Origin of the sequence: Saccharopolyspora antibiotica, assembly GCF_047200635.1 — a bacterium.
Taxonomy (GTDB): Bacteria; Actinomycetota; Actinomycetes; order Mycobacteriales; family Pseudonocardiaceae; genus Saccharopolyspora_C.
The window spans coordinates 56,388-170,749 of record NZ_JBJZOI010000013.1; the positions used below are offsets into that span (position 1 = coordinate 56,388).

Consider the following 114,362-nt stretch of genomic DNA (forward strand, 5'->3'; position numbering starts at 1 on the left):
GCCCTCCGGCCACTCCGGCTCGATCAGGTCGACCAGCCGGAACCCGGCGGCGGTGAGCTCGCGGACGTGGTCGCCCAGCGTCCGGTGGTGTTCGACGTAGGTGGCCCGTCCGTCCTCGTCGATCTCCACGTACGGCGTCCGGTCGAAGTACGACTGCGCCACCGTGAGCCCGGCGGGCCCCGGGTCGTCCGGGAACATCCACCGCATCGGGTGAGTCACCGCGAAGACCCAGCGCCCGCCCGGGCGCAGCACCCGCGCGACCTCGCGGAAGACCGCGCCCGCGTCGGCCACGAACGGCACACCGCCGAAGGCCGAGCAGGCCAGGTCGAAGCTGTCCGCCGCGAACGGCAGGGCGTCGGCGCTCGCCTGCACCAGCGGCACCTCGATCCCGCTGGCGGCCGCGCCGCGGGCGGCGTGGCGCAGCATTCCGGCGGAGATGTCCAGCGCCACCGGGTGCGCGCCCTGCGCGGCCAGCCAGCGCGAGCAGGACGCCGAGCCGGCGCCGACCTCCAGCACCCTCCTGCCCGCGACCTCGCCGAGCAGCCGGGCGTCGGCCTCGCGGACCCGCTCGGGGCACCAGACGAAGTCGCTGACGCCGAGGAACTCGCCGTGCTCGGCCTGGTAGTCGTCGGCGTCGGCGTCCCACCAGAGCCTGCTGGCGCGGCGCGACTCGGCCGGCCCGGCGGTGCGCTTGCTCACACCGGCGGTGCCGAGGGCGTGCTCGGCGGAGGCGTGCTGGGAACCGCTGTCCCGGGGTGCTTCGGTCGCTCGGTCGGGTGAAATCTCGGTGGTTCCCGAGTCGTCGTGCGGCATCAGTCGTCCTGTGGTTCGGTGTGGCGCCGGAAAGTGGTTTGCCCCGCGATCGCGCGAGCGCGTACGATACCGCCCGCGCCGAGGGTCTTCACGTGTCCGTGCAAGCTGGCTGGGGAACGACGCCCGGGACCGGTTCCGCCGGTCGGTGTTTCGCCGACCGCCGCTGCCGGAGCCGAGCTTCCCGACCGGTTGCCGCTCCTCGATCGGGAATGACGACGGGAAGTCCAGCGTTCGACATGCGGTGCGCCCCCGCCGGATCGATCAGATGCGGGAGGGCCGCGCCGACGGGCCGCCGACGGGAGACCGCCGGGCCGGCACCGGGGTCGGACACCGCTGGACGAAACCGCTTCGCCGGTTCCGCTCGCAGAGGTGTCGGTCCCGGGAGCTAAGATCCGAGGCGCAACCCCCAGCGGGTCGTGCGCGGATGCGTGCTGGAGCTTCAGCCAGCCGGATCAGCGCCGGTCGAGGCGGGGGAGAACCGCAGGCAACCGACAAACCTATCCGTACCGGAGCAACCCACCTGATGTCCACCGACACCACCACCGTTCCGACCACCGCCACCAAGCCGCAGGTCGCGGTCAACGACGTCGGAACGGAGGAGGACTTCCTCGCCGCCGTCGACCTCACCATCAAGTACTTCAACGACGGCGACATCGTTGAGGGCACCATCGTCAAGGTCGATCGCGACGAGGTGCTGCTTGACATCGGTTACAAGACCGAGGGCGTCATCCCGTCCCGGGAGCTGTCCATCAAGCACGATGTCGACCCGGCCGAGGTCGTCACCGTCGGCGACTTCGTCGAGGCCCTCGTCCTCCAGAAGGAGGACAAGGAAGGCCGGCTGATCCTGTCCAAGAAGCGCGCCCAGTACGAGCGCGCCTGGGGCACGATCGAGGAGCTCAAGGACAAGGACGAGCCCGTCAAGGGCACCGTCATCGAGGTCGTCAAGGGCGGCCTCATCCTCGACATCGGCCTGCGGGGCTTCCTGCCCGCGTCGCTGGTCGAGATGCGACGCGTCCGCGACCTGCAGCCCTACGTCGGCCGCGAGCTCGAAGCGAAGATCATCGAGCTGGACAAGAACCGCAACAACGTGGTCCTGTCCCGCCGCGCCTGGCTGGAGCAGACCCAGTCCGAGGTCCGCAGCGAGTTCCTCAACCAGCTGCAGAACGGCCAGGTCCGCAAGGGCGTCGTCTCCTCGATCGTCAACTTCGGTGCGTTCGTGGACCTCGGCGGTGTCGACGGTCTGGTGCACGTCTCCGAGCTGTCCTGGAAGCACATCGACCACCCGAGCGAGGTCGTCGAGGTCGGCCAGGAGGTCACGGTCGAGGTCCTCAACGTCGAGATGGACCGCGAGCGCGTCTCGCTGTCGCTGAAGGCGACGCAGGAAGACCCGTGGCGCCAGTTCGCCCGCACCCACGCGATCGGTCAGATCGTGCCGGGCAAGGTCACCAAGCTGGTTCCGTTCGGCGCGTTCGTCCGCGTGGACGAGGGCATCGAGGGCCTGGTGCACATCTCCGAGCTGGCCGAGCGCCACGTGGAGATCCCGGAGCAGGTCGTCCAGGTCGGCGACGACGTGATGATCAAGGTCATCGACATCGACCTGGAGCGCCGCCGGATCTCGCTCTCGCTGAAGCAGGCCAACGAGGGCTTCACCCCGGACTCCGAGTTCGACCCCACGCAGTACGGGATGGCCGCCGAGTACGACAACAACGGCGACTACATCTACCCCGAGGGCTTCGACCCGGAGACCCAGGAGTGGCAGGAGGGTTACGACACCCAGCGCGAGGAGTGGGAGCGCCAGTACGCCGACGCGCTGTCCCGCTACGAGCAGCACATGAAGCAGGTCGCGAAGGCCGCCGAGGCCGACGCCGAGGCCGCTGCCGCGGGTGCCGCCGGTGGCGGTTCCGAGAGCCAGGGCGGCGGGGGCAACTACTCCTCCTCCGGTTCCTCGGAGCAGCAGGAGGACGCCGGCTCGCTGGCCAGCGACGCGCAGCTCGCCGCGCTGCGGGAGAAGCTCTCCGGCGGAGCGTGAGCCCCGCGCTCCCGGGCTGAGCCCGGGAACGGATAGTGCGCACGGCCCCGCACCTGTTCGCAGGTGCGGGGCCGTCGTGCGTCCGGTGGGTGGCAGGATGGCCCGCATGTTGCGCGTGGGGCTCAGCGGCGGGATCGGATCGGGCAAGTCGACGGTGGCGGCGCGGCTCGTCGAGCTGGGGGCGGTGCTGATCGACGCGGACCGCCTGGCCCGCGAGGTCGTCGAGCCGGGCAGCCCGGCCCTGGCCGAGCTGGTCGAGCGGTTCGGGCCCCGGATCCGCACCCCCGAGGGCGCGTTGGACCGCCCAGCGCTGGCCCAGCTCGTCTTCGGCGACGAGCAGGCCCGCGCCGACCTCAACGCCATCACCCACCCCAGGATCGGTGAACTCACCCTGGAGCGGATGGCGCAGGCCCCCGCGGACGCGATCGTGGTGCACGACGTCCCGCTGCTGGTGGAGAACGGGTACGCCGCGAACTACCACCTCGTGCTCATCGTCGACGCTCCGGAGCACGAGCGGGTGCGGCGACTGGAGGGCCGCGGGCTGGACGCCGCGGACGCCCGCGCCCGGATCCGAGCCCAAGCCACCGACGAGCAGCGTCGCGAGGCGGCGGACGTGTGGCTGGACAACACCGGCCCGGTCGAGGAGCTGCTGGCCGAGGTCGACCGGCTGTGGTCCGAGCGGCTGGTGCCCTTCGAGCGCGGCGTGCGCGAGCTCCGGCCCGCGCCGCGGCGGCCACCGCTGGTGGTCGAGCCGGATCCGGAATGGCCGCGCACCGCGCGCCGGCTGGGGGCCCGGGTGCTGCGCGCGGCGGGCGAGGCGGGCATGCGGATCGACCACATCGGCTCCACCTCGGTGCCCGGATTCCCCGCGAAGGACGTCATCGACCTCCAGCTGTCGGTGCGGTCGATGGCCGAGGCGGACGGGATCGCGGACGCGCTGGCCGAGGCGGGTTTCCCGCCGGACAGCGGCTGCCGGGGGGACAACCCGCACCCGGTTGACCCGGACCCCGGGCACTGGGTGAAGCGCTACCACAGCTCGGCGGATCCGGGACGCCCGGTGAACCTGCACCTGCGGGTCCCGGGCGGTCCCGGCTGGCGGACGGCGCTGCTGCTGCGGGACTGGCTGCGGGCGGAGCCGGAGGCGCGGGCCGATTACCTCGCGGTGAAGCGGGAGCTCTCCGGGCGCTTCGCCGCCGACGAGGGCGTCGCGCGCTACGCCGAGGCCAAGGAGCCCTGGTTCGCGGCGGCCCTGCCTCGCGCGCGGGCGTGGGCGGAGCGCACGGGCTGGACGCCTCCGGAGCTGTGAGCGGGGCGGGCGGGGCCGCTCGCGCTCACCAGAGGTCGAAGATGCCCCGGTAGGCGAGCCACTGGTTGATGTCGCGGTGCTGGGTGATCTCCTCGAGCGTGCGGTGCGCGGTGCGCAGCGCGTAGTCGGCCTCGCTGAGCCGGATCATCCCGGCCGAGATCGCGGTGGCGAACTCCTCGGCCTGCACGATCCGCGCCGCGCCCTGGTCCGGGATCTGCAGACCCAGCAGCAGGTCGGTGGTGACCCAGGACCGGGCGCCGCGCTCGATGCGGACCACCGTGAGCCTGCTCGGTTCCCGCCGGGAGTGCCGGCGGCGCGAGCGCCGCCGGGTCAGCCGCAGTCCGAGCTCCGGCATCAGCCAGGTGACCTCGCCGTCGTGCGCGGGGTCCTCCGGGGTGGCGCGTTCGATGGACAGTCCCCAGCGCTCCACCTGGCAGCGGTCCAGCGGCACGACCGCGCCGGAGTGCGACCGCTGTCCGGCGAGCAGGTCGATGGTGTCCACCAGCTGAGGAGTGCCTACGGTGCCCACGGCCTCAGACAGTAGCGCCGATGTCGAGCCGCGGAGATCGTCAATACCGTTCTTTAACATAACTTTCCCGCGCTGGTGGGGTATCGATTCGAGTCCCGGCGGGATCATCACCGATTCGGCGGTACTGCCGAAGATCGAATTGCGGGATCGCGTTCCGATCGCGCGCTCCAGGACAGCTCGACGCCGCGCGAGCGCAGCCACTCGTCCATCCGGTAATCGTGCCGCGCCAGCCCCTCGACGACTCCGCAGGCGGTCCGCATGGCCAGTTCCGAGGTGGCCTCGTCGAGCAGTTCCGCTCGCACCGCCCGCACGAACTCGTCGACGTCCAGCAGCCGCGCGTCGCGGCCTTCGGTGACGAGCACGTCCAGGTAGAGGTCGGTCGTGCGCCACCGCTCGGATCCCGGCTCGACCCGGGCGACGTCGACGTAGTGGTCCCCGTCGCAGGTGTGGCCCGGGTGGTACTCCCACCGGGTGATCCGGAGATCGAGTTCCGGGAGCAGCCAGGATTCGAGAGCGCTGAGCTTCGGATGACCCGGCATGGCGCGCCGGAGGTAGAGGCCGAACGGTTCCCGCCGGAATTCGGCGACTTCCCGCACGACGCCCTTCGGATCGGTGTTGGTGCCCGCGCCCAGGTCGAAGATCTCCGACTTGGGCGGGTGCACGGGCAGGCCGAGGCTCGCGGCGATCTCGCGTTGCGTGGTCACGGCGCCACTGTAGGTCGGATCGGGCCCCGCGCGGCAGGGGTCGGGCGCCGGTGCCGTCCGGTTGTCGGGGGGAGCTCGTACCCTGGGGACCGTGGCGTTCGCGACTGAGTACCCGACCCCGGCCGACAGCACCTTCCGGCCGGTCAGCGACATCCCGCGCACCGGCAACCGGTTCCGGATGGTCAGCGACTACGACCCCTCCGGGGACCAGCCGGCGGCGATCGAGGAGCTGGAGCGGCGGATCCGGGACAACGAGGCCAACGTGGTGCTGCTGGGCGCCACCGGGACCGGCAAGTCGGCGACGACGGCGTGGCTCATCGAGCGGTTGCAGCGGCCGACGCTGGTGCTGGAGCCGAACAAGACGCTGGCCGCGCAGATGGCCAACGAGATGCGGGAGTTCTTCCCGGACAACGCGGTCGAGTACTTCGTCAGCTACTACGACTACTACCAGCCGGAGGCCTACGTCCCACAGACCGACACCTACATCGAGAAGGACTCCTCGATCAACGAGGACGTGGAGCGGCTGCGGCACTCGGCGACCTCGAACCTGCTGAGCAGGCGGGACTGCGTGGTGGTGTCCTCGGTGTCGTGCATCTACGGCCTGGGCACGCCGCAGTCGTACCTGGACCGCTCGATCCGGCTGGAGGTCGGCGGGGAGGTCGATCGGGACCTGCTGCTGCGCGCGCTGGTGGACGTGCAGTACACCCGCAACGACATCGCCTTCGCCCGCGGCACCTTCCGGGTACGCGGGGACACCGTCGAGGTCATCCCCGCCTACGAGGAGCTCGCGGTGCGCGTCGAGCTGTTCGGCGACGAGATCGAGCGGCTGCACTACCTGCACCCGCTGACCGGTGAGATCGTCCGCGAGGTGGAGGAGGTGCGGATCTTCCCCGCCACCCACTACGTCGCGGGCCCGGAGCGGATGGAGAAGGCCATCCGGGGCATCGAGGCGGAGCTGGAGGAGCGCCTGAGCGCGCTGGAAGCGCAGAACAAGCTGCTGGAGGCCCAGCGGCTGCGGATGCGCACCCAGTACGACGTCGAGATGATGCGCCAGGTCGGTTTCTGCTCCGGCATCGAGAACTACTCGCGGCACATCGACGATCGCGCGGCCGGGACGGCGCCCGCGACGCTGCTGGACTACTTCCCCGACGACTTCCTGCTCGTGATCGACGAATCGCACCAGACCGTTCCGCAGGTCGGCGGCATGTACGAGGGCGACATGTCCCGCAAGCGCACCCTCGTCGAGCACGGCTTCCGGCTGCCCAGCGCGATGGACAACCGGCCGCTGACCTGGGAGGAGTTCGCCGACCGGATCGGGCAGACGGTGTACCTGTCGGCCACGCCAGGCCCGTACGAGATGGGGCAGGCGGGCGGCGAGTTCGTCGAGCAGGTGATCCGCCCGACCGGGCTGATCGACCCGGAGGTCGTGGTCAAGCCGACCGAGGGCCAGATCGACGACCTGGTCGGCGAGATCCGCGAGCGCGCCGAGCGGGACGAGCGGGTGCTGGTGACCACGCTGACCAAGAAGATGGCCGAGGACCTCACCGATTACTTCCTGGAGCTCGGGGTGCGGGTGCGCTACCTGCACTCCGAGGTGGACACCCTGCGCCGGGTGGAGCTGCTGCGGCAGTTGCGGCTCGGGGAGTTCGACGTGCTGGTGGGCATCAACCTGCTGCGGGAGGGCCTGGACCTGCCGGAGGTCTCCCTGGTGTCGATCCTCGACGCCGACAAGGAGGGCTTCCTGCGCTCCGGCACCAGCCTGGTGCAGACGATCGGCCGCGCGGCGCGCAACGTCTCCGGCCAGGTGCACATGTACGCCGACAAGATCACCGACTCGATGCAGCACGCCATCGACGAGACCAACCGGCGTCGCGCCAAGCAGATCGCCTACAACACCGAGCGCGGCATCGATCCGCAGCCGTTGCGCAAGAAGATCGCCGACATCCTGGACCGGGTCTACGAGGAGTCCGAGGACACCGAGGAGTCCGTGTCGGTCGGCGGGTCGGGACGCAACGCCTCGCGCGGGAAGAAGCCCAGCGGGGAGGCCGTGGCCTCCTCCGGGGTGCTGGAGGGCCGGGACACCGGTTCGATGCCGCGCGCGGAGCTCGCGGACCTGGTGCAGCAGCTCAACGACCAGATGATGAACGCGGCGCGGGAGCTCCAGTTCGAGCTGGCGGCCCGGCTGCGCGACGAGATCCACGACCTGAAGAAGGAGCTGCGCGGCATGGACGCCGCGGGCATCAAGTAACCGGGGCGTACTCGCGCGGCGCGGTCGGGGCGTCAGTCCGGGCGTCGGGAGATGCGGTCGAAGCAGCTCCTCGTCGGCTTCGCCGATCGGGTCGGGGCCCTGCACCGGGACGGCGTCGGCGGCGGTCGGGTGCGCGGGGCGTCGACGGGCTGCCGCCGGGGCATCGATTTCTCCGGGCGGGGGCGACCTCCGGTCGGGTGCGCCGAGGAGGAAGGGGCGCGCGCCGGTGCTCGTCTCCGGTGGAGACCACCGGGGTGCGGTCGATCCGATCGCCTATTCGGGGGCGCGGCAGTCGGGGACGCGCCCCCGATCGGTGAGGTGCGCCTCGGGGTGCGTCGCATTCGAGGTGGCTGGTGCCCGGAGTTTCGCGAGTGATCCGCCTCCGGGTGCGGTTTTCGCTCAGGTGCAGGAATTTGATCAGGAAACGACCCGCGCGCGATTTGCTGGAATATGCCCGATGGATCTATGCGGGATCCGGGATCGTCGTTGATCCTCGTGGGCCTCGGTGCGCGCTGCGCTGCACCGGAGATGTCCCACGCGAATGCGGCGGTATCGTGGTTCTCCTCCGGCGGGGCTCGCCGGGGTGGTCGCCCGATCGGTGGCGCCGTTTCGGCGGTATCTTTTCCCGGTGTCGGCATTCGCCGGGGGAGTCGGCATTGACCGGGGCGCCGGGGAATTCGTACTCTCCTGTTTCTCCTTCGACTCGGACTGGTGCGCGGGATGCCTCGGCGGGGTCGCTCATCGCGGAGCGGGGATGTCATCATGCGGGACGACGGAGCGGTTTCGTCCGATCGGGACCGGGAATTGCGCTTGGTCCGGGAATTCATGCTGCGCCCGGAGCGGGACGGGTTCCCGGTGAACGGGCCCGTTGCCGTGCTCGTCTTCTGCGGGGCTCGCGGCGTCGGGAAGACGGCGCTGCTCGACGCGCTCGCGACCGAGCTGGTTCGGACGGTGCCGCACGCGCGGCTGGACTGCGGTCGGTTCCGCGACCGGCCGGTGCCGCAGGCGCTCGCGGCGCTGGCGTACCAGCTCGCCGCGCCCTGTCCCGGATACGGGTCCCTGCGCTTGCACCGCTCCCTCACCGCGCAGCTCGCGCTCGGGCCGGTTCCGGCCCGGCACCGGAGCTCGGCGCGCGCGCATGTCGCGGAGCAGCTCGACCAGTACCCGAAGATCACCGATCCGCGGCAGTTCCTCGCGGCGATCGCCGACGACCTCGTCGCCGCACCCGGACCCGCGCCGGGCTCCGCGCTGTCCGATCCGCACCTGCCCGAGCTGCTGACGGGCGGGGTGGACGCGCTGCGGCGCGCCCGGCGGAACCGGGGCGACGGCCGGGCGTGGTTCGGCCACCAGGACCGCGAGCTCGGCCGCGATCCGGTCGAGGTGCTCGCGGAGCTCAACCGCACCTCCCGGCTCGGCGGGAGCGCCGCCCGAGAGGTGGGCGAAGTGCTGTGGGCGGCGCTGCTGGCCGACCTGCGCGACGGCTTCCGCCCCGGCCGGCCCGCTGGCCAGCGGGCCCTGAACTGCGCGGTGCTGCTCGACGACGCGGACCTCGCGACCGGTCTCGCGACGAGCCTGGACGCCGCGCTCGGCGTCGTCGAGCCCGCCCCGCTGACCGTGGTCGCCACCACCGGCACGTGCGGCTCGGAGCCGGTCCCGATCGACCGGGCCAGCTACGCCGACCACGTCGAGCGCGCGAACCGCCGCCACGCACCCGGGACTTACCTCGTCCGGTTGGGGGAGCCCGGCGGCTAGCCGATGGTCGACCTGGCGGGCGGAGGGCGTTTCACCGGCCCGGGCACGCGGCGGTCCGGCCCGGGGCCGGGCCAGGCCGGGCTCAGGTGAAGGCGCTGAGACCGGTGATGGACTTGCCGACGATGAGGGTGTTCATCTCCCGGCTGCCCTCGAAGGAGTACACGGCCTCGGCATCGGCGAAGAACTTCGCGATCTCGTAGTCGAGCACGATCCCGTTGCCGCCGAACAGCTCCCGGGCCCAGGCGACCACCTCGCGCATCCGGGTGGTGGTGAACGCCTTGGCCAGCGCTGCCTGCTCGGCACCCGCGGTGCCCTGCTCGGTGAGCTGGTTGAGCCGCACCACCATCCCGAACATGGCGGTGACGTTGCCGAGCATCTTCACCAGCAGGTCCTGGATCAGCTGGAACCCGCCGATGGGCCTGCCGAACTGCTCGCGGCTCACCGCGTACTCGCGGGCCAGCTCGTAGGCGCGCACCGCCACGCCCAGCGCCTGCCACGCCACTCCGCCGCGGGTGCGGGCGAGGACCTTCGCGGTGTCGCGGAAGCTGTTGATCCGCTGCAACCGGTCGGATTCCGGCACGCGCACGCCGTCGAGGACGATGTCGGCGTTCTGCACGCTGCGCAGCGCGATCTTGCCCTCGATCTTGGTGGCGGTGAACCCGGGCGCGTCGCCACCGACGACGAAGCCCTTCACCTGGTCGTCGGCCTCGTCCCGCGCCCACACGACCACGAGGTCGGCGAAGGTGCCGTTGCCGATCCAGCGCTTGGCGCCGTCGAGCACCCACTCGTCGCCCTCGCGGCGCGCGGTGGTGCGCATCCCGCCCGCGACGTCGGAGCCGCCGTCGGGCTCGGTGAGCGCGAACGCGCCGATCCGCTCCATGGCGGCCATCCCGGGCAGCCAGCGGTCCCGCTGCTCCTGGTCGCCGCCGCCGTGGATGCTGCCCATCGCGAGTCCGGTGTGCACGCCGGAGAAGACGGCCAGCGACGGGTCGACGCGGTTGAGCTCCAGGCTGAGGAACCCGGGGAACAGGGCGCTGCGCGGCACGCCGTCGCCGTGCTCGGGGTACTGGTAGCCGGCCAGCCCCAGCTGCGCGAACTTCTCGATCGCTTCGAAGGGGAACTCGGCGCGGTCCCAGGCCGCGTTCGCCAGCGGGGCGATCTCGCGCCGGAGGTAGTCCCGGATCGAGGCCAGCTCCGCGCGCTCGGAGTCGCTGAGCAGCTCGGCGAAGCCGAAGAAGTCCGGGTCGGTGTTGATCTTCCTGGGCATGGTGCCCTCGCTTCCGCGCGTCGTGGTGGGGTGCGTCCTGCTCCGCGTGCGGTGCGGAGCCGATCGCGTCGTGCTCGCGGTCCCGGGCCGGCGCGCGTTCGGCGGGGACCGCGGGCGCGAACGCCGGGGCGGTGGGGCCGCGCGGGATCTGGTCGGGCTCCGGCGGTGTCCTCCGAGGGGCGTCGTCGCGCGGCCGGGGACGTCGATCTCCGCTGTCCGTCGGGGCTCAGCCGTGCGGGGCGGCTCGGCGTTCGTCGAGCTCGCGCAGCACTTCGTCGGTGTGCTGGCCCGGCAGCGGCGCGTGTCCGCGGACCGAGGCCGGGGTGGCGGAGAACCGCATCGGCGTCCCCACCACCCGGTAGCTGCCCTCGGTCGGGTGCTCGGCGACGTCGAGCAGGTGCCCCTCGCGGACGTAGGGGTCCTCGGCGGCCCGGTCGAGTTCCAGCACCGGGCCGACCGGGATGCTGTGCTTGGCGCACACGTCGGTCCACTCGGCGGTGGTGAGGTTCGGGGTGACCGACTCGATCAGCTCGGCCAGCGCCTCGCCGTCGGCGCGCGCGTCCAGCACGTCCCCGTTGACTCGGGGGTCCGCCGCGAGGTCGGGTCGGCCGGCCGCGTGGAACAGGTCCCGGCAGTTCTCCGGGGTGTAGGGAATGATCATGACGTGGCCGTCCCGGGTGGGCCGGGCGCGGTGGCCCCTGTTGAGCGAGGGCGCGAAGCCGGTCGGGCCCATCGGCGGCTCGAAGATCGCCCCCTGCAGGTGCTCGACGAGGTTGAACGCCAGCAGCGTGTCGGCCATCGGGACCTCCACCAGCTGCCCGCGCCCGGTCGCCCGCTGGTGGTGCAAGGCGGCCAGCGCGGTGTAGGCGATGGTCAGCGCCGCCACCTTGTCGGCGATGATGCTGGGCAGCACCACCGGCGCCCCGATGTCCCCGGCGCGGGAGGCCAGGTCCAGCAGTCCCGATGCCGCCTGCACCGTCTCGTCGTAGGCGGCGAGGTCGGCGCGGTCGGAGTCCGGGCGGAAGCCCTGCGCGTGCGCGTAGACCAGGTGCGGGAAGCGCTCGGCGAGGCTCTGGTGGTCCAGCCCGAGCCTGCGCAGCGCGCCGATGCGCATGTTGGTGATGAGCACGTCGGCGCCGCCGATGAGTTCCAGCGCGCGCCGGTGGCCGGTCTCGTCCTTGAGGTCGAGCGCCACGCTGCGCTTGTTGCGGTTCACGTTCAGGTTGAGCGGGGTCATGCCCGGGGACCGGTGCAGCGCGCCGTTGCGGGCGCTGTCCTTCGGCGACTCGATCTTGATCACGTCGGCGCCGAGGTCGCCGAGGATCTGGGCCGCGTAGGGGCCCATCACCACGGTGGCCATGTCGATCACCCGGACTCCCGCCAGCGGGCCGGTGCGGCCGGTGTCCTCGGCGGCGTCCGCGGGGGCTGTCATGGCTGCGGAGTTCCTCCTCACCCGGGGTCATTAGCGTTACTAACGACGTTACGAGCGGGGTTCCGCCAGTGGCAACCGATCGGCGCGCCCGATCGGAGCACACCGGCGCGACCGCGGCGGTCATGCCGCGCGCGCCCGGTCAGGACAGGATCCGCAGCGCTTCCGCGACCAGGTCGGCGAGATCACCGCCGGGGCTCGCGCGATCGGCCCGCCAGATCAGCCCGGTGGCCAGCACCGGGTCGAAGTCCGAGAACGGCAGCACCACCACCCGGTCGTGCTCCTCCGGGCGACCCATCCGGTTGCGCGGATCCAGCATCGAGATCGCGAACGCGCCGCCGTTGGCCACGTACTCCCCGGTGCCCGAGTAGTCCCGGGTGTGCAGCGTCGCGCGCCGGTGCACTCCCGCGGCGGCCAGCCGCTCCTCCAGCTGGTCGAAGCAGGCCGGTGCCAGGCCCGCACCGGGCCGCGCGTAGACGTGGCCGGTCAGCTCGGCCAGCGAGACGGACTCCCGGCCCGCGAACTCGGACGCGGGCAGCACCGCGCCCAGCGGCTCGCGCAGCACCTCGCGGCACTCCACGCCCTCGGCGTGCGCGGGCAGGTGCACCAGGGCGAGTTCCAGCTCCCGGCGCCGGACCTGGTCGAGCAGGTCCAGGCTGCCGCCCGGCCAGCGCCGCACCTCGCAACCGGCGGACCGCTCGAACTCGCGCAACCGCTCCCGCAACGACGGGTGCAGGCCCGGCGGCACCCCCGCGTGCGCGGTCCGCCGCGGTCGGCCGAGCCGCTGCCGGAGGCCGCCGGGCAGCGCGTCGAAGCGGGTCAGCACGTCGGTGGCCAGCGGCAGCAGCGCGCTGCCGGCGGCGGTGAGGCGCACGTGGTGCGAGTCGCGCTCGAACAGCACCTCGCCGAGCTCGTGCTCCAGGTCCCGGACCCGCCTGCTCAGCGGCGAGACCGCCATGTGCAGTTGCCGCGCGGCCTTCGAGAAGCTCAGGTTCTCGGCCACGGCGGCGAAGTACCGCAGGTGGAACACCTCCATGCCCGGCAGCCTAGCCCCGGGCGGCGCGCGGCTCCGGCCGCGCGATCAGCTGGTGATGTCCTTGCGCTGGAAGCTCCAATGCGCGAGCAGGACGAAGATCGCCGCGTAGACCAGGGCCGAGCAGGCGCCGTGCGCCATGCCCGTCCAGTCGACCTCCTCGGCCAGCAGATCGGACCAGGCGTAGGCGTAGTGCGTGGGCAGGAAGGACCGCAGCCCGCCGAGCGCCGAGATCTGGTCCAGGATCTGCGAGACGATCGAGACCAGCACCGCGCCCCCGACCGCGCCCAGCGGCGTGTCCGTGCTGACGCTCAGCCACAGCGAGAGCCCGGCCAGCCAGCTCAGCTGCACCGCGATGTAGGCCACCGCCAGCGCCAGGTTCAGCAGGCCCAGCGGGAAACCCAGCACGCTCCCGCTCGGCGTCACCAGATCCCCGGAGCCGTACCAGAACAACCCCGCCGCGAGCGCCACCGCGGGTAGCAGCACCACGCCGGAGAGCGAGAGCAGCGCGGCCACCACGGCCTTCTGCCGCAGCAGCCTGCCGCGCGGCACCGGGGCCGCCAGCAGGTAGCGCAGGCTCGACCAGGACGCCTCGCTGGCCACCGTGTCGCCGAAGAACAGCGCCACCACCACGACCAGCAGGAACCCGGCCGAGGAGTTGATCGCGAACACGGCGAAGTTCAGCCCACCGGAGGTCGCCAGGCCGGCCAGGTCAGCGGTCTGCCGGGTCGGCTGGGAACCGTCGTCACCGATCTCGAACGCGGCGAGCAGCAGCAGCGGCAGCAGCAGGAGGAACGCGAGCGCCAGCCGGGTCCGCTTGCGCCCGATCTGGCGGGCCAGCTCCACGCGCACCGGCAGGGTCCGCTGCGCGAGGTAGCCCTGCACGCTGCCGTCGGGCTGGGTGGGGTCCTGCGCGCTGACCGGCAGCGCCGCCGTCTCCGGGCTCGGCTCGGCCACCGCGGTCTCCACCACGCCGGAGCGCCCGGAGGCGGTGTCGGTGAAGCGGGCCGGACGCGGCTCCCGGGCCGCCGGGACCGGGACCTCCACCGGTTCGCGGACCTCGTCCCCCGAGGGCGGTTCCCAGGTGGGGGAGGCCCAGGCGGGTTCGGGCTCGACGAGGGGTTCCGGCGCCGCGGGCGCGGGCCCCCGGGCGGGGGCGGCCCCCGAGCCGGGCCCGGGCTCCGCGCCCGGTTCGGGGTCGTCGGGCAGCAGCGCGTCCGACCCCCACAGCGGGCCGGAGCGCCCGCCGAGGTCCGGATCGAGCACACCGCCGGACTCCAGGGCGCGGGCGATCGCCGCGCGGTGCCGCTCCGACTCCGTCGACAGCGGTTCGGTGTCCCGCCCCGCCCGGTCCGCGGAGGCGTCCGCCGACCACGGGTCGGTGGAAGGATCGGACCGTTCCGACATCAGCGCTGCTCCTCTCCGACCAGGTTCAGGAAGGCGTCCTCCAGTCTGCGACGCGGCCCCACCTGGCTGACCGCGACCCCCGAGGCGACCAGCGCGTTCACCGCGATCGACCGGCTGTGCCCGGCCAGGTCCGCGTGCACCAGGTCGCCCTCCACCTGCACGTCGCCCAAGCCCTCCAGCGCGCGCAGCGCCTCGGCGGCCCGCTCCGGGGCGTCGACCCGGAAGGTCGCCTGCCCGTCCAGGGAGACGACCTCCTCCACGCTGCCGGTGGTGACGACCTCGCCGCGGTGCATGACGATCACGTGCGTGCAGGTCTGCTCCACCTCCGACAGCAGGTGGCTGCACAGCAGCACCGAGCGGCCGGTCGCCGCGTAGCGGCGCAGGATCTCGCGCATCTGGTGGATCTGCGGCGGGTCCAGCCGGTTCGTCGGCTCGTCGAGCACCAGCAGGTCCGGCAGGCCGAGCATGGCCTGCGCGATCGCGAGCCGCTGCTGGGTGCCCTGGCTGTAGGTGGCGGTGCGCCGGTGCGCGTGCTCGCCGAGTCCGGCGATCTGCAGCACCTCGTCGAACCGCGCTTGCAGCACCGGCTTGCCGGTGGCGGCCCAGTGGTGCTTGAGGCTCTCCAGGCCGGTCAGGTGCGGGGGGAAGCCCGGCGATTCCACCAGCGCACCGATCCGGGAGAGCACCGGTGCGCCCGGCGCGACCCGGTGCCCGAAGACCCGGATCTCCCCGGAGCTCGGGTGCAGCAGCCCCAGCAGCAGCCGCAGCGTGGTCGTCTTGCCCGCCCCGTTGGGCCCGAGCAGGCCGACGATCTGACCGCGCTCCACCCGCAGGGAGATCCCGTTCAGCGCGGTGACCTTGCGCGGGTACACCTTGGTCAGGCCCTCGATCGCCAGCGGCGGTCCGGGCGCCTCCGCCTCCGGGGACGCCGCGTAGCGGGTCCGCAACCGCGCGACCAGCCAGGCCAGTCCGCCCAGCGCGAGGACGGCGAGGATGCCCGCGACCGGGGCGGCCGGGAAGGCGCCGCCGGTGGTGCTGGCGCCCTTGACCGACGGCACCGACAGCGCCCGGTCACCGGTGACCGCGACCCGGTGCACGCCGGGCTCCACGGGCACCGCGTAGGCCTGGTCGGTGGTGCTCACCGCGAGCTCCAGGTGGTGCCCGCTCTCGATCGAGTGCACCACGCCGGGCAGCGCCACGTTCACCTCCCGCGGGGTGCCGTCCGGGCGCAGGCCGGTCACGTGCAGGGGGGCGACCGAGTCGCCCACCAGCTCGCGGCGGCCCTCCCGGTCGACGTCGTAGAGCTTCGCGAACAGCACCGCGTCCCCGTTCGAGGGCTGGCCGGGCACGGCAGCGATCGACAGCCGGGTGCGCGGCACGCCCGAGACGAGCATCCGCGAGGACATCGGCTCGGTGCGGAACACGGCAACCTGCCCGGGAAGGTCCTGCGGCCGGGAGCGGCGGTCCGCGTCACCGGGCACCGAGCTCACCGCCGCCGGGCTGCCGCCGGGCGGGTTGACCACGGTGGTGGGGTCGCCGGTGAGGTCGAGCGCGAACCGCGGGGTGCGATCGGCCCGCACCCCGGGGTAGTCGGGTGCGGCGACGGTGCGCACCGGCACCTCGCCGTCGGCGCGGCGGGTGCCCGCGATGTCGTACTCGAAGCGAGCGCCCGGCGGCGGCGCGTCCGGCAGGCCCAGGTGGAACGCGAACCAGTCGGCGATGCGGGACTCCACGCGCGAGCCCGGCCCGTCGCCGTCGTGGCCGCCGGCGAACCACAGCACGCTCACGTCCCCGCCCGCGGCGGCGATCTGCCGGGCGTTCGCGTCGGCCTGGTCCAGGCCGAACAGCGAGTCCTGCTCGCCCTGCGCCAGCAGCGTGGGGATCCGGATCTCGTCGGTGACCGTGCTCGGCGAGACCGAGGCCAGCAGGGCGCGCGTCGCGGGTGAGGCCCGGCCGGTGCGGGCCAGCTCGCCGTAGGCGGCGCACACCTCCGCGGTGAAGTTCCCGCAGGTCACCGGTGGAGCGGTGCCGCCCGCCCCGGCACCACCCGCCGGGCTGGGCTCACCGGCGGCGAACATCAGCCCGGCCCAGGCGCGGCGGAACACGCCCTGCGGCGCGAAGGTGCCCTGCGCCGGGGTCGCGGCAGGCGGCGGCGCGGAGTCCGCCGAGTTCGGCAGCAGCGCCTGCCCGAGGTCGTTGTAGGTCATCACGGGCGCGATCGCGTCCACCCGCGGATCGTGCCCGGCCAGCAGCAGGCTCAGCGCGCCCCCGTAGGACTCGCCGGTGACGCCCACCCGGGGGTCGCCGTCGCCGTCGCGCTGCACCTCGGGCTGGCGGGCCAGCCAGCTCACCACCTGCTGGGCGTCGGCGACTTCGTACTCCACCGCGTTCAGCGCGATCCGCCCGCTGCTGCGGCCGAAGCCCCGGGCCGAGTAGGTGAGCACCGTGAAGCCGCGCCGGGCGAGCTCCTGGGCCTGGTCCGCGGCGCTGGTCTTGTCGCCGCCGAGCCCGTGCGCGATGACGATCGCGGGCGCCGGGGTGGCGGCGGGTGAGTACAGGGTGGCGTCGATCTGGATCCGCTCCCGCCCGTTCGGGCCGTCCTGCACGTCGATCTGCGCCTGCCGCGGAGCCGGTGGCCCGGGAACGGGCCGCTCGCCGGACCACAGCGCCGCCAAGCCTGCGATCAGCAGCACGACGATCACGATGAGCAGCAGGAACCGCCTGCTGCGGCGGGGGAGCGGGGACACGGGCCCGACACTAGGGGAAAGAGGCGGCAACGGATTCATCCTGAGGCGGGCCAGGGCGAAGACGCTATGAACCAGCAACCGAACAGAAATCCGGTCGCCCGGCTGCGTCGCCCTCGCGATTCGGTGGGGGCACGCGCCACATCCCCGAATGCGGGCTGGGTGATCATAACCGGACCGTCGGGTGAGATGATCGCCCATTCGTTCGAGCGCCGCTGGACCCGAGGATGGGATTGCTCACAGGCGGCAACGGGTACCCCAGTTCGGGTGACGCTATGACCTGGGCGTTGCCGTCTCAGGTAGCTCGCCGTAGCCTTCCGGCTGCATTCGGGGCGATCAACCCGGGCTGGTGTTCGAAGCAGTGCATAAGTGACAATCTTGGCAACGTTGTGGAGGGGAGTATTCCTTCGCGGCGGCATCGTCATCACGGTTCGTCGCCGGTTTCCCGGCGGCCAGCCCGGTGCCGTCGACCGGTCCGCCGGTGGAAGAGACCTCCGGTCCCGGCGCATGCCCTGAACCGGAGGTGATCGATGGGTGCCGAACTGACCGCGGTGGCCCAGCAGGCTCAAGCTGCAGCGGTCGACACGCTGCACGTTTCCTGGTGGGTGTGGGCGGCCACGCTGGGCGGTCTCGCCGTCCTGCTGCTGATCGACCTCGTGATCGTGGACCGCAAACCGCATGAGGTGACCACCGGCGAGGCCGCTCGCTGGGTCGTCTTCTACGTCGCCTGCGCCATCGCGTTCGGCATCGGAGTGTGGATCTTCGGCGATCAGCACTTCGCGATCGAGTACTTCACCGGTTACATCACGGAGTACTCGCTCAGCGTGGACAACCTGTTCATCTTCATGGTGATCATGTCCAGCTTCGCGGTTCCCGCCATCCACCAGCACCGGGTGCTGCTGATCGGGATCCTGCTCGCGCTGGTCATGCGCGGCGCGTTCATCGCGGTGGGCGCGGCGCTGATCCAGCGCTTCGTGTGGGTGTTCTTCGTCTTCGGCGCGTTCCTGATCTGGACTGCCATCGGCATGATCCGGAACAAGGACGAGGACGAGGAGTACAAGGAGAACGTCGTCGTCCGCTGGGTCCGCAAGGTCTTCCCGGTGACCGACGACTACCACGGCACCAAGTCCGTCGTGAAGCTCGACGGGAAGCGCTGGCTGACCCCGATGTTCGTGGTGATCGTCGCGATCGGCAGCGCGGACCTGCTGTTCGCCGTCGACTCCATCCCGGCGATCTTCGGGATCACCCAGGACCCGTTCCTGGTGTTCGCGGCGAACGCCTTCGCCCTGATGGGCCTGCGGCAGCTCTACTTCCTGCTCGGCGGCCTGGTCGACAAGCTCGTGTACCTCAACATCGGGCTGTCGGTCATCCTCGGCTTCATCGGCATCAAGCTGGTCGTGCACGCGCTGCACGAGTACCACGCGGTGCCGGAGTGGCTGGACATCAACAACTGGATCTCCCTCGGCGTGATCATCGGCGTGCTGACGATCACGACGGTGGCCAGCCTGGCGAAGTCCCGCAAGGACGCCGAGACCGCTGCTCCGGAGCCCAAGACCGAGAAGTCCTGATCCCGGGCGCGTCCAGCCGGAACCGCGCGGCACCCCTCGGGGGCCGCGCGGTTCCGCGTTCCGGGGTCGCGCGGGCCACCCGGCGGGGTCAGTCCAGCAGGGTGTAGTTCAGCTCCTTGCAGACCCGGCCCAGCGGGACGTCGAGTCCCGGGTGGTCCAGCGGGAGCAGCACGTCGGGGGCGTCCGGCAGGGCGGTCGCCGAGGGCGGGTCCCACAGGCACAGCGAGGGGTCCCCGCCGTCCATCGCGGAGCGGTACCAGAGCCCGTCGAGCTCCGGGTAGGCCGCGCGGATGCTGCGCGCCCACGCCTGGGTCCGCTCCTTCGGGCCGTTGCTGATCGCCTGCGAGGCGCCCGCGCGCGTCGCCCACAGCCCGGCCAGGTCCAGCAGTCGCAGGGTCCGGCGCGGCCGGAACAGCACCAGGTGCGGCTTGCGGGTGTGCCGGTCGACCGTGGAGGTCGCCTGGAAGACCTCGGCGACGCAGGTGCGCACGGAGAGCGAGAAGTACAGCACCCCGTGCTCGCGGGTCACCGTGGGCCCGCCCTGCGTGTTCGGCAGGTGCGGGTCGAAGCGGGCGTGCGGCAGCGGACCGGCGTAGCGGAAGCTGTCCCACTGCTGCGGGTGGTTGCCGCCGGAGGTGAACACCCGGGCGAGCCGGGTTCCCGCGGGCACCGCGATCACGTCCTCGGTGCGGCGCAGCATGGCTTGCAGTACCGCCGGGGCAGGCGGCTGGGGGAGTCTTGCCAACGGATGTCCTGGTGGGTTCGGCGGTCCTGGTCAGATCAGGCCGGGGTGCCGATCGCCGAGGCCAGGTCAGCGACGCGGCGCGCGCTGCCACCCGCGAGCAGCCACTCGCGCGGGCTCACCGGGCGGTCGCCGAGTTCCAGGTCGTCCTGCGCGGTCGTCATGAACTTCGCGAGCACCAGGGCGGGCTGGTCCTGGGGCATGCCGGTGAGCACGGTCTCCAGTCCGGGGAGCACGTCGTCGTCGCTGAACTGCCAGGCGGGCAGCCGCCAGCCGCCGCGATCCTTCCATCCGATCAGCCTCCCGTCACCGATGCGGTGCCGGATGCGGCTGGAATCCACACCGATGCGCTCGGCGGCCTGGTTGACCGACAGCGCTGTGTCGCGCAGCACCGCCTGCTCGGCTACGGTCCGGGCGCGCGGATCCGCCTCCTCGGCGGCCAGCGGGGCGAGGTCGAGCCCCGCTTCGCCCAGGGCCTCGCGCTCGGCGGCGGTGAAGTGCGCGGAGGGGTCGACCTGCGGCGTGATGAGCCGCTTCGCGGCGTCCTCCACGAGCGAGAGGAACTCGGCGGCGGTGACCCGGAGTCCTGCCCGGGCCAGCACGGTCTCCAGCGCGACTGTCATGTCCCCAGCGTAGCGCGTTCTGGGCCAAACGTGTGCGCGATCGTGCGCTCCGCAGCCATGAATCACCGGATGTAGCAGTGGGGTCGCACAGCGTGGTGCGTCCATCCGGCTGACGGTGGACTCCGTCTTTTCTTTCGGGCGATCTGTCTGTTTTGGCGGAAAATCGACTGCCGTGCGGCGCGGAGGTCGTCGTTTTTGCAGGCGAATCCGAAGTGGATCAGATGGCGCGACTGCTGCGGCCGGGGTGGGACGCAGTCGCGGGACGTGAGGTCAAGGGACCGAAGGTGGTCCGGCCGTGCGGCGTGCGGGGCGTCCTGCCGGGTGGCCGGTGACCCCCGGACGCCCGCCGGAGGGTTGACGCGGCCCGGCGCCACCCCGTTCACTGGTCCGTACCGACTGGTCGGTCTTTCGAGTGGGAGAGCGCATGAGCAAGCGATTCGACGGCCGGGTGGCGATCCTCACCGGAGCCAGCCGCGGCATCGGCCTCGGCATCGCCGAGCGGCTGGTGTCCGAGGGCGCCAAGGTGATCCTCACCGCCCGGAAGCCGGAGCCCCTGGCCGAGGCGGTGGCCGCGCTCGGCGGCGACCGCGCGCAGGGGATCGCGGGCAAGGCCGACGACGTCGAGCACCAGGCAGAGGTGGTCCAGCGGGCGCTGGCCGAGCACGGCCGGATCGACGTGCTGGTCAACAACGCCGGCATCAACCCCGCCTACGGCCCGATCATCGACGTCGACCACGCGGTCGCGCGCAAGACCTTCGAGGTCAACGTGCTCGCCGCGCTCTCCTGGACCCAGCAGGTCCACCGGGCGTGGATGGGCGAGCACGGGGGCTCGGTCCTCAACGTCTCCTCCGTCGCCGGGGAGCGCCCCTCGCCGGGCATCGGCTACTACGGGGGCACCAAGGCGATGCTGTCGCTGCTGACCAAGCAGCTCGGCGCCGAGCTCGCACCGCTGGTGCGGGTGAACGCGGTGGCCCCGGCCGTGGTGAAGACCCGGTTCGCCACCGCGCTCTACGCCGACGACGAGGAGGGAACCGCCTCCGCCTACCCGCTCAAGCGGCTCGGGGCGCCCGAGGACATCGGCGGGGCGGCGGCCTACCTGCTGTCCGACGAGGCGTCCTGGATCACCGGGCAGGTGCTCACGCTCGACGGCGGGCTGACCCTGACCGGAGGTGTGTGATGCGGCTCGCCGGTTCGGTCGCGGTGGTCACCGGCGGCGGCAACGGCATCGGTGCCGCGCTGAGCAGGCGCTTCGCCGCGCAGGGCGCCTCGGTGGTGGTCAACGACCTCGACCCGGCGGCCGCGCGGGCGGTCGCGGAGGAGATCGGCGGGCTGGCGGTGCCGGGCGACGCCGCGAGCGAGGACGGGATCGGCGAGCTGATCGGCGCCGCCACCGAGCGCCGCGGGCGGATCGACCTCTTCTGCGCCAACGCGGGCGTCGCCGACGGCGGCGGGCCGGACGCCCCGGAGTCCGCGTGGGAGCGGTCGCTGGAGGTCAACGTGATGGCCCACGTCCGGGCCGCGCGGGCGCTGCTGCCGCAGTGGCTGGAGCGCGGTGAGGGCCGGTTCCTGGCCACGGTGTCGGCTGCCGGGCTGCTGACCATGCTCGGCTCGGCGCCGTACTCGGTGAGCAAGCACGCCGCGCTCGCCTTCGCGGAGTGGATGGCGATCACCTACGCCGATCGGGGCGTGGTGGTGCAGGCGCTGTGCCCGCAGGGCGTGCGCACGAACCTGCTCGACGGCACCGGCGAGACCGGCCGCAGTCTGCTCGCCGAGGCCGCGATCGAACCGGACGCGGTCGCCGACGAGGTGCTGGCGGCGCTGGCGGACGACCGGTTCCTGATCCTGCCGCACCCCGAGGTGGCGGAGTACTACGCGCTGCGCGCCGCCGATCCCGCCAAGTGGCACGGCGGGATGCGCAAGCTGCAGCGCGGCCTGGCCTGATCGCCCGGCCGATAGCCTGAGGGGCGAGGGAAGGGGAGTGGTGCCAGATGGCCCGCACGGAGGCCCGGGCGGCGGCGGAGCCCGCCGGGACGGTGCCGCAGCGCCTGCTGGCGGCGGCGACCCGGCTGTTCGCCGAGCACGGCTTCGAGACGACGTCGGTGCAGCAGGTGGTGGACGCCGCCGGGGTGACCAAGGGCGCCATGTACCACTACTTCGGCTCCAAGGACGACCTGCTCCACGAGATCTACGCCCGGGTGCTGCGGGTGCAGACGGCCCGGATGGAGCGCGACGCCGCGAGCGACGCGCCGGTCGCCGAGCGGCTGCACGCGGTCGCCGCCGACGTGGTGGCCACGACGACGGCGAACCTGGACGACACCTTGATCTTCTTCCGGTCGATGCACCTGCTGCACCCGGACAAGCGCGCCGAGGTGCGCGCGCAGCGCCGCCGGTACCACGAGCGGGTGCGCGAGCTGATCGAGGAGGGCCAGGCCGAGGGCGTGTTCCGCGCGGACAAGTCCGCGGAACTGGTCGTGGACTTCTTCTTCGGATCGGTGCACCACCTGGGCACCTGGTTCCGGCGGGACGGAGAGCTGAGCGGCGAGGAGATCGGCGAGCACTTCGCCGACCTGCTGCTGGCATCGCTGCGGCCAGGACCGGCCGCGGGCGCGGACGGGAGCGGCGGCGCTCCCGAATCGGAGGTGGCGAGTGAAGGCGTGGCGGCTCAGCGAGAACGGTGAACCGCAGGACGTGCTGCGGCTCGACGAGGTGGCCGACCCGGTGCCCGGCGAGGGCCAGCTGCTGGTGCGGGTGCGGGCCACCCCGGTGAACTTCCCGGACGTGCTGCTGTGCCGGGGTGAGTACCAGGTCAGACCGCCGCTGCCGTTCACCCCGGGGGTGGAGCTGTGCGGTGAGGTCGTCCAGGCCGGGGCCGGGGTCTCCGGTTTCGCGCCGGGCGACCGGGTCCTGGGTTCGGCGGTGCTGCCCGACGGCGGATTCGCGGAGCTGGCGCTGCTGGACGCGGCGCGCGCCTTCCCCGCCCCGGATTCGCTGTCGGACGCCGAGGCCGGGGCGCTGTTCATCGGCTACCAGACCGGTCACTTCGGGCTGCACCGCCGCGCGGGCCTGCGCGCGGGGGAGACGCTGCTGGTGCACGCCGCGGCGGGCGGGGTCGGCAGCGCGGCCGTGCAGCTGGGCAAGGCGGCCGGGGCGAAGGTGATCGGCGTGGTCGGCGGTCCGGAGAAGGTCGCGGTGGCCGAGGAGCTGGGCGCGGACCTGGTGGTGGACCGCCGAGCGGAGGACTTCGTGCCGGTGGTCAAGGAGTTCACCGGTGGCCGGGGCGCCGACGTGGTCTACGACCCGGTCGGCGGCGAGACCTACGCGCGCTCGACGAAGTGCGTCGCCTTCGAGGGCCGGATCCTGGTGATCGGCTTCGCCGGGGGCACCATCCCGACCCCGGGCCTGAACCACGCGCTGATCAAGAACTACTCGATCGTGGGCCTGCACTGGGGCCTCTACACCGAGCGGAACCCGGCGCTGGTCGCCGAGGTGCACCGGGACCTGCTCCGGCTCGCCGACGACGGCCTGATCCGGCCGCTGATCAGCGAACGGCTGCCGCTGGAGCGGCTCGCGGACGGGGTGCGCCGCGTGGGTGCGGGCAGCACCGTCGGCCGCGTCGTCTACGACGCCTCGGAGGGCTAGCCCCGGTATCGACGAGTCCTGGCGCCTCCCGCCCGGCGGGAAGAACACTGGAGGCGTGCGGCGGACCGAACTCGCGGACTTCCTCCGGCGCCGACGCGCCTCGCTCCGGCCGGAGGACCTCGGCGTCCCGGCGGACCACCGGCGCCGGGGCCGGGCCTGCGGCGCTCCGAGGCGGCCGGGCTCGCGGGCACGTCCCCGGACCACTGCGCCAGGCTGGAGCAGGGGCGCGGCCCGCGGCCGTCGGCGGCGCTGCTGGTCGCGCTCCGCGGCTCAGCGGTGTGAACGCGACCACCTGCTGCTCCTGGCCGCCCCGGAACCCGGCGGCGGCGCGGTCGCTGGTCGGGACCGAGTCGAACCTGCTTCTCGCGACGCTGCGGAGCTGACGACCTCCCGGCTGGCGGGAGGGCGCTGCGCGCGTCTTCACCGCACCCGGGCGGAGGACTAGGTTCCCCTGAAGTCCTCCGGCGGTGATCGGGGGAGCGCCGCCCCGCCCGCCGCAGGAGATCGCATGGCCGAGCCCGCAGCCCCCGCGAAGCAGACCCGGCTGGACCGGTTGCTCGGTCTCGTCGAGCGGGCGGGAAACCGGCTCCCCGAGCCGTTCCTGCTGTTCGCGCTGCTGCTGGCGGCGGTGGCCGTGGTGTCCACGGTGGTCGCCGCGTTCGGCGTCTCGGTGCGGATTCCGGGTGCGGAGCAGGACACCCCGGTGCGCGCGGCGCTGTCCGGTGAGGGGCTGGAGTTCCTGCTCACCGAGCTGCCGGAGAACTTCATCGGCTTCCCGCCGATGCGGACGGTGCTCACGATCATGCTCGGGGTGGGGCTGGCGGAGCGCGCCGGGCTGCTCACGGCGCTGATCCGGGCCTCGTTCGGCGGAGCGCCCCGCTGGGTGCTGCCCTACGCGGTCGGATTCGTCGGCATCACCTCCAGCGTGATGGCGGACTCCTCGATGATCATCATCCCGCCGCTGGCGGCGCTGGTGTTCAAGGCGGCGGGCAGGCACCCGGTGGCGGGGCTGCTGGGCGGGTTCGCGGCGGCGGGCGCGGGCTACTCGACGGCGCCGGTGGTGACCAGCCTGGACGCGCTGTTCTCCGGCATCAGCAACGAGGTGGCCGCGATCCTGCCGGATCCGGGGACCGCGGTGACGCCGGTGTCGAACTACTACTTCAACGCGGTGTCCTCGGTGGTCCTGGCGCTGCTGGCCGGATTCCTCATCGACCGGGTGATCGAACCCCGGCTGGTGCGCGGCGGCGTTCCGCGCGAATCGGCGATCGAGGACGAGGCGCCCCCGGAGGTGGCGCTGTCAGCGGCCGAGAGGCGCGGGCTGCGCTGGGCGGGCCTCGCCGGGGTCGCGCTGCTCGCGGGAGTGCTGGCGCTGGTGCTGTGGCCGGATTCCCCGCTGCGCAACGACGACGGTGGGTTCCTGCCGGAGTCACCGCTGCTGGACTCGGTGACCACGCTGATCTTCCTGGGCTTCGCCGTGCCCGGGATCGCCTTCGGCGTGCCCACCGGGACGGTCGCCCGGGCCGCCGACGTGCCGAGGCTGATGACCGCCGCGCTGCGGGACCTGACCGGGTTCCTGGTGCTGGCGTTCGTGCTCGGGCAGTTCATCGCCCTGTTCAACTGGACGAACCTCGGTGCGGCGCTCGCGGTCGGCGGCGCGGATCTGCTGCGGGCCCTGGGGTTGGCGGGCTATCCGGCGTTCCTCGGGTTCGTGCTGCTGGCCTCGGTGCTCAACCTGTTCATCATCTCGGGTTCGAGCCTGTGGACGCTGCTGGCCTCGGTGTTCGTGCCGATGTTCGCGCTGCTGGGCTTCGAACCCGGTTTCGCCCAGGCCGCGTTCCGCGTCGGCGACTCGGCGACCCAGATCATGACCCCGCTCAACCCGTACCTGATCGTCGTCCTGGGCTACCTGCGCCGCTACGAGCCGCAGGCCGGGCTGGGCACGCTGGTGGCGCGGATGGCGCCGTTCGTCATCCCGTTCTGGCTGCTGTGGGTCCTCGTCCTCTCGCTGTTCTACTTCGCCGACCTGCCCCTGGGGCCCGGCATGGGCATCCACCGGTGAGCGGGTGGGCGGAGGAGCGGCCCACCCGGCGTCGACGTCAGAGCAGCACCCGGGTGAGGCCTTGGGCCACGCAGGCCGGCTTGTCGGCACCCTCGATCTCCACGGTGGATTCGATGGTGAGCTGGAGCCCGCCGTCGACCTCGGCGACCTCGGCGAGCCGGGTGCGCGATCGGACCCGCGAGCCGACGCGGACCGGGTTCGGGAAGCGCACCTTGTTGAGCCCGTAGTTGATGCCCATCCGGACGTTCTCGAACCGGTAGGTCTGGGCGTTGAGCGCGGACAGCAGGCTCAGCGTGAGGAAGCCGTGCGCGATGGTGCCGCCGAACGGGCCGCGCTCCGCCCGGTCGGTGTCGACGTGGATCCACTGGTGGTCCAGGGTGGCCTCGGCGAACTGGTCGACCTGCTCCTGGGTGATGGTGAGCCAGTCGCTCGTGCCGAGCTCGGCTCCCTCCGCCGCCCGGACGTCGTCGGCGCCGGTGAACACGCGCATGGGTCGCTCCTTCGGGGATCGGGGTGTCAGGCGGGCAGGTCGGCGAGCTCGGCGATGCGGGCGCGATGGCGTTCCGGCGTGCCGAAGACGAGCTGGGAGCTCTTGGCGCGGCCCAGGTGCAGGTGGATCGGGTGCTCCCAGGTCATGCCGATGCCGCCGTGCAGCTGCAGGGACTCCTCGGCGGCCAGCACCGCCACGTCCGAGCAGTACGCCTGCGCGAGCGCCACCGCGAGCTCGGTCTCGGCGTCGACGGCACCGTCCTGGCCCAGTGCGGCGGCGGCCGCGCGGGAGGTGGCGCGCGCCGTGCTCACCCCGGACCACAGGTCCGCCAGCCGGTGCTTGACCGCCTGGAACGAGCCGATCGCGCGGCCGAACTGGAAGCGGGTCCCGGCGTACTCCACCGTGGAGTCCAGGCAGTGCTGCGCGAGCCCCACCTGCTCGGCGGCCAGCACCCCGGCGGCGGTGAGCAGGGCTCGCCGCAGCACCGGTGCCGCGTCGGCGGAGATCCGCCGGGCGGGCGCGCCGGTCAGCTCCAGGGTGCCGAAGCGGCGGGTCAGGTCCAGCGGGGTCACCGGGGTGCGCGCGACACCGGGTCCGGCGGTGTCCACCAGGTGCAGCGCGATCCCGTCGGCACCCGCGGCGGGCACCAGCACCCGGTCGGCGACGTCGAGGTCGACCACGGCCGTGACCGTCCCGCTCAGCGTCCCGTCCTGCTCGCGGACGGTCGGCTCGATCGTCGCGAACGGGGAGGTGGTGAGCCCGACGGCCAGCGTCGCCACCAGCGTTCCGGCCGCGATCTCCGGGATGGGCTCGTCGAACCCGGCCGCGGCCAGGGCGGAGGTCGCGAGCACGGTGCCGAGGAACGGCACCGGCGCCACGCCGCGCCCGAGTTCCTCGGCCACGACGGCGAGCTCCCGCACCCCGGCCCCGGCGCCGCCCGACTCCTCCGGCACGGCGAGCGCGGCGATGCCGAGCTCCCCGGCCAGCGTCCGCCACAGCGCCAGGTCGCAGGGCTGCTCGTCCTCGCAGCGGGCCAGCACCTGACCGAGGTCGCAGCGGTCCCGCAGCACTCGCCGCACGGCGGCGCGCAGGTCCTCCTCCACCTCGGAGTAGAGCAGGTCGGCGCTCATCGCGGCAGCTCCTTCCACGGGACGTCCTTGTCGGTGCGGGTCTCCGGCGGCAGGCCCAGCACCCGCTCGGCGATGACGTTGCGCAGCACCTCGGAGGTGCCGCCCTCGATGGAGTTGCCCTTCGCCCGCAGGTACCGGTAACCGGGGCCGCGCCCGGTGAAGTCCACCGTCTCCGGGCGGCGCAGCGTCCAGTCGTCGTAGGCGAGCCCCTCCTCGCCGAGCAGTTCGACCTCGAACCCGGAGATCTCCTGGTTCAGCAGCGAGAACGCGAGCTTGACCGCGGAGCCCTCCGGGCCGGGGCTGCCCGCGGCGAGCTGCTGGCGCAGCCGCAGCCCGGTGAGCCGGGTGGCCTCGGCCTGCACCCACAACCGCAGCAGCCGGTCGTGCGCGGCCGGCGTGCGCACCTCGGGGTGCTCCCGCCACTGCCTCGCCAGCACGCCGATCATGCCGGACTCGCGGCCGGTGTTGCCGCCGCCGATGGCGACCCGCTCGTTCATCAGCGTGCCCATCGCGACCTGCCAGCCCTGGCCGACCTCGCCGAGCCGCTGCGAATCCGGCACGCGCACCCCGTTGAGGAACACCTCGTTGAACTCGGCCTCACCGGTGATCTGGCGCAGCGGCCGCACTTCCACGTTCGGATCGGTCATGTCGCACACGAAGTACGACAGCCCCTTGTGCTTCGGCGCGTCCGGATCGCTGCGAGCGACCAGGATCGCCCACTTCGCCCGGTGCGCGAACGAGGTCCACACCTTCTGGCCCTCGACGATCCAGTCGTCGCCGTCGCGCACCGCCCTGGTGGAGAGCGCAGCGAGGTCGGATCCGGCGCCCGGCTCGCTGAACAGCTGGCACCACACCTCCTCGCCGGTCCACAGGGGACGGAGGTAGCGGGCGCGCTGCTCGTCGGTGCCGAAGCGCAGGATCGTGGGCGCGGCCATCCCGAGCCCGATCCCGTTGCGGGAGGGGGCGTTGTCCGGCGCGCCCGCCGCGGCGAACTCCGCGTCGACCACGATCTGCAGCTCGCGCGGCGCGTCCCTGCCGCCGAGCCCGCTCGGGAAGTTCACCCACGCCAGCCCGGCGTCGAACCGGGCGCGCAGGAACTCCAGCCGGTCACCGCCGGGATCGTGCTCGGCGAGGAAGTCCCGCACCGCGGCGCGCAGGTCGGCTGCATCGGTCATCTCGCACTCCTCCGTGCTCCGGGGAACAACTGGCAGGGCGGATCAGTCGCGCGGGCCGCCCGCGACGTAGAGGACCTGGCCGGAGACGAAGCCCGAGCGCTCGTCGAGGAAGAACGAGGCGGCGTTGGCGATGTCCTCGGGCTCCCCGGCGCGGCCGACGGGGATGACGGACACGGCGGCCTTCGAGAAGTCCTCGAAGCTGGCACCCACGCGCTCGGCGGTCGCCTTCGTCATGTCGGTGGCGATGAAGCCGGGGGCGATCGCGTTCGCGGTGACGCCGAACTTGCCGAGCTCGATGGCCAGCGTCTTGGTGAGGCCCTGCAACCCGGCCTTCGCCGTGGAGTAGTTCGCCTGGCCCCGGTTGCCCAGCGCGGACGTGCTGGAGAGGTTCACGATGCGGCCCCAGCCCGCCTCGACCATGTGCCGCTGCACGGCCCGGCTCATCAGGAACGCGCCGCGCAGGTGCACCGACATCACGGTGTCCCAGTCCGAATCGGACATCTTGAACAGCAGGTTGTCCCGCAGGACGCCCGCGTTGTTCACCAGCGCCACCGGGGCGCCGAGCTCGGCGGCGACCCGCTCCACGGCGGTGGTGACCTGGTCGCCGTCCGCGACGTCGGCACCGATCGCCAGCGCCGTGCCGCCGTCCGCCTCGATCGCCGACACCGTCCCGGCGCAGGCCTGCTCGTCGAGGTCGAGCACGGCCACGGCGAAGCCGTCCTGGGCGAGCCGCCGGGCGGTGGCGGCTCCGATCCCGCGCGCGGCGCCGGTGACGATCGCGGTCTTCTGGGGCATGGGGTCCCTCACTTCTCCTCGGGTTCGGATCTCAGCGGTACTGCTTGAGCTCGCGCCGGGCCAGCGAGCGGCGGTGCACCTCGTCCGGCCCGTCCACGATGTGCAGCGTGCGGGCGTGGGCGTAGAGCGAGGCCAGCGGCGTGTCCTGGCTGACCCCGGCCGCGCCGTGCGCCTGGATCGCGCGGTCCACGATGCCGGTCACCATCTTCGGGACCGCCACCTTGATCGCCTGGATCTCGGTGTGCGCGCCCTTGTTCCCCACCGTGTCCATCAGCCAGGCGGTCTTGAGCGTGAGCAACCGGCAGGTCTCGATCTCGATGCGCGCGTCGGCGATCCACTGCTGCACCACGCCCTGATCGGCGATCGGGCCGCCGAACGCGGAACGGCTCAGCGTGCGCCGGCACATCAGCTCCAGGGCGCGCTCGGCCATGCCGATGGCGCGCATGCAGTGGTGGATGCGCCCCGGGCCGAGCCGCGCTTGCGCGATGGCGAAGCCCTCGCCCTCCCCGGCGATGATGTTCTCGGCGGGCACCCGCACGTCGTCGAACACGACCTCGGCGTGGCCGCCGTGATCACCGTCGGTGTAGCCGAACACGTGCATCCCGCGCTCGATCCGCACGCCCGGGGTGTCGGTGGGCACCAGGATCTGGCTCTGCTGGCGGTGCCGCTGCGCGGTGGGGTCGGACTTGCCCATCACGATGAGGATCCGGCAGTGCGGGCTCATCGCGCCGGACGACCACCACTTGCGGCCGTTGATGACGTACTCGTCGCCGTCGCGCTCGATCCGGGTGCCGATGTTGGTGGCGTCGGACGAGGCCACCTCCGGTTCGGTCATGCAGAACGCGGAGCGGATCTCCCCGTCCAGCAGCGGCTTCAGCCACCGCTCGCGCTGGGACTCGGTGCCGAACTCGGCCAGCACCTCCATGTTCCCGGTGTCCGGGGCGGAGCAGTTGAACACCTGCGGTGCCAGGTGCGGGCTGCGGCCCATGATCTCCGCGAGCGGGGCGTACTGGAGGTTGCTCAGCCCCGCGCCGTGCTCGCCGGGAAGGAACAGGTTCCACAGCCCCCGCGCCCGGGCCTCCGCCTTGAGCTCGTCGATGATCGGCGCGTGCGACCAGGGGTCCTGGGCGGCGGCCAGCTGCTCGTGCAGCACCGGTTCCGCCGGGTAGACGTGCTCCTCCACGAAGGCGGTCACCCGGGCGCGGAACTCCTCCGTGCGGGCGTCGTAGCCGAAGTCCATGTCATGCCTCCTGGTCGAGCGCTGCGAGCCCCTGCGCGACCAGGCGCGGAACCAGCGCTCCGATGTGCTCGAAGCCGTCCCCGACGGTCTGTCCGCGGGCGAAGCGGTAGTGGATGCCCTCGCTGATCACCGCGAGCTTGAAGAAGCCGAACGCCCGGTACCACTCGACGTCCGAGAGGTCCGCGCCGCTGCGCTCGGAGTAGCGCTGCCAGAGCTCGCGCACCGGGGGGAAGCCGTATCGCGGGCCGATCCCCCTGGCGATGGGGTTCTCCTCGACCTCGTCGAGCCCCTCCCAGTACACCGCGAGCAATCCCAGGTCGGTGAGCGGGTCGCCCAGGGTCGCCATCTCCCAGTCCAGCACCGCGTTGATCTCCAGCGAGTCCCCGACCAGCACGTTGTCCAGCCGGTAGTCGCCGTGCACGATCCCGTTGCGCCGCGTCGCCGGGATCCGGGAGCCGAGCAGCTCGGCGAGCCGGTCGATGCCCGCGATCTCGCGGCTCCGGGACGCGGCCAGCTGCTTGCTCCAGCGCCGCACCTGCCGCTCCAGGAAGCCCTCCGGTCGGCCGAAGTCGCCCAGCCCCACCCTTTCCGGATCCAGCGCGTGCAGGTCGGCGAGCACGTCGATCAGCCGCAGCGCCAGCTCGCGGCGCTCCTCGACGCTCAGCGCCGTGGTGAGCTCGGGAGTGCGGTAGACGGTGCCCGGCACGTGCTCCATCACGTAGAACGGCGCGCCCAGCACCTCCTCGTCCGGGCACAGCAGCACCGTCCCCGGCACGGGCACCGAGGTCTCGGCGAGCGCGGACATCACCCGGTGCTCGCGGCCCATGTCGTGCGCGGTGGCCAGCACGTGCCCCAGCGGCGGGCGGCGCACCACCCAGCGCCGCGCGCCGTCGCCGACCACGTAGGTGAGGTTGGAGCGGCCGCCCTGCACGAGCTGCGCGGTCAGCGGGCCGGTCACCAGGCCTGGGCGTTCCCGGTCGAGGTGCGCGCGCAGCCGGTCGAGGTCGAGGCCGGGCAGTTCGTCGCTCATGGGGTCTCCTCCGGGGTGTCAGGTCCGAACCCGGGCAGCAGCCCGCTGAGCTCGGCGCGGGTCCGTCCCGCCTCGGTGTGCAGCACGCCGCGCATCCCGATCTGCTCGGCGGCCTCGACGTTCGGCGTTCCGTCGTCGACGAACGCGGCCTGCTCCGGGGCCAGCCCGAGGCGGTCGAGGGTGAGCCGGTAGATCGCCGGGTCGGGCTTGCGCAGCCGCACCTCGCTGGAGATCACGGCGAGCTCGAACAGACCCTCCATCGCCTCCCACGGGTAGTTGTTGCCCCAGCTGTTCGACAGCAGCGCGGTGCGCAGCCCGGCGGCGCGCAGGTCGGCCACCAGGCGCAGCATCTCCCGGTCCGGGGGCATGTGCGCGAACATCCGGGCCAGCAGGCCCTCGGCCGGGACGGGTCCGCCGTCGGTGGTGCGCAGCCGGGCGGCGAGCAGCCGGTCGAACTCCGCGCCGCCGATCTCGCCCGTCTCCAGCCGGTGAATCGGGGTCCCGGAGGGCGCCGAGCGCGACAGCCACTCCTTGAGCGCGGCCGAGAACGTCGCCGGGTCGATCCGCTCCTCGCGGGTCCAGGCGCCGATCGCGTCCCCGCCCCGGGTGGTGAGCACCCCGCCGTAGTCGAAGATCACCGCTCGGACGCCGCTCATGGATCCGGACCATACCGACTAGACGGTATGCCCGCTAGGCCCTCGCCGACCGTCTTTCGGCGGTGGCGGAACCCCGGCCGTCCTCCCGCCGCGGGATCGAGGGCGCGGCGAGACCGCTGTTCTCACGGCCGGACCGCGGAGCACCCGCGGCGGTGCCGGTCGCTCGGGTGGTCGCCGCTCAGCGGCTTCGCCGTTGACGGGAGCGGAGGAACGGGACCGGGTGGTCTTCGGCGGTCAGGCGTCGAAGGCGGCGCGGAAGCGGGCCGCGGCGTCCAGCAGTTCGGGCATCGTCGTGCAGGTGAACTGCAAGTCGACGAAGGCGTCCTCGACACCGAGCTCGGCGGCGGCGCGAAGGTAGTCGACCAGCTGCTCCACCGACCCCTGCGCGGGACGCTCGCCGGGCTCTCCCAGCTCGGCGTTGAGCCGCAGGGCGACCCGCACCGGCTCCTTCCCGTCGTCGCGCGGCTGCGCGCGCAACCGCTCCAGCGAGCGGGCCAGCGCCGTCAGCGGGGTCGCGATCGCCAGCCAGCCGTCCGCCCGCCGGGCGGTGCGCCGCAGCGCCGGATCGGACAGGCCGCCCAGGTAGACGGGGATCGGGCGCGACGGCTTGGGCTCGAAATCACCGGGGGTGATGGTCCAGAACCGGCCGCGGTGCTCGGCGGTCTCCCGGCCCCACAGCGCCTCGAACACGTCGAGCGTCTCCTCCAGCCGCGCACCGCGCTCGCTCCACGGCACTCCGGCGGCCAGGTACTCGTCGCGGGACCAGCTCAGCCCCAGCCCGGCGATCAGCCGCCCGGAGCTGAGCAGGTCGATCCCGGCGAGCTGGCGGGCCAGCGCGATCGGGGGGTGCAGCGGGGCGCTGAGCGTGCTGGTGCCCAGTCCTGGCCGCGTGGTCGCCCCGGCCGCGACGGTCAGCGCCAGCAGCGGATCCAGCCCGGCGCGCATCTGCGGCGGCAGCGATCCGTCCCCACCCGGGTAGGGGGTGAGCAGCCGGTGCGCGGCGTGCAGCCGCTCGCCGGCCCACAGGCTCTCGTAGCCCATCGCCTCGGCCTCGGTGGCCGCGGTGCGGACGTGGTCCGGGTGCGCGAACGTCCCGAACTGGGGAAGGGCGAGTCCCAAGCGCATCGGCGCGCTCCTCTCGGGTCAGCCGCAGGTCGCCAGCATCTCGTGCAGCGCCGACTTCTCCGCCGAGGTGATCGACAGGCCGTAGGAGTGCTTCACCGTCACCCAGTCGGTCGCGTAGTCGCACCAGGCGGACTCCACCGGCTTCCACTGCGAGGGGTCCTTGTCGCCCTTGGCCCGGTTGGAGCTCTTGTCGACCGCGGTCAGCTGCGGCAGCTGCCGGTCGTTGGCGAACTGCTCGCGGCGCTCGTCGGTCCACTCGTCGGCGCCGCTGCGCCAGGCGTTGGCCAGCGGAACCATGTGATCGATGTCCACGTCACCGTCGTCGTCCAGCGTCTCGCCGGTGTAGCCGCTGACCCAGCTGCCCGAGGTGGCCCGGCAGGCGTTGTCGACCCGCACCCCGTCGCCGTCGCGCTCCAGCACGGCCTCGCGGGTGTTGCAGTTCTTGCCCGCGTCCGGGGCGGAGGTCCAGTGGTCGAAGTGGTCCCGCGAGTAGCCGTCCATCGACCCGGCGGGCTCGACCGCGAGCTCGTCGAGCTGGGTGGCGGCCTCCCCGGAGGCGGCGACCGGCGCGGAGCCGGTGGGGTCGGGACCGAGCACCCGGTCCAGCAACCCCGACTCGAACACCAGCCAGCCCAGTCCGAGGATGAGGGCGGCGACCACGGTGATCCACATCGGGGTGCGCTGGTTCTTCTGCTGTCCTGTCGACATGCTCGCTCCGGCTCCGGGGTGACTGTGCGCAGCCCATTTGATCACGGCGCCGCTGGCGGCCAGTACCGCCGTGCGCGGGAGATCACCCAGCGGTGCCGGTCGACCGGTGCAGATCGCGCAGCAGCGCGACCTCGCCGCCGTGGTGGAACAGCTCCCGGTTCAGGTGCAGCACCAGGGTCAGGTAGCTGCGCTTGGCGTGCGGCCCCTCGGCGGGACCGACGGGCCGCGACCAGCGCTCGGCGGGCATCGAGCCGATCGCGTCCCGCCACCGCCGGTGCCGGTCGTCCAACCGGTCCAGAGCCGCCGCGGCGCCGCCGGGGTAGTCGTGGTGGTCCATCCGGTACGAACCGTCGCCGAAGTGGTTCGCGAACCGCATCGCGAAGACGTGCTCGGCGAGGTGGCTCAGCCGCCAGGCGATCGTGGTGAACGGCGGCGGATCCGGCGGTGGGAAGCTGAAGTCCCATCCCCAGCCGCGCTCGGTCCGCCGGACCGTCCAGCACCCCGCCACCGGTTCCCAGAAGTACTCGGCGTCGGTGAGCCCGTCCAGCCGGGGCCGCCACTGCTCCCAGTAGAAGTCCAGCTGGTCCAGCACCTCGTCCCGGAAGTCCATCGGCACAACGTAACCGGCGATCATCGCGTTGGCGCGGAACCGCGCGGCGGTGCGGGTGGGCGCGACCGCGGCGGCGGTGCCGGTCGCTCGACCGGTGCTCCTGCCGCAGGATCGGGAGGCCGGGGCCGCGTCGGAGGTCGAGGGGCGGGCGGGGGATCTCGATCGGGAGGCGCACGGGTGGAGCCGGTCCGGGCCCGATGTCGTCGCCCCGGACCGCGTCGAGCGCGAGCTCGTCTCCATGCCCCCGCCACCTCACCGCGCCCCAGACATTTCGCGAGAAATCGCGCTCCGCCGGGCCGACATTTCTCGCGAAATCGCGGTCCGCCGGGTCGAGATTTCTCGCGAAATCGCGGTCCGCAGAGGGGAGAGGGGGAGATTTCGCGAGAAATCGCGCACCCTCAGCCGGCACCGCGGGCCCGGTGGCGCGGCGCGGGATCGCGCGGTGCGGGTGTGGCCGGGTGGGGAGGACGGGCATGGCGAGGGTGGCGAGGTCGTCGCGGGCGGGGGAGCGGACAGCTCGCGAACCGCCCCGAGCTCGCGCGAACCCGCGCGGAGCGGGGAGCGATCGTCGGCCGGTCCGGACCGCGCGGGTCGAGCATCGCCTCGGGGCCGACGCGGTGAGCGCGAAGGTGATCTGCAGGTCCGACCCGGCCACCCCGGTGGCGGGCTCGGTGCCGTCCGCCGCGCCGCGAGAGCACGCCGGCCACCTGCTCCTCGCCGCTAGCCGGTAGCGGGGTCGACCGCGGCACCCGGGGAGTCGGCGCGGAACCGGAGGGAGCCCGGTGCGCTGGGCGCAGGTCCCGATGTGCGGATGTCGACACCGCTCGTCGGCGGGCTTCGGGTCGATCGAGGGTCAAGCCGAGGCGGGCCGCGCGTCCGTCAGCTGGGCCGGGTCGTGGGCGCAGATGATCCGGAGCTCGTCCTCGGCGCGGCGGTGCAGCTCGGCGAGGCGGGCGTGGTTGGCCCGCACCCGAGCCCGGTCGGAGGCGAACGCGGACTCGGCGAACTTGAGCACCCGGGGGATCTCGCCGCCGTCCAGCGCGCGGTGGTGGTAGAAGGCGTCCCCGGCGTGCAGCACCCAGCGCTCGCCCGCGTCGACCGCGACCGCGGCGTGCCCGGGGGTGTGGCCGGGCAGGGCGAGCAGCGCGATGCCGGGGGAGACCTCGGTGAGCTCCCGCGCGGCGGCGAATCCCCACCACGCCTCGCCGTCCGGCTGGTGCTCGACGAGGTCCGGTCCGTGCGCCCACTGCGCCGGGCGGTAGCGCATCCGCGCCCGCAGCGGTGGGGCGTGCACGGCGGTGGCCGCCTCGGCGGCGGTCACGTGCACCCGGGCGTGCGGGAAGTCGGCGAGCCCGCCGATGTGGTCCACGTCGAAGTGGGTGAGCACCACGTGCCGCACGTCGTCCCGGTTGAACCCGAGCCGCTCCACCTGGCGGGCCGCGGTCTCCTCGGCATCGAGCACCGGGCGGATCAGGTGCCGCAGCGGGCCCAGCCGCCGCGCGGGCTCGGCGACGTCGCGCAGCCCGAACCCGGTGTCCACCAGCGCCAGGCCGTTGCCGGTCTCGACCAGCAGCACGTGGCAGATCATCGCGGCGCCGGGCGTCCGCATGGTGCCGCAGTTGAGGTGGTGCACGCGCACGGGCGGTCCTCGATCCCTTCGGGGCGCGCCGGTCAGCCGGCCAGTCGCGCGGTGAGCAGGTGTTCGACCTCGGCGCGGCAGGCCGCGAGGTCGAGCGCGTCGTCGAGCATCGATTCGAGCGCGATGCCGCGCAGCATCCCGATGATCGCGCTCGCGAGACCGCGGGTGTCGACCGGTTCCGGGATCTCGCCGAGCGCCCTGCCGCGCTCCAGCACCCGCGCTATCTCCTCCCGGAACACCCGGTCCGCGGCGAGCATCGCCGGGCGGGCGTCGGCGGAGGGCGTGGTCGCCGCGTCCGCCCACAGCACCAGTCGCGCGCGGTGCGTGGCGGGCAGGTCGGCGACGAGCGCGAAGTAGAGGCCGACCAGCCCCAGCGCCGCCTCGACGGCGGACTCCGGCGTGCCCTCGGCGAGCAGCCGCTCCCGGAACCGGGCGGTCACCGAGTCGACGAGCTGCCGCATCAGGGCCGGCTTCGAGCCGAAGTGGTGGGTGGCCAGGGCGCGGCTGTACCCGGCGCGCTCCCCGATGGCCGCCAGCGTCACCTTCGTCGGACCGAGTTCGCCGATCAGCTCGGCGGCCGCGTCCAGCAGCCGCCGCTCGGCCTCGTCGCGCCGTTCCCGGCGGGACCGGCCGGTCACCGCTGCTGGCCGACCAGGGCGAGCAGTTCGCCGCGGCCGATCTGGGTGACGAGGCTGGCCGCGTCGAAGTAGACCCGCTCGTTGACGATCTTGTCCTCCTCGAAGGAGAACACCGCGATCACCGGCACCCGGAAGGACTTGCCCGTCGGCGGCAGGCCGTAGAACTCGCCGAGGTTGGTGCCGAGCAGGTCGAACTCCACGATGATCGACTCGTCGGCGACGTGGGTGCGGACGTTGTCGTGGCGCTGGTCGGGGAAGGCCTCCCGGGTGGTCCGGTAGTAGCGCATGACCTCCTCGGCTCCGTCGTAGACCTCGCCGGTGGGCACGATCTCGTAGTGCGGGTGCCCGTGGAAGGTCTCCAGGGTCAGGTCGAAGTCGTGGGTGACCTCGGTGTCCATGTGCTCCTGGATGAGGGCGAGGCGGCGCTCGCGCAGGTCTTCGGAGATCATCGCGGTCCTCGGTGGATCCGGCCCGCGCTCGGGCGGGCTGTTCGCTAGTTGATCAACAAGTTATCGCCGGGGAGGTGCGCCGTCAACGCCCGGACAACCGCAGCAGCGCCTCGCGGTGCGGCGTCCCCGGCTCGGCGGTGAGCGTGATCAGCTGCTGATCCGGATCGGCGGCGCAGGTCAGCGTCGACCAGTCCAGGACGAGCTCTCCGACCGCCGGGTGCCGCAGCACCTTGCTGCCCGACTCCCGCGCGGCCACGTGGTGCGCTCCCCACCAGCGGCGGAAGTCCGCGTCCCGCCCCGAGAGCTCGGCCACCAGCTCCGCCAGCAGCGGATCGCCCGGGGCGGCGGCCGCCTCCATCCGCAGCTGCGCCGCGCAGGAGCGGGCCACGTGCTCCCAGTCGGGATAGCGCGAGCGCAGCTCCGGGTCCACGAACACCAGCCGCACGAAGTTGCGCTCCGGGAGGGGGAAGCGCGCGAAGTCGACGAACAGCGCCGCCGCGCTCTCGTTCCAGGCCAGCACGTCGGTGCGGCGGCCCAGCAGCATCGCGGGCGTGGTGGTGAGGTCCGCCAGCAGCCGCAGCAGCTCCGGCCGGGCGGACTGCCGCGCCGGGTGCGCGGAGCGGTCCGCCTCCTTGCCCGAGAGCTCGAACAGGTAGGCGCGCTCGTCGGAGGCCAGCCGCAGCACCCGCGCCAGCGCCTCCAGCACCGCTTCCGAGGCCGTCCGGCGCCCCTGCTCCAGGCGGGTGTAGTGGTCGGTGCTGATCGAGGCCAGCGCCGCCACCTCCTCCCGGCGCAGCCCGCGCACCCGCCGCCTGCCGGTCCCGGGCAGTCCGGCCGAGTCCGGGCTCAGCGCCGTGCGCCTGGCCCGCAGGAACTCGCCGAGCTCGTGCGCTCTGCTGATCCGATCCGGGGCGTCGGTGCTGCTCATGGCTCCATCATCGCAGTGCGCGATCCGGTGCCGGCGTTCCTGGGACAGCGCTGTCCCAGGACAGGACCGGTCCTTCTCCCGGACGGCCGCCCGGGCCAATCTCGGAGCCGGACCCCCGCACGAGGAGAAGAGGACATGCGCACCGACATCACGTTCCCCGGCAACGGCCTCGCCCTCGCGGGCACGCTGTTCACCCCGGACGTTCCCGGCCCGGATCCGCTGCCCGCGATCGTGATCTCGCACCCCGGCAGCGGTGTGAAGGAGCAGAGCCCGACGAACTACGGTCGGCGCCTGGCCCGCGCCGGGTTCGCCGCGCTGGCCTTCGACGCCGCCTGCCAGGGCGAGAGCGAGGGCGAACCGCGCGGGACGGAGGACCCCTTCCAGCGCGCCGAGGACATCCGCTCGGCGGTGAGCCACCTGAGCACCCGCCCGGAGGTCGACCCCGAGCGGATCGGCGCGCTGGGCATCTGCGCCTCCGGCGGCTACGTGCCCTACACCGCGCAGACCGACCGCCGGATCAAGGCCGTGGCCACCGTGAGCGCCTCCGACTTCGGCCGGGTGATCCGCGACGGGCTGCACCGCGACCAGGACCCGGCGGTGCTCGACGCGGTGCTCGCCAGGGCCGGGCAGCTGCGCACCGCCGAGGCGCGCGGGGAGGAGCCGCTGCGCGAGCCCTGGGTGCCGGACGAGTGGCGGGACTCGGAGAACCGGCAGAACCGGGAGACCTACGACTACTACCGCACCGAGCGCGGCGCCCACCCCCGCGCGGGCGGTGTCACCCGGCTCCCGCGCGACCTCGACCGCCTCGCGCTCTACGACTCCTTCGCGCTGATCCACCTGCTGGCGCCCCGGCCGCTGCTGATGATCGCCGGGTCGGAGGCGGACACCGCGCACATGAGCCGGGACGCCGTCGCGGCGGCCACCGGACCGGCGGAGCTGTGGATCATCGAGGGCGCCAGCCACGTCGACCTCTACGACCGCGACGAGTACCTCACCCCCATCGCGGCGCGGCTCGCCGACTTCTTCGGCGAGCACCTGGCGGCCTGACGCGAACGGCCCCCTCCGGAACGGGGTGCCGGAGGGGGCCGTCCACTCGCGCCGGGCTAGCCGGCGTTGTCCTCCTCGAGGAGGTCGGAGCACTTCTCGCCGATGGCCATCGTGGTGATGTTGGGGTTCACCGCCACCAGGAACGGCATCGCCGAGGCGTCCGCCACCCGCAGGCCCTGAACGCCCTTGACCCGCAGCCGCGCGTCGAGCGGGGCGTTCCGGTCGTCGTCCGCGCCCATCGGCACCGAGGCCGCCGGGTGGTAGACGGTGTTGTGCGTCTTGCGGATGTAGTCCGCGATCTCGTCGTCGGTGCGCACGTCCGGCCCGGGGTGCAGCTCGGCGCCGGCCCAGCCCTCCATCGCCCGCTGCGAGACGATCCTCCGGGCGAGCTTGATGCCCTCGGTCATCACCCGGATGTCGTGCGGATCGGTGAAGTACCGCGGGTCCACCCGGGGCTTGTCGCGGAAGTCCCGGGTGCGCAGCCGGACCGTGCCGATCGAGCGGCTGCGGGTGACGTTCGGGGTGAGGCAGAAGCCGTTCTCCGTCGTCGGGTAGCCCTGCCGCGCGGTGTGCATGTCGAAGGGCACCGAGCCGTAGTGGAACATCAGGTCCGGGCGGTCCAGGCCCGGCTCGGTGGTGGTGAAGATGCCGATCTCCCACCACTGCGTCGATTCCCGCGGCATCGGCTGCTTCGCGTCCCAGCCGATCACGCCCTCCGGGTGGTCCTGGAGGTTCGAGCCGACGCCGGGGGAGTCGACCAGCACGTCCACCCCGACCTCGCGCAGGTGCTCGGCCGGGCCGATGCCGGAGAGCATGAGCAGCTTCGGGGTGTCGATGGCGCCGGTGGACAGCACCACCTCGCGCCGCGCCCGCACGGTCCGGGTGCGGATGAGGTCCGGGTCCAGGTAGGCCACGCCGGTGGCGCGCTTGCCGTCGAACACGACCTTCTTGGCGCGCACCTCGGTGCGCACCTCCAGGTTCGGGCGCTTGCCGATGATCGGGTGCAGGTAGGACACCGAGGACGAGGAGCGGGTGCCGTCCTCGCGGGCGTTGATCTGGAACCAGTTCGCCCCGTGCGTGACCGTCTTCCCCGAGTTGAACTCGGTGATCGGGATCCCGGCCTCCTCGCAGGCCCGCAGCAGCGCGACCCCGGACGGGTCCTTCGGCGGCACGCTGCGCAGCGTCACGGGACCGCTGCGGCCGTGGTGCTCGCCGGGGCCGTCGTTGGTCTCCAGCCGCTTGTAGAGCGGGAAGACGTCCTTCGCGCTCCAGCCCGTGGCGCCCATCGCCGCCCACTCGTCGAGGTCCTCGGCCGGGGCCCAGAACGCGATGCACGAGTTGTGCGAGGAGCAACCGCCGAGCACCCGGGCGCGGGCGTGACGCATGTAGGAGTTGCCCTGCTCCTGCGGCTCCACCTGGTAGTCCCAGTCGTAGCCGGACTCCAGCAGCGCCATCCAGCGGTCCAGCTCCAGGACCGCCTTGTCGCCCACGTCGGACGGGCCCGCCTCCAGCAGGCACACCGTCGTGTCGGGGTTCTCGGACAGCCGCGCGGCCACGGCGGCGCCGGCGCTGCCGCCGCCCACCACCACGTAGTCGAACTCTTCGGTCATGCTCACAGCTCCGTTTCCGCTCGGGACAGGGCCGGTTCCGGGTCCTCGGTGGGGTCCGCGGCGCTGGCCGCGTGGTCGGCGAGCACCCCGACGCGGTGCCGCTGGACGAACCAGTAGTAGGCGAAGCCGCCGACCGCCGCGACGCCCACGAACAGCACCGAGCTCCACTGCAGGTACCAGTGGAACGGCGGTTCGGCGTTGTAGACCTCGTTGCGCGGCCAGGCCAGGTTCACCGTCATGCCCGTGCCCCACAGCACGGCGAGCACGTTGACCGGCAGGCCCCAGCGGCCCAGCGAGAACCGCCCCTCCTGCTTCGCCGACGACCACTGGCCGCGCAACCGCGCCACCAGCATCGGGACCGTCACCAGCAGGTACGAGATGTAGATCAGGATGATCGCCAGGCTGGTGACGGCCGAGAAGATCTGCGGCTGCCCGATGTTGACCACCAGCAGCACCACCGCGATCACGCCGATCACCACGGCGGGCACCACCGGGGTCTGGAACCGCGGGCTCACCCGCGCCAGCCTGGACCCGCCCGGCAGCGCGTTGTCCCGGGCCATCGCGAACGCGATGCGGATCGCGGCGGTGTGCACCGCCAGCACGCAGACCGTGATCGCCACGAACACGACGAGCAGGAACAGCCGGCCGACCAGCGGCCCCAGCGCGTCGGTGAGCACGAACTGCAGGCCGTCCTCGGTCAGCTCCGGCGCGGTGAGGTCGCGGGCCGCCATCAGCGCCAGCAGGATGATCAGGCCGCCGAGCGCGAACGAGGCGATCAGCGACCGCAGGATCGCCTTCGGCGCGTTGCGGTGCGGGTCGATGGATTCCTCGCCGAGCGAGGAGGCGGTGTCGAAGCCGTACATCACGTAGGAGGAGGCGATCGCGGCCACGAGGAACGCGCCCAGGTAACCGCTGCCGCCGTAGGCGTCCCCGGTGCCCTGGGTGTCGAGCACGACCTCCGGCCCCCGCGTGGCGAACACGGCCAGCACCAGGATCAGCAGCACCGCCGCGACCAGCTCGATCGCCACGCCCGCGCTGTTGATCCGCGCCATCAGCTTGACTCCGAAGGCGTTGACCAGCGTGGTGAACACGATCAGCGCGCTGGCCAGCAGCACGCCGTTGGCCGCCTCGGTGGTCCCGGTCCCGTCGCCGACGATCTGGAAGGCGCCCCAGATCTGCGGCAGCGTGTGCTGGTAGGCCAGCGCGGTCGCCGAGATCGAGACGATCGAGGCCAGCAGCATCATCCAGCCCGCCAGCCAGGCGACGTGCTTGCCGCCGAGCCGCTTCGACCAGTTGTAGATCGATCCGGCGATGGGGTAGTGCGAGGCCAGCTCCGCGAAGCTCAACGCCACCATCAGCTGCCCGAGGAACACCAGCGGCCAGGACCACCAGTAGGCCGGGCCGCCGAAGGAGAGCCCGAAGTAGGACAGCTGGAAGGTGCCGGTCAGCACGGAGATGTAGCTGATTCCCGCGGCGAACGTGTGGAACGAACCGAGGGTTCTCCTCAGCTTGTTGGTGTAGCCGAACTCGCTGAGCTCGGCGTCACCGGAGGGCGCGCTCATGCCCGAACTCCTTCTCCGCGCCCGCCCCGCGCGGGCTGCGCGGGGCGGGCGGCGAGTGATCGTTGCGCGATGAAGGGGACTCCTGGCCCGCTCAGCGGCCGTCGAACCACCGCGGCGGCGCGGGGCGCAGGTTCTGGTGGATGTGCTTGGCCTCCTGGTACTCGCCGAGACCGGCGCGGCCGAGCTCGCGGCCCACCCCGGACTGCTTGAACCCGCCCCACTCCGCCTGCGGCAGGTAGGGGTGGAAGTCGTTGATCCAGATGGTGCCGTGCCGCAGCCGGTGCGCGACGCGCTGCGCGCGGCTCACGTCGGAGCTGAACACCGCGCCCGCCAGGCCGTAGCAGGTGTCGTTGGCGATGCGCACGGCGTCGTCCTCGTCGGTGAACCGCTCCACGGTCAGCACCGGGCCGAAGGACTCCTCGGTGACCGCGGCGGAGCCCTGCCGGACCTCGTCGAGGACCGTCGGCAGGTAGTAGTGCCCGTCGCGGAACCGCTCGCCCTCGGGGCGCGCGCCGCCGGTGCGCAGCACGGCGCCCTCCTCGACGGCCTTCGCGACGTACCGGGAGACCTTCTCCAGGTGCGCGGCAGAGATCAGCGGACCGGTCTCGGCGTCGGGGTCGAACGGGCCGCCGAGGCGGATGCGCTCCGCGCGGCGCACCACCTCGTCGACGAAGCGGTCGTGGATCTCGTCCTGCACGATCAGCCGCGCCCCGGCCGAGCAGACCTGCCCGGAGTGCAGGAACACCGCCATCAGGGCGTAGTCCACGGCGGTGTCGAAGTCCGCGTCGGCGAACACGACGTTGGGGTTCTTCCCGCCCAGCTCCAGCGCGACCTTCTTCACGGTCGCCGCGGCGGCCGCGGCCACCTCGCGGCCGGTGTGCAGGCCGCCGGTGAACGAGACCAGGTCGACGTCCGGGTGCTCGGAGAGCACCGCGCCGACCTCGGCCCCGGTCCCCAGCACCAGGTTGCCGACCCCGGCGGGCAGCCCGGCCTCGGTGAGCGCGCGCATCAGTAGAATCGCGGTGCTGGGGGTGAGCTCGCTGGGCTTGAGCACGAAGGTGTCGCCGGCGGCGATCGCGGGCGCGACCTTCCAGGCCACCTGCAGCAGCGGGTAGTTCCAGGGCGTGATCATGCCGCAGACGCCGACGGGCTCGTAGCGCACGCGGCTGAACGAATCGGGCGAACCGGTGTCGATGACGCTGCCGCCGTCGGTGCCCGCGATCTTGCCGAAGTAGCGGAAGCAGGCGGCGATGTCGTCCATGTCGTATTCGCTCTCCACCAGCCGCTTGCCGGTGTCGCCGGATTCGGCGCGGGCGAACTCGTCCTTGTCCCGGACCAGCAGGTCCGCCACCCGCAGCAGCAGGTCGCCGCGCTCCCAGGCGGAGGTCTGCGGCCAGCTCCCCTCGTCGAAGGCGGTCCGGGCGGCGCGCACGGCGCGTTCGGCGTCGGCGCGGTCGCCCTCCGAGACGGTGGCCACGAGGGCGCCGTCGGCGGGACTGCGGATCTCGCGGGAGCCGCCCGCGGCGGCGGGCTGCCAGGTTCCGTCGATGAACAGCGTGCTCGGGCCTGCGGTGTTCGACATAGGTGTCCCTGCTGGTCCTTCGTCCGATCGGGTCTCGGTGCGGCGCGGGATCGCGCGGGCGGCGGCCGGTGCCGGTGTCGCGGGCGGGCCGGAGGGCCCGGTCGCGGGGGCACCCGGGTCGGGGTCCGGGGCGGTGTTGGCGCTGCCCGGCGGTCCCGGCCGCGTCGTCGGCAGACCCTAGCACCGGATGTGTACACCTGTACATCATCGAGCGCGCCGCGACGCCGCCGGACGTGCTCTGACCAGCTCGGACGTGGTGAAGGTGATGTGGCGCGCAACGGCCCCCGCGATGCGCGTGGCAGGCTTGGGACATGTCGACGACGGAGTCCGCGACCCGCCGAAAAGATCCGGCCCGGCGGGAGCGCATCGCGCGCGCGGCGATCACCGTCGTCGCCGAACGCGGCATCGAGAAGCTCACCCACCGCGCCGTCGCGGCCGCCGCCGAGGTGCCGCTGGGCTCCACGACCTACTACTTCCGCACCCTCGACGACCTGCTCGCCGAGGCGCTGCGGCACTCCGCGCGCGACGACGTCGCCGAGCTGCGGTCCTGGGCCGAGGCCGTCGACGGCGGCGCGGAGCTGGCCGTCGCCCTCGGTGACCTGGTGCTGCGCTACCTCGGCCCGCACCGCACCCGCACCGTCGTGCAGCACGAGCTCTACATCGCCGCGCTGCACCGCCCGGCGCTCGCGCACGTCAGCGCCGAATGGGACGCCGCACTGGTGGAGCTGTTCACCTCCTACACCGATCCCGTTACCGGAAGAGCCCTTTCGGCGGTTTTCTGCGGGCTGCTCCTGCAGGGCATCGTCCGAGAGTCGGTGCCGAGTCGAGACGAAATCGAAACCACTTTTCGGCGAGTGCTGCTCCCGGTTGGGAATCGCTGACACAGCAAGGATTTCCGGCCGTTCGGCTCACCCCTCCGTCGCGGATCTCCGCTCGATTTCGGAAATCCGATCAGTTGATCTTATGCGCTCCGCGGGTGGAGAATGGGCCCAGCGATCCGTATCACCGGCACCCGCCGCGTGACCGGGCGGGCATCGGCGTCGGAGCAGCGTCGCCGAGCCGATCCGCCCGGGTGCCGCCGGTTCCGCCGGCGGCAGCACGAGGCGGGTGGACCGGTGCGTGACGGACATTGCCGCGTCGGGGCGTGGCTCGCTCCCAGCAGGACAAACTGATGATCAATCTCAGTGGGGTGAGACCGTGGGCTACCACAACGAAGATCGTGAACTCGTGCCGCTCAAGTCGGATTTCGACACCGTCTGGTACGGCTACCGCCGCTCCCAGGTCCGCTTCTACATCCAGCAGACCGACGCCGAGGTGCGGATGCTGACCGAGGACCGGGACGCCGCGCTGAGCCAGGTCGACGACCTGTCCTCGCAGCTCGAACAGGCGCGCTCCGAGATCGAGGCGCTGCGCGCGCAGCTCGACGAGGTGTGCCGCAGTCCCGTCGAGGAGTCCGGTCTGTCCGACCGCCTCCGCAGGATGGTGCGGCTGGCCCACGACGAGGCCGAGGAGGTGGTGTCCTCCGCCCAGGCCGCCGCCGAGCACGAGTGGGCCCGCGCCGAGCAGTCCGCCGCCGAGCTGCGCGCCCGCTACGAGAACCTCGTCCGCGAGGCCGACCAGTGGCGCAGGCAGTCCGAGACGCAGCGCAACGAGGCGCTCGCCGAGACCCGCCGCGACATCCAGCGGATGGCCCGCGAGGCCGAAGCGCACCGGCGCAAGCAGGACCACGCCGCCGAGGCGCGCCGCACCCAGGTGGAGACGGACTTCGAGATCTCCATGGCCGCCCGCCGCGACGAGGCCAACCGCGTGCAGGCCGAGCGCGAGCAGCGCAGCCGCGACGAGGCCCGCCGCCGCGTCCTGGAGGCCACCGCCGAGGCCGAGCGCCGCATCCGCCGGGCCGACGAGCACTCCGCCGCGATGCTGCGGATGCGCCAGGACCTCGCCAAGCGGGTCCGGGCCGCGCAGCAGATCATGGCCGACGCGGAGCCGTTCCTCGGCGACGTCGAAGCGGGCACCATGACGGAGCGCTCCGACTCCTACGCCGCCGGAGTCGTGCACGGCGGGCTGCTGGAGGACGCGGAGGTCGACGTGCCGCGCCAGCGCACCAGGCCGGCCGCCGCTCCGGAGGAGGCCGAGGTCCCGGTCGAGGCCGTCACCGGCTGACCGCGCGAGGCACCGGGGGTGAGCGGAGCGCCGACGGCGGCCGGTCCGCTCACCCCGCGCCGCACTTCCGCGCCGCGACGATCCGCATTAGGTTGGTCGCGTCCGGTGATCAGCCTTCACCGGCGGCGGGAGGGGGCGCGGATGCGGATCCGACGATGGATCGCGGGGCTCGCGGCCGGGTGCGCCGTGCTGGCGGGACTGCCCGCCGCCGCTGACCCGGCCGGGACCGACGAGTTGCGCGACCGCCTGGACGCGGTGCCCGGCCTGACCGTGCTCGGGGAACGCCCCACCGAACCCGGGTTCCGGCTGTTCGACCTCACCTACGCCCAGCCCGCGGACCACCGCGATCCCGCGGCGGGAGCGTTCGAGCAGCGCCTCACCCTGCTGCACCGCGACCTCGCCCGGCCCACGGTCGCCTACACCACCGGCTACGGGTTGCCCGCGCGGGCGAGCCGCACCGAGCCGACCCGGCTCGTCGACGGCAACCAGATCGCGCTGGAACACCGCTTCTTCACCCCGTCCCGACCCGCCGACCCGGACTGGGCGGACCTCAACATCTGGCAGGCCGCCACCGACGAGCACCGGGTCATCCAGGCGCTGCGCTCGATCTACGCGGGTCGCTGGCTTACCACCGGCGCCAGCAAGGGCGGCATGACCGCCGTCTACCACCGCCGCTACTACCCGCGCGACGTCGACGCCACCATCGCCTACGTCGCCCCCAACGACGTCATCAACGACCGGGACCGCTACGACGAGTTCCTGGCCACCGTCGGTGACGAGTCCTGCCGCGCCGCGCTCACCGCCGCGCAGCGGGACGCCCTGACCCGACGCCCCGAACTGCTGGAGCGCCTCACCGCCCACGCCGCCGCCGAGGGCCTCACCTTCGACCGGATCATCGGTGCCCCGGACCGGGCGCTGGAAGCGGTGGTCGTGGACGCGCCGTTCGCGTTCTGGCAGTACCGGGGCCCGCAGGACTGCGCCGCGATCCCGGCGCCCGGGGCGAGCCTCGACGAGCTGTGGAACTTCTTCGACGAGACGGTGGAGTTCTCCTCCTACGCCGACCAGGGCCTCGAGGCGTACGTGCCGTACTACTACCAGGCCGGTACCCAGCTGGGCTGGCCCGCCGTCTCGGACGAGCCGCTGGCCGACCTGCTGCACCACCGCTCCATCGGGGAGCCCCGCAACCTCGTGCCCCGCGACATCGACATGCGCTTCCGGCCCGGTGCGATGGCGGAGATCGCCGCCTGGGTCGCCGCGCGGGGTTCGGAGCTGATGTTCGTCAACGGTTCCGCCGATCCGTGGAGCGCCGAACCGTTCCGGCTCGGACCGGGCAGCCGGGACTCCTACGACTACCTCGTGCCCGGCGGCAACCACGGTTCCAAGATCGAGGACCTGCCGGCGGCCGAGCGCGCCGAGGCGGAGGCCACCGTGCGCCGCTGGGCCGGTGCGGAGCAGCTGCCCGCGCGAGCGCGCACGGCGCTGGACCGGGATGACCTGCTGCCGCGCACCCCGCCCCTGCTGCCCTGACGAATCGCACCGGGCCTGGACCGGCTCGAGCCTGAGGTGGGACCTTCAGCGGCCGAGCCGCCAGCAGGACGAGGATCGAGCGGCGAGTCCCGGGAGCAGGGGATCAGGCGGTCTTGGCCGCCGTCCGCTTGGCGGCGAACCTGTCGTAGGCGGACATCAGCGTCCGGTGCAGCGGTCGTTCCACCAGCTTCGTCAACGCCCAGCCCAGCAGCACGCCGTTGGCCACGAACGCGACCGTCTGCAAGGTCGGTCCCACGCCGAGGTCCTGCAACCGCCGGGCGACCACGTAGCCCAGCGTCTGGTGCATGAGGAACACGCCGTAGGAGATCCCCGCGAACCACTGGATCGGCCGCCACGCCCACTGCGGCACCACCCGGTTCCAGTCCGGGCCGCGCGCGGTCAGCGCCACCACGAGCATGCCCACGCACACCGCCGCCGTCGAACCCCAGTCGGCCACCAGGCCCTCGGGGGTCTCGGCGTAGTTGTGCAGCGCCTGGCCGAACATGCAGGCCGCCAGCAGCACCGCGAAGTGCGGGGTGCCGATCCGCTTCGTCGACCACAACCAGATCGCCACGCCCACCACGAACAGGTGCCAGCGGTGCATCCCGATGCCGTCCACGACCGTCCGATACCACTCCGGCGGCTGGGTCACCCGCAGCGGCCACTGGGCGGCCGGGATCAGCACCGCCGCCCACAGCACCAGCAGGATGCGGCGGCCGTGCCCGAAGCGGCTGGCGTAGAGCAGCGCCGCCGCCGTGAAGCCCATCAGCTGAAGCGGCACCGTCCAGTGCGAACCGTCGATGTAGGGGTAGTCCGAGGGATGCCAGTTCCACAGCATCAGCAGGTTCGACACCAGGTCGGAGCCGCTCGGCTCGAACCAGCCCTCGATCGGCAGCAGCCGGATCCCGATGAAGACCAAGACCACCGAGGCCAGGAACGGCGGGAGCAGCCGCGCGATGCGGCCCCACCAGTACCGGGGCAGCGAACCGCGCCCGATCGTGACGCACGCGAAGTACGCCGAGATGACCAGCAGCAGGCTCGCGCCGACCTGGTACGGAAAGACGATCTTGCGCGGGATCAGCTCCGGGTGCAGGAAGACGCTGAGGAACGTCGCGTGGTACAGCATCACCAGACCGACGCAGCCCGCCCGCACCACGTCCCAGCTGATCTTGCGATTGCTCCGCGTGCCCGAGCGAGCTCGTGCTGGCGCAGTGGTTCCTTCAGGCACGCCGTTACGGTACCAATCGGGTAATTCCCCGCCGTGACCCAACCGCTGGACAAAGCCACTCTTGAGAGTGATGGGCGCCATGTCGGCTGCGACGCGGCCTGGAGCTCGGTCGAGGCCACGATTGCTCCGAACGGGTGAGTCGGGGGATCGGGTTGATCGACTTCCCGAGCGGCCCGGTCGTCGGCGCTCCTCGGCCGCGAGCTGACCCCTCGCAGCCCTGCTGCTCGCGGGCTCCGGCGAAGGGCCACCTACTCCAGCCGGGCGCCGTCGAGCAGCACCGAACCCGGCTGATCGGCCGCGATCAGGCCGATGCGTGCCGCGCCGGCGCCGAGCGGGTGCGCGCGCAGCGCCGCCAGGCCGGCCCCCGCCTGCGCCCCGGCCACCACCACGACCACCCGGCCCTCGCAGGCCAGGTGCAGCGGATCGACCCCGAGCAGCTGCGCGGCCACCCGCACCTCGCGGCGCACCGGGACCGCCTCCGCCAGCAGCCGCACCGAGACCCGGGAGGCGCGAGCGACCTCCGCCAGCGCGGCGGCCACCCCGCCCCGCCCGGCCGTGCGCAGCACCCGGACCCCGGCCGCGGCCGCGAGCAGCGCCGCCACCGGCTCGTGCAGGGGAGCCGAGTCCGAGCGCACGTCGTCCCGCCCCAGCACCAGCGCGCCCCCGTGCTCGCCCACCGGTCCCGAGACCAGCACCGCGTCGCCGGGCCGCGCCCGCGACACGCCCAGCCGGTGCCGACCCCGGATGACGCCCACCCCGGTCACGTCGATCCGGCAACCCCCGTCCCCGGCCGGCGTCGACGGCGGGAGCACCGAGGACGACCCGGCGACCACTCGCACACCCGCCCGGTCCGCCGCCGCGCGCATCCCGTGCAGGATCCGCCGCAGGTCCTCGGTGGGGAGGTCGGCCGCGACCGCGAGGCCCGCCACCAGGTAGCGGGGGAGCGCGCCCGCGGTGGCGAGCGCGTTCACCGCCCCGTGCACCGCCAGCTCCCCGAGCGAACCGCCGGGGAAGAACAACGGCCGGGCCGCGACCGAGTCGGTGACGAACGCGGGCTTCCCGGCCACGCCCCCGTCCGGAGGTCCGTCCGGGAAGGTCGCCGCGACCAGGGCGCGCACCGCCGGACCGCACCCGAGCACCGGGCCCATCCGCACCTCCGAGCGGTCGATCACCGAGCTGCCAGCCTCGGTGCGACCCGGTGCGACCACAAATCGAGCGGCCCTGGCTCGCTCGAACGAGCGCGGTTCAGCTCCCGGCGGGCGGCGCGGGCAGGCCGTGCACCGGCACCACGTCCGAGGGCGCGCGCGGTGCCGGAGCGGCGCTCACCGGCCGCGGCGGGCGCGCCGCCCGGCGACCCTCCTGGCGGGGGAGGACGACGGGGTGGTCGGGCAGGATCACCGGCGAGCACAGCAGCACGCCCCGCGCGCCCCGGTCACCGATGAGCACCGGCCAGGTGTTGACGTTGGCGCAGCCCGAGGCCAGCCCGGCCGCCCACTCCGGCGGTTCGAGCGCCGAGACGAACTGCCCGCCGCGCACCACCAGCACCGAGTGCGCCGCCGCCAGCGAACGCCGCAGCACGTCCTCGCGGGTGTCGGCGGTGCCCGGGTGCCAGCGCTCCCGGTTCTCCACCCGCACCCGCAGCAGCCTCACGCCGCGCACGCCGGGCACCGGCCGCGACTCGACCACGACGCGGCCCGGCACCCGCAGCCGGTGCCAGATCGCGCCCGACCCGCGATCGGTCCCGGCGGGCAGCGCGAACTCGACGGTCCGGGAGCTGGTGAGCGAGCCGAGCTCCGCGCGGATCGGCAGCTCCCGGCCGACGCCCTCGTCCCAGGCCCCGTCACCGCTGCGGCAGCGCAGCTGCAGGCAGCGCACGTGCACGTCCACCGCGATCGGCCCGCGCCCCTGCACCAGGCACTCCGTCTGCGCGAACCAGTTCTCCGCCGGCCCGGCGCCGCGCGGGGCGAGCACGCCGAACTGGAAGCGCATCTCGCTGCGCAGCGCGCGGTCGTGCGGGGACGTCGCCGGGGCGTGGCAGGACCGGTGCGATCGGAACAGGACCGCGTCCGCGACGGCTCGTGCCTCGATCAGCGTCATGCCGCCACCTCCCCGCGGTCCTGGCCTCCGGCGGCCGTGACCACGGGCAGTCTCAGCCCGCGCGCGGCACCCCGCAACGCCGCCGCGCCCGGCGGTCAGGAAACCCAGCGGTAGCGGCGCTCCGGGCGCCCGGTCCCGCCGTAGCGCAGCCGAACCTCGGCCCGCCCGGTGTCGACGAAGTGCTCCAGGTACTTGCGCGCCGACACCCGGGACAGCTCGGCTTCGCCCGCGCACTCGGAGGCCGACAGGTCCCCGCCGTTCGCCGCTGCCTCGCGCAGCACCCGCGCCACCACCGAGGCCGTCTCGCTCGACACCCCCTTCGGCGTCGTCGCCGGGCGCGGGGGAGTGCCGAAGAGCCGGTCGATCTGCTGCTGATCGGCCGGGGCGTCGCCGGGCAGCTCGCGCAGCCGGTCGTGCAGCGCGCGGAAGTGCTCGAGCTGCTCGCGCAGGGCCTCGAAGCTGAACGGCTTGATCAGGTAGTGCACCGCGCCCCCGCGCACCGCCCCGCGCACCGTATCCAGGTCGTGCGCGGCGCTGATCACCAGCACGTCCGGCTCGGCGCCGGGCCGCGCCCCGGCGCGCATCGAGCGCAGCACGCTGAGCCCGTCCACGTCCGGCAGGTAGATGTCCAGCAGCACCAGCTCGGGCCGCAGCTCCTCGACCGCCCGCAGCGCGTCCGCCCCGGAGTGCGCGACCCCGGCCACCTCGAAGCCCTCGACGCGGCCGACGTAACCGCTGTGGATCTTGGCGACCATGAAGTCGTCGTCCACCACCAGCACCTTGATCACGACGCCACCTCCGCGTGCCCCGGCAGCCGGGCGGTGAACACGGCGCCGTGCTCGTTGCGGACCTGCACCGACCCGCCCCGCCGGTGGCAGATCCGCCGGGTCAGCGCCAGGCCGAGCCCGCGCTCCCCGTCGCGCGCCGCCTTCGTGCTGAAACCGTGCCGGAACACCTCCGCCACGATCTCCGGCGCCACCCCCGGACCGGTGTCGCGGACCTCCAGCGTGACCACGTCCCCGGCGTGGCGCAGGTCCACCTCGATCCGCTCGTCGCCGGAAGCACCGTCGACGGCGTCCAGCGCGTTGTCCACCAGGTTCCCCAGCACCGTCGTCACGTCCGCGGACAGCTGCTCGTCGATCTCGCCGAGCGCGCTGCCCTCGGTCAGCCGCAGCCCCACCCCGCGCTCGGCGGCGAGGCTGGCCTTGGCGATCAGCAACGCGGCCGTCGGCGGGTCGGTGATGCGGGAGGAGACCTCCGCCTGCCACTGCCCCCGGCTGTGGCTCACCCGGTCGACGAAGCGGGCCAGCTCCTCGTGCTCGCCCAGCTCCAGCAGCCCGGAGATGGTGTGCAGCCGGTTGCTGAACTCGTGCGCCTGGGCGCGCAGCGTGTCGGTGGTGGCGCGGTGCGCGGCGAGCTCCTGGCGCAGGTCGACGAGCTCCGTGCGGTCCCGCATGGTGATCACCGCGCCGATCGAGGAGATCGGCATCCGGTTCAGCACCACGACCCGGCCCCGGCGCAGCACGATCTGGTCCACGCCCGAGGTGCGGCCGGTGAGCACGTCCCGCGCCCGGTCGTTGAGGTCCAGCTCGTCGATGCGCCGCCCCACGCAGTCGGCGGGCAGCGCGAGCAGGTCGCGGGCCTGGTCGTTGACGAGGGTGATCCGGTTCTGCTGGTCCGCGCCGAGCACGCCCTCGCGGATGCCGTGCAACATCGCTTCCCGGTGCTCGACCAGCCGCGTGATCTCCTGCGGTTCCAGCCCGAGCGTCTGGTGCTTGACCCGCCGCGCCAGCAGCACCGAGCCGGCGACGGCGAGGAAGGTCGCGAAGGCCAGCAGCGCCAGCGGATCGCCGGGTGCGCGGCGCAGGGCGGCGAGCAGGTCGGGGGTGCGCCGGCCCGCCGCGACCACGCCCGCCTGCCGGGCCCCGTCCCCGATCACCGGCACGTGCGCCACCAGGTAGTCCTCCCCGTCCGCCCCGCGGACGTCGCCGACCCAGGCCCGGCCGCGCAGCGCGGTGCTCGCCCCCAGCGGTAGCGGCTGCCCGCGCTGGCCGGGATCGGGCGAGGTCAGCACGATGCCCCGCGCGTCGGCGATGATCACTTCGTCGGCGCCGGAGAGGCTGCGGGCGCTCTCGGCGAAGATCGGCAGCGCGTCCCGGTTCACCGGGTCGCGCAGGCTCAGCCGCACCCCGTCGGTTGCCGCCAGGTCCTCGGCCACCGACAGCATCCGCCTGCCCTCGGTGCTGCGGAACGCGGCGTTCGACTGCGACACCGAGAACACCGCGACCGAGGCCAGCAGCACCAGGATGATCACCAGCTGCCAGCCGAGCAGCTGGCGGGACAGCGGCCCGCGCACGACCCACCTCCTCGCCGCCTCGCGTGTGCCCCGACGCTAACCCGCTGACCTGCGCCGCCGGTGCGAAGGGTCCCCAGTGGACCGGCTGACACAACGAACACAACCACCGTTACGTCCGGAAGGAGGACAACGGGACCTCCGATCTGCAGCATGATCCGAGTCACGTTCCCACCACAACGGAGAGGCGGGATCCCCGTGCGGATGCACAGTGCGCTGTCCGCGATCGCGTCGCTGCTGCTCGTGCTGCTGGTGCCACCGCTGGTGAGCAGCAGCTCCGGCGACGAGACCGAACAGCAGATCCGCGGCCTGCGGATGCTCGTGCCCAATTCGCCCGGCGGCGGTTACGACATCACCGCCCGCACCGCGGTGAAGGCGATGGAGGACGCCGAGCTCAACAGCAACGTCGAGGTGTTCAACCTCCCCGGCGCGGGCGGCACGGTCGGTCTCGGCCGGGTCGTGAGCGAGCGCGGCAACGGCAAGCTCGCGATGTCCATGGGCCTCGGCGTCGTCGGCAGCGTCTACACCAACCACTCGCCGGTGTCCCTGCAGGACACCACCCCGGTCGCCAAGCTCGTCGAGGAGCCGAACGTCGTCGTCGTGGCGAAGGACTCCCCGTACCGCAGCTTCGACCAGCTGGTCACCGACTGGAAGAACGATCCCGGCGGCACCCCGGTCGGCGGCGGTTCCTCGCCCGGTGGACCGGACCACCTGGCCCCGATGCTCATGGCCAAGGCGGCCGGGCTGAACCCCAAGCAGGTCAACTACGTCCCCTTCGACGGCGGCGGCGAGCTGCTGGCCTCGGTGCTCGGCGGCAAGGTCGCCTTCGGCGTCTCCGGTCTGGGCGAGTACCGCGACCAGATCGAGGCGGGGGAGCTGCGGGTGCTGGCCGTGACCGGCCCGGAGCGGCTGCCCGGCGTGGACGCGCCGACGCTGCGCGAGGTCGGGCTGGACGTGCTGTTCACCAACTGGCGCGGCATCGTCGCCCCGCCGGGCCTGTCCGAGACCGACCGCACCAAGCTCGTCGGCCTGTTCACCCGGCTCAACCAGTCCCCGGAGTGGCAGGAGGCCATGCGCCGCAACGGCTGGACCCCGGCGTTCCAGCACGGCCCGGAGTTCGGGCGATTCCTGGCCGAGGAGAACGACCGGGTCGTCTCCGTGCTCGAGGAGTTGGGACTCGCATGAACACCACCCGAACTTCCCGGCGGCAGTGGCTCAGGGAGCACTCCGAGCTGGGCATCTGCCTGCTGCTCGGTGCGCTCGGCGCGGTCGTGCTGATCGACGCGGCCACCATCGCCACCGACTTCACCCAGCGCGGGCCGGTCGGCCCGAAGACGGTCCCGCTCATCATCGGCGCGCTGCTGCTGGTGGTCGCGGTGCTGCTGGCCCGCGACGTGCTGCGCGGCGGCCGCGGCGAGGCCGAGGCGGGCGAGGACGTCGACCTGGACGCGCCGAGCGACTGGCGCACCGTGCTGATGCTGACCGCGGCGTTCCTGGCGAACGCGGCGCTGATCGGCATCATCGGCTTCCCGCTGTCCGGAATGATCCTGTTCTGGGGCTCGGCGTACGCGCTGGGCAGCCGGAACACCGTGCGCGACCCGATCATCTCCGCGGTGCTCTCGGTCGGCACCTACGTCGTGTTCAACCACTTGCTCGGTGTGCCCCTGCCCGGCGGACCGCTGATGGGGGTGTTGTGACCGTGGAATCCTCGTTCGACCTGCTGATGCAGGGGTTCGCCACCGCGTTGACCCCGATGAACCTGGTGTGGGCCGCGATCGGCGTGCTGCTGGGCACCGCGATCGGCGTGCTGCCCGGCATCGGGCCCGCGATGGCGGTGGCGCTGCTGCTGCCCGTCACCTACGCGCTGGAACCGACCGCGGCGTTCATCATGTTCGCCGGGATCTACTTCGGCGGCATGTTCGGCGGCTCCACCACCTCCATCCTGCTCAACACCCCCGGCGAGAGCGCCGCGGTGGTCGCGGCGATGGAGGGCAACCCGATGGCCCGCCAGGGCCGGGGCGCGCAGGCGCTGGCCGCGGCCGCGATCGGGCACTTCATCGGTGCGCTGATCGGCATCACGCTGCTGACGCTGCTGGCGCCGACGGTCGCGTCGCTGGCGGTGAACATCGGGGCGCCGGACTACCTCGCGGTGATGGTGCTGGCCTTCATCGCGGTCACCTCGGTGCTGGGCAACTCGCGGATCCGCGGGTTCGCCTCGCTGCTCATCGGGCTCACCATCGGGCTGATCGGGCTGGACGAGATGACCGGCCAGCAGCGGCTCACCTTCGGGATGCTGCCGCTGGCCGACGGAATCGACGTGGTCATCGTGGCGGTCGGGCTGTTCGCCATCGGTGAGTCGCTGTGGGTCGCCGCGCACCTGCGGCACACCTCCGGCAAGCCGATCCCGGTGGGCACGCCGTGGCTGGGCAAGGAGGACCTGCGGCGCTCCTGGAAGCCGTGGCTGCGCGGGCCGCTCATCGGGTTCCCGTTCGGCGCGATCCCCGCGGGCGGCGCGGAGATCCCCACCTTCCTGTCCTACGTCACCGAGAAGCGGCTCTCCCGTCACCGGGACGAGTTCGGCAAGGGCGCCATCGAGGGCGTCGCCGGTCCCGAGTCCACCTCCAGCGCGTCCGCGGCCGGGACCATGGTCTCGATGCTGACCCTGGGCCTGCCGACCACGGCGGTCGCGGCGGTCATGCTCGCCGCGTTCCAGCAGTACGGGATCCAGCCGGGCCCGCTGCTGTTCCAGCGGGAGTCCGACCTGGTGTGGGCGCTCATCGCGAGCATGTTCATCGGCTCGGTGCTGCTGCTGGTGCTGAACCTGCCGCTGGCGCCGGTGTGGGCGAAGCTGCTGCAGATCCCCCGCCCGTACCTGTACGCGGGGATCCTCTTCTTCGCCAGCATCGGGGCGTACGCGGTCGGCGGGTCCGCGCTGGACCTGCTGGTGCTGTTCGTGGTCGGGCTGATCGGATTCGCGATGCGCCGCTACGGGTTGCCGGTGCTCCCGGCGATCATCGCGGTGATCCTCGGCCCCACCGCCGAGCAGCAGATGCGGCGCGCGTTGCAGATCAGTGACGGCCAGGTCGTCGGTTTGATCAACACGCCGTTCTCGCTCACCGTCTACGCCGTGGTCCTGGTGATCCTGGCGTGGCCGCTGATCGGCCGGGCGCTGCGCCGCCGCCGCCCGGCTGAGCAGGGACGGGACCAGGAGGAGGACCGGGCGGAGGTCTGATCGCAGCATCGCCACGACGCCCCTCGGACCAGGCCCGCACCGCGCCCCGGCGGTGCGGGCCCCTGGCTTCCGGCCCCAGATGATCACGTGAAGAACTACACTCCGGCGGGTGGCGGAATACCGGATCGATGATCTCGCCCGCGCCGCCGGCACCACGGTGCGCAACGTGCGGGTCTACCAGGATCGGGAGCTGCTGCCCGCGCCGCGTCGCCAGGGCAGGTTGGCCATCTACTCGGACGCGCACCTGGTGCGGCTCCGCATGATCATCAACATGCTGGAGCGCGGTTACGCGTTCGCCCAGATCAAGGAGATGCTCTCGGCCTGGGCGGCGGGTCGCAGCCTCGGCGACCTGCTCGGGCTCGAGGAGGTCATGGGCGAGTCCTGGGCCGAGCAATCGCCGCGGGTGTTCTCGCTCGCCCAGCTGCGCGCGATGTTCCGCGGTCAGCTCACCCAGGCCAACATCCGCCGCGCCCTCGAACTGAACCTGCTGGAGCGCTGGGGCGCGCGGTTCGTCGCCCCCACCCCGCAGCTGCTCGACGCGGGCGCTGAGCTGGTGGGCATGGGCGTGCCCCTGGGCGAGGTGCTCGACCTCGCCGACCAGTTGCAGCAGGACGTCGACCACGTCTCGGAGAGCCTGGTCGCGCTGGTGCGCACGCACGTGCTCGGTGATCCGGCCACCGCGCCCTGGACCGACGACGAGGTCCGGCGCTACTCGGAGGTCGTGCAGCGGCTCCGGCCGCTGGCGATGTCGGCGCTCAACGCCGCCGCGGCCCGCTCGGCGGAGCGGGTGATCCCGGAGCTGCTGGGCGATCGCCTGGTCTCGCTGCTGCGCGAGCAGGAGCGGGAAGGGGCCGAGTGACCGCCCGCACCGGCGCCGTCCCGGGTGGCCGCCGGTGCGGGGCGGCCACCCGGGGCGAGCTCAGCCCTTGAACCCGGCGCGGCGCAGCGCGTCCGCCATCGCCCCGCCCGCCGGTGCGGAGTCGCGGCCCCGGCGCTGACCGCTCCTGCCGCCGTTGCCGCCGTTCCCGGCGTTCTTCGCGCCGCCGCCCTTGCCGCCGCGTTCCCCGCCGGGACGACCGCCCCGGCCGCGCCCGCCGCCGTCCCGGCGCTCGGCCGCGCCGCCTTCGGAGGAGGCCTCGTCGTCCAGCCGCAGCGTCAGCGAGATCCGCTTCCGCGGCACGTCCACGTCCAGGACCTTCACCTTCACCACGTCGCCGGACTTCACCACGTCGTGCGGGTCGTTGACGAAGTCCTTCGACATCGCCGAGACGTGCACCAGCCCGTCCTGGTGGACCCCGACGTCGACGAAGGCGCCGAAGGCCGCCACGTTCGTGACCACGCCCTCCAGCCGCATCCCCGGCTCCAGGTCGGCGATCTTCTCGACGCCGTCGGCGAAGGTGGCCGTCTGGAAGGTGGGGCGCGGGTCGCGGCCCGGCTTGTCCAGCTCCGTGAGGATGTCGGTCACGGTGGGCAGGCCCACCGCGTCGTCGACGAAGTCGGCGGGCCGGATCTCGCGCAGCACCCGGGTGTTGCCGATCAGCCCGCTCAGCTCGCTGCCGGTGGCCTCCAGGATCCGGCGCACCACGGGGTAGGACTCCGGGTGCACGCTGGAGGAGTCCAGCGGGTCGTCGCCCCCGGGGATCCGCAGGAAGCCGGCGCACTGCTCGAACGCCTTCGGCCCCAGCCGCGCCACGTCCTTGAGCCCCTTGCGGGATCGGAACGGACCGTTGCCGTCGCGGTGCGCCACGATGTTCTCCGCGAGGCCCTCGCCGATGCCCGAGACCCGGGTCAGCAGCGGCACGGAGGCGGTGTTGACGTCCACGCCCACCGCGTTCACGCAGTCCTCCACCACCGCGTCCAGCGAGCGGGACAGCTTCGTCTCGGTGATGTCGTGCTGGTACTGGCCCACCCCGATCGACTTCGGGTCGATCTTGACCAGCTCCGCCAGCGGGTCCTGCAACCGCCGCGCGATCGACACCGCGCCGCGCAGCGAGACGTCCAGGCCGGGGAACTCGCGGGAGGCGTAGGCGGAGGCCGAGTACACCGAGGCGCCCGCCTCGGAGACCGAGATCTTCGTCAGCCCCAGGCCGGGGTGCCGCTTGATCAGGTCGGCGGCGAGCCGGTCGGTCTCCCGGGAAGCGGTGCCGTTGCCGATCGCCACCAGCTCCACGCCGTGCGCGCGGGCCAGCTTCTCCAGCGAGGCGATCGCCTGGTCCCAGCGCTGCTGCGGCTGGTGCGGGTAGATCGTGTCCGTGGCCACCAGCTTGCCGGTGCCGTCGACGACCGCGACCTTGACGCCGGTGCGGAAGCCCGGGTCGAGGCCCATCGTCGGCCGCATCCCCGCGGGCGCGGCCAGCAACAGGTCCCGCAGGTTCGCCGCGAACACGCGGGCCGCCTCGTCCTCGGCCTGCTGGCGCAACCGCAACCGGAGGTCGATGCCGAGGTGGGTCAGCACCCGGGTGCGCCAGGCCCAGCGCACCACGTCGCCCAGCCAGCGGTCCGCCGGACGGCCCTGGTCGGCGATGCCGAACCGCGCCGCGATCTCCCGCTCGTAGGACGACGGGCCGTCCTGCTCGGCCTCGGTGCCGTCGTCGGGCTCCAGGGAGAGGTCCAGCACCTCTTCCTTCTCGCCGCGGTACAGCGCCAGCACGCGGTGCGAGGGCAGCGCGGTGAACGGCTCGTCGAACTCGAAGTAGTCCGCGAACTTCGCGCCCTCGTCCTGCTTGCCCTCGCGCACCCGGGCGACCATCCGGCCCCGCGACCACATGCGCTCGCGCAGCTCACCGACCAGGTCGGCGTCTTCGGAGAAGCGCTCCACCAGGATCGAGCGGGCTCCTTCCAGCGCCGCGGCCGCGTCGGCGACGCCCTTGTCGGCGTCGACGAACTCGGCGGCCCGCGCCTGCGGGTCCTGGCCGGGGTCCCCGAGCAGCAGGTCGGCCAGCGGCTCCAGCCCGGCCTCGCGCGCGATCTGGCCCTTGGTGCGCCGCTTGGGCTTGTAGGGCAGGTAGATGTCCTCCAAGCGGGCCTTGGAGTCGGCGGCGTTGATCCGCGCCTCCAGCTCGGCGTCGAGCTTGCCCTGCGAGCGGATCGACTCCAGCACGGTGCCGCGCCGCTCCTCCAGCTCGCGCAGGTAGCGCAGGCGCTCCTCCAGGGTGCGCAGCTGCGCGTCGTCGAGCGCGCCGGTGACCTCCTTGCGGTAACGCGCGACGAACGGCACCGTGGCGCCGCCGTCGAGCAGGTCGACGGCAGCGTCGACCTGCCGCTCCCGCACGCCGAGCTCCTCGGCGATCCTCTGATGCACAGCCGTCGTCACGATGTTCCGACACCTCTCCTGATCTCCGCCCAGAACCGTCGGTGCATTCTGCCCGACGTCCCGATCAGGCCCTCCCGGCGCACGCACCGGCGTGTCGGCCCCCCGCGCGCCCCGCAGCGCAATACCGCCGAACGGGTGTTGTTGTGACCGGTGCCATACGCTCGGTCGTGGGAGGTGGGGCTGGTGGAGACGGCGAACGCGATGCCCGGGTTCCGGAGCCGCCTGCCCCTGGAGACGACGAGCTTCGTCGGCCGCCGCCGAGAGCTGGCCGAGGCCCGCAGGCTGATGTACTCGGGTCGGCTGCTCACCCTCACCGGACCCGCCGGGGTGGGCAAGAGCAGGCTCGCGCTGCGGCTCGCCCGCAGGTTGCGCCGCGCGTTCCCGGACGGGGTCGTGTTCGTCGGCCTCGGCGACGTGCAGGACGCCGCCCTCCTGCCGCAGGCGGTCAGCGCCGCCCTCGGCGGCAGGCCCGGACCGGGCAATCCCGCCGAGGACGTGTTCGCCCGGATCCGCGACCAGCGGATGCTCATCGTGCTCGACGACTGCGATCGCGTGCTGGGGGCCGTCTCCCGGCTCGCCCACCGGCTGCTCACCGAGCGCAGCGAGGTCCACCTGCTGGTCACCAGCAGGCAGGTGCTGGGCGTGGCGGGCGAGGTGGTGCTGCCGGTCGCGCCGCTGTCGCTGCCCGACGCCGGGGGCCGGCCCGAGCCGGAGTACGGGGACGTGTTCGCCGACGCGGTCAGCCTGTTCACCGATCGCGCCGCCGCCGTCTCGCCCGGGTTCACCCTCGACGAGTCGAACCGGGGGGTGGTGACCCGGATCTGCCGCAGGCTGGACGGGATGCCGCTGGCGATCGAGCTGGCCGCGGCCCAGCTGCGGGGATCCTCCCCGGAACAGCTGTTGGACCGCCTCGACGACCGGTTCGCCCTGCTGACCAGCGGTGAGCAACCCTCGCGGGACGAGGCGCTGGAGGAATCGATCGGCTGGAGCTTCGGCCTGTGCGCGCCGCCCGAGCAGCTGCTGTGGTCCCGGGCGTCCTGCTTCGCCGGCGAGTGGGATCTCGCCGCCGCCCAAGAGGTCTGCGCCGACGCCGAGCTGGCCCCGGAGCAGGTGGCGGAGTCGCTCGACGCGCTGGTCGCCAAGTCGGTGGTGGTCCGCGAGCACCACGAGCAGCGGGACCTCACCTACTACCGCATGTTCGACAGCATCCGCGAGTACGGCCTGGCCCGGCTCCGCGACGCGGGTCTGGAGGAGGAGCTGCGCGCCCGCCACGGCCGCTACTTCCACCGGCTCGCCGACCGCTACCACGACGAGGTGTGCGGACCGCGCCAGCTGGAGTGGGTGCACCACATGATCCACCTGCACCCGAACCTGCGGGCGGTCCTCGAACGGGACCTGGCCGAGGGCCGGGTCGAACTGGTGGTGGCGACCGCGGCCGAGCTGTGGTCGTTCTGGTTCTCCGGCAACGCGCTGCGCGAGGGCTACCGGTGGTTGCTCAGCGGCCTGGAGGCGTTGCCCGACCCGACGCCCGTGCGCGCGGACGGGCTCTCGTCGGCGGCGTTCGTCGCGCTGCACCTGGAGGAGATCGAGGCGGCCGGAACGATGCTGGCCGAGGCCCTGGCGATCGCCGGGCGCCACGACGACCGCGGCCTCACCGCCCGCGTCGAGGGCACCGCGGGGATGGAGGCCATGCTCCGCGGCCGGATGGACGAGGCCGCCGAGCGGCTGGAGCGCGCCGCGACCGGGCACAAGGCCGTCGGTGACCTGTTCGGCTACCTCAGCGCGATGATCCTGCTGGCCTGCCTGGGCTTCTACTGCCACGACAGGCGGGGCGCCGAGGCGGCGGCGGAGAGCCTGCGGCTGTGCGAGACCTTCGGCGCGACCTGGACGAAGTGCTACGCGCTCTGGGTGGTCGCGCTGCACCGCTGGCGGGAGGGTGACCACCGCGAGGCGGCCCTGCTGATCCAGCAGGCGATCCGGTTGCAGCGGCTGGCCCGGGACATGGCCGGGCTCGGGGTGTACCTCGAGGTGCTGTCCTGGTGCGCCGCCGCGGTGGACCAGCCGCTGCGCGCCACCCGGCTGATGGGGGCCTCCTCGGCGCTGCGCAAGGCCAACGGCGGCGAGATGGGCGAGTCGGTGTACTTCGACGACTACGACGCGGTGGCGATGGCCTGGGCCGGGCGGGTGCTCGGCGAGCGGCAGCAGCGCGGCGCCTACGAGGAGGGCGCCGGGTGGGAGCTGGCCGAGATGGTCGCCTACGCGCTGGAGGAGGGCACCAACCGGCCGGAGGCCGCCCCGGCGCCGGCCGGTTCGGGTGCGGGGCTCACCGCGCGCGAGGTGGAGGTGGCGGTGCTGCTGGCGGCCGGCGAGGACGACGCGGGGATCTCCGAGCGGCTCGACCCGGCGGAGCGGGGCGCGGAGGTCGAGGTCGCTCGGGTGCTGGAACGGCTCGGCTTCGGCGACCGCGCCGAGCTCGCCGCCTGGGTCCGGCGGCGGAGGCCCTGACGGGAGCGTCGGATAGGGTGGGCCCGCCCCACGGCCCAGTGCCTGTCACTCGTTCGAGGTGAGACAGCTCTCCCTCCGCCGAAAACATGCACATTCGGTGACTACATCGGCCCGGCTCGGGTGAACCGGATCGCCGAAACCAGGTAGTCCCGCACGTATATACCGCGATGCACGCACACGCTCCGTCTCGGAGTGTGGGGAGCCGTGACACCCCCCGATCGACACCAGAACCCCGAGAACCCGACCCCCGAGAACCCGAAGCCCGAAGCGACGCCGAACAGCAACGCCTGGCGGGACACGGCACTGGGAGCCGACCGCGCGGTGCGTTCCGGAGTGGACCGGGTGCGGCCGTACGCCCACCAGGCCTGGCAGCGAGTCGTGCCGCTCCTGCAGCGGCTGTGGGCGGCGGTGCTCCCCTTCCTCCGGCGCGTGCGCGGCTCCGCGGCCGGCCGCAAGGTCGAAGAAGCGGTGGGCCCGTGGGCGGAGCGCGCCGCGGCCCGGTTCCGCTCCGCGAGCCGAGGCGGCCACCGCCGCGAGCAGCACCCCCGGCTGCGCGCGATGCAGGCCGGTGCCGGCCTCGCGGTGCTGGGCGTCCTGGGCGTCGCGGTGCTCAGCGTGAGCACCGGCACCCACGACGACGTCCGCGCCACCGCCCACATCGACGGGATGCCCGCGGCCGGTGGAAACCCCGGTCCGCAGCAGTTCGGCCCGTTCGGCTTCGACGAGGCCCCCGACGACGGCGGGAGCACCGAGGACGAGGAGGCTCCCGAGGAGCCCCCAGGACCGGTGCCGGGCCCGCCCGCGAAGGGCATCGACGTCTCCAACCACAACGGCTCCGTCGACTGGAAGCAGGTCGCGGCGGACGGGCAGAACTTCGCGTTCGTGCTCGCCACCGACGGCACCGACTTCACCAGCCCGAAGTACGCCGAGCAGTACCACGGCGCGAAGGCGGCCGGTCTGCTGGCCGCGCCGTACCACTTCGCCCGTCCCGACGAGTCCGCCGAGGCGCAGGCCGACAGGCTGCTGGCGGTCGCCGACCACCAGCAGGACGGCAAGAGCCTGCCCCCGGTGCTGGACCTGGAGGTCGACCCCTCCGGCGGCGGTTGCTACGGCCTGTCGGTGCCGGCGATGCACCGGTGGACCGACGCGTTCACCGAGAAGATCAAGTCCGCGACCGGGACCGACCCGATCATCTACGCCAACCCCTCGTTCTGGAACGAGTGCATGGGCGGCACCGACAGCTACTCGGACCACCCGCTGTGGCTGGCCTCCTACGGCGTCGACGAGCCGAGCGTGCCGCAGGGCTTCCGGGACTGGAACTTCTGGCAGTACACCGAGGACGGCAGCGTGCCCGGCGTGAGCGGCGACGTGGACCAGAACCACTTCCAGGGCAGCGTCGGCGACCTGATGAAGCTGGCCGACGGCTGATCCCACCGGTGCGGGGAGCCCCTCGGCTCCTCGCACCGAGCGGTCGGCGCAACCCCGAGGCGCCGACCCGTGCGGACGCCCCTGCCGCCCGCACCGAACCCGGAGGACCCCGCCGCGCCCGATGGTCGGCGGGGTCCGCTGGCGTCCGGGTCCGAGTGAGCGTGGTCACCGGGATGAGAGGTGGGGCGGGTGGGGTGCGCGGGTAGCCTCCTGCATCGGGAACAACGAGGAGGCGTCATCCGCAACGACGGCAACGTGACGAAGGCAGCCCTGATCGTCAACGCGCACTCCCGCTCGGGTGCCCGCGCCTGCTCGCGAGCGGAGGAGTTGTTGCGAGCGCTGGACGTGCCGCTGGGTGCCGTCCACCCGTTGCGGGACCTCTCGCGGTTGCTGGAGGTCGTGGAGGGCGCCATCGACTCCGGCCACGACCTGATCGTGCTCGGCGGCGGGGACGGCACCGTGAGCTCGGTGGTGGACGTGCTGGCGCACCGCGAGGTGCCGATGGGGCTGCTGCCGCTGGGCACCGCGAACGACTTCGCCCGCACCATGCACATCCCGGCGGAGCTGGAGGGCGCCTGCCGCACCATCGCGCGCGGGCACGTGGTGGACGTCGACCTGGGGCTGTGCGGCGGGAACTACTACGTCAACCGGGCCTCGGCCGGTCTGGGTGCGTCCGTCGCCGAGCACATGTCACCGGCGCTCAAGCGTCGCGTCGGCCCGCTGGCGTACCCGGTGGCCACGGCGCGGGCGCTGCGGAAGCACCGGCCGTTCGCGGCGAGGCTGGAATTCCCGCAGGGCGATCACGAGCCGGTGGAGCTCGACGATCTGCTGCAGATCTCGGTGGCCAACGGGCGCTATTTCGGCGGCGGCCAGCTCGCGTCCGAGGACGCGAGCATCGACGACGCGATGCTGGACATCTCGGTGATGCGGAACGGGAGTCCGCTGCGGTTGCTGTCGATGGCCCGGGAGCTGCGCACCGGCAGTTCCGCCGACAGCTCGCTGGTGACGCACCTGCGCACTCCCGAGGTCGAGGTGCGCACCGACGAGGAATTGCCGATCAACGTCGACGGTGAGCTGGTCGCGAACACTCCGCAGAGCTTCTCGGTGGCCCGCAACGCCCTGCACGTCATCGCCCCGACCAGCTGGAAGGACGGCGGCTGAGCCGCTCTCCAGCGGCGTCGCGGAGGTGACACCGGTGCCGCTCCGTCACCGGTTTTCCCGTTTTCCCGGAACCTCTTCGCGAGACCGGTAATCATTGGTCCATCGTGCGGACGCGTGATTGCCCTGAATGTTTCACTCTTCAGTGGCGATTTGCGTGCAAGACTTCGTCCTTGACCGTGATTTCGTGACGCGGCGTCACCGCAATTCACGCTGCGCGTGACGCCGGTCTTCCGGGAGAGGACCGTGCCCGTGCTGAATTCCCGCTGGAAACGACTCGCCGTCCTGGGTGCGCTGCCGCTGGCCGTGGTGCTGCCCCTTCCCGCGACCGCGGCGCCCGCCGGCCTCGACGTGGCGGACCGCGCGAGCGCCTACGACGACACCTACTGGGAGCCGGCGCTCGGCAAGACCGGTGACGAGCTCAAGACGGCCCTCAACGACATCATCAGCACCAACGACCAGATCACCTACGACGAGGTCTGGGACGCGCTCAAGGTCACCGACCAGGACCCGGAGAACCCGGACAACGTCGTCCTGCTCTACAGCGGCCGCTCCCAGAGCAAGGACTCCAACGGCGGGGGCGCCGACCAGTGGAACCGCGAGCACACGTGGGCGAAGTCGCACGGCGACTTCGGCACTGCCGTGGGGCCGGGCACCGACGTGCACCACCTGCGCCCGACGGACGTGTCGGTGAACTCCGAGCGCGGCAACAAGGACTTCGACATGGGCGGCGACCCGGTCGACGAGGCCGAGGGCAACTTCACCGACGAGGACTCCTTCGAACCCCGCGACGAGGTCAAGGGCGACGTCGCCCGCATGATCATGTACATGGCGGTCCGCTACGAGGGCGAGGACGGCGCGCCCGACCTGGAGCTCAACGATCAGGTGGACAACGGCAGCGCGCCCGCCATGGGCCGCCAGTCGGTGCTGCTGGAGTGGAGCGCCGAAGACCCGCCGGACGACTTCGAGCGCAACCGGAACCAGGTCATCTTCGACGAGTTCCAGCACAACCGGAACCCGTTCATCGACCATCCCGAGTGGGCGGCCGACATCTGGGGCTGAGCCCCGCCGCGCGCCGGAGGCGGCCCGACCACCTCCGGCGCGCACTTTCCCGGAACCGGACCAACGTCCGAGATCGTCGCAGTAGTATCGCGCCGATTGATCAACGATCGGACGGAAACGGACCGGATGCCTGGGGAAACGAGCGTGGCACTGAACGTCGCACCGCAAGCGCTGACCGCGCACGGCCAGGGTTCCGAGGGCGTCTCGCAGCACCTCGACCAGCTGGCCTCGGTGCTGGAGCAGGCGCGGGTCAGCGACGACTGCTTCGGCCCGCTCGGCGAGCTCATGGCCATGAGCTACTTCAGCTCCCTGGAGGAGTGCCGCGACCTGGCCACCCGGGCCGGTGGCTTCATGGAGCACATCTCCCAGGCCGTGCGCGTCTGCGCGACGGACTACGAGGAGATGGACCGCGCCCAGGCCGACGACCTGGGCAAGATCGACCTCAGCGGGATGCGGGTCGCCGGCGGCGGCCCCGCCTCCCTCGGCGCGGTCAACGGCGCGGGCGGGCCCGGCAAGAGCTACCTGGAGCAGACCACCGAGTACGGGTCGTCGGCGGCCTCCGCCAGCGGCGACCTCGCTCGTGCCGACAACCCCCCGGACATCGCGATCGCCACCGTGAACGCCCGCCTGGAACAGCTGGAGATGATCACCAGCCCGGGCAAGGCCTTCATGGACAACGGTCTCGGCTTCCTGGTGTCCCTGGTGATCAGCCCGCTGGTGGAGTTCGTCCTCGAACCGGCGGTGGGCGACCCGGAGCAGATGCGCAGCACCGGGAAGGGCTGGGAGCAGGTCGCCGAGTGGCTGGACGGGCTGGGGGAGCAGGAGCAGCAGCGCTCCGAGGCCACCAAGCCGGTCTGGGAGGGTCGGGCCGGGGACGCCTTCCGGAACCAGATGACGGAGTTCTCCGCCGGAGCGGGCGCTTTCGCCTCCGAGATCCGCGGTCTCACCCAGATCCTGAACCTCGCGGCCGACCTGTTCGACATGTTCGTCGAGATGGTCATCGACATCATCCAGGAACTCGTGATGGGCCTCATCATCGAGTGGATCGCGGCGCTGGCCGCCTCCTGGATCACGGCGGGTTCGTCCCTCGCCGCCGCGTCCGGCCTCACCGCCTCCCAGATCGCCATCACGGGAACCCGCCTGGGCACCAAGGTCGCCGACCTCCTGCACAAGTTGCACCCCCTGATCACGCAGCTGGAGGGCCTGCTGAAGCGGCTCCGCGGCGGGCCCCTCCGCAAGGTCGTCGAGAAGATGAACGACCTTCGCGAAGGGAGCACGGTCCAGCAGTGGGTCGCCCGCCAGATCGACGGGAACCCCATCGCGAAGATCGCCACACGCGGGGACACGAAGCCTCTCCGAGAGGCGGAGGAGGCGGTCGCTACAACTCGACGGCAAGTGTCCGAGGGAGTTCCTGATGCGGCTGACCACCTCGAAGAGGTGCTAGCCCGGGCCGCCCACGAGCGGGCGAACATTGCCTCCTCCACGGGCAACCGGTTCGCTCGGCAGGTGTCGATGAGCGGAGATCTGGAGGCGGTTACCGGCGAGCAGGCGTTGGCCACTAATCTCACGCAGGCAGGTCTCGGCGCTGTGGGGCTCAGTGGTGAACATCGTTGGCAGGACGCGGTATTTCACGAGGGCGCGCGGGCGGGAATTAGCGAAAGCGTCGAGCAGGGCGTGAAGTTCGGATACGACAAGGCGCAGGATCCGTCGAGCGCAGCCGAGCGCGAGGCGGACACCGAGCGCGGCTTCAGCAGCTGAGGAGTGACGCGAGATGTCGGTTTCCCGCGATGTCGGGGCGGCGTTGGTGGCTCGGCGGTGGTGGTGTGAGCCGGGTGAGTCGGTGGTGTGGGCGTTTCAGGCCAAGAGCCGGGGTTATCGGGTGGAGGGGCTCAGCGACTACGGTGCCCGGTTGCCTCCGCGGGAGCGGAAGTCGTTGGGTGCTTCGGTGGGGAGTGCGGTGGGCAAGGCCGGGCTGTCGGCTCTGGCTATCGCGGGAATGATGGCTTTCGGGGGTGGTGATGGCGGGCGGCCGCCGCGGGGGTCGTCGCCGCAGCGGCGCGATTTGGTGATGTTGGGTGGTTCGCCGGAGTGTCGTGCTGTCCAGTTGCAGCGGTCTCCGAAGCCGCCGGGTGCGATGGCGGTTGATCAGGTGTGGGTGTTGACTTCGACTCGGATGGCTGTGTTGATTCCGGTGAGGCAGCCGGATCCGGCGTTGCATGAGGAGCCGAGTGCGTGGCAGGAGTGGGGGAGGACTTTGAGTGGGGCGGGGCGGATTTTGTCGGGTACTGAGCCGGAGCAGTTCGGGCGGAATGTTCCGGGGGAGCGGATGGATCCGGAGCGGATGGTGGAGTGGTTCAGTTTTTCTCCGGGCGATTTCGTTGGTTGTGATGCGGTGATGGAGGGGCGTCTGGCTTATTGCGTGTTGACGTTGCAGGATGGTTCGGGTTTTGCGTTCGATGTGGGTTCTTCGGTGGATGCTCGGATGATGGCGGAGGCGGTTCAGGGCTTCATGGGGAGTGGGCGTGGCTGATCTGACGTTGTTGAACCAGCAGCTGCTGCGGGAGAAGTGGCAGGCGAAGCTGGATGCCGAGTGGGTCGCTGAGGGCGAGTCGCTGATCTGGTTGCTGTTGCCGGAGCAGGGTTATGCCGGTTCGGTGGTGGCCGGTCAGGTCCAGCTGCCGCACGAGCCCCGCTCCGATGTAACTCCGTCCACTGTGGATGATCCGGCGTGGCCGTTGCCGAGCGAGGTCGTGTCCTCCGGTGCTTTTCTCGACGATGAGTGGGCCGACGATCCTTCCGTGATGTGGTGGGCGTTCGGTGCGGGACCGGAGTTGGACGCGGTCCGATTCGTCGATCACCTTGCGGTGATGCCGGGGGTGGCGTTCGTGGTGCTGAGCTCGTCGCGGCTGGCCGTGGTGGTGGAGCAGGGCAAGATCGCGGAGCGCCCGGTCGAAGCGGGGGGCGGGGGGTGGCTGGGCAAGGCCAAGGCCGCCGCCGCCCAGGTGCAGAAGACCGCTGAGAGCCTGGCGTCGCGCAAGGACGCGAAGGTGGCCGTCTCGCACTTCGAGGTGCCGTTGTCCCGCGTCGGGGCGATGAGCTGGGCGCCGTTGGGCCGCAGCGTGCCGCGCTCTCCTTTCCTGCGTATCGACTTCAGCGACGGTTCCTGCCTGTTCATCCGCAACGCGGGCGCCGAGGGTTATTCGTACGAGTTCCCCGCCTCCCGCTGATCGCGGGGAACGGGCGACCCGGTCGCTCGGCCCGGGTCCGTGCGAACGGAGCGGCATGAGCCGCGTCCGGTGACGGAGCCGATCACAGGGGCGAGGGCTGACCGGGAATCCGGCTCGGGCGGGGCGGGAGCGTTCGGATGGAGTGGTGAACCATCCCACGAGTGCCGTTCCCGCGCGTTCAGTTCGAGAATGGATCCGGCGTGCTCGCACGTCACCATCAGGGCGAAGTCCACGCCGTCCAGCCGCTCTTACCCGTTGCATCGGGTGCGGAGGATCGCGATGTGATTACTGAGCGCGGTTTCAACGTTTGGGGGGTGTGAGTTTCGTGTCCGTGTCGGGAAATGTCGGGGCGGCGTTGGTGGCTCGGCGGTGGTGGTGTGAGCCGGGTGAGTCGGTGGTGTGGGCGTTTCAGGCCAACACCCAGGGCTACCGGGTGGAGGGGCTCAGCAAGCACGGTTTCCCGTTGCCTCCGCGGGAGCGGAAGTCGTTGGGTGCTTCGGTGGGGAGTGCGGTGGGCAAGGCCGGGCTGTCGGCTCTGGCTATCGCGGGAATGATGGCTTTCGGGGGTGGTGATGGCGGGCGGCCGCCGCGCGGGGAATCGCCGCAGCGGCGTGATTTGGTGATGTTGGGTGGTTCGCCGGAGTGTCGTGCGGTTCAGTTGCAGGAGTCTCCGGAGCCGCCGGGTGGGATGGCGGTTCGTCAGGTGTGGGTGTTGACTTCGGGGCGGATGGCTGTGTTGATTCCGGTGGGGCGGCCGGATCCGATGTTGCGTGAGGAGCTGAGTGCGTGGCAGGAGTGGGGGAGGACTTTGAGTGGGGCGGGGCGGATTTTGTCGGGGACTGAGCCGGAGCAGTTCGGGCGGAATGTTCCGGGGGAGCGGATGGATCCGGAGCGGATGGTGGAGTGGTTCAGTTTTTCTCCGGGCGATTTCGTTGGTTGTGATGCGGTGATGGAGGGGCGTTTGGCTTATTGCGTGTTGACGTTGCAGGATGGTTCGGGTTTTGCGTTTGATGTGGGTTCTTCGGTGGATGCTCGGATGATGGCGGAGGCGGTTCAGGGCTTCATGGGAACCCGGTGTGGCTGATCTGTCGTCGTTGAACGAGTAGCTGTGGGGCAGATCCGGTGGACGTGCGGCCAGTTCTCCGAGTTGTTTCGCTATGTGACTGATGGCGGCCACGCGAATGGCCGGAGGCGAGATGTGCGGGGCGACGTGGTCATGTCTTCTCGCGGTTCTGAGCTGAAACGGGCGAGGAGAACGGCCATCGCCCACGTGGAGCGAGGCGCGCAGCGGGGAGGCGGCCAGGCTCAGGGCTCGTCGAGCTCGGAGGAGTGCCAGGCTGCCGCGGAGCGCGGGTTCGCGATCTGGGAAGAAGGAACTTGATGTCTGTGTCGGAGAGGCTCGGTGCGGCGCTGACCGCCCGGCAGTGGTGGTGTCGGCCTGGTGAGCCCGTTGTGTGGGCTAGATGGGTGGAGGACACCGAGTTCCGGGTGGACGGATGCGATGCGTACGGCCTGCCGTTGCGGTCGGATCAGCGGGATGGGCGGAAGCGGTCGTTCGTCGGTGCGGTCGGAATGGCTGGGTTGTCCGTGGTCGCGGTTGCTGAGACCGCTCTGTTCGGAGGTGGGGAGGACAGCCGGGTTCACGAGCGGACCGTGGTGAGGTCGCCTGATCTCACGGTCGTCGGTGGGGATCCGGAGTGTGAGGCGTTGCGCTTGCAGAACCTCGCTGGGCCGGGTGGGGGTTCGACGCTCAAGCAGGTGTGGGTGTTGACGCCCGATCGCTTCGCGGTGCTGACGTCGTTGGACGATGAGCTGCGGACTGTTTCCGAGGGAACCGGCTGGCGGCAGTGGGGCAAGAGCTTGGCCGGGGCGGGGCGCGAGCTGGTTGGTGGCGAGCCGGAGGGTTTCGGGCCGAACTCGCCGGGGGAGCCGTTGCTCTCGGAGAGGTTCGGGGAATGGTTCGAGTTGAAGCGTTCGGATGTGACCGGCTGTCAGCCGGTGACCGGCGCGAGAGGTGGGCAGTGCGCGGTGACCCTGGCTGACGGCTCGGGTTTCCTGCTGAAATCTCGTTTGCCGGCGGAATCCCAGATGATGGCGGAGGCGGTTCAGGGCTTCCTGCGGAGCGGGCGAACCTGATTCGTCGTTGTTGGATCAGCAGCTGTCGCGAGAGGGGCGGCGGAGCCGGTCGCTGAGGCGGGCCGTTCCTCGTGCTGTCGCAGGGCAGGGCTCCCGGTTCGGCGATGGTCAGCAGGCCCAGCTATCGAACGAACCGCTCAACGCGGGCGCCGAGGACTGTGCAAAGCTCCCCGACTCCCGCTGAACTGGCCGATGGGCAGGAGGTATGGATGTCGGTGTCCGGGGTGCTCGGTGGGTCGTTGGCTGCTCGGCGGTGGTGGTGCGGGCCGGGGGAGCGGGTCGTGTGGGCGTTGTGGACGCGGGGCATGGTGTTCCGGGTTGCTGGTTGTGATGAGTTCGGGGCGCCGAAGCCTGGGTTGGGCAGGAGGTTGCGGGGTGCTGTCGGTTCGGCTGGTGCTGCGGTGGGGGCTGCCGCGCTGACCGGGATTTTCGGGGGCGGTGAGGACAGCGGGCGTGGTTCGTCGTCGCCGGTGCAGGGGTTGACGGTGTTCGGGCCGGGTCCGGATTGTCGTGCGAGGGCTTGGGCGCGGACGGCGCCTCCGGAGGGGTGTTCGATCACGCGCGTGTTGTGGGTGCTGACGTCGGAGCGGTTCGGGGTCCTGGTGGCGTCCAGGGGTGAGCGGGCGGACACCGGGCCTGGTGGGTGGCGCCAGTTGGGGCACGGGTGGGGGGATGTCGGCCGGGCGTTGGTGGGTGCGGTGCCGGAGGAGTTCGGGGGTAATGCGCCTGGGGTGCCGTTGCGCTGCGAGGTGGTGTCGCCCTGGTTCTCGTTGGGGTGGGAGGAGATCGTGGATTGCGAGGTCGTGAGTGTGAGGGGGCGGCCGACGGGGTGTGCGTTGGTGCTGGGGGATGGTTCTGGTTTCGCGCTCGAAGCTCACTCGCCCGGTGATGCGGGCATGATGGTCGAAGCGACGCGGGGGCACCTGCGAAACGCGCGGGGTTGACCTCGCTGTCGCGGGATCCGCGCGATGGGCTCCGGCAAACCGAGCACGCCGTCTGATGCCAAGCCAGCACCGGGTGGCGGCGACCACAGCTGATCGGGTTCCTCGCCGAACACCTGACAAGCGAGAGAGCCCGGATCAGCGCCGCGTCGGTTCGGAAGGCCTCCCGGTGCCGATCACGACTCCGCCAGGGGGAACCTGGCCGTGAACTGGGCGCCGCGGTCGGAGTCGGTGATGACGAGGGTGCCCTCGTGCAGCGCGGCGATCTCGCGGGCCAGGGCGAGGCCGAGCCCGGCGCCGCCGCGTTCGCGGGCGCGGGCGGTGTCGAGGCGGGCGAAGCGCTGGAACACGTGCTCGCGGGACTCGGCGGGGACGCCGGGGCCGTCGTCGAGGACGTCGAGGCGGGCCTGACCGTCCTCGGTGCGCAGTCGCAGCGTCACCCGGTGCTCGGCGTGGGCCTCGGCGTTGTCGAGGAGGTTCGTGATCAGCCGGGACAGGTGGGTGCGGTGCCCGTGCACGGCGATGCCGGGTTCCAGCTCGGCGCGCCGTTCGACGTGGGTCGGCGGCCTGCGCTCCAGGGTGTCGGCGGCCAGCGAGCTGAGATCCAGCTCCCGGCCCTCGGTGTGCGGGATGCCGTCGATGCGCGCCAGCGCGAGCAGGTCCGAGGTGAGCCGCTCCAGGCGGTCGAGGTCGCCGAGCGTTCCCTCCGCGATGCTCGGCCAGTGCGCGCGGTCCGGGTGCGCCTGCGCCACCTCCAGCGGGGTGCGCAACGCGGCCAGCGGGCTGCGCAGCTCGTGCGAGGCGTCGGCGACGAACTGCCGCTGCCGCCGCACGGAGTCGTCCAGGCGGTCGAGGGTGTCGTTGAGCGTCAGCGCCAGTCGCGCGATCTCGTCGTCGCTGGCGGGTACCGGCATCCGGCCGCGCAGGTCCTGGGCGGACAAGCGGGTGAACTCGTGCCGGATCGCCTCCACGGGGCGCAGCGCGCGGCCGGTGCTGAACCAGGTGAGCGCTGCGACGACGGCCAGCAGCAGCGGCATCCCGACCAGCAGACCCGTCGCCGCGGTCTCGGTCGCGCGCTGCACGGAGCGGGTGGAGGCGCTCGCGATGAGCGTCTGGGTCCCGTTGGGCGTGGCGACGGTGGTGGTGGCGGTGCGCAGCGGCGCCACGGACTCCGCCCCGGCCGGGATCGGCCCGGGGGACAGCGGTTCGACGGGATCCGCCCCGGGTGGTACCGGGGCCGGGTCGTCGGTGTCGAGCACCCCGGTCTCGGGCGGACTTCCCGGGATGACCGGCACGCCGGGGTCCGAATACGCCAGCTCTCCGGACTCCGGCGGGCCGGCCGGAGTCGAATCGTCCGCGTCCGGGCTCAACGGCACCGTCCCTGGCTCACCGGCTGGGATGGCGCGCACCCGCACCGTGCCGGTGGGCTCCTCCGGGATGCCGCTGCCCGCCACCATGGACGCGCTCGCCGCGTCGAGCTGCTCCCGCAGGGCCGCGTCGAGCTCTTCGTTGAGCCTGCCGTTGAGGTAGCCGACGAGCAGCCCGCCGATGGCGATCACGGCGAGCGCGACGATCGCGGTCGCGGTGAGCGTGGTGCGCGCGCGGATCGACAGCCCGCGCAGCGGAAGCCGATCACGCATCGGGGACGCCCTCGGCGATGAGGCGGTAGCCGTGTCCGCGCACCGTGCGGATGCTGCGGCGCCCGAACGGGCTGTCGATCTTGCGGCGCAGGGCGCTGATGTGCACCTCGACCAGGTTGACGTCCGGATCGGCGGCGAAGTCCCAGCCGTCCTCCAGCAGTCTGCGCTTGGAGACCACCTGCCCCTGGCTGCGGGCGAGCACTTCGAGCAGCGCGAACTCCTTGCTGGTCAAGGAGATCTCACGTCCCGCGCGCACGCAGCTGCGCCGGGCCGGGTCCAGCACGAGATCGCCGACGCGCAGCATCGGCGGCCGCGCGGTGCTGCGGCGGCGGATCGCGTTGCGCAGCCGGGCGAGCAGCACCACGTAGGAGAACGGCTTCGTGACGTAGTCGTCCGCGCCCGCGTCGAGCGCTTCCGCCTCGTCGTACTCGCCGTCCTTCGCGGTCAGCATGATGATCGGCGTCCAGTTCTCCGCCGCCCGCAACCGCGCGCACACCCGGTAGCCGTTGAGCCCCGGAAGCATGATGTCCAGCAGGATCGCGGCGTACTCGAACTCCTCGGTGAGCCGCAGGGCGTCGTTGCCGTCACCGGTGACGTCGACCGCCCAGCCCTCGGCTTCCAACCCGGTGCGCAGCGCCTCAGCCACGCGACGTTCATCTTCGACGACGAGCACCCGCATCGGGTCATCGTGCCATTCGATCCTGAAGGGAGCTTCAGGATGCTTCAGCTCCGCTTCAGCGGAGATCGGCATCGTATGCGTCATCGCGGAAACACACCGCGGTTCACCCGATCCAGAGGAGTTCCAACGATGCGGATCAAGCGCACTTCCCGCGCCGCGATCATCGTGGCCGGTGCGGCCGTGCTGAGCCTCGGCGGCGTGGGCACCGCCTTCGCCTCGGAGTCCGTTCCGACTCCGGTGGAGTCCGCCCCGGCGATTCCGCTGCCTCCGTGCGGCATCCCCTCCGGTGACCCGGACGGCGGGGTTCGGCCGGGCATTCCGGCGGGTGACCCGGACGGTGGGGTCCGGCCGGGCATCCCGGCGGGCGACCCGGACGGTGGGGTCCGGCCGGGCATTCCCGCGGGCGACCCGGACGGTGGGGTCCGGCCGGGCATTCCCGCGGGCGACCCGGAGGGTGGGGTCCGGCCGGTGAGCGCGGAGAACACCGCTCCCGCTACCGCCGAGGAGCTCCCCGAACTGCCCACCGTCCCGTGCTGGGGCCCCGCTCCCGGCATCCCGGCTCCGGCTCCGGGCGTTCCCGCGCCGGGCGTGCCGGTGCCCGCCCCTGCTCCGGGCGTCCCGGCGAACGGCTGATCATCCCGGGCCTCGGTGCGGGAACTCCCGTCGAGGCCCGAACCGGCGCTGTCCGGGCCAGCCGATCCCGGGCGGACCCGGGTTCGGAGCCGGACGGCGGCCGGTGGAGTTCCGGGGTGTCACGCCCCGGCCGAGCGGTGCCGGGGAGGGCGTGGGGGCTCTCCCCGGCATCCGCTGCCGGCCGTCGTCACTCGAAGCGGGCGGGGTCTCCCGCTCCGCGGCGCACGATCTCCGGCTCGCCCCCGGAGAAGTCGATGACGGTCGTCGGCTCGACCCCGCAGTCGCCGGAGTCCAGCACGGCGTCGACCTGGTGCTCCAAGCGCTCCTTGATGTCCCAGCCCTGGGTGAGCGGTTCCTCCTCGTCCGGCAGCAGCAGGGTGCTCGACAGCAGCGGCTCGCCCAGCTCCGCCAGCAGCGCTTGCGCCGTGACGTGGTCCGGGATCCGGATGCCCACCGTCTTCTTCTTCGGGTGCATCAGCCTGCGCGGCACCTCCTTGGTGGCGGGCAGGATGAAGGTGTAGCTGCCCGGCGTGCTCGCCTTGATCGCGCGGAACACCGAGTTGTCGACGTGCACGAACTGGCCCAGCTGCGCGAAGTTCTCGCACACCAGGGTGAAGTGGTGCCGATCGTCGAGCTTGCGGATCGACTTGATCCGCTCCACCCCGTCCTTGTTGTCCAGCCCGGTGCCCAGGGCGAAGCAGGAGTCCGTCGGGTACGCGATCACCCCGCCGTCCCGGATCATGCCGACCACCTGCCCGAGGGTGCGGCGCTGCGGGTTGTCCGGATGCACGTCGTAGTACCTCGCCATCTCCCGAGCCTAGGCGGTTCGCCGGATCTCGGGGAGTGCGGTACCCGCGATCAGGCCCCGCCGCCCCCCGGGGTCCGCGTTGCCCCTCGATCGTCCCGGAGCCGCCGGGAGAGGACGAGGTGCGACCGGGTGACCCGGCCGAGCCCCAGCGCGCGCGAAGGGCCGCCCGGGGTCCGGGCGGCCCTTCGGGAAGGGGTGTTCACCAGCCGCGTTCGCGCCACTCCGCGAGGTGGGGGCGCTGCTCGCCCAGGGTCGAATCGTCGCCGTGCCCCGGGTAGAACCAGGTGTCGTCCGGCAGCTCGGCGAAGATCCGGTTCTCCACGTCGTCGAGCAGCGAGGTGAAGTCCGCCGGCGAGCCGGTCTTGCCGACGCCGCCGGGGAACAGCGAGTCGCCGGTGAACAGGTGCGGATGCCCGGACGGGTCGCGGTAGAGCAGGGCGATCGAGCCGGGGGTGTGGCCGCGCAGGTGGATGACCTCCAGCACGACGTCCCCGACCTCGACGGTGTCGCCGTGGCGGACCAGGCGGTCCGGCGGGACCGGCAGCTCCCGGGCGTCGTCCGGGTGCGCGAGCGTGTAGCAGCCGGTCTGCCCCGCGAGGGCGCCGAGCGCCTGCCAGTGGTCGCCGTGGCGGTGGGTGGTGACGATGGTGCGCAGCCGCGGCCGGTCGTCGTCGTGCCCCAGCAGGTCGGCGAGCCGGTCCGACTCGTTCGCGGCGTCGATCAGCAGGGCGTCCCCGGTGCCGCGGCAGGTCAGCAGGTAGACGTTGTTGTCCATCGGACCGACCGACACCTTGGTGACGGTCAGCGCGTCCAGCACCCGCTTCGCGGGGGCGCCGCCGGGTTCGACATGGCCGGTGTACTGCTCGTGTGCCTCCACGCCGGAACTCTATCGCCCCCGGGCGGGGCCGCTCGCGTCACGCGGGTCACAGCCACACCGGGAGGGCGGGGGCCGCGCCCTCCAGCGCCTCGTCCCCGGTTCGCCCGAGCAGCCAGCCGAGCATCGCCCCGGGCGTCCCGCGCACCTGCACCGGCATCGAGGTGGTGCCGCGCAGCTCCCAGGACCGGGTGCGAGCGCCCTGGAAGTCGACGACCACCGTCACCGCCGGCACGTCCGACCTGCCGCCGAACTGCTGAACGGCGTCCTCCAGCAGCTGTTCGACGTCGGGCTCGGGGATGTCCTCGAAGCCGAAGCCGCCGTCCAGATCGGCCAGGTGCACCCACAGCTCGAACAGCCGCTTGCGCAGCACGTGGTGCGCGGGCATCGGCTCGCGGCCGATGACCTCGGCGGTCCACGCCGAGTCCGGCAGGGTCCGCACGGCGTGCGCGAAGCGGCCGTGGGAGGCGACCACGTCCTCCAGCAGCAGCCGGTGCCCGCGCTCCGAGCCCTCCTCGATGTCGGCGTCCCGGTCGGCCGGGCTCGCGTACATCGGGTGCTCGGCGCCGGTCTTCGCCCAGATCAGCAGGTTCAGCAGGCCATCGGCGTTGCGGGCGAGGTGGGTGAGCACGTGCGCGCGGCTCCAGCCGGGCAGCAGGCTGGCCCGTCGCACGCTCGCGTCGTCCAGCGACTCGCCGACGTCGAGCAGGCGCTGGGTGCCGCGTTCGATCGCGGCCAAGGCGGCGGTGACCTGGTCGGTCGTGTGCGCGGTGCCGCTCGGCACGTGCGTGCCACCGGCGCCGAGAACGGTGTCAGCCATCGGATTCCTTGAAGTGTGCAGGAAATTGCTCCGGAAACGGCAGGGGAGTCCCCGAGAGTAGGCCCACGGGTGTGTCGCCCGACAGTGCCCAATCCGGGGGAATTTGCGTATCGTCGGTCGCGGACGTGCTATTGCGGCACCGGAATAAGAGCCCGCTCCGCGGGCGTTGGTCCGGGGGCACGCGGCGCGACGAGGGACGACGCGGAACTGTCGGGGGTCCGGCATAGCATGGCCGCGCGACGTCCGACCACCGCCGAGCGCGGCCGCGCCGAACCGCGCAGCCGCCGCTCCCGGGCCGATCGAACAGGGGATTCGTCCCGTTCGAGGGCTGAGCCCGGGTCGCCCGAGGGGCTGCGGTGGGTGATGCCGTGGCCCGGTGCCGGCGGGCGAACCGAACCGGCGAGAAGACTCCGAAGGGATCACAGTGGCCGACCGCCTCGTCGTTCGCGGCGCCCGCGAGCACAACTTGCGCGGGATCGACATCGACCTGCCGCGCGACAGCCTGATCGCGTTCACCGGCCTGTCCGGCTCCGGCAAGTCCAGCCTGGCCTTCGACACCATCTTCGCCGAGGGCCAGCGGCGCTACGTGGAGTCGCTGTCGGCCTACGCGCGGCAGTTCCTCGGCCAGATGGACAAGCCCGACGTGGACTTCATCGAGGGGCTCTCGCCCGCGGTGTCCATCGATCAGAAGTCCACCAGCCGCAACCCCCGGTCCACGGTGGGCACCATCACCGAGGTCTACGACTACCTGCGCCTGCTCTACGCCCGCGCGGGCAAGCCGCACTGCCCGACCTGCGGTGAGCCGATCAGCAAGCAGACCCCGCAGCAGATCGTCGACCAGGTGCTCGCGATGCCCGAGCGCACCAAGTTCCAGGTGCTGGCTCCGGTGGTCCGCGGTCGCAAGGGCGAGTACGTCGACCTGTTCGAGCAGCTCCAGTCGCAGGGCTACGCGCGCGCCCGGGTGGACGGCACCGTCCACCAGCTCGACTCCCCGCCGACGCTGAAGAAGCAGGAGAAGCACGACATCGCGGTCGTCGTGGACCGGCTCACGGTCAAGGCGAACGCGAAGCAGCGGCTCACCGACTCGGTCGAGACCGCGCTGCGGCTCGCCGACGGGCTGGTGCTGCTGGAGTTCGTCGACGTCGAGGAGGACTCCCCGGAGCGGGAGCGGAAGTTCTCCGAACACCTGGCCTGCCCGAACGGTCATCCGCTGGGCGTCGACGAGCTGGAGCCGCGCTCGTTCTCGTTCAACTCGCCCTACGGCGCCTGCGCCGAGTGCGCGGGCCTGGGCATCCGCAAGGAGGTCGACCCGGAGCTCGTCGTCCCGGACGAGGAGCTGTCCCTCGGCGAGGGAGCCATCGCTCCGTGGGCGGGCGGGCACACCGCCGAGTACTTCACCCGGCTGCTGACCTCCCTGTCCGAGTCCGTCGGTTTCCGGATGGACACCCCGTGGCACCGGCTGCCCACCAAGGTCAAGAAGGCCGTGCTGCACGGCACCGAGGACCAGGTGCACGTGCGCTACAAGAACCGCTACGGGCGGCAGCGCTCGTACTACGCCGCCTACGAGGGCGTCATCCCGTTCCTGGAGCGGCGCCTGGAGCAGACCGAGTCCGACTACGCCCGCGAGAAGTACGAGGGTTACATGCGGGACGTCCCGTGCCCCGCGTGCGACGGGACGCGGCTCAAGCCGGAGATCCTCGCGGTGACGATGGAGAACACCGAGCACGGCGAGCTCTCCATCGCCGACGTCAGCTCGCTGAGCGTCCGGGAGTGCGCCGCGTTCCTGAACTCGCTGGTGCTGGGCCACCGCGAGGAGATGATCGCCGGCCGGGTGCTCAAGGAGGTGCAGGCGCGGCTGGGCTTCCTGCTCGACGTGGGCCTGGACTACCTGTCGCTGGATCGCGCCGCGGGCACGCTGTCCGGCGGTGAGGCGCAGCGCATCCGGCTGGCCACCCAGATCGGGTCCGGCCTGGTCGGCGTGCTCTACGTCCTCGACGAGCCCTCGATCGGGCTGCACCAGCGGGACAACCACCGGCTGCTGGAGACGCTGAGCAGGCTGCGCGACCTGGGCAACACGCTCATCGTCGTCGAGCACGACGAGGACACCGTGCGCAGCGCGGACTGGGTCGTGGACATCGGCCCCGGCGCGGGCGAGCACGGCGGGAAGGTCGTGCACAGCGGGCCGTACAAGGAGCTGCTGGACAACGAGAACTCGCTGACCGGCGACTACCTGGCCGGGCGCAAGACGATCCCGATGCCGGCGAAGCGTCGCAAGCGCGACCCGAAGCGGCAGCTGACCGTGGTCGGCGCCCGCGAGCACAACCTGCACAAGATCGACGTCTCCTTCCCGCTCGGTTGCCTGATCTCGGTCACCGGGGTGTCCGGTTCGGGCAAGTCCACGCTGGTCAACGACATCCTGGCCTCGGTGCTGGCGAACAAGCTCAACGGTGCGCGGCAGGTCCCGGGCAGGCACACCCGGATCAAGGGCGTGGACCAGGTGGACAAGCTGGTGCAGGTGGACCAGTCCGCGATCGGCCGCACCCCGCGGTCGAACCCGGCGACCTACACCGGCGTGTTCGACCGCATCCGCAAGCTGTTCGCCGAGACCACGGAGGCGAAGGTCCGCGGCTATCAGCCCGGGCGGTTCTCCTTCAACGTCAAGGGCGGCCGCTGCGAGGCCTGCGCCGGCGACGGCACCCTGAAGATCGAGATGAACTTCCTCCCGGACGTCTACGTCCCCTGCGAGGTGTGCAAGGGCGCTCGCTACAACCGCGAGACGCTGGAGGTGCACTACAAGGGCAAGACGATCGCCGAGGTGCTGGACCTGCCGATCGAGCAGGCCGCCGAGTTCTTCGAGCCGATCAAGTCGATCCACCGCTACCTGAGCACCCTGGTCGACGTCGGTCTCGGCTACGTGCGGCTCGGCCAGCCCGCGCCGACGCTGTCCGGCGGCGAGGCGCAGCGGGTGAAGCTGGCCAGCGAGCTGCAGAAGCGCTCCACCGGCCAGACCGTCTACATCCTCGACGAGCCGACGACCGGCCTGCACTTCGAGGACATCCGCAAGCTCCTCGGCGTCGTCAACGGCCTGGTCGACAAGGGCAACACGGTCATCGTCATCGAGCACAACCTCGATGTCATCAAGACCTCCGACTGGTTGCTGGACCTCGGGCCGGAGGGCGGCGCCGGTGGCGGCACGCTCGTCGCGCAGGGCACCCCGGAGCAGGTCGCGCAGGTGGAGGACAGCTACACCGGCCGCTTCCTGGCCCCGATCCTCGGCCAGAGCTGACCCGGCCCCGTGCCCACCCGGACCCCGGGTGGGCACGGGCCCTCATCCGCCGAGCCAGGTGCACCCGGTGGGCCGGTTGCGGTTCGCCAGGTGGTCACCGCACACCAGCAGCGTCCGGCTCTCGGTCGCGGCGCCGTCGATGCGCTCGATGGTGATCGCCTTGTGCACCGGCACCTGGCCGGCCCAGGGGTCCGGTCCGGTGCGGTCGTAGACGATCGCACCGGTGGTCCCGTGCGGCAGGCTCCGGACGTGCGAGAGCTCGTTCCACGTGGTGAGCCCGTTCAGCGGCAGCGGGTCGTCCTTGAACCCGCTGATCGCGCCGCCCAGCAGGTCCATCGCGTCCCGCGCCAGCGCGGAGCGGCCCTGGCTGGTGCTGCCCGAGTGCTGGAGCTTGTTGAACGAGACGTAGTCGAGCCGCAAGTCCGGGTGGTCGCGCACCCGGTCGTCGAGCACGTACTTGGTGATGTCGTCGCCCGCGATCAGCCGGGGGCGGTCTCCCGGGTCGCAGGCCTGGGCCTGGAGCAGCTCGTTGAGCTGTTCGGACCGGCCCGCGAAGAACACCACCGCGTCCCGCCCGCAGGTGTTCGCGACCTCGTCCGGATCGTCCGTCACCGCGACGCCGGGGAACCCGCGCACCTCGGCGAGCTCCTCGTGCAGGTCGGCGGCGAGGTTCCGGCTGTAGTCGTCGTCCGGGTCGCGGTAGACGGTGACCTGCCGCGCGGGCGCATCGAGGTGGTGCTGGAGGTATTCGCCGACGACCCGCGCCTGGTCGCGGTTCGGGGGCGCGACCTGGAAGTACAGCTTGCTCGACCGCCACATCGAGTCCTCCGAAGTGGTGATCCCGATGCTCGGCAGCCCGTGCGCGCCGAGCTCGGAGACGGCCTCCTTCGTGGTCCTGCGGCTGCCGCCGAGCCCGACGACGCCGACCACCGGAGAGGTCGCCTCGCGCGCCGCCCCCGGCCGTTGCGGCTCGCCCCGCGAGGCCGCGTTGATCGCGTCGGCGTCCCGGGCGAACGCGCCGATCCGCCTCGCGACCTCGGACGCGCGCCGCATCCCCTCACCGCCGTTGGCGATGAGCACCCGCAGCGGGAGCCGGGCGCTGCGGGACTGGTCCTGGGCGTCGGCGACCCCGCGCAGCTCCTCCAGCGCCGCGGTCAGCGTGGTCGAATCGGAGTTGGCGGTGGTCAGGACGCTGAAGTAGACGACGGTGGCGTAGGGCAGCGCGGGCTCACCGCGGTGCGCCTCCTCGGCCAGCTCGTTGAGCTCGTGGATCCGCTGCTGCTGCTCGGCGAGCGCCGCGCGGGTGCGGTCGGCGGGGGTGTCGGGCAGGGAGAACACGTACCCGGCCGAGAGGCCCACGCACTCGCCCTCGGTGCCGCCGAAGCCGTCCGGGTCGACCCAGCTCAGGCCGGGTTCGGTCCACGGCAGCGGCTGGCCGCAGTGCTCCGCCCGCTCCCGCAGGTACCAGCCGCCGGCTCCGGCCAGCACGGTCACCACCAGCGCGGCAGGCACCACCCGCAGCACCCGCGAGCGAGTGGTGCGGATCGGGAACTGGCCGCGCGGGAAGGCGCGGCCAGGTTCGACGCCGGTCGGCGGGTTCGCCACCCGCAGCGGCAGGTACCAGGCGGTGGGGGAGCGCTTCCGCCGCGCCTCCAGCAGCCGGTCCTGCCAGTTCTTGACCGTGATCGGCTCGGCGGGAGGGGCGCTGTGCGGCAGCTCCTCGGGACCGCTGGCGACGACCAGCAGCGGGTCCCGGGCTCCGGTCTCGTTGCGCACGTCGTTGATCAAGCTGATCAGCAGTTCCCCGGTCGTTCCCGGGGCGACTCCCTGCAGCAGCAGCACCGGGTAGGTGTCCCGCCGCACCCACCGCCAGCGCCACAGCCTGCGCGCGTACGCCTCGGCCAGGTCCTCCAGCAGGGCGTGCACGAGGAACTTGCGCACCTGGACGGCGTTCTCGTGCACCGACGGCGTGCTCAGCAACCGCTGCGCGAAGCTCGGGAAGTCCGCCGACTCGCGGGGGGAGAGGTAGTGCTGGCGCAGGAACCAGCGCGCGGGGCGGCGCAGCACCACCCCGCGCCGCACGGCGGGCGGCACGATCCAGGACAGCAGCGCCGCCGGCAGCATCAGGTACCAGGGCAGCCCGAGCGGTTCCAGCCGGTTCAGCGGGTCGCGCCCGTTCGGCTCGGCGTCGTTCGCACGGTGCTTGAGCCCGAACAACCGCCCGCGCACGTAGGTCCCGAGCAGGTCGCGGACCTGCCGGTTCGGCACCTCGTCCGGCTCGGGCGGCTCCTCGTTGTGCTGCAGCAGGTAGCTGGCCAGCGCGTAGCGGCGGAACCGGATGCGCCCCTGCCACCGCCGGGAGTCGTGCCTGCCCAGCCCGAGGGCGATCCTGTCCAGCAGCTCCTCGCGCATGGTCACCGAGCGCGCCAGCTCGTCGTCCGGCAGCGGCTGGTCGGCGCGCACCCGCACGTGCGGGACCCCGCTGCCCAGGTGCTCGTCGAGCTGCGCGGTCAGCTGGTCCGGTTCGACGGTCCGCACCAGGTGGAAGATCGGCTGCTCGCCGGCCGGGGACAGCAGGCCGGCGCGCCGCCACCGGGCCCCGATCCGCGAGCGCAGGTCCTTCACCGCGACAGTGGTGTTCTCATCCATCCGGGCCCCCGATTTCCCCGATGCGAACGTCCGAGAGTAGTGATCTCACCCGCCCGGCAGGGGCGGAAATCAGGGGTTCGACCGGAACGCGAGCGCCGTTGAACCGTTCGGCGCAGCCCCGGATCAGGCGCCGAAGGCCAGCACCACCGCGCCCGCGAACGCGCCCGACTCCTCGGCCGGGGCGAGCAGCCCGGTACCGGCGTCGCGGGGCAGCCGGGTGATCGTGCCGGAGCGCTGGTTCACCACGTGCAGCGCCGAGCCGTCCGGGGCGAACGCGAAGTGCCGCGGCCACCGCCCGCCGGTCGGGGTGCTGGCGAGGCGTTCCAGGCCGTCCTCGCGGACCGCGAACACCGCGATCGCGTCGTCGCCGCGGTTCGAGGCGTACACGTGCGCGCCGTCGCCGGAGACGGCGATCTCGGCGGGGAAGTTCTCCCCGGTCGCGCCCTCGTCCCGGGTGCCGATCACCTGCCCGGCGGTGAACGCCGCGCCGTCCCAGTCCAGCACGGTGATCGTCGAGCCCAGCTCGGCGAGCAGGTAGGCGCGGGTGCCGTCCGGATGCCAGGCCAGGTGCCGGGGCCCGGTTCCCCCCGGCACGTCGAGCCGTTGGCGCCGCACCAGCTTCCCGCCCTCGATCGCGTACACGAACACCGCGTCCGCCCCGAGGTCCACGGCCACCACGAGCCGCCCGTCCGGGGCGACGAGCACCTGGTGCGCGTGCGGCTCGGCGGCCTCGTGGCGCACCAGGTCGGTCGCCTCGCCGACCGAGCCGTCGGCGCGCAGCGGGTGCAGCGAGACGGTGCCGTCGGTGTAGTTGGCGGTGAGCAGGTGCCCGTCGGGATGCGTGGTCAGGTGGGTGGGACCCGCGCCGCCGGTGGCCGTCGTGCCGAGGACCACCGGGGCGCCCGCCTCGGCGAGGTCCACCGCGGTCACCGAGCCGCGCTGCCGCTCGTTGGTGGTGTAGAGCACGCGGCCGTCGGGGGAGAACGCGAAGAACGAGGCGTCCGGAACGCCCTCGACGACGCCGGTGGCGGCGAGCCGCCCGGTCGCCGCGTCGAAGCTCGCGACCTCGAACCCGCGCCCGGCCGGTGCGGACGAGGTCATGCTGCCGACGTAGGCGGTCGTGGTGGCCCGGGTACCGGCCACCGCCAGCGGGGCCAGCAGCGGCAGCGCGCTCGCCGAAGCCAGGACGCTCAGGAAGCCGCGGCGGTGCAGCGGGACGGTGGAGGACGGGTTCTGGGCGGGACCGGGCACGGTGCGGCTCCTTCGTCGAGTGCGTCGGCGAACAGTCTCGCGGGCTCGACGGCGGACCCGGGCGGATCGGCGCAATCCCGCCGCACCGCGCTCACGGCATCCGGTCAGGACTCCACGCGCAGCACCTGCTTGCCGCGCACCTCGCCCCGCTCCCCGCGCCGGTGCGCCTCCGCCGCCCGCTCCAGCGGCAGCACTTCGTCGACCTCCACCCGCAGCGTCCCCGCGTCGAGCAGGTCGCCGAGGGTGCGCAGCGCCGCGCCGTCCGGCTCGACCAGGTAGTCCGCGACCCGCACACCGCGCTCGTCGGCGGCCGCCCGCAGCCCGGGGGCGACACCGGAGGGCACCGCGACGAGCAACCCGCCCGGCTTGAGCACCGCCAGCGACCGGGTGCTGGTGTCGTCGATCTCGTCGCCGACCAGGTCGAGCACCACGTCCACCTCGCCCGCGACCTCCTCGAACCGCTGGGCGCGGTAGTCGATCACCTCGGCGGCGCCGAGCTCGCGCACCCAGTCGTGCTTGGCCGCGCTCGCCGTCCCGATCACGTGCGCGCCGAGGTGCGCCGCGATCGCCACCGCGAAGTGCCCCACCCCGCCCGAGGCCGCGTGCACCAGCACCCGCTGCCCGGCCGTGAGCCCCGCCAGGTCGACGAGGGACTGCCAGGCGGTCAGCGCCGCCAGCGGAACCGCGGCCGCCCGGTCGTGGTCCAGGCTCGCGGGCTTGCGGGCGAACTGCCGGGCGGGCGCGGTCACGTACTCCGCGTAGGCCCCGGCCTGGCGCGGAAACCACGGCATCCCGTACACCTCGTCGCCCGCGGCGAGGGTGTGCACGCCGAAGCCGACCTCCTCGACCACGCCGGAGACGTCCCAGCCCAGCACGAACGGCGGCTCGCCGAGGACGCCCGCCATGCCGCCGCCCGCGCGGGTCTTCCAGTCCACCGGGTTCACCCCGGCGGAGACGACGCGCACCAGCACCTCGGTCGGCAGCGGGGCGGGCCGGGGGACGGAGGTCGAGCGCAGCACCTCCGGTCCGCCGAACCGGTCCTGGGTGATCGCGCGCATGGTGCTGTCGTTCATGGTCCTCGTCCGTCCTCCGGTGCCGTTTCGTCCGCCGGGGCAACGCGATCGACGGCGGGGTGATTCCCGCGCTCCCCGGATCGGGGACGGCTACACGGCGAGGCTCAGCAGCGCCGCCATCGCGAAGCCGGTGACCGACAGGATCGTCTCCAGCACCGTCCAGGTCTTGAGCATGTCCTTGACGGAGATCCCGAAGTAGCGCGAGATGATCCAGAACCCGCCGTCGTTGACGTGCGAGGCGATGATCGAGCCGGCCGCGATGGCCACCGCGATCAGCGCCAGCCGGGGCTGCGAGTAGTCCGCGTCGGCCAGCAGCGGGGCCACGATGCCGCCGGTGGTCACGATCGCCACCGTCGCCGAGCCCTGGGCGATCCGGAGTCCGGAGCTGATCACGTAGGCGGAGACGATCAGCGGCAGCCCCGAGGCCTGCAGCGAGCCGGCCAGCGCCTCGCCCACCCCGGTCTCCGAGAGGACCTTGCCGAAGAACCCCCCGGCGCCGACCACCAGCAGGATCATGCCCAGCGGACGCAGCGCGGCCGCGGTGAGCGCGGCCAGGTCCGGCCCGGTCAGCCCGCGCCGGGTGCCCAGCAGCCAGAAGGCCACCAGCACCGCGATGGTCAGCGCCACGACGGGGTTGCCCAGCAGCGTCAGCACGTCCAGGGCGACTCCCGGCGGCAGCGTGATGCTCGCGAACGTGCCGCCGAGGATCAGCAGCATCGGCATCCCGATGACGAGCGCGACCACGCCGAGCGACGGTTCCCGGTCGGAATCCGCGCGGAGTTCGGCGGGCGGCGCCGTGTCCGGGACGTCCACGTGGATGCGCTTGCCGATCCAGGACGGGAACAGCACGCCCGCCACGACGAACGCGGGGATCCCGCAGGCCAGTCCCATCAGGATGATCCAGCCGAGGTCCACGCCCAGCAGCCCCGCGGCCACCACCGGCCCGGGGTGCGGCGGCAGGAACGCGTGCGTCATCGACAGCCCCGCCACCAGCGGCAGGCAGTACAGCAGGATGGAGCGCCCGCCCTGGCGCGCGGCGGTGTAGACGAGCGGTGCGAGCACGAAGATTCCGATGTCGAAGAACACCGGGATGCCGAACACCAGCCCGGACAACCCCATCGCCAGCGGTGCCCGGTTCTCCCCGAACGCGGCCAGCAGCCGGCGGGTCAGCAGCTGCGCCCCGCCGGAGGCCTCCAGGACCGAGCCGAGGACGGCGCCGAGCCCGACGATGGCGGCGATGTGCCCGAGGATGCTGCCGAAACCGCTCTCCAGCAGGGATTCGCTGCTCTTCTGCGCCGAACCGACCAGGTCGGTGACCGGCACGCCGGCGGCGAGGGCGATCAGCAAGCCGGTGATGATCAGCGCGATGAACGGTTCCACCCGGAACTTGATGATCATCAGCAGCAGGACCGCGATCCCGGCCGCGCACAGCACGAGCAGACCCGTCGTCTCGTGCTGCAACCAGTGCACTAAGCCATCCACAGTGGACTCCCTCGGGGTGTCAGGAGGCGCGGCGAACCGCACGGCCGGGCAGCGCGTCGGTGCGCCGCCCGGAGTCGAGGACGGGCACGCCGTTCACCAGCACGTGGTGCACGCCGGTCGCGGTGCGCCGGGGCTCGTCGAAGGTGGCGGTGTCGGCGATGGTGTCGGCGTCGAACAGCACCAGATCGGCCACCGCGCCCTCGCGGATCCGCCCCCGGTCGGGCAGCCGCAACCGGTCGGCGGCCCGCGAGGTCAGGTGCCGCACGCACTCCTCCAGCCCCAGCACGCCCAGCTCCCGCACGTAGTGCCCCAGGTAGCGCGGGAACGTCCCCCACGCGCGCGGGTGCGGGCGCGCGCCCACCAGGAGCCCGTCGCTGCCGCCCGTGTGCGCCGGGTGGCGCATGATCGCGCGCACGTTCTCCTCGTGCCCGACGTGCATCAGGCAGGACGTGCCGAGCCGCTCGGAGACCAGCACGTCGAAGAACACCTCGACCGGCTCCCGCCCGGAAGCCCGCGCCGCCTCGGCGATGCTGCGCCCGACCAGGTGGCCGTTGCGCTCCGCGTCGCGCACCCCGTTGATCTCGATGGTCGACCAGTCGACCGGCACCCCGTGGCAGCCGTCGGACCCCACCACCTCCAGCGCGTGCCGGATCCGCACCCGCTCCTCCGGGTCGCGCAACCGCGCCAGCGTCGCGCCCACCCCGCCCTCGGCCGCCCAGCTCGGCAGCAGCGCGTGCAGCGAGGTCGCCCCCGGCAGGTACGGGTAGCTGTCCAGCGTGATGTCCGCTCCCGCGGCCAGCGCCCGGTCCACCAGCGCCAGCAGCTCGTCCGCGCGGCCCCGGTTCACCTCGAAGTTCATCGTGGCGTGCGCCAGGTGCAGCGGGCAGCCCGACGCCCGGCTCACCTCGATCATCTCCGCGTAGGCCGTGAGCGCGCCCGCCCCGTAGCTGCGGTGGTGCGGGGCGTAGAAGCCGCCGTGCCCGGCCACCACCCGGCACAGCTCGACGAGCTCGGAGTCCGAGGCGTACATCCCGGGCGTGTAGGTCAGCCCCGAGGACATCCCGACCGCGCCCTCGGCCAGCGCTTCCGCCAGCACCCGACGCATCCGGTCCAGCTCGGCCGGTGCGGCGTCCCGGTCCTCGTGGCCCACGCACAACATCCGCAGCGTTCCCTGCGGCACCAGGTAAGCCGCGTTCACCGCGATCCCCGCGTCGAGCCGGTCCAGGTACTCCCCGACGCTCCGCCAGTTCCAGTCGAAGCCGGGCGGATCGTCGTTCCACCCCGTGAGCTGCGCCCGCACCGCGGTCAGCGTCGCGTCGTCCACCGGCGCGTAGGACAGTCCGTCCTGGCCCAGCACCTCCAGCGTCACGCCCTGCGAGACCTTCGCCAGGTGCTCCGGCTCGGCGAGGACCCGCAGGTCCGAGTGCGAGTGCATGTCGATGAACCCGGGCGCCAGCACCAGCCCGTCCGCGTCGAGCACCCGCCGCCCGTCGAGCGAGCCGGGCGCCGCGATCTCACCGATCCGCTCCCCGGTGACCGCCACGTCGGCGCGGAAGCGCCGCGCGCCCGTGCCGTCGACGACCGTCGCACCTCGGAACACCACGTCCATGCCGACCTCCGGTCCTCGCGGGCGGTTCAGAAGAAGGTGTGCACCAGGTCGAGCACCCGGTCCCCGTCGACCACCGGGATCAGCCGCCACTTGTCGAAGACCGTGCACGGGTGCGAGAGCCCGAAGCCGATCCAGTCGCCGACGCCCGGCTCCGCGTCGTCCAGCGCGAGGAAGGCGTGCTGATCGGCCAGCGAGGTCACCCGGCACGCCCCGGGCGCGAACTCCCGGACCGCGCCGCCCGGGGCGCGGAAGACCCTCGGTTCCGGCAGGTCCTGGTCGAAGGAGACGTCGCGGCGACCCATCGTCACCAGCGCCAGCCCGGGCTCCGGCCGCGAGGTGACCTGCGCCCAGATCCGCATCGCCGGCCGGAACGGGCCCTCGTCCCCGGCCAGCCGGTGTTCCCTGCCGAAGGGGGAGTTGCGGCGGTACAGGCCGTCGTCGTGGGTCAGGTACGCGCCGCTGCGCAGCACCGGCAGCACCCGGGACCGCGTCGGCCACGGCCCGGCGATCGCCTCGGCGACCTGGTCGAAGTAGGCGCTGCCGCCGCCCGAGACGATGATCTCCTCGCCGTCGAACAGCCCGGCGCCCTCGACGGCGGCGACGAGCTCCCGCATCCGGGCCAGGTACGCGTCGACGGTGGCCAGGGCCGCGTCCCCGGTGCCGTGCGCGGCCGCGCCCTCGTACCCGGCCACCCCCGCCAGCCGCAGGTTCGGGCTCGCCGCGATCTCGCGGGCGACCTCCAGCGCCTGCCCGACCGTGCGGGCGCCGGTGCGGGCGCCGTCCCAGCCGAGCTCCACCAGCACGTCCAGCGGGCGCGTCCCCGGGTAGTCGCGGGCCATCAGCCGCACGCCCGCCACCGAGTCCGCCCAGCAGCTCACCGACCACTCCGGGTCCCGGTCCAGCTCCGCGCCCAGCCAGCGCAACCCGTCCGGATCGAGCAGCTGGTTGGCCAGCAGCACCCGGGCCACCCCGAACGCGCGGTAGACGCGCAGCTGCGCGAGGTTCGCGGCCGTGATGCCCCACGCGCCGTGCTCCAGCTGCCGCTGGAACAGCTGCGGCGCCATGGTCGTCTTGCCGTGCGGGGCCAGCAGCACGCCGTGCCGCTCGCACCACCGCGCCATCGTGGTCAGGTTGTGCTCCAGCGCGGATTCCTCCAGCACCAGCACCGGCCCGGTGAACCCCGCCCCGGAGAGCGTGGGCCGGGCGCTCAGGAACTCCTCGACGGTCCGGCCGAGCGCCGCCGACGGCATCCCCTTGCACCGCCAGTCGATGACCTCCCGCGCCAGGGACGACACGGTCTGCGCGTTGATGCCGGGTGCGGTGCCGGGCAAGGGACCTCCAGTGCGACGGGCGCGATGTGATCGGGAGATGATAAGCCCTCGGGCGGCGCAGTGGTCCAGACGAATTCCCGGACCGCTCCGCCGCTGCGAAGACCGCCGAAGCACCAGGAGGAACGATGCCCAGGACGATCATCACGAGCCCGGACGCGCCGACCCCGCCGCCGCACATCCCGCTGTCCCCGGGCGTGCGCAAGGGCAACATCGTCCAGGTCTCCGGTCAGACCCCCGTCGACCCCGCCACCGGCGAGATCGTGGCGGGCGGCGTCCCGGAGCAGACCGAGCGCGCGTTGCGCAACGTGATCGCCGTGCTGGAGGCCGCCGGGGCGGGTCTGGAGGACGTCGTGATGCTCCGCGTCTACCTCACCGACGTCTCCCAGTTCGCCGAGATGAACGAGACCTACGCCCGCGTCGTCGGCGAGCCCCACCCGGCCCGCACCACGGTCTACGTCGGCCTGCCCGCAGGACTGCTGGTCGAGATCGACGCCCTCGCGGTGCTGGGCGACTGACTGCTCCGTTCCGGGGAGCAGCCGGGCCGAAGCCCGCGAGCGGTGCGCAGTCGCCGGTCGCGGGCGGGCGACCGCTCGTCGCGCCCGACCTTGACAACCCGTCGGCGGGGCTCGGAAGGTGTCGATCAGTCACCGGTCCGTCCGGCCCGGCCCGGAGCGGCTAGCCAAGGAGGGCGTGCATGACCACGTTCGGCGACCTGGACGGCCGGCTCGCGCAGAGCTGGGGCGGGCGCAAGCCCAACGCCTGTCGCGTGATCGTCGTGCTCGCGCGGCGCGGCGGCGCCACCGCGGCCGGGCTGTTCACGACCCTCGCCATCCCCACCGGGCGGATCGCGCCGGTGCTGGTGTCGGTGGGGGAGGACCACGACTCCTGCGCGGCGGTGCAACCGCCGACGCTGTTCGTGGGGCACGAGCTCGCCGCCGCGGGCCGGACCGCCGCGCTCGTCGTCGGCGCCGGTCAGCTCGGGGTCGCCCAGGGCGTGCTGGACTCGGTGGCCGACGGCCTGCTGGAGGCCGATCAGGAGACGCTGGTCTTCGTCTCGCTCTGGCTCGACCACGACGCCGAGGACGAGACCGCCGTCCGCTGCTGCGTGCGCGAGGCGGTCGGCGCCGCGATCGGGGAAGCCGTCACCGGGCAGACGAAGGAGCGGGTTCGCTCGATGGTGGAGGACCGCGACCGGCTCGCCCACCCGTACTACGGAGGTGACTGAGCGCCGGGCGGACGCGTCAGCGGACGGGGCCGGTGTACTTCTCGCCGGGGCCCTGGCCCGGTGCGTCCGGAACGGCGCTGGCCTCGCGGAAGGCGCGCTGCAGGCCCTGCAGCCCGTCCCGGATGGGCGCGGCGTGCAGGCCCAGGTATTCGACCGAGGCGGTGACCAGCCCGGCCAGCGCGGTGATCAGCCGCCGCGCCTCGTCCAGGTCCCGGCTCGGCGCGGTGTCCGGGTCCTCGTCGCCCAGCCCCAGCTTCTCGGCGGCCGAGGACATCAGCATCACCGCGGCGCGGCTGATCACCTCGACGCTGGGAACATCCACCAGCTCGCGGACGTTGTACCCGTCGTCCGCTTCGGCGGAGCTCGATCCCTGCTCGGCTGGTCCCTGCGCTGCGGTGTCCTGCTCTGGAGTGCTCTCGGAGGGCGGGGTCGGCTGCGGCTCGTTCACGGCTGGTACCCTGACACGAGCGACCAGCCCCCGCTTAGCCGGGGGCGGCAAAGTGGAGCCCCGCTCCCACCCGCGCAGCCGGTTCTCAGGCCGCCGGGTCCCGGTCACCCCGGCTTCGCGCCGGTGGCACGAGCGGTATTGCGGTACCGGTTCGATCGGTAGGAGTAGGGTCCCGCGCTTCCGGGAAGTACCGGAACACGCGGGACTTCTGCACGTCCAGGGGCGAGCTTCACGCGCCGAGGCTGGCAGCAAGACCGAAGCATCGAACCGAGGAGGCCCCATCAGCACGGAGACGCGCATCAACGACCGCATCCGCGTGCCCGAAGTCCGCTTGGTCGGACCGAACGGCGAACAGGTCGGCATCGTCCGCATCGAGGACGCGCTCCGCCTGGCGCAGGAAGCGGATCTGGACCTTGTCGAGGTCGCCCCGCAGGCGCGCCCGCCGGTCTGCAAGCTCATGGACTACGGCAAGTTCAAGTACGAGAGTGCGCAGAAGGCTCGCGAATCGCGCCGCAACCAGCAGCAGACCGTCATCAAGGAGCAGAAGCTCCGGCCGAAGATCGACCCGCACGACTACGAGACGAAGAAGGGCCACGTGTCCCGCTTCCTCGGCCAGGGTCACAAGGTCAAGGTGACGATCATGTTCCGCGGTCGTGAGCAGTCGCGTCCCGAGCTGGGCTTTCGTCTGTTGCAGCGGCTGGCCGACGACGTCGCCGAACTGGGGTTCATCGAGGCCAACCCGAAGCAGGACGGCCGAAACATGATCATGGTTCTGGCGCCGCACAAGACCAACAAGACCAAGCCGAAGGCGACCGCGTAAGCGCACCGGAGCGCATCGGGGTGCGTCCCGGCCGCCGAACCGGCGCGCGCACCGCGATGCGGTGGTCGCTGCCGGCACCGGCCGGTGCGAGATCGGCCGGTCCGACAGCCCGGTCTGTCAACGGGCCGAACAGGTCCACCGCGGATCTCCGCGAACCGCGGCGGGCCCCGTATGGAAGAGGACGAGAGATGCCGAAGAACAAGACCCACAGCGGGACCGCGAAGCGCTTCCGGGTCACCGGCAGCGGCAAGCTGCGCCGCGAGCAGGCCGGCCGTCGCCACATCCTGGAGAAGAAGTCCAGCCGGGTGACCCGCCGCCTGGAGGGGACCGAAGAGGTCGCCAAGAACGACGTCAAGCGCATCAAGAAGCTCCTGGGTCGCTGAGCTCCCGCGCCGCACGCCTCCGGGCGAGCGCGGTGCGGAGCTCCCCGGCGCCCCAGCCCCCAGGGCGGTCCCGCCGCCCCCGATGAGACCGACAGGACGGACCCGTGGCACGCGTCAAGCGGGCAGTGAACGCCCAGAAGAAGCGCCGCAGCATTCTTGAGCAGGCCAGCGGTTACCGCGGTCAGCGCTCCCGGCTGTACCGCAAGGCCAAGGAGCAGATGCTCCACTCCCAGACCTACGCCTACCGCGACCGGCGTGCCCGCAAGGGTGAGTTCCGGAAGCTGTGGATCACCCGCATCAACGCGGCGACCCGGCAGAACGGTCTGACCTACAACCGCTTCATGCAGGGCCTCAAGGCCGCTGACGTCGAGGTCGACCGCAAGGTCCTGGCGGACCTCGCCGTGCGCGACCCGCAGGCCTTCACCGCCCTGGTGGACGTGGCCAAGAAGCACCTGCCTGAAGGTGCGGCCTGATCACCGAGGGCACCAGCGAGCCCCAGCGACCCGGGACCGATCCTCTGACGGAGCGATCGTCCCGGGTCGTTGTCGCGCGCAAGCTGACCCGCCGCGCCGGGCGGGAGCGGGCCGGTGAGTTCCTGGCCGAGGGCGCGCAGGCGGTCGGCGAGGCCCTGGCCGCGCACGCCGCGGGCCGGGTCCGGGTGCGCTCGCTGTTCGCCACCGAGCAGCAGGCCGCGAAGCTGCCCGCGCTCGACGTTCCGGTGCACCTGGTGACCGAGCGGGCCGCGGCCTCCCTGTCGGAGACCGTCACCCCGCAGGGCCTGGTGGCCTGCTGCGCGCTGCCCGGCACCACGACGACCGAGGCGCTGGCCGCCCGGCCGCCGCTGGTGGCGGTGCTGCTGGGGATCTCCGACCCGGGCAACGCGGGCACCGTGGTGCGGGTCGCGGACGCGGCCGGAGCCGGGGCGGTGCTGTTCGCGGGGGACGCCGTGGACCCCTACAACGGCAAGGCGGTGCGCGCGTCCACCGGCAGCGTCTTCCACCTGCCCGTGGCCCGGGACCGGGACGCCGCCGCGGTGCTCGCCGCCTGCCGCGAGGCCGGGCTGCGCTTGATCGGCGCGGACGGTCACGCGGCCGCCGACCTGGATGATGCCGCGGACCGGGGCGAGCTGGCAGGCCCGACGGCCTGGGTGTTCGGGAGCGAGGCCCACGGGCTGCCCGACGAGGTGCTCGCCGAACTGGACGCGAGCTTGCGGGTGCCGATCCACGGGGCGGCCGAGAGCCTCAACCTCGCCACCGCCGCCGCCGTGTGCCTCTACACCTCCGCGCGCGCCCAGCGCCGCCGCGGATGAGCGCGGGCCGGGCGGAACACGCCGGGAACGCGGCTGCTCGAAAACCGCTCGACCGGGTCGCATAGACTCGAGTGGCTGCGGGGCGCATCCGCAGGTCACCGACCGGGTGGAGGCCCCATCGGACGCCGGTGGGAGCACCGGGCCGAGAAGGCGGGTCACGCCGTGCTCGTCGCGCCTGACGAGTGTCGCCTGACGAATGACGGGAGTCATGCAGTAACGATGTCTGGAGCCAACGACTCGTACGACCCCAAAGAGGTCGCCGCTCTCGCGCCGGAGACGCTCGACCGCGCCGTGGTCGAAGCCCGCAAGGGCTTCGAGGAGGCCGCGGACCTCGACGAGCTGGCCGCGGTGAAGCCCGCGCACCTGGGGGAGCGCTCGCCGCTGCTGACCGCCCGCCGCGAGATCGGCGCGCTGCCGCCGAAGGCGCGCTCCGAGGCGGGCAAGCGGGTGAACGAGGCAAGGCAGGCGATCCAGGGCGCGTTCGACGAGCGCCGGAGCGTGCTGCAGGCCGAGCGCGACGAGAAGGTGCTGCGCGAGGAGTCCGTGGACGTGACCCTGCCCTCGGGCCGGGTCCCCGCCGGTTCCCGGCACCCGATCACGCAGCTCACCGAGCAGGTCAGCGACGTGTTCGTGGCGATGGGCTGGGAGGTCGCGGACGGTCCGGAGCTGGAGGCGGAGTGGTTCAACTTCGACGCGCTGAACTTCGGCAAGGACCACCCGGCCCGCACCATGCAGGACACGTTCCACGTGGCCCCGGAGGACTCGGGGCTGGTGCTGCGCACGCACACCTCGCCGGTGCAGGTCCGCTCGCTGCTGAACCGCGAGCTGCCGGTGTACCTGGTGTGCCCGGGCCGGACGTTCCGCACCGATGAGCTCGACGCCACCCACACCCCGGTGTTCCACCAGATCGAGGGCCTGGCGGTGGACGAGGGCCTGACGATGGCGCACCTGAAGGGCACGCTGGACGCGTTCGCCCGCGCGATGTTCGGGCCCGAGTCGGAGACCCGGCTGCGCCCGAGCTTCTTCCCCTTCACCGAGCCGTCCGCCGAGATGGACGTGTGGTTCCCGCGGAAGAAGGGCGGCGCAGGCTGGGTCGAGTGGGGCGGCTGCGGCATGGTCGACCCGAACGTGCTGCGCGCCTGCGGCATCGACCCGGCGAAGCACACCGGGTTCGCGTTCGGCATGGGCCTGGAGCGCACCCTGCAGTTCCGCAACGGCATTCCGGACATGCGGGACATGACCGAGGGCGATGTGCGGTTCACCGAACCGTTCGGCATCGATTCGTGATCCCCCTCCCGCTGCGAGAGAGAAGGACCTGAGCAAGTGCGGATTCCGGTTTCCTGGCTGGCCGAGCACCTGGAGCTGCCCGCGGACACCACCGCCGACACGCTGGCGGAGGCCTTCGTCCGGATCGGGCTGGAGGTCGAGGAGGTCGCCCACCTGTCCCAGGTGAGCGGGCCCCTGGTGGTGGGCCGCGTGGCCGAGATCGAAGAGCTGACCGGGTTCAAGAAGCCCATCCGGTTCTGCCAGGTCGAGGTCGGCGACACCGAGGACGGCGAGCGGCGCACGCAGGGCATCGTCTGCGGGGCCGCGAACTTCGCCGAGGGCAACCTGGTCGTCGTGGCGCTGCCCGGCACGGTGCTGCCCGGCGGGTTCGAGATCGCCTCCCGCAAGACCTACGGTCGCGTCAGCGACGGCATGATCTGCTCGGCCAAGGAGCTGGGCATCGGCGAGGACCACGACGGCATCCTGGTGCTGCCGGCGGGCGTCGCCGACCCGGGTGCGGACGCGACCGAGCTGGTCGGCCTCGACGACGCGGTGATCGAGCTGTCGATCACGCCGGACCGGGGCTACTGCTTCTCGGTGCGCGGCCTGGCCCGCGAGCTGTCCAACGCCTTGGAGGTGCCCTTCGGCGACCCGGCCGCGATGCCGGTGCCGGAGGACGAGCGGGAGTCGCGCGCGGTGCGGGTCGAGGACCCCGACGCCTGCTCCCGGTTCGTGTTCCGCCGGGTGACCGGGGTGGACCCGACGGCCCCGACGCCGTGGTGGATGCGGCGCAGGCTGGCGCTGGCGGGCATCCGCTCGATCTCGCTGTCGGTGGACGTCACCAACTACGTGATGCTGGAGCTGGGCCAGCCGCTGCACGCCTGGGACGCCTCGAAGCTCACCGGTGACGTGGTGGTCCGCCGCGCCGCCGAGGGCGAGCAGCTCACCACGCTCGACGGCGTGCGGCGCGAGCTGGACCCGGACGACGTCGTGATCTGCGACGAGTCGGGCCCGGTGAGCCTGGCGGGCGTCATGGGCGGGGCCAGCACCGAGATCGGCCCCGAGACCCACGACGTGCTGCTGGAGGCGGCGAACTGGGACCCGGCGAGCATCGCCCGCACCATCCGCAGGCACAAGCTCCCGAGCGAGGCGGGCAAGCGCTTCGAGCGGACCGTGGATCCGGCGGTCGCGCCGGTGGCCACCGAGCTCGCCGCGCAGCTGCTGGTCCGCTACGGCGAGGGCCGCATCGCGCAGGGCCGCACCGACGTCGGCACGCCGCTGGCCCCCGCGCCGGTGACGATGCCGCTGGCGCTGCCCGACAAGATCGCGGGCGTGCTCTACGAGCGGGGGGTCACCGCGCGCAGGCTGAGCCAGATCGGCTGCCGCATCGAGGTCGGCACCTCCGACGAGGGCATCGGCCTGGTCACCGCGCACCCGCCGACCTGGCGCCCGGACCTGAAGCAACCCGCGGACCTGGTGGAGGAGGTGCTGCGCCTGGAGGGCTACCACACGATCCCCTCGGTGCTGCCCGCCGCGCCTCCCGGCCGGGGCCTCACGCCCGCGCAGCGCCGCCGCCGCGCCGTGTCCCGCGCGCTCGCGGCCGACGGCCACGTCGAGGTGCTGCCGTTCCCGTTCACCAGCGACGAGGAGCTGAGCAGGCTCGGCATCGCCGAGAACGATCCGCGCCGCCGCGCGCTGTCCCTGCTCAACGCGCTGGAGTCCGACCGCTCCGAGCTGGCGACGACGCTGCTGCCGGGGCTGCTGGACGCCTTGCAGCGCAACGTCTCCCGCGGTCAGCGCGACCTCGCGCTGTTCCACATCGGACAGGTCGTGCTGCCCGCCGAGCAGCCGCCCGCACTTCCCGAGGTCGGCGTCGAGCAGCGCCCGTCCGCCGAGGACCTCGCCGCGCTGGAGGCCGCGCTGCCCGCGCAGCCGACGCACGCGGCCGTGGTGCTGGCGGGCAAGCGGGAGCGCCAGGGCTGGTGGGGTCAGGGCCGCGAGGCGGGCTGGGCCGACGCGGTCGAGGCGGCCCGCACGGTGGCCCGCGCCGCCGGGGTGGAGCTGACCGTCACCGCCGGAAACCTGGCGCCCTGGCACCCGGGCCGCTGCGCGGAGCTCAGGGTCGGCGACACCGTCGTCGGCCACGCGGGCGAGCTGCACCCGAAGGTCGTCGAGGAGTTCGGCCTGCCGAAGCGCGCCTGCGCGATGGAGATCGACCTCGACGCCCTGCCGCTGACCGAGAACCGGCCGGCGCCGTCGCTCTCGGCGTACCCGCCGGTGCTGCTGGACGTCGCGCTGGTGGTCGATCGCGCGGTGCCCGCGGCGGAGCTGGTCGAGGTGATCCGGACCGGCGGCGGCGAGCTGCTGGAGGACGTGCGGCTGTTCGACGTCTACTCCGGCGAGCAGCTCGCGGAGGGCAAGAAGTCCCTCGCCCTGGCGCTGCGCTTCCGCGCCGCCGACCGGACGCTAAAGCAGGAGGAGGCCACCGAGGCCCGCGACGCGGCCCTGCAGGCCGCCGAATCCCGCTTCGGAGCCACCCTGCGCGCCTGACGCGCGATACCCGGACCGGGGTGTTCTCCCGCATCGAGGAGAACACCCCGGTCTTTTCGCGTGCGCTTCCGCCGCCGCGCGAATTTCCGGTCATCCCGGCCTTTCGCGACTCATCACGCGGTAGTGACTCACCCGAATGCCACTCATTTCCGGGCCGTGCGGAGCAATCCTCCGGACGAATTCGGATTCCCCACCCCCTGTGCTCGAACAGCGCGCGAGACCTGGCAGAGTCGATCGTGAATCGCAGCGGGACGTGTGGAGGAGTCGTGTCATGAGTGCGCAGGATCGACTGGTCGCCGGTCGCTACCGGGTGGAGTCGAGGCTGGGCAGTGGCGCGATGGGCGTGGTGTGGAAGGCCTCCGACGAGCGCCTGAGCAGGACCGTCGCCGTGAAGGAACTGCACCTGCGGCAATCGCTCAACGACGCCGACGTGCAAACGGCGAAGCGACGCGCGATTCGCGAAGGCCGGATCACGGCGCGGTTGATGCACCGGCACGCGATCGCGGTCTACGACGTGGTCGAAGAGGACGGCCGCCCCTGCCTCATCATGGAATTCCTGGATTCGCGGAGCCTCGAGGTGGTGCTCGCCGAGAGCGGGACGCTGCCGGTCGCCGAGGTCGCCCGGCTCGGCGCGGACATCGCGGCAGCGCTCGCCGCCGCGCACGACGCGGGCATCGTGCACCGGGACGTGAAGCCGGGCAACATCCTCGTGGCGGAGGACGTCACCAAGATCACGGACTTCGGCATCTCGCGGGCGCTGGGCGATGCGAGCACCACCGGGGTGCTGGCGGGCACCCCCGCCTACCTCGCGCCGGAGGTGGCCCAGGGCGGCAAGGCCGACTTCCACACCGACGTCTACTCGCTCGGCTCGACGCTCTACGCCGCGCTGGAGGGCCGTCCGCCGTTCGGGCTGGGGGACAACTCGATCGCCCTGCTGCACCGGGTCGCGGCCGGGGAGTTCGACGCCCCCGAGAACGCCGGGGAGCTCACCCCGGTGCTGCTGCGGATGCTGGCGGCGGAACCGGCGCAGCGGCCCACGATGCACCAGGCGCAGCGCGCGCTGGCCGCCGCGGCGGACGGGGAGGAACTGCCCGCCGAGTTCACCGCCATCCCGGTCCCGGCGCCCACCCGTACCACCCCCGCGGTCCCGGCCGCGCCGGAGCCGACCCCGGAGCCCACCCGGGAACCGGCGGAGCGCCGCCGCTACGGCCTCGTCGCGGTCGGCGCGGTGCTGGTCCTCGGTGCCGGGGTGACCGCGGCGCTGCTGACCGGCAACCTCACCGGCGAGCACTCCGCGGCCCCGCCCACCTCCGCCGCGCCTGCCCCGAGCCCGCAACCGGTCCCGGCACCGGAGGAGACACCGACGCGGCCGGAGAGCTCCAGTGCGCCGGAGACCCCGGAACAGCCGGAGACCCCCGCGCGACCGAGCAGCCCGGACGCGGTGGTCGCCGCGTACTACGCGGGAATGCCGGGCGACCTGGAAGGCGCCTGGCAGCAGCTCACGCCGGACTACCAGACCAACCACGCGGGCGGTTTCGAGGCGTTCCGGGACTTCTGGGAGCCGGTGACCAGCGTGCAGGCCTCGGGGGTGAGCACCGAGGGCCCGAGCACGGCGCTGGCCACGATCACCTACCAGTTCGACGACGGCCGCACGGTCGAGGAGAAGACCCGCTACACCCTGGTGCGCGACGGTGCGGACTGGAAGATCGCCGCGACCACGGTGCTCAGCAGCCGCACCCGCTGAGCCGCCCGGCCCTCGGGCGCGCCGGAGAGCTCGTTCGGCACCGGGCCTGTCGCCGGTCCGGCACCGGCGCCGCGCGCGCCGTGGAGGTCCGGTGGCGCGGCGACGGCTTCGCCCCCGGCGAGCGGGCGTCGTTCTCCCCGGCGGATCGGGCACGTCGGTGCCGGGACCGCGCGAGGCGATCATCCGCTGCTCGCCGTCTCGGGCCTTCGCCGGAAGACGACGGGACAACTGGGGACGTGCCGCGCCGCTGGGGTTCCGCTCCGGGGCGGTGCGCGAGGCACCGCGGATCACCAACCCCCAGCGCGCCCACCGGGGTTCCGCGGAGGTGGGGGCTCAGCGCGGCAGCCGGGGCTCGATCTGCCGAGCGACCTTCTCCGCGAGACCGCAGTCGTCGTAGGTCGCTTCGGGCATGATCTTGGTGATCGAGACGATCGCGACTCCGCCGCCCGCGTCGAGCAGGATGTTGCAGAGCCCGTGCCCGGTGGCGCCTGGGCTGATGCCGGTGGCGGCGGCGCGGCCGTTGATGTCGAACTTCTGGTAGCTGTCCCAGTTCCCGCCGGTCTCGTAGCTGGCGACCGTCTCGTCCTGGTTCTTGTACAGCGTCAGCAGGTTGTCCGGTCCTTCGAACGTGCAGCCGGGCTCGAACGAGACTTGCTCGACAGGCTCCCCAGGTCCGCTGGCCTCGACGACGTTGAGATCGGCGGGCGTGAAGAAGCTGCACGTGTCGAAGTTCGCTAGCCCTGAGGGCTTGGGCTCGGACGTGGGCTCGGGTTCGGTCGTCGCGTCACCGAGCGCGCAGCCGGACACAGCCAGAAGTCCCGCGCAGCAGACTGCCGCGATCGTGGAGCGGGAACGTTGGATCACTGGATACCTCGCTGCAAGTCTTGGGCGATCTGATCGTCGGTGGCACGGTAGTCCTTGGCCGCATCGCGAAAGGCTTGTGCCTGTTCGAGCAGGATCTTCTGCATCTCACGAACCATGGCAATAGCGCCGGCCTGAGGATGGGTCGCCTTGTCGATGAATCGCTGCGCCAGCTGCTCGCCGTCCGGGTAGTCGCCCAGCCCCTCCAAGCGGTTGAGCTGGTTAGCGCGCATCAATATCACGCTCAGTTCCCGGATCTCACCCTCCACGCGCTGCGCCGCCCGCTCGGCGACTTCCGGGTCCAGCGCCAGCATCCCCGCCGACACCTGCTGGTTGATCTCCTGCGTCTGCGATCGGACTGCTCGCAGTCCTTCCGCGGCCGCCGCGAAACCGCCGTCCGCGCCCGCCATTCCCACCCCCTTCGCTGATCACGATCGTTCGTGATCGAGTGTATCGAGGCGGAGCGGGCGGCGGACCTGTTCCGGTCAGAGTCCCGCTTCCTCCGGGGCCCGGCGGAGAATCTCCTCGACGGTGTCCTCCGCGGTCTGGCCCGAGGTGTCGAGCCAGAGCCCGATGCGCGGGGTCCGCTCGCGCAGCACCGCGTCCAGGGCGCGCACGGTCCACTCGTCGTAGGAGTCCTTGTCCCGGGCCGCTTCGCGGTCGGCGACGGTGTCGGCGCCCGGCGCGAGCACGACGACGTAGAGCGGCCGGGTGCGGATCTCGTGCGCGAGGTCGCTGAGGTGCTCGCCGAGCACGACGTCCTGGGCGATCACGGTGAACCCGGCCGCGGTGTACTGCTCGCAGGTCTGCGCGGTGAGCCGGTGGCGCAGCCGCAGCTGTCCGGTGGCCGCCTCGGTCGGTTCCGGGGTCATGTCCGCCCGGCCGTTGACGATCATGCGACGGAACAGGTCGCCGCGCAGGTGCACCGAGTTCGGCAGCCGTTCCGCGAGCAGCTGCGCCACGGTGGACTTGCCCGCGGCCTGGATCCCGGTGATGAGCACGACCCCGGAGGCGAATCCCTCCGGCGCCATCCCGGGTGCGCTCGCCGGGGCGGTGCGCGGTGGCGAAGCAGACCCCATGGAGCAGCACCCCTTCCGAGGAGATCGAGCGCGGTGGACGACCAGCCTAACGCTTCCGGTGTCCGCTTCGTTCGGCCTTTTCGGTGCTGGTCGTCACCGCGCGGCCCCCAGCGTGAGAGCCTGCCGGGATGCGACGCCTCCGCTTTCGCGCTCCCGGAACCCGCTGATGATGCGGCTGGACCGGTTGATCAACGTGCTCGGCGGCTACGGCGCCCGGTTGTGCGCCGCGCCGCGCGGGCGCGAGGTCGCGCTGCGGGGAGTCGCGCTGCACGACCCGGCGGGCGTGGACGAGGTGCTGCTGGCCGTGGGCGTCGACGACGTCGCCGCGCTCGTCGCCGACACCCTCGCGGCCGTGGTGCTGCTGCGGGAGGTCGACGAGGCGACGCTCGCGGTGGCCCGGGAGCGCGGCGTCGCCGTGGTGCGGATCGACCCGGGCGTCTCCTGGGGTCAGCTCGCCGCCGTGGTCTACGGGCTGGTGCTGGAGGGGCGCGAGACGGAGGCGGGACGCGGGCCCACGGACCTGTTCGCGCTCGCCGACGCGCTGGCCGCTTCCGTCGGCGGGCCGGTGACGATCGAGGACCAGCACGCCGGGGTCCTCGCCTACTCCAGCAGGCAGGAGGCGGCCGACCGCGCCCGGCTCGCGACCATCCTGGGCAGGCGGGTGCCGCCGGAGATCCGCGCCGAGCTCACCACCCGCGGCGTCTACGCGCACCTCGCCTCCTCCGACGAGCCGATCTTCGCCGAGCCGATGCCGGAGTTCCACGGCCGAGCCGTGATCGCGATCCGCGCGGGCCGCGAGCTGCTCGGCTCGATCTGGGTGGAGGTGCCCGAGCCGCTGGACAGCGAGAGCTCCGCCGCCCTGCGTGCGGGCGCGCGCACCGCCTCGCTCCACCTGCTGCGGGCTCGGGCCAGCGCCGACCTGGAGCGGCAGGTCGAATCGGATCTGGTGATCGGCCTGCTGGAGGGCCAGGCCGACGCGCCGGCCGTGCTGAGCAGGCTGGGCCTGCGCGGGGAGGTGTTCCGGGTGATCGCGGTGCAGGCCGAGCAGGCGCAGGACGCGGCGGTGCTGCTCGCCTTCGAGCGCGCCACCGCCGGTTTCGGCTGGGCCCGGCCCGGCCGCAGCGCGTTGTTCGCGAACACCGTCTACACCGTGCTGCCCGAGTCCGAGCCGCCGGAGCGCTGGTTCCGGGCGTTGCGGCGCAACGTCCCCGGCGACGTCCGGCTCCGCGCCGGTACGGGCGGGGAGGCCTCCTCGTCGGAGCTCCCGCTGAGCAGGCAGGAGGCCGACGAGAGCCTGGCCGTCGGGGAAGGGCGCGCGCTCGTCGATTACGAGCAGGTCTGGCACGAGATCCTGCTCCGCCGGTTGCGCGGCGCCGCCGCCAGCGGCCGCATCCCCTCCCGCGGGCCGGTGTGGGAGCTGCGCCGCCACGACGCCGAGCACGGCACCCGCTACACCACGACGCTGCGGGAGTGGCTGCGCTGCCAGGGGGATCCCGGAGCCGCCGCGCACCGGCTCGGGGTGCACGCCAACACCGTGCGGTACCGGATGCGCAAGATGGCCGAGGTGACCCGGCTCGACCTGGATGATCCGGACGAACGACTCGCGCTGATCGTCGCGCTGCTCATCGACTAGTCCCGCGTCGCCAATCTCAGGCTGCCGGATTGTGCGGATCCGACAAGCTCCCGGGGCGCGCTCCCGGTCACACTCGGAACGCAGCCGAGCTTGGAGGAGGGCGGACATGACGGGCATCGACCAGACGCCGCGGCACGTGGTGGTCGCTGGCGCGGGTGTCGTCGGGTTGTCGACGGCGTGGTTCTTGCAGGAGCACGGCGTGCGGGTCACGGTCGTCGACCGCGAGGACGTCGCCGCCGGGTCGTCCTGGGGCAACGCGGGTTACCTCGCCCCGGCGTTCTCCATCCCGCTGCCCGAACCGAGCGTGCTGCGCTACGGCCTGCGCTCGCTGCTGGACCCGAACGCGCCGCTGTACGTGCCGTACCGGTTCGACCCGGCGCTGTGGGCGTTCCTGACCCGGTTCGCCGCGCACTGCACGATGCGTTCCTGGCGTCGCGCGATGCAGCCGTTCGTGCCGATGAACAACGACTGCCTGGACGCCTTCGACGCGCTCGCGGCCGGCGGTGTCGAGGCCCCCACGCACCCGGCCCCGATCACCGCCGCGTTCGAGAAGGCCGAGCAGGTCGCCGACCTGCGCCGCGAGTTCGACCTGATCCGCGAGTCCGGCCAGGACGTGCGGGTCGAGGAGTCCTCGGTCGACCGGGCCGGGGTGCCGCAGCTGTCCTCGCACATCGAGGCGGTGTTGCGGATCGAGGGGCAGCGCTACGTGGACCCCGGCGAGTTCGTGCGCTCCCTCGCCGAGTCCGTGCGCGGGCGGGGCGGCGAGATCCGCACCGGCTTCGCCGTCGAGGAGGTCCGCCGCGAACGCTCCGGCGTGGTGCTGCGGTCCGGCTCCGACGCGGTGACCGCGGACTCGGTGGTGCTGGCCACCGGCGCCTGGCTGAGTTCGCTGGCCAAGCCGCTCGGCGTCCGCACCGCGGTGCGCGCCGGGCGCGGCTACTCGTTCACCGTGCCCACCGAGGAGCCGGTGCCGGGCCCGATCTACCTTCCCGCCGTGCGGGTCGCCTGCACGCCGTACCAGGGCGGCCTGCGCGTCGCGGGGACGATGGAGTTCCGCTCGCCCGACGCGAAGCTCCACCCGAGGCGCATCGAGGCGATCGAGCGCTCCGCCAAGCCGTTGCTGCGCGGTGTGTCCTGGGACGACCGCGAGGACGACTGGGTGGGCGGGCGTCCCGTCACCCCCGACGGCCTGCCGCTGATCGGTGCCACCGCCATGCCCGACGTGTTCGTCGCGGGTGGGCACGGCATGTGGGGCCTCACCCTGGGACCGCTGACCGGGCAGCTGCTGTCCGAGCAGATCGTCACCGGCAAGCAGCCTGAGCAGCTGCGTCCGTTCAACCCGCTCCGCTGACCGCCTGACCAGAGCAGGGGCCGCCGCCACCGAGGCAGCGGCCCCTGTTCGCCTTTCCGGGCGTCGTACCCGCGATTTCGTGAGAAATCGCTGTCCTGTCCCCGCTCGCGGGCGTGGGGGAACGCGATTTCGCGAGAAATCTCGGGAGTTGTCCACAGGCCGGGCCGCCGGTGACGGGGGATGAGACGGTGTCAGCCCTGGTGGGCGATCTTGTCCTTCTCGGCCTGGGGGAGATGGCAGCCGGTGCTGCCGGAGATGACGGTGCGCTTGGCGGTGCCGAAGCGGTATCCGGCGCCGTAGCGGTCGCTGCCGACGACCTGGTGGTCGGAGGGGCGGCTGACGACTGTCTCCGGTGGCGTGAAGCCGTAGTCGGCACCGATCCGAGCGACGATCTGCTCCGCGCGGGGCCATTCGGGGTCGGGGATGTTGCCCTCGGCTCGCCAGACGCCGAGGGTGTGGCTCTCCCCGGTGTAGGTGAAGTCCTCGAAGTCCGAGCAGCCAGCCCGGTTGAGCTCCCGGCTCTGCTCCCACCGGATCCAGGGGAACGCGGCGGCGAGCTCGTCGCGGATGCGTTCGTGCATCTCCAGGTAGCGGGCGCTGGCCTCCTCGATGCTGGGCCTGCTCATGAGTTCGGCGCGCTGTTCTTCCATGCTTCCTCCAAACTCCGGCCCCAGTTCGCCGCCGCATCCGGTGAGGCTCAGCGCGAGCACCGCCAGGACTGCGAAGCGCTTCATGGTCCGTCCCCGTTCTCGGTAGGTCATCCCCAGCGGTCCACGGCCCGGTCCGGGATTCCGGCCGCGATGACGCTGGCGTTGTACTGGCTGGTGTTGCCCCGGGTGAGGTAACCGGTGGGGCCTCCGGTGCCGTGCCAGCTCGATTCCTTTAGCCGCTGCCCATCCGGTGCGACGGCGTCCCCGGTCGACAGGTCGTCGATTCCCGGTTTCCACGAGGGATCGCCGCCGAAGCGCCCGAGATCCGCGACGGCGTCCCACTTCGATTCCAGGTTGTAGAGCTGCCCGTCCGGCACGTTGATCTTGTCGGGATTGGGCGTGCCCACCCCGGGCGACCCCATCGTGAGGGCTGCGTCCACCCCGGTGCCCTCCTCCTGCAGGGCGTACCCCGTGGTGGTGGACCCGTAGGAGTGGCCCATGGCGACCAGGTTCGGGTCGTCCGCTCGGGATTCGTTGATCCCTCGGTAGAAGTCGGCCAGGTCCTCGGCGCCGCGCTTGGCGGGAGCCGAGCTGGCCACGGAGTCGCTGGGGTCCAAGGTCTCCGACAGCTGAGGCGCCTCGTACCCGAGCCAGGTCACGGCAGCGACCTCGCCCCCGTCGCCGTACTGGTCGGACTGCGCCTGCGCGTCCTGCGCCAAGAGGTCCATGCTCCGGTCGTAGTCGCCAAGGCTTCCGCCTTCGACGTTGCTGTCCATCCCCGGCGTGAACACGGTGACGTGCTCGGCCGTGTCGACGTCGCCGATGCCGACGGCCGCCTTGGTCCGCTCGCCGGAGGTGTCCAAGGTCAACAGTTGGCGATTTCCTTGTTCCAGGACCTTTTCCACGTTGTCCAGCGAGGTCAGCTTGGCCTCCACCTGGTCCAGCTCTCGCTGATACCTGCTCCGCACCAGGTCGCCGCCGGGGCCGGGGTGCCGCTCGTTCGCGGCGCTCCGCAGTCGGCCGGCTTCTGCTTGGAGGGTGGCGCGCTCGTCGTCGATGCGGTTGACGTTGGCGGTGTGGCGGACCGACGCCGGGATGCCGTCCATGTTCCCGAGCCAGGGCGGGGGAGCGGCGGCCAGTGCCGAGCGGGTCTCGGCGGGCAGCGACTTCCACCACTCGGCGTTGTGCGCCGGGTCCCCGGGCGGCGGCGGCTCGATCGTCTCGCCGATCCCGCGCGCGTCGCCGAGCGCCGCCGCGTCGGCGAGGGTTTTCGCGCCTCGGGTGTCCATCAGGTCCTCGTCGGCGTCGCCGAGGACCTTGGCGAGCTCGCCGTCGGCGTCATCGGCGCGCGCGACCAGCAACCGCACCCGTTCGGTCAGATCCGGCCGCACCCGCCGGTAGCGGTCCTCGTTGACGCTGCGGACCTCGTCCTCGGGGATTCCCGGTGGGGTGCCGAGGTCGTCCACGGACCCGTCGTCGGCGATGCTGAAGTGCTGGGCCCGCGCGAGGGCGTCGAGTTCCGCGAGCTCGGTGCTGATGGCTCGGACCTCGTCGGCGGTGGCGATGGTGGTGGTGCGGACGGTGGAGATCTCCAGGACGAGTTCGCGCAGGCGCTCGCCGAGCTTCGCGTGCTCGGCGGCGGCGGAGTCGGCGGCCTCGCCGTGCCACTCCCGCGGGCGGCCGGAGTCGGCGAGTTCGTCGTCGAGCTGCACGAGCCGGTCCTGGCGCTGCTTGAGCTCGTCGATCGCCTCGTCCAGGCCGTCGGCGTTCCAGCGGCGGAGGTCGCCGATGCGCACCATCACGCACCACCGCCCCGGGAGGCGCCGAGCTCGTCCGCGGCGCGGCGTTCCCGCGCCTCGTAGTCGCGGGCGCTGCCGGACAGCGAGTCCGCGTACTCCTCGGTGGCGCGGTTCCACCCGTCGAGCGTGCCGCGCCAGCTACCGCCGGTGCGCTCGGCGGCGGGCGCCGAGGCGGAGCCCGGCATCGCCTGCGCGATCAGGTCGGTGGCCGGTTCCAGCCGCACCGACCTGGCCTGCTCGGCGGCGGAGCGGGCGGCCTTCGCCGCCTCCTCCAGCGCCTTCGTGACGACCTCGTAGCCCACGGCACCCCCTCCTCGCGGGGCAGGACACTAACAGCGCGCGGGGGCTTGGCGGGCGCGATCCGGATGATCTCGGCGCGGGGTCACGCCCGGCCGGAGCGGATCGTGCGGAGGAAGGAGCCGAACGCCTCCCGGCTCACGACGAGGACGGCGCCCTCGGCGTCCTTGGAGTCCCGGATCCCCACGGCTCCGGGCTGCACGGCGACCTCGACGCACGCACCGCCGTTTCCCTGGCTGCGACTCGCTTTTCGCCAGTCAGCAGCGGTGGGCACGAACGCGACCTCGACGCACTGGCCACCGCTGGAGCCGCTGCGGCTGGACTTGCGCCAGGTGGCTGTCGAGAAATCCGGGGTCATGTCGCACCTTTTCAAGATCGCCTAGCTGAATGCCTCGGCCACCTTAGCGATGAACTCACGCGACTCCTGGTGCGGCAGTGCGGCCGAGCGCAACCGCTCGAAGACCACGCTGTAGCGGGTGAAGTCCTCGGGCGAGTCGAGGTAGGTCGCGCCCAGCACATCTTCGAGGTACACAGCCGAAAGTTGTTGCTCTGCGAGATGAATGAGTGTGGCTGCCGACGCCACCGCGATCCGGTTCGGAACATCGAACGGGAGGATCCTGACCTCGATGTTCGATTTCTCGGTCGCCTCGATCAAGTGCTCCAGCTGCTCCCGCATGAGCTCGTGGTCGCCCTGCACCCGCCGGAGCGCGGCCTCGCTGAGCACCACTTGCAGATTCAGCGGGTTCCGCCGCCGGGTCAGCACGTCCTGCCGCTGCAACCGGGTCTGGACCTGGCGCTCCACCAAGCGCGGATCGGCAGCCGGTTCCCACGCTTCGATCGTCGATCGCGCGTACGCCTCGGTCTGGAGCAGGCCGGTGACGATCTCCACCTCGTAGATGCGCATGTCCGTCGCCGCGTATTCGAGTGCGTGGAAGCGCTGGAACCAGTCGGGTACCGCGTCCCGGTAGGTCGTGCGGCGCGGACTGCGTCGGGGGAGCTGGCTCGCCAAGCCGATCAGGTACTTCCGGGGCTTGGCGGGCGCGTCGTACAGCGCGGACAGCTTCTCGACCTCGACCGCGGTGACGCCCTGCTTGCCGCTTTCGATCTTGCTGATCTTCGGTGCGGTTCCGCCGACTACGGCGGCGGCCTCGGCCGCGGTGCACTCGGCTTCCTCGCGCAGGCGGCGCAGCTCGATGCCGAGCTGGATCTTGAGCATCTTCGGGTCCGGAGCCATGCGGATCATGATTCCGCCCCATCACTCACGCCGGAAGATCCTTCACCGGATTCAGCGATCGTTGAGGAGCAACTTGCTTAGTAGCGTGCCTTCGCCGATCAAGTCCGACTGGAAGGGGAGTGCCGTGCACGACGACGAGAGGGAAGCGGAGTTGCTGCGGGAGCTGGCCGAGCGCGTGCGCCCGAGGCCCTTCGCGCTCTACGAGCTGATCACCGAGGGCGGCCGGGTGCTCGACGCGGAGGTCTGGCGTCTGGGGGCTGGACGTGAGCGGCCAGCGCGACGCGGACGGCGACGGTCCCGGCGCGGTGTTCGTGGGACCGGGGAGGATGCTGTGCAACGCCGATTCGGCCGAGGCGGCGCTGGCGATGTTCTCGATCATCCGGGAGGTCCGCCTCGTCTGGTTGTGATCGCTTCGCCCCGCAACTTCCTTGATTGATGTTGCACGGGGATGCATAATCATCCGTATGGTGATTCGGGTCGGAGTGGCGGGTGCGAGCGGATACGCGGGCGGGGAACTGCTGCGCCTGCTGCTGGCGCACCCCGAAGTGGAGATCGGCGCGCTGACCGCTGGGAGCAACGCGGGCAGCCGCCTCGGCGCGCACCACCCGAACCTGCTGCCGCTGGCCGACCGCGAGCTCACCGAGACCAGCGCGGCCGCGCTCGCGGGCCACGACGTCGTCTTCCTGGCCCTGCCGCACGGGCACTCCGCCGCGCTGGCCGCCGAACTCGGCGACACCACGATCATCGACTGCGGCGCCGACCACCGGCTCAACGACCCGGAGGCCTGGACCCGCTGGTACGGCGGCGAGCACCCCGGCACCTGGCCCTACGGCGTCCCGGAACTGCCGGGCGCCCGCGAGCGGCTGCGCGGGGCCACCCGGATCGCCGTGCCGGGCTGCTTCCCGACGGTCTCCTCCCTCGCGCTCGCCCCCGCCTTCGCGGCCGGCCTGGTCGAGCCGGAAGCCGTGGTCGTCGCCGTCACCGGCACCTCCGGCGCGGGCCGCGCGCTCAAGCCGCACCTGCTCTCGGCCGAGGTGATGGGCTCGGCCAGCGCCTACGGCGTCGGCGGGGCGCACCGGCACACCCCGGAGCTGATCCAGAACCTCAGCGCGGTGGCGGGCGCACCCGTGCGGGTCTCGTTCACCCCGGTGCTCGCGCCGATGTCGCGCGGCATCCTCGCCACCTGCAGCGCCCCGCTGCGCGGCGACCTCGACACGACCACCGCCCGGCAGACCTACCTGGAGGCCTACGCCGCCGAGCCCTTCGTGCACGTGCTGCCCGAGGGCTCCTGGCCGCAGACCTCCTCCACCGTCGGCGCGAACACCGTGCACCTGCAGCTCGCCGTCGACCCGGACGCGCACCGCCTCGTCGTCGTCGGCGCCGAGGACAACCTCACCAAGGGGACCGCGGGCGGAGCCGTGCAGTGCATGAACCTCGCCCTGGGGCTGCCGGAGACCACCGGCCTGCCGCTCGCCGGCATCGCCCCGTGACCGCACCCCGACCGCACCAGCAGCACCGAGGAGATCGCATGAGCGTCACAGCCCCCGCCGGATTCCGGGCGGCCGGTGTGCCCGCCGGGATCAAGGCGAGCGGAGCGCGGGACCTCGCCCTCGTCGTCAACGACGGCCCCCGGCGGACCGCCGCCGGGGTCTTCACCACGAACAAGGTCAAGGCCGCCCCGGTGCTGTGGTCCCGGCAGGTGCTCCAGGAGCGCAGCCTGCGCGCGGTCGTGCTCAACTCCGGGGGCGCCAACGCCTGCACCGGGCCCGAGGGCTTCCAGGACACCCACGCCACCGCCGAGAAGGTCGGCGAGGTGCTCGGCGCGGGCGCCATCGAGATCGCGGTCTGCTCCACCGGCCTGATCGGCGAGCGGCTGCCGATGGACGCCGTGCTCTCCGGGATCGACGACGCCGCCGCCGCGCTCGCGGACACCGAAGCCGCCGGGACCGACGCGGCGACCGCCGTGCTCACCACCGACAGCAAGGCCAAGCAGGCCGGTGCGGCCGGAAGCGGCTGGCGCGTCGGCGGATTCGCCAAGGGCGCGGGGATGCTCGCGCCGAACATGGCCACCATGCTCAGCGTGCTCACCACCGACGCCGTCGTGGAGCCCGACGTCCTCGACGCCGCCCTGCGCGCCGCCACCCGCACCACCTTCGACCGGCTCGACGTCGACGGCGGCACCTCCACCAACGACACCGTGCTGGTGCTGGCCTCCGGTGCCTCCGGCGTCGAACCGAGCCCCGCCGAGCTCACCGAGGTCCTCACCGCCGTGAGCAGCGACCTCGTCCGCCAGCTGCAGGCCGACGCCGAGGGCGCCACCAAGGCCGTCGACATCACCGTGCGCGGCGCCCGCAGCGAGGACGACGCCGTGCGCATCGGCCGGATCATCGCCGAGGACAACCTGGTCAAGACCGCGCTGTTCGGCTCCGACCCCAACTGGGGCCGGATCGCGATGGCGCTCGGCCGGGCCGAGGCGGAGATCGACGTGGACCGGGTCGAGATCATCACCAACGGGGTCTCGCTGTTCGCGGCGGGACTGCCCAACCGGGACCGCGGCGAGGCCGACCTCAGCGGCCGCGACATCGAGATCGTCGTGGACCTGCACCTCGGCGACCAGGAGGCGACCATCCTGTCCACCGACCTCTCGCACGACTACGTCGAAGAGAACAGCGCGTACTCCTCATGACCGGGAACCCGACCCCCGCCGACCGGCTGGCCACCGCCGCCGCGAAGGCCAGCGTGCTCATCGAGGCGCTGCCCTGGCTGGAGCGCTTCCACGGCGCCACCGTCGTCGTCAAGTACGGCGGCAACGCGATGATCGACGACGAGCTCAAGGCCGCCTTCGCGCAGGACATGGTGTTCCTGCGGCTCGCGGGCCTGCACCCGGTCATCGTGCACGGCGGCGGCCCGCAGATCACCACGATGCTCGACCGGCTCGGCATGACCGGCGAGTTCCGCGGCGGCCTGCGCGTCACCACCCCCGAGACCCTCGACGTGGTGCGGATGGTGCTCGTCGGCCAGGTCGGCCGCGAGCTGGTCGGCCTCATCAACCAGCACGGCCCGCACGCCGTGGGCATGTCCGGCGAGGACGCGCAGCTGTTCACCGCCGCCCGCCGCACCGCCACCGTCGACGGCGAACCCGTCGACGTCGGCCTCGTCGGCGACGTGGTCGCCGTCAACCCGGACGCGGTGCTCGACCTGATCAGCGCCGGGCGCATCCCCGTCGTGTCCACCGTCGCGCCCGACGTCGACGGCGTCGTGCACAACGTCAACGCCGACACCGCCGCCGGGGCCCTCGCGGTCGCCCTCGGCGCGGAGAAGCTCGTCGTGCTCACCGACGTCGAAGGCCTCTACACCGACTGGCCCGACCGATCGTCGCTGGTCTCCCGGATCGACGCCGACCGGCTCGAAGAACTGCTGCCCGGCCTGGCCGCCGGGATGGTCCCGAAGATGGAGGCCTGCCTGCGCGCCGTGCGCGGCGGCGTCCCGCGCGCGCACGTCATCGACGGCAGGCTCGCGCACTCGGTGCTCCTGGAGGTCTTCACCAGCGCCGGAGTCGGAACCATGGTGCTGCCCAGCGAGGAAGGCGAGAACGCATGACCACCAACACCACCGGGGCGCAGCGCTGGCAGGCGTCCATGATGGGCAACTACGGCACCCCGAAGCTCACCCTGACCCGCGGCTCCGGCTGCGAGGTCACCGACGCCGACGGCACCACCTACCTCGACCTCGTCGGCGGCATCGCCGTCAACGCGCTCGGGCACGCCCACCCCGCCGTCGTCGAGGCGGTGACCGCCCAGATCGGCACCCTCGCGCACGTCTCCAACTTCTACGCCCACGAGCCCGGCCTGCGGCTGGCCGAGCGGCTGCTGGAGCTCGCCGGCTGCACCGGCCGCGGCCGGGTGCTGTTCTGCAACTCCGGCGCCGAGGCCAACGAGGCCGCGTTCAAGATCGCCCGGCGCACCGGCCGACCGAAGATCGTCGCCACCGAGGGCGGCTTCCACGGCCGCACCATGGGCGCGCTCGCCCTCACCGGCCAGCCCGCCAAGCAGCAGCCCTTCGCCCCGATGCCCCCCGGCGTCGAGCACGTCCCCTACGGCGACGTGGCCGCGCTGGAATCCGTCGTGGACGACAGCACCGCCGCGCTCGTGCTCGAATCCGTGCAGGGCGAGAACGGCGTGATCGTCCCGCCCGAGGGCTACCTCCGCGCCGCCCGCGAGATCACCGGGCGGCACGGCGCGCTGCTCGTCGTCGACGAGGTGCAGACCGGCATCGGCCGGACCGGCCACTGGTTCGCCTTCCAGCGGGAGGGGATCGAACCCGACGTCATCACCCTGGCCAAGGGGCTCGGCGGCGGTCTCTCCCTCGGCGCCTGCATCGGCATCGGCGACGCCGGCGAGCTGCTGGAACCCGGCCAGCACGGCACCACCTTCGGCGGCAACCCCGTGGCCTGCGCCGCCGCGCTCGCCGTGCTCGACACCATCGCCTCCGAGGGGCTGCTCGACCACGTGAAGGTCGTCGGCGAGCAGCTCTCCGAAGGAGTCCGCGGCCTCGGGCACCCGCTCGTCGCCGAGGTGCGCGGGCACGGGCTGCTGCTCGGGATCCGGCTCACCGAACCCGTCGCCGCCCGCGTGGCCGCCGCCGCGCAGGACGCCGGATACTTGATCAACGCCGTGCAGCCGGACGTCCTCCGGCTGAGCCCGGCGCTCGTGCTCACCGCCGAGCAGGCCCGGCGGTTGCTCGCCGACCTGCCCGGCCTGCTGGGCTGACCGCCCGTTCCGAACGCCCCACCCACCACGAAGCCACGGAGGTGAAACCCGTGACGCTCCGGCACTTCCTGCGCGACGACGACCTGAGCCCGCAGGAGCAGACCGAGATCCTCGACCTCGCCGCGCGGTTCAA

At 72.5% G+C, this 114,362-nt stretch carries 99 protein-coding genes (2 of these 99 cut by a window edge); 46 read left to right on the plus strand and 53 right to left on the minus strand.

Going from position 1 to position 114,362, the window contains the following annotated elements:
* Positions 1–813: the 5' portion of a class I SAM-dependent methyltransferase gene (locus tag ACL03H_RS12770; RefSeq protein ID WP_412811406.1), read on the minus strand. Its footprint begins 84 nt before the window's first position; 813 of the gene's 897 nt are visible here — the first part of the coding sequence; the start codon lies at positions 811–813; its stop codon lies off the left edge, out of view.
* 523 nt (positions 814–1,336) lie between these two features.
* Between ACL03H_RS12770 and rpsA the strand changes: the two genes are divergently transcribed.
* Both rpsA and coaE read left to right on the plus strand, forming a co-directional pair.
* Positions 1,337–2,842 carry a 30S ribosomal protein S1 gene (gene rpsA, locus ACL03H_RS12775; RefSeq protein ID WP_412811407.1) on the plus strand — a complete coding sequence of 502 codons (1,506 nt, stop codon included), beginning with the start codon at positions 1,337–1,339 and terminating at the stop codon, positions 2,840–2,842.
* Between the two features lie 106 nt (positions 2,843–2,948).
* Positions 2,949–4,148, plus strand: coding sequence for a dephospho-CoA kinase (gene coaE / locus ACL03H_RS12780; RefSeq protein ID WP_412811501.1), 1,200 nt, complete (start codon positions 2,949–2,951; stop codon positions 4,146–4,148).
* A 25-nt stretch (positions 4,149–4,173) separates the two neighbouring features.
* Here the strand turns inward: coaE and ACL03H_RS12785 are convergent, their stop codons facing one another.
* Both ACL03H_RS12785 and ACL03H_RS12790 read right to left on the minus strand, forming a co-directional pair.
* Positions 4,174–4,677, minus strand: coding sequence for a hypothetical protein (locus ACL03H_RS12785; RefSeq protein ID WP_412811408.1), 504 nt, complete (start codon positions 4,675–4,677; stop codon positions 4,174–4,176).
* Between the two features lie 107 nt (positions 4,678–4,784).
* Positions 4,785–5,381, minus strand: coding sequence for a ribonuclease FAU-1 family protein (locus ACL03H_RS12790; protein WP_412811409.1), 597 nt, complete (start codon positions 5,379–5,381; stop codon positions 4,785–4,787).
* A 91-nt stretch (positions 5,382–5,472) separates the two neighbouring features.
* On the opposite strand from ACL03H_RS12790, the gene uvrB reads away from it, so the two are divergent.
* Positions 5,473–7,629, plus strand: a complete 2,157-nt coding sequence (gene uvrB / locus ACL03H_RS12795) for an excinuclease ABC subunit UvrB (protein WP_412811410.1) — start codon at positions 5,473–5,475, stop codon at positions 7,627–7,629.
* 810 nt (positions 7,630–8,439) lie between these two features.
* Entirely contained in the window at positions 8,440–9,381 is a 942-nt protein-coding gene (locus ACL03H_RS12800) for a hypothetical protein (RefSeq protein ID WP_412811411.1), read from the plus strand.
* A gap of 82 nt (positions 9,382–9,463) precedes the next feature.
* Here ACL03H_RS12800 and ACL03H_RS12805 read toward each other — a convergent pair whose 3' ends face one another.
* From ACL03H_RS12805 to ACL03H_RS12825, 5 genes are all read right to left on the minus strand, one after another.
* A complete protein-coding gene (locus ACL03H_RS12805; protein ID WP_412811412.1) occupies positions 9,464–10,648 on the minus strand; it encodes an acyl-CoA dehydrogenase family protein in 1,185 nt (394 codons plus the stop codon).
* Between the two features lie 226 nt (positions 10,649–10,874).
* The gene (locus ACL03H_RS12810; protein WP_412811413.1) at positions 10,875–12,080 is read right to left on the minus strand and encodes a CaiB/BaiF CoA transferase family protein; all 1,206 of its coding nucleotides are present in this window, start codon (positions 12,078–12,080) and stop codon (positions 10,875–10,877) included.
* A gap of 139 nt (positions 12,081–12,219) precedes the next feature.
* Positions 12,220–13,113, minus strand: a complete 894-nt coding sequence (locus ACL03H_RS12815) for a LysR family transcriptional regulator (RefSeq protein ID WP_412811414.1) — start codon at positions 13,111–13,113, stop codon at positions 12,220–12,222.
* A 45-nt stretch (positions 13,114–13,158) separates the two neighbouring features.
* Positions 13,159–14,517, minus strand: a complete 1,359-nt coding sequence (locus ACL03H_RS12820) for an ABC transporter permease subunit (protein ID WP_412811415.1) — start codon at positions 14,515–14,517, stop codon at positions 13,159–13,161.
* Positions 14,517–17,303 (minus strand): alpha/beta fold hydrolase, encoded by a 2,787-nt coding sequence (locus ACL03H_RS12825; RefSeq protein ID WP_412811416.1) that lies wholly within the window; start codon positions 17,301–17,303, stop codon positions 14,517–14,519. The genes ACL03H_RS12820 and ACL03H_RS12825 overlap by 1 nt, the downstream gene beginning before the upstream one ends.
* Positions 17,304–17,791: 488 nt before the next feature.
* On the opposite strand from ACL03H_RS12825, the gene ACL03H_RS12830 reads away from it, so the two are divergent.
* On the plus strand, positions 17,792–18,829 hold the full coding sequence (locus tag ACL03H_RS12830) for a TerC family protein (protein WP_412811417.1): 1,038 nt from the start codon (positions 17,792–17,794) through the stop codon (positions 18,827–18,829).
* An 88-nt stretch (positions 18,830–18,917) separates the two neighbouring features.
* Here ACL03H_RS12830 and ACL03H_RS12835 read toward each other — a convergent pair whose 3' ends face one another.
* Both ACL03H_RS12835 and ACL03H_RS12840 read right to left on the minus strand, forming a co-directional pair.
* Positions 18,918–19,574 carry an RES family NAD+ phosphorylase gene (locus tag ACL03H_RS12835; RefSeq protein WP_412811418.1) on the minus strand — a complete coding sequence of 219 codons (657 nt, stop codon included), beginning with the start codon at positions 19,572–19,574 and terminating at the stop codon, positions 18,918–18,920.
* A gap of 35 nt (positions 19,575–19,609) precedes the next feature.
* Positions 19,610–20,194 carry a DNA-binding protein gene (locus ACL03H_RS12840; RefSeq protein WP_412811419.1) on the minus strand — a complete coding sequence of 195 codons (585 nt, stop codon included), beginning with the start codon at positions 20,192–20,194 and terminating at the stop codon, positions 19,610–19,612.
* A gap of 424 nt (positions 20,195–20,618) precedes the next feature.
* Between ACL03H_RS12840 and ACL03H_RS12845 the strand changes: the two genes are divergently transcribed.
* From ACL03H_RS12845 to ACL03H_RS12865, 5 genes are all read left to right on the plus strand, one after another.
* A complete protein-coding gene (locus tag ACL03H_RS12845; protein WP_412811420.1) occupies positions 20,619–21,371 on the plus strand; it encodes an SDR family oxidoreductase in 753 nt (250 codons plus the stop codon).
* Positions 21,371–22,135, plus strand: a complete 765-nt coding sequence (locus ACL03H_RS12850; protein WP_412811421.1) for an SDR family NAD(P)-dependent oxidoreductase — start codon at positions 21,371–21,373, stop codon at positions 22,133–22,135. Before ACL03H_RS12845 ends, ACL03H_RS12850 begins: the two co-directional genes overlap by 1 nt.
* A 47-nt stretch (positions 22,136–22,182) precedes the next feature.
* The gene (locus ACL03H_RS12855) at positions 22,183–22,872 is read left to right on the plus strand and encodes a TetR/AcrR family transcriptional regulator (RefSeq protein WP_412811422.1); all 690 of its coding nucleotides are present in this window, start codon (positions 22,183–22,185) and stop codon (positions 22,870–22,872) included.
* Positions 22,841–23,833 carry an NADPH:quinone oxidoreductase family protein gene (locus tag ACL03H_RS12860; RefSeq protein ID WP_412811423.1) on the plus strand — a complete coding sequence of 331 codons (993 nt, stop codon included), beginning with the start codon at positions 22,841–22,843 and terminating at the stop codon, positions 23,831–23,833. The genes ACL03H_RS12855 and ACL03H_RS12860 overlap by 32 nt, the downstream gene beginning before the upstream one ends.
* 508 nt (positions 23,834–24,341) lie before the next feature.
* Positions 24,342–25,892, plus strand: a complete 1,551-nt coding sequence (locus ACL03H_RS12865) for an AbgT family transporter (protein ID WP_412811424.1) — start codon at positions 24,342–24,344, stop codon at positions 25,890–25,892.
* 37 nt (positions 25,893–25,929) lie between these two features.
* Here the strand turns inward: ACL03H_RS12865 and ACL03H_RS12870 are convergent, their stop codons facing one another.
* The 14 genes from ACL03H_RS12870 to ACL03H_RS12935 all read right to left on the minus strand — a co-directional run bounded on the left by ACL03H_RS12870 (position 25,930) and on the right by ACL03H_RS12935 (position 38,505).
* Entirely contained in the window at positions 25,930–26,382 is a 453-nt protein-coding gene (locus tag ACL03H_RS12870; RefSeq protein WP_412811425.1) for a MaoC family dehydratase, read from the minus strand.
* A gap of 26 nt (positions 26,383–26,408) precedes the next feature.
* Positions 26,409–27,512: an acyl-CoA dehydrogenase family protein gene (locus ACL03H_RS12875; RefSeq protein WP_412811426.1), complete on the minus strand. Its 1,104-nt coding sequence runs from the start codon at positions 27,510–27,512 to the stop codon at positions 26,409–26,411.
* Positions 27,509–28,687 carry an acyl-CoA dehydrogenase family protein gene (locus tag ACL03H_RS12880; RefSeq protein WP_412811427.1) on the minus strand — a complete coding sequence of 393 codons (1,179 nt, stop codon included), beginning with the start codon at positions 28,685–28,687 and terminating at the stop codon, positions 27,509–27,511. Before ACL03H_RS12880 ends, ACL03H_RS12875 begins: the two co-directional genes overlap by 4 nt.
* 42 nt (positions 28,688–28,729) lie before the next feature.
* A complete protein-coding gene (gene fabG, locus ACL03H_RS12885) occupies positions 28,730–29,482 on the minus strand; it encodes a 3-oxoacyl-ACP reductase FabG (RefSeq protein WP_412811428.1) in 753 nt (250 codons plus the stop codon).
* A gap of 31 nt (positions 29,483–29,513) precedes the next feature.
* Positions 29,514–30,722, minus strand: a complete 1,209-nt coding sequence (locus ACL03H_RS12890; RefSeq protein WP_412811429.1) for an acyl-CoA dehydrogenase family protein — start codon at positions 30,720–30,722, stop codon at positions 29,514–29,516.
* A 1-nt stretch (position 30,723) separates the two neighbouring features.
* Positions 30,724–31,752, minus strand: coding sequence for a phosphotransferase family protein (locus ACL03H_RS12895; RefSeq protein WP_412811430.1), 1,029 nt, complete (start codon positions 31,750–31,752; stop codon positions 30,724–30,726).
* Positions 31,749–32,408 carry an HAD family hydrolase gene (locus tag ACL03H_RS12900; protein WP_412811431.1) on the minus strand — a complete coding sequence of 220 codons (660 nt, stop codon included), beginning with the start codon at positions 32,406–32,408 and terminating at the stop codon, positions 31,749–31,751. The genes ACL03H_RS12895 and ACL03H_RS12900 overlap by 4 nt, the downstream gene beginning before the upstream one ends.
* Positions 32,409–32,642: 234 nt before the next feature.
* Entirely contained in the window at positions 32,643–33,533 is an 891-nt protein-coding gene (locus ACL03H_RS12905) for a TIGR03619 family F420-dependent LLM class oxidoreductase (protein ID WP_412811432.1), read from the minus strand.
* 18 nt (positions 33,534–33,551) lie between these two features.
* Complete coding sequence (locus ACL03H_RS12910) at positions 33,552–34,241, minus strand: HNH endonuclease family protein (RefSeq protein WP_412811433.1); 690 nt, start codon at positions 34,239–34,241, stop codon at positions 33,552–33,554.
* An 82-nt stretch (positions 34,242–34,323) separates the two neighbouring features.
* Complete coding sequence (locus tag ACL03H_RS12915; RefSeq protein ID WP_412811434.1) at positions 34,324–34,851, minus strand: DinB family protein; 528 nt, start codon at positions 34,849–34,851, stop codon at positions 34,324–34,326.
* An 853-nt stretch (positions 34,852–35,704) separates the two neighbouring features.
* Complete coding sequence (locus tag ACL03H_RS12920) at positions 35,705–36,490, minus strand: MBL fold metallo-hydrolase (RefSeq protein WP_412811435.1); 786 nt, start codon at positions 36,488–36,490, stop codon at positions 35,705–35,707.
* Between the two features lie 32 nt (positions 36,491–36,522).
* Positions 36,523–37,128 (minus strand): TetR/AcrR family transcriptional regulator, encoded by a 606-nt coding sequence (locus ACL03H_RS12925; protein ID WP_412811436.1) that lies wholly within the window; start codon positions 37,126–37,128, stop codon positions 36,523–36,525.
* Positions 37,125–37,577 carry an ester cyclase gene (locus ACL03H_RS12930; RefSeq protein WP_412811437.1) on the minus strand — a complete coding sequence of 151 codons (453 nt, stop codon included), beginning with the start codon at positions 37,575–37,577 and terminating at the stop codon, positions 37,125–37,127. The genes ACL03H_RS12925 and ACL03H_RS12930 overlap by 4 nt, the downstream gene beginning before the upstream one ends.
* Before the next feature lie 82 nt (positions 37,578–37,659).
* Entirely contained in the window at positions 37,660–38,505 is an 846-nt protein-coding gene (locus tag ACL03H_RS12935; RefSeq protein ID WP_412811438.1) for a helix-turn-helix domain-containing protein, read from the minus strand.
* 135 nt (positions 38,506–38,640) lie between these two features.
* Here ACL03H_RS12935 and ACL03H_RS12940 point away from each other — a divergent pair, with 135 nt between their 5' ends.
* Positions 38,641–39,552 (plus strand): alpha/beta hydrolase, encoded by a 912-nt coding sequence (locus ACL03H_RS12940; protein WP_412811439.1) that lies wholly within the window; start codon positions 38,641–38,643, stop codon positions 39,550–39,552.
* Positions 39,553–39,608: 56 nt separating this feature from the next.
* Here the strand turns inward: ACL03H_RS12940 and ACL03H_RS12945 are convergent, their stop codons facing one another.
* The 3 genes from ACL03H_RS12945 to ACL03H_RS12955 all read right to left on the minus strand — a co-directional run bounded on the left by ACL03H_RS12945 (position 39,609) and on the right by ACL03H_RS12955 (position 44,306).
* Positions 39,609–41,162 carry a GMC family oxidoreductase gene (locus ACL03H_RS12945; protein WP_412811440.1) on the minus strand — a complete coding sequence of 518 codons (1,554 nt, stop codon included), beginning with the start codon at positions 41,160–41,162 and terminating at the stop codon, positions 39,609–39,611.
* A 2-nt stretch (positions 41,163–41,164) separates the two neighbouring features.
* Positions 41,165–42,724 (minus strand): APC family permease, encoded by a 1,560-nt coding sequence (locus ACL03H_RS12950; protein ID WP_412811441.1) that lies wholly within the window; start codon positions 42,722–42,724, stop codon positions 41,165–41,167.
* A gap of 91 nt (positions 42,725–42,815) precedes the next feature.
* Positions 42,816–44,306 (minus strand): aldehyde dehydrogenase family protein, encoded by a 1,491-nt coding sequence (locus ACL03H_RS12955; protein WP_412811442.1) that lies wholly within the window; start codon positions 44,304–44,306, stop codon positions 42,816–42,818.
* A gap of 311 nt (positions 44,307–44,617) precedes the next feature.
* Between ACL03H_RS12955 and ACL03H_RS12960 the strand changes: the two genes are divergently transcribed.
* The 3 genes from ACL03H_RS12960 (at position 44,618) to ACL03H_RS12970 (ending at position 47,996) form a co-directional block, all read left to right on the plus strand.
* Complete coding sequence (locus ACL03H_RS12960) at positions 44,618–45,187, plus strand: TetR/AcrR family transcriptional regulator (protein ID WP_412811443.1); 570 nt, start codon at positions 44,618–44,620, stop codon at positions 45,185–45,187.
* A gap of 316 nt (positions 45,188–45,503) precedes the next feature.
* Positions 45,504–46,469 carry a coiled-coil domain-containing protein gene (locus ACL03H_RS12965; protein WP_412811444.1) on the plus strand — a complete coding sequence of 322 codons (966 nt, stop codon included), beginning with the start codon at positions 45,504–45,506 and terminating at the stop codon, positions 46,467–46,469.
* Positions 46,470–46,610: 141 nt separating this feature from the next.
* Positions 46,611–47,996: a S28 family serine protease gene (locus ACL03H_RS12970; protein WP_412811445.1), complete on the plus strand. Its 1,386-nt coding sequence runs from the start codon at positions 46,611–46,613 to the stop codon at positions 47,994–47,996.
* A 103-nt stretch (positions 47,997–48,099) separates the two neighbouring features.
* Here ACL03H_RS12970 and ACL03H_RS12975 read toward each other — a convergent pair whose 3' ends face one another.
* The 5 genes from ACL03H_RS12975 to ACL03H_RS12995 form a co-directional block, all read right to left on the minus strand.
* A complete protein-coding gene (locus tag ACL03H_RS12975; RefSeq protein ID WP_412811446.1) occupies positions 48,100–49,224 on the minus strand; it encodes an acyltransferase family protein in 1,125 nt (374 codons plus the stop codon).
* Between the two features lie 248 nt (positions 49,225–49,472).
* Entirely contained in the window at positions 49,473–50,396 is a 924-nt protein-coding gene (locus tag ACL03H_RS12980) for an AIR synthase-related protein (RefSeq protein ID WP_412811447.1), read from the minus strand.
* Between the two features lie 73 nt (positions 50,397–50,469).
* Positions 50,470–51,321: a hypothetical protein gene (locus tag ACL03H_RS12985; RefSeq protein WP_412811448.1), complete on the minus strand. Its 852-nt coding sequence runs from the start codon at positions 51,319–51,321 to the stop codon at positions 50,470–50,472.
* A 95-nt stretch (positions 51,322–51,416) separates the two neighbouring features.
* Positions 51,417–52,109, minus strand: coding sequence for a response regulator (locus ACL03H_RS12990; protein WP_412811449.1), 693 nt, complete (start codon positions 52,107–52,109; stop codon positions 51,417–51,419).
* On the minus strand, positions 52,106–53,677 hold the full coding sequence (locus tag ACL03H_RS12995; protein WP_412811450.1) for a sensor histidine kinase: 1,572 nt from the start codon (positions 53,675–53,677) through the stop codon (positions 52,106–52,108). Before ACL03H_RS12995 ends, ACL03H_RS12990 begins: the two co-directional genes overlap by 4 nt.
* 201 nt (positions 53,678–53,878) lie before the next feature.
* Between ACL03H_RS12995 and ACL03H_RS13000 the strand changes: the two genes are divergently transcribed.
* From ACL03H_RS13000 to ACL03H_RS13015, 4 genes are all read left to right on the plus strand, one after another.
* Positions 53,879–54,859: a Bug family tripartite tricarboxylate transporter substrate binding protein gene (locus ACL03H_RS13000; RefSeq protein ID WP_412811502.1), complete on the plus strand. Its 981-nt coding sequence runs from the start codon at positions 53,879–53,881 to the stop codon at positions 54,857–54,859.
* Complete coding sequence (locus ACL03H_RS13005; protein ID WP_412811451.1) at positions 54,856–55,371, plus strand: tripartite tricarboxylate transporter TctB family protein; 516 nt, start codon at positions 54,856–54,858, stop codon at positions 55,369–55,371. Before ACL03H_RS13000 ends, ACL03H_RS13005 begins: the two co-directional genes overlap by 4 nt.
* A gap of 26 nt (positions 55,372–55,397) precedes the next feature.
* Positions 55,398–56,906, plus strand: coding sequence for a tripartite tricarboxylate transporter permease (locus ACL03H_RS13010; protein WP_412811503.1), 1,509 nt, complete (start codon positions 55,398–55,400; stop codon positions 56,904–56,906).
* Between the two features lie 109 nt (positions 56,907–57,015).
* Positions 57,016–57,765, plus strand: coding sequence for a MerR family transcriptional regulator (locus tag ACL03H_RS13015; protein WP_412811452.1), 750 nt, complete (start codon positions 57,016–57,018; stop codon positions 57,763–57,765).
* Between the two features lie 60 nt (positions 57,766–57,825).
* Here the strand turns inward: ACL03H_RS13015 and ACL03H_RS13020 are convergent, their stop codons facing one another.
* Positions 57,826–60,207, minus strand: coding sequence for a Tex family protein (locus ACL03H_RS13020; protein WP_412811453.1), 2,382 nt, complete (start codon positions 60,205–60,207; stop codon positions 57,826–57,828).
* 195 nt (positions 60,208–60,402) lie between these two features.
* Here ACL03H_RS13020 and ACL03H_RS13025 point away from each other — a divergent pair, with 195 nt between their 5' ends.
* The 9 genes from ACL03H_RS13025 to ACL03H_RS13065 all read left to right on the plus strand — a co-directional run bounded on the left by ACL03H_RS13025 (position 60,403) and on the right by ACL03H_RS13065 (position 71,735).
* Positions 60,403–62,724 (plus strand): ATP-binding protein, encoded by a 2,322-nt coding sequence (locus tag ACL03H_RS13025; RefSeq protein WP_412811454.1) that lies wholly within the window; start codon positions 60,403–60,405, stop codon positions 62,722–62,724.
* 204 nt (positions 62,725–62,928) lie between these two features.
* Complete coding sequence (locus ACL03H_RS13030) at positions 62,929–64,152, plus strand: GH25 family lysozyme (RefSeq protein WP_412811455.1); 1,224 nt, start codon at positions 62,929–62,931, stop codon at positions 64,150–64,152.
* A gap of 255 nt (positions 64,153–64,407) precedes the next feature.
* Positions 64,408–65,313, plus strand: coding sequence for a lipid kinase (locus ACL03H_RS13035; RefSeq protein ID WP_412811456.1), 906 nt, complete (start codon positions 64,408–64,410; stop codon positions 65,311–65,313).
* Positions 65,314–65,661: 348 nt separating this feature from the next.
* Positions 65,662–66,372 carry an endonuclease I family protein gene (locus ACL03H_RS13040; protein ID WP_412811504.1) on the plus strand — a complete coding sequence of 237 codons (711 nt, stop codon included), beginning with the start codon at positions 65,662–65,664 and terminating at the stop codon, positions 66,370–66,372.
* Positions 66,373–66,516: 144 nt separating this feature from the next.
* The gene (locus tag ACL03H_RS13045) at positions 66,517–68,130 is read left to right on the plus strand and encodes a WXG100 family type VII secretion target (protein WP_412811457.1); all 1,614 of its coding nucleotides are present in this window, start codon (positions 66,517–66,519) and stop codon (positions 68,128–68,130) included.
* 13 nt (positions 68,131–68,143) lie between these two features.
* Positions 68,144–68,902, plus strand: a complete 759-nt coding sequence (locus tag ACL03H_RS13050; RefSeq protein WP_412811458.1) for a hypothetical protein — start codon at positions 68,144–68,146, stop codon at positions 68,900–68,902.
* Positions 68,895–69,599 carry a hypothetical protein gene (locus ACL03H_RS13055; protein WP_412811459.1) on the plus strand — a complete coding sequence of 235 codons (705 nt, stop codon included), beginning with the start codon at positions 68,895–68,897 and terminating at the stop codon, positions 69,597–69,599. The genes ACL03H_RS13050 and ACL03H_RS13055 overlap by 8 nt, the downstream gene beginning before the upstream one ends.
* 394 nt (positions 69,600–69,993) lie before the next feature.
* The gene (locus tag ACL03H_RS13060; RefSeq protein ID WP_412811460.1) at positions 69,994–70,683 is read left to right on the plus strand and encodes a hypothetical protein; all 690 of its coding nucleotides are present in this window, start codon (positions 69,994–69,996) and stop codon (positions 70,681–70,683) included.
* Positions 70,684–71,066: 383 nt separating this feature from the next.
* Positions 71,067–71,735 carry a hypothetical protein gene (locus ACL03H_RS13065; RefSeq protein ID WP_412811461.1) on the plus strand — a complete coding sequence of 223 codons (669 nt, stop codon included), beginning with the start codon at positions 71,067–71,069 and terminating at the stop codon, positions 71,733–71,735.
* A gap of 1,117 nt (positions 71,736–72,852) precedes the next feature.
* Here the strand turns inward: ACL03H_RS13065 and ACL03H_RS13070 are convergent.
* Both ACL03H_RS13070 and ACL03H_RS13075 read right to left on the minus strand, forming a co-directional pair.
* Positions 72,853–74,316 (minus strand): sensor histidine kinase, encoded by a 1,464-nt coding sequence (locus tag ACL03H_RS13070; protein ID WP_412811462.1) that lies wholly within the window; start codon positions 74,314–74,316, stop codon positions 72,853–72,855.
* Positions 74,309–74,995 (minus strand): response regulator transcription factor, encoded by a 687-nt coding sequence (locus tag ACL03H_RS13075; protein ID WP_412811463.1) that lies wholly within the window; start codon positions 74,993–74,995, stop codon positions 74,309–74,311. Before ACL03H_RS13075 ends, ACL03H_RS13070 begins: the two co-directional genes overlap by 8 nt.
* Positions 74,996–75,124: 129 nt before the next feature.
* On the opposite strand from ACL03H_RS13075, the gene ACL03H_RS13080 reads away from it, so the two are divergent.
* The gene (locus ACL03H_RS13080; protein WP_412811464.1) at positions 75,125–75,628 is read left to right on the plus strand and encodes a hypothetical protein; all 504 of its coding nucleotides are present in this window, start codon (positions 75,125–75,127) and stop codon (positions 75,626–75,628) included.
* A gap of 187 nt (positions 75,629–75,815) precedes the next feature.
* Here the strand turns inward: ACL03H_RS13080 and ACL03H_RS13085 are convergent, their stop codons facing one another.
* The 3 genes from ACL03H_RS13085 to ACL03H_RS13095 form a co-directional block, all read right to left on the minus strand.
* A complete protein-coding gene (locus ACL03H_RS13085) occupies positions 75,816–76,436 on the minus strand; it encodes an L-threonylcarbamoyladenylate synthase (protein ID WP_412811465.1) in 621 nt (206 codons plus the stop codon).
* Positions 76,437–76,635: 199 nt separating this feature from the next.
* A complete protein-coding gene (locus tag ACL03H_RS13090) occupies positions 76,636–77,313 on the minus strand; it encodes an MBL fold metallo-hydrolase (RefSeq protein ID WP_412811466.1) in 678 nt (225 codons plus the stop codon).
* 46 nt (positions 77,314–77,359) lie between these two features.
* On the minus strand, positions 77,360–78,130 hold the full coding sequence (locus ACL03H_RS13095; protein WP_412811467.1) for a maleylpyruvate isomerase family mycothiol-dependent enzyme: 771 nt from the start codon (positions 78,128–78,130) through the stop codon (positions 77,360–77,362).
* Positions 78,131–78,554: 424 nt separating this feature from the next.
* Between ACL03H_RS13095 and uvrA the strand changes: the two genes are divergently transcribed.
* Positions 78,555–81,416: an excinuclease ABC subunit UvrA gene (gene uvrA / locus ACL03H_RS13100; RefSeq protein ID WP_412811468.1), complete on the plus strand. Its 2,862-nt coding sequence runs from the start codon at positions 78,555–78,557 to the stop codon at positions 81,414–81,416.
* Positions 81,417–81,458: 42 nt separating this feature from the next.
* Here the strand turns inward: uvrA and ACL03H_RS13105 are convergent, their stop codons facing one another.
* The 6 genes from ACL03H_RS13105 to ACL03H_RS13130 form a co-directional block, all read right to left on the minus strand.
* Positions 81,459–84,065, minus strand: a complete 2,607-nt coding sequence (locus ACL03H_RS13105) for a type 1 periplasmic-binding domain-containing protein (RefSeq protein ID WP_412811469.1) — start codon at positions 84,063–84,065, stop codon at positions 81,459–81,461.
* 123 nt (positions 84,066–84,188) lie between these two features.
* Positions 84,189–85,316, minus strand: a complete 1,128-nt coding sequence (locus ACL03H_RS13110; protein WP_412811470.1) for a lactonase family protein — start codon at positions 85,314–85,316, stop codon at positions 84,189–84,191.
* Between the two features lie 104 nt (positions 85,317–85,420).
* Complete coding sequence (locus ACL03H_RS13115; RefSeq protein WP_412811505.1) at positions 85,421–86,374, minus strand: NADP-dependent oxidoreductase; 954 nt, start codon at positions 86,372–86,374, stop codon at positions 85,421–85,423.
* Between the two features lie 105 nt (positions 86,375–86,479).
* Entirely contained in the window at positions 86,480–87,871 is a 1,392-nt protein-coding gene (locus ACL03H_RS13120) for a GntP family permease (protein ID WP_412811471.1), read from the minus strand.
* Between the two features lie 19 nt (positions 87,872–87,890).
* Positions 87,891–89,480 (minus strand): N-acyl-D-amino-acid deacylase family protein, encoded by a 1,590-nt coding sequence (locus tag ACL03H_RS13125; RefSeq protein ID WP_412811472.1) that lies wholly within the window; start codon positions 89,478–89,480, stop codon positions 87,891–87,893.
* Between the two features lie 26 nt (positions 89,481–89,506).
* Positions 89,507–90,730: an amino acid deaminase gene (locus ACL03H_RS13130; RefSeq protein WP_459561775.1), complete on the minus strand. Its 1,224-nt coding sequence runs from the start codon at positions 90,728–90,730 to the stop codon at positions 89,507–89,509.
* A gap of 206 nt (positions 90,731–90,936) precedes the next feature.
* On the opposite strand from ACL03H_RS13130, the gene ACL03H_RS13135 reads away from it, so the two are divergent.
* On the plus strand, positions 90,937–91,326 hold the full coding sequence (locus ACL03H_RS13135; RefSeq protein WP_412811474.1) for a RidA family protein: 390 nt from the start codon (positions 90,937–90,939) through the stop codon (positions 91,324–91,326).
* Positions 91,327–91,505: 179 nt separating this feature from the next.
* Entirely contained in the window at positions 91,506–92,036 is a 531-nt protein-coding gene (locus tag ACL03H_RS13140; RefSeq protein WP_412811475.1) for a formaldehyde-activating enzyme, read from the plus strand.
* Between the two features lie 16 nt (positions 92,037–92,052).
* Here ACL03H_RS13140 and ACL03H_RS13145 read toward each other — a convergent pair whose 3' ends face one another.
* A complete protein-coding gene (locus tag ACL03H_RS13145) occupies positions 92,053–92,361 on the minus strand; it encodes a DUF1844 domain-containing protein (RefSeq protein ID WP_412811506.1) in 309 nt (102 codons plus the stop codon).
* Between the two features lie 331 nt (positions 92,362–92,692).
* Between ACL03H_RS13145 and infC the strand changes: the two genes are divergently transcribed.
* The 7 genes from infC to ACL03H_RS13180 all read left to right on the plus strand — a co-directional run bounded on the left by infC (position 92,693) and on the right by ACL03H_RS13180 (position 100,556).
* The gene (gene infC, locus ACL03H_RS13150; protein WP_412811507.1) at positions 92,693–93,304 is read left to right on the plus strand and encodes a translation initiation factor IF-3; all 612 of its coding nucleotides are present in this window, start codon (positions 92,693–92,695) and stop codon (positions 93,302–93,304) included.
* Positions 93,305–93,492: 188 nt separating this feature from the next.
* Positions 93,493–93,687, plus strand: coding sequence for a 50S ribosomal protein L35 (gene rpmI, locus ACL03H_RS13155; protein WP_266088899.1), 195 nt, complete (start codon positions 93,493–93,495; stop codon positions 93,685–93,687).
* Positions 93,688–93,791: 104 nt separating this feature from the next.
* The gene (gene rplT / locus ACL03H_RS13160; RefSeq protein ID WP_412811476.1) at positions 93,792–94,160 is read left to right on the plus strand and encodes a 50S ribosomal protein L20; all 369 of its coding nucleotides are present in this window, start codon (positions 93,792–93,794) and stop codon (positions 94,158–94,160) included.
* On the plus strand, positions 94,160–94,996 hold the full coding sequence (locus tag ACL03H_RS13165; RefSeq protein WP_412811508.1) for a TrmH family RNA methyltransferase: 837 nt from the start codon (positions 94,160–94,162) through the stop codon (positions 94,994–94,996). The genes rplT and ACL03H_RS13165 overlap by 1 nt, the downstream gene beginning before the upstream one ends.
* A 219-nt stretch (positions 94,997–95,215) precedes the next feature.
* Positions 95,216–96,283, plus strand: a complete 1,068-nt coding sequence (gene pheS, locus ACL03H_RS13170) for a phenylalanine--tRNA ligase subunit alpha (protein WP_412811477.1) — start codon at positions 95,216–95,218, stop codon at positions 96,281–96,283.
* Positions 96,284–96,319: 36 nt separating this feature from the next.
* The gene (gene pheT, locus ACL03H_RS13175) at positions 96,320–98,812 is read left to right on the plus strand and encodes a phenylalanine--tRNA ligase subunit beta (RefSeq protein ID WP_412811478.1); all 2,493 of its coding nucleotides are present in this window, start codon (positions 96,320–96,322) and stop codon (positions 98,810–98,812) included.
* Between the two features lie 271 nt (positions 98,813–99,083).
* Positions 99,084–100,556: a protein kinase domain-containing protein gene (locus tag ACL03H_RS13180; RefSeq protein ID WP_412811479.1), complete on the plus strand. Its 1,473-nt coding sequence runs from the start codon at positions 99,084–99,086 to the stop codon at positions 100,554–100,556.
* 333 nt (positions 100,557–100,889) lie between these two features.
* Here the strand turns inward: ACL03H_RS13180 and ACL03H_RS13185 are convergent, their stop codons facing one another.
* The 3 genes from ACL03H_RS13185 to ACL03H_RS13195 all read right to left on the minus strand — a co-directional run bounded on the left by ACL03H_RS13185 (position 100,890) and on the right by ACL03H_RS13195 (position 102,496).
* Positions 100,890–101,420 (minus strand): DUF3558 family protein, encoded by a 531-nt coding sequence (locus tag ACL03H_RS13185; protein WP_412811480.1) that lies wholly within the window; start codon positions 101,418–101,420, stop codon positions 100,890–100,892.
* Entirely contained in the window at positions 101,417–101,827 is a 411-nt protein-coding gene (locus ACL03H_RS13190) for a hypothetical protein (RefSeq protein ID WP_412811481.1), read from the minus strand. The genes ACL03H_RS13185 and ACL03H_RS13190 overlap by 4 nt, the downstream gene beginning before the upstream one ends.
* Positions 101,828–101,902: 75 nt before the next feature.
* Complete coding sequence (locus ACL03H_RS13195) at positions 101,903–102,496, minus strand: AAA family ATPase (protein WP_412811482.1); 594 nt, start codon at positions 102,494–102,496, stop codon at positions 101,903–101,905.
* Positions 102,497–102,662: 166 nt separating this feature from the next.
* Between ACL03H_RS13195 and ACL03H_RS13200 the strand changes: the two genes are divergently transcribed.
* Both ACL03H_RS13200 and ACL03H_RS13205 read left to right on the plus strand, forming a co-directional pair.
* Complete coding sequence (locus ACL03H_RS13200; protein ID WP_412811483.1) at positions 102,663–104,129, plus strand: PucR family transcriptional regulator; 1,467 nt, start codon at positions 102,663–102,665, stop codon at positions 104,127–104,129.
* 106 nt (positions 104,130–104,235) lie between these two features.
* Positions 104,236–105,480 (plus strand): NAD(P)/FAD-dependent oxidoreductase, encoded by a 1,245-nt coding sequence (locus ACL03H_RS13205; RefSeq protein ID WP_412811484.1) that lies wholly within the window; start codon positions 104,236–104,238, stop codon positions 105,478–105,480.
* Between the two features lie 191 nt (positions 105,481–105,671).
* On the opposite strand, the gene ACL03H_RS13210 is transcribed toward ACL03H_RS13205, so the two are convergent.
* The 5 genes from ACL03H_RS13210 to ACL03H_RS13230 all read right to left on the minus strand — a co-directional run bounded on the left by ACL03H_RS13210 (position 105,672) and on the right by ACL03H_RS13230 (position 109,469).
* Complete coding sequence (locus ACL03H_RS13210; RefSeq protein WP_412811485.1) at positions 105,672–106,214, minus strand: LppA family lipoprotein; 543 nt, start codon at positions 106,212–106,214, stop codon at positions 105,672–105,674.
* Positions 106,215–106,237: 23 nt separating this feature from the next.
* Positions 106,238–107,929, minus strand: coding sequence for an alpha/beta hydrolase (locus tag ACL03H_RS13215; RefSeq protein ID WP_412811486.1), 1,692 nt, complete (start codon positions 107,927–107,929; stop codon positions 106,238–106,240).
* Positions 107,929–108,231 (minus strand): hypothetical protein, encoded by a 303-nt coding sequence (locus tag ACL03H_RS13220; protein WP_412811487.1) that lies wholly within the window; start codon positions 108,229–108,231, stop codon positions 107,929–107,931. Before ACL03H_RS13220 ends, ACL03H_RS13215 begins: the two co-directional genes overlap by 1 nt.
* An 80-nt stretch (positions 108,232–108,311) precedes the next feature.
* Positions 108,312–108,584, minus strand: coding sequence for a DUF397 domain-containing protein (locus ACL03H_RS13225; protein WP_412811488.1), 273 nt, complete (start codon positions 108,582–108,584; stop codon positions 108,312–108,314).
* Between the two features lie 21 nt (positions 108,585–108,605).
* Positions 108,606–109,469 (minus strand): DUF5753 domain-containing protein, encoded by an 864-nt coding sequence (locus ACL03H_RS13230; protein WP_412811489.1) that lies wholly within the window; start codon positions 109,467–109,469, stop codon positions 108,606–108,608.
* Between the two features lie 254 nt (positions 109,470–109,723).
* On the opposite strand from ACL03H_RS13230, the gene ACL03H_RS13235 reads away from it, so the two are divergent.
* The 6 genes in view from ACL03H_RS13235 to argF are tightly spaced (at most 57 nt apart) and all read left to right on the plus strand, a layout consistent with a single transcriptional unit that may run on beyond the window.
* A complete protein-coding gene (locus ACL03H_RS13235) occupies positions 109,724–109,867 on the plus strand; it encodes a hypothetical protein (protein WP_412811490.1) in 144 nt (47 codons plus the stop codon).
* Between the two features lie 57 nt (positions 109,868–109,924).
* The gene (argC, locus tag ACL03H_RS13240; RefSeq protein WP_412811491.1) at positions 109,925–110,950 is read left to right on the plus strand and encodes an N-acetyl-gamma-glutamyl-phosphate reductase; all 1,026 of its coding nucleotides are present in this window, start codon (positions 109,925–109,927) and stop codon (positions 110,948–110,950) included.
* A gap of 38 nt (positions 110,951–110,988) precedes the next feature.
* Positions 110,989–112,146, plus strand: a complete 1,158-nt coding sequence (gene argJ / locus ACL03H_RS13245; RefSeq protein ID WP_412811492.1) for a bifunctional glutamate N-acetyltransferase/amino-acid acetyltransferase ArgJ — start codon at positions 110,989–110,991, stop codon at positions 112,144–112,146.
* Positions 112,143–113,060 carry an acetylglutamate kinase gene (gene argB / locus ACL03H_RS13250; RefSeq protein ID WP_412811493.1) on the plus strand — a complete coding sequence of 306 codons (918 nt, stop codon included), beginning with the start codon at positions 112,143–112,145 and terminating at the stop codon, positions 113,058–113,060. The genes argJ and argB overlap by 4 nt, the downstream gene beginning before the upstream one ends.
* On the plus strand, positions 113,057–114,229 hold the full coding sequence (locus ACL03H_RS13255; protein ID WP_412811494.1) for an acetylornithine transaminase: 1,173 nt from the start codon (positions 113,057–113,059) through the stop codon (positions 114,227–114,229). Before argB ends, ACL03H_RS13255 begins: the two co-directional genes overlap by 4 nt.
* Positions 114,230–114,279: 50 nt before the next feature.
* Positions 114,280–114,362, plus strand: the beginning of a protein-coding gene (gene argF / locus ACL03H_RS13260) for an ornithine carbamoyltransferase (protein WP_412811495.1). It continues 841 nt past the right edge of the window; 83 of the gene's 924 nt are visible here — the first part of the coding sequence; the start codon lies at positions 114,280–114,282; the stop codon falls past the right edge of the window.

Excerpts from the sequence above, each read along its gene's own strand:
- rpsA (WP_412811407.1), top strand. The coding sequence starts at position 1,337 with ATGTCCACCGACACCACCACCGTTCCGACCACCGCCACCAAGCCGCAG.
- coaE (WP_412811501.1), top strand. The coding sequence starts at position 2,949 with ATGTTGCGCGTGGGGCTCAGCGGCGGGATCGGATCGGGCAAGTCGACG.
- ACL03H_RS12805 (WP_412811412.1), bottom strand. The coding sequence starts at position 10,648 with ATGCCCAGGAAGATCAACACCGACCCGGACTTCTTCGGCTTCGCCGAG.
- ACL03H_RS12810 (WP_412811413.1), bottom strand. The coding sequence starts at position 12,080 with ATGACAGCCCCCGCGGACGCCGCCGAGGACACCGGCCGCACCGGCCCG.
- ACL03H_RS12815 (WP_412811414.1), bottom strand. The coding sequence starts at position 13,113 with ATGGAGGTGTTCCACCTGCGGTACTTCGCCGCCGTGGCCGAGAACCTG.
- ACL03H_RS12820 (WP_412811415.1), bottom strand. The coding sequence starts at position 14,517 with ATGTCGGAACGGTCCGATCCTTCCACCGACCCGTGGTCGGCGGACGCC.
- ACL03H_RS12825 (WP_412811416.1), bottom strand. The coding sequence starts at position 17,303 with ATGAATCCGTTGCCGCCTCTTTCCCCTAGTGTCGGGCCCGTGTCCCCG.
- ACL03H_RS12830 (WP_412811417.1), top strand. The coding sequence starts at position 17,792 with ATGGGTGCCGAACTGACCGCGGTGGCCCAGCAGGCTCAAGCTGCAGCG.
- ACL03H_RS12840 (WP_412811419.1), bottom strand. The coding sequence starts at position 20,194 with ATGACAGTCGCGCTGGAGACCGTGCTGGCCCGGGCAGGACTCCGGGTC.
- ACL03H_RS12845 (WP_412811420.1), top strand. The coding sequence starts at position 20,619 with ATGAGCAAGCGATTCGACGGCCGGGTGGCGATCCTCACCGGAGCCAGC.
- ACL03H_RS12850 (WP_412811421.1), top strand. The coding sequence starts at position 21,371 with ATGCGGCTCGCCGGTTCGGTCGCGGTGGTCACCGGCGGCGGCAACGGC.
- ACL03H_RS12855 (WP_412811422.1), top strand. The coding sequence starts at position 22,183 with ATGGCCCGCACGGAGGCCCGGGCGGCGGCGGAGCCCGCCGGGACGGTG.
- ACL03H_RS12865 (WP_412811424.1), top strand. The coding sequence starts at position 24,342 with ATGGCCGAGCCCGCAGCCCCCGCGAAGCAGACCCGGCTGGACCGGTTG.
- ACL03H_RS12870 (WP_412811425.1), bottom strand. The coding sequence starts at position 26,382 with ATGCGCGTGTTCACCGGCGCCGACGACGTCCGGGCGGCGGAGGGAGCC.
- ACL03H_RS12875 (WP_412811426.1), bottom strand. The coding sequence starts at position 27,512 with ATGAGCGCCGACCTGCTCTACTCCGAGGTGGAGGAGGACCTGCGCGCC.
- ACL03H_RS12880 (WP_412811427.1), bottom strand. The coding sequence starts at position 28,687 with ATGACCGATGCAGCCGACCTGCGCGCCGCGGTGCGGGACTTCCTCGCC.
- fabG (WP_412811428.1), bottom strand. The coding sequence starts at position 29,482 with ATGCCCCAGAAGACCGCGATCGTCACCGGCGCCGCGCGCGGGATCGGA.
- ACL03H_RS12890 (WP_412811429.1), bottom strand. The coding sequence starts at position 30,722 with ATGGACTTCGGCTACGACGCCCGCACGGAGGAGTTCCGCGCCCGGGTG.
- ACL03H_RS12895 (WP_412811430.1), bottom strand. The coding sequence starts at position 31,752 with ATGAGCGACGAACTGCCCGGCCTCGACCTCGACCGGCTGCGCGCGCAC.
- ACL03H_RS12900 (WP_412811431.1), bottom strand. The coding sequence starts at position 32,408 with ATGAGCGGCGTCCGAGCGGTGATCTTCGACTACGGCGGGGTGCTCACC.
- ACL03H_RS12905 (WP_412811432.1), bottom strand. The coding sequence starts at position 33,533 with ATGCGCTTGGGACTCGCCCTTCCCCAGTTCGGGACGTTCGCGCACCCG.
- ACL03H_RS12910 (WP_412811433.1), bottom strand. The coding sequence starts at position 34,241 with ATGTCGACAGGACAGCAGAAGAACCAGCGCACCCCGATGTGGATCACC.
- ACL03H_RS12915 (WP_412811434.1), bottom strand. The coding sequence starts at position 34,851 with ATGGACTTCCGGGACGAGGTGCTGGACCAGCTGGACTTCTACTGGGAG.
- ACL03H_RS12930 (WP_412811437.1), bottom strand. The coding sequence starts at position 37,577 with ATGATCTCCGAAGACCTGCGCGAGCGCCGCCTCGCCCTCATCCAGGAG.
- ACL03H_RS12935 (WP_412811438.1), bottom strand. The coding sequence starts at position 38,505 with ATGAGCAGCACCGACGCCCCGGATCGGATCAGCAGAGCGCACGAGCTC.
- ACL03H_RS12940 (WP_412811439.1), top strand. The coding sequence starts at position 38,641 with ATGCGCACCGACATCACGTTCCCCGGCAACGGCCTCGCCCTCGCGGGC.
- ACL03H_RS12945 (WP_412811440.1), bottom strand. The coding sequence starts at position 41,162 with ATGACCGAAGAGTTCGACTACGTGGTGGTGGGCGGCGGCAGCGCCGGC.
- ACL03H_RS12950 (WP_412811441.1), bottom strand. The coding sequence starts at position 42,724 with ATGAGCGCGCCCTCCGGTGACGCCGAGCTCAGCGAGTTCGGCTACACC.
- ACL03H_RS12955 (WP_412811442.1), bottom strand. The coding sequence starts at position 44,306 with ATGTCGAACACCGCAGGCCCGAGCACGCTGTTCATCGACGGAACCTGG.
- ACL03H_RS12960 (WP_412811443.1), top strand. The coding sequence starts at position 44,618 with ATGTCGACGACGGAGTCCGCGACCCGCCGAAAAGATCCGGCCCGGCGG.
- ACL03H_RS12970 (WP_412811445.1), top strand. The coding sequence starts at position 46,611 with ATGCGGATCCGACGATGGATCGCGGGGCTCGCGGCCGGGTGCGCCGTG.
- ACL03H_RS12985 (WP_412811448.1), bottom strand. The coding sequence starts at position 51,321 with ATGACGCTGATCGAGGCACGAGCCGTCGCGGACGCGGTCCTGTTCCGA.
- ACL03H_RS13000 (WP_412811502.1), top strand. The coding sequence starts at position 53,879 with ATGCACAGTGCGCTGTCCGCGATCGCGTCGCTGCTGCTCGTGCTGCTG.
- ACL03H_RS13005 (WP_412811451.1), top strand. The coding sequence starts at position 54,856 with ATGAACACCACCCGAACTTCCCGGCGGCAGTGGCTCAGGGAGCACTCC.
- ACL03H_RS13010 (WP_412811503.1), top strand. The coding sequence starts at position 55,398 with ATGCAGGGGTTCGCCACCGCGTTGACCCCGATGAACCTGGTGTGGGCC.
- ACL03H_RS13050 (WP_412811458.1), top strand. The coding sequence starts at position 68,144 with ATGTCGGTTTCCCGCGATGTCGGGGCGGCGTTGGTGGCTCGGCGGTGG.
- ACL03H_RS13070 (WP_412811462.1), bottom strand. The coding sequence starts at position 74,316 with ATGCGTGATCGGCTTCCGCTGCGCGGGCTGTCGATCCGCGCGCGCACC.
- ACL03H_RS13075 (WP_412811463.1), bottom strand. The coding sequence starts at position 74,995 with ATGCGGGTGCTCGTCGTCGAAGATGAACGTCGCGTGGCTGAGGCGCTG.
- ACL03H_RS13080 (WP_412811464.1), top strand. The coding sequence starts at position 75,125 with ATGCGGATCAAGCGCACTTCCCGCGCCGCGATCATCGTGGCCGGTGCG.
- ACL03H_RS13085 (WP_412811465.1), bottom strand. The coding sequence starts at position 76,436 with ATGGCGAGGTACTACGACGTGCATCCGGACAACCCGCAGCGCCGCACC.
- ACL03H_RS13095 (WP_412811467.1), bottom strand. The coding sequence starts at position 78,130 with ATGGCTGACACCGTTCTCGGCGCCGGTGGCACGCACGTGCCGAGCGGC.
- ACL03H_RS13105 (WP_412811469.1), bottom strand. The coding sequence starts at position 84,065 with ATGGATGAGAACACCACTGTCGCGGTGAAGGACCTGCGCTCGCGGATC.
- ACL03H_RS13115 (WP_412811505.1), bottom strand. The coding sequence starts at position 86,374 with ATGCGCGCGATCACCCAGGACCGGTTCGGCGGACCGGAGGTGCTGCGC.
- ACL03H_RS13125 (WP_412811472.1), bottom strand. The coding sequence starts at position 89,480 with ATGGACGTGGTGTTCCGAGGTGCGACGGTCGTCGACGGCACGGGCGCG.
- ACL03H_RS13130 (WP_459561775.1), bottom strand. The coding sequence starts at position 90,730 with ATGCCGTCGGCGGCGCTCGGCCGGACCGTCGAGGAGTTCCTGAGCGCC.
- ACL03H_RS13135 (WP_412811474.1), top strand. The coding sequence starts at position 90,937 with ATGCCCAGGACGATCATCACGAGCCCGGACGCGCCGACCCCGCCGCCG.
- ACL03H_RS13140 (WP_412811475.1), top strand. The coding sequence starts at position 91,506 with ATGACCACGTTCGGCGACCTGGACGGCCGGCTCGCGCAGAGCTGGGGC.
- rpmI (WP_266088899.1), top strand. The coding sequence starts at position 93,493 with ATGCCGAAGAACAAGACCCACAGCGGGACCGCGAAGCGCTTCCGGGTC.
- pheS (WP_412811477.1), top strand. The coding sequence starts at position 95,216 with ATGTCTGGAGCCAACGACTCGTACGACCCCAAAGAGGTCGCCGCTCTC.
- ACL03H_RS13180 (WP_412811479.1), top strand. The coding sequence starts at position 99,084 with ATGAGTGCGCAGGATCGACTGGTCGCCGGTCGCTACCGGGTGGAGTCG.
- ACL03H_RS13190 (WP_412811481.1), bottom strand. The coding sequence starts at position 101,827 with ATGGCGGGCGCGGACGGCGGTTTCGCGGCGGCCGCGGAAGGACTGCGA.
- ACL03H_RS13195 (WP_412811482.1), bottom strand. The coding sequence starts at position 102,496 with ATGGGGTCTGCTTCGCCACCGCGCACCGCCCCGGCGAGCGCACCCGGG.
- ACL03H_RS13200 (WP_412811483.1), top strand. The coding sequence starts at position 102,663 with ATGATGCGGCTGGACCGGTTGATCAACGTGCTCGGCGGCTACGGCGCC.
- ACL03H_RS13205 (WP_412811484.1), top strand. The coding sequence starts at position 104,236 with ATGACGGGCATCGACCAGACGCCGCGGCACGTGGTGGTCGCTGGCGCG.
- ACL03H_RS13210 (WP_412811485.1), bottom strand. The coding sequence starts at position 106,214 with ATGAAGCGCTTCGCAGTCCTGGCGGTGCTCGCGCTGAGCCTCACCGGA.
- ACL03H_RS13215 (WP_412811486.1), bottom strand. The coding sequence starts at position 107,929 with ATGGTGCGCATCGGCGACCTCCGCCGCTGGAACGCCGACGGCCTGGAC.
- ACL03H_RS13225 (WP_412811488.1), bottom strand. The coding sequence starts at position 108,584 with ATGACCCCGGATTTCTCGACAGCCACCTGGCGCAAGTCCAGCCGCAGC.
- ACL03H_RS13230 (WP_412811489.1), bottom strand. The coding sequence starts at position 109,469 with ATGATCCGCATGGCTCCGGACCCGAAGATGCTCAAGATCCAGCTCGGC.
- argC (WP_412811491.1), top strand. The coding sequence starts at position 109,925 with ATGGTGATTCGGGTCGGAGTGGCGGGTGCGAGCGGATACGCGGGCGGG.
- argJ (WP_412811492.1), top strand. The coding sequence starts at position 110,989 with ATGAGCGTCACAGCCCCCGCCGGATTCCGGGCGGCCGGTGTGCCCGCC.
- argB (WP_412811493.1), top strand. The coding sequence starts at position 112,143 with ATGACCGGGAACCCGACCCCCGCCGACCGGCTGGCCACCGCCGCCGCG.
- ACL03H_RS13255 (WP_412811494.1), top strand. The coding sequence starts at position 113,057 with ATGACCACCAACACCACCGGGGCGCAGCGCTGGCAGGCGTCCATGATG.